Here is a 112301-nt window from a genome sequence, read left to right as displayed (position 1 = left end):
AGTACGCCATCAACGGGGAGAGCTGCCGGCTGCTGGACGTGCAGGAGCTGCTGAGTGACACCGGCCTCGGCCGCGAGATGCACGTCATCGTCGGACAGGGACGTCTGGACAGCGTCCTGCAGGCGTCACCCGAGGAACGGCGCGGGTTCATCGAGGAGGCTGCCGGCATCCTCAAGCACCGCAGGCGCAAGGAGAAGACGCTGCGCAAGCTCACGGCGATGGAGGCGAACCTCACCCGTCTCACCGATCTCGCCGGTGAGCTGCGCCGCCAGCTGAAGCCGCTCGGGCGCCAGGCCGAGATCGCCCGCGAGGCGGCGACGATCGCCGCCGTGGTGCGCGACGCCAAGGCCCGGCTGTTCGCCGACGACCTCGTGAGCCTGCGCGCGCAGCTGGCCGACCACGCGCGCAACGAGCAGGAACGTCACGCGGAGCGGATGGTGCTGCAGGACCAGGCTCAGCAGGGGCGCGCCCGCATCGATCGACTCGAGTCCGAGCAGCGCTCGGAAGCCGTCGACCGGGCCCGGCGCACGACCTTCGCGCTGGAACAGGTGCAGGAGCGGCTGCGGGGGCTCTACACGCTCACGGGTCAGCGGCTCTCGCTGCTCGCCGGCGACGACGCGCCGCTGTTCGACCGGTCCACCGTCTCACAGACGACGATCGACGACGCCCGTGCCGAGATCGACGAGATCGCGGCGGGACTCGGGACAGCGCAGGATGCCGCGGCCGCCGCGTCGCGCGAGGTGATCCGCGCCCGCGCCGAACTCGACGCGCTCGACGCCGACATCGCCACCCAGAGCGCGCTGGTCTCCGAACACGACATGCGCCTGACGAAGCTGCGCGGCGCCGCCGATGCCGCGCAATCAGGGCTCTCGGCGGTGCGCTCCGCCCTCGAGCGTCAGCAGCGCGCCCTCGATGCGGCCCTCGCCCGCCGTGCCGAGGCGGAGGAGGCGCTGGCCGGTGTCGATCCGGAGTTGGTGCCGGAAGCCAGTTCCGCCGAGTACGCGGCGCTCTACGAGAAGGCCCAGCGCGAAGCGACGGAGGCGGAGGCCACCGTCAGCGGCATCCGGGAGCGGCTGCACGCGGCGGAGCGGGAGCGTGAAGCCCTCACCGCTCAGACGGCGGCGCTCGGCCGTGCGCTGGATGTCCGCAACGCCGCCGCAGAACTCATAGCCGGCGGCAGCGCCGGCATCCAGGGCATCGTGGCGGATTCCGTGAAGGTGACGGCGGGCTACGAAGCCGCGATCTCCGCCGTGCTGGGACCGCTGGCCGAGGGTGTGCTGGTCGACTCCGCCGCCGAGGCCTATGCCGTGGCGCGTGTCGCCCGGGATGCCGACCTCGGTACCGTCGACATCGCGATCGCTGAGGCCGGAGCGCCGCGCGCTGCGGCGGCGATCCCCGGTGCGATCGCGGCGACCGACGTCGTCACCGCTCCCGACGGCATCCTGGGGCTCCTCTCGTCCGTCGCGATCGTCGACGACCTCGATGCGATCGGCGACGTACCGGCGGGGGTGACCGTCGTCACGCGCGGAGGTGAGGTCGCGACGGCCCACACCGTGCGCGCCGGCAGCGGCGGTGGGCGGTCGCGACTGCAGCTCGCCGCCGAGCGTGACGCGGCGGCCGACCGGCTCTCGGAGATCGTCGTCGTCGCCGATTCGCTGCGCGACGCCCTCACCGACGCGCAGCTGCACCTCGCCGGTGCCCGGCAGCGGACCAAGGCGTCGCTGGAGACCCTGCGGGCGCACGACGCCGCGCTGGCTGCGCACACCGAGCAGGTGAACCGCGCGACCGTGCGCCATGAGGCGGCTCTCGCCGAGTGCGAACGGCTGGAGGCGGGTATGCGTCCCGCCGAGGCCGCCGTCGCCGAGGCCGAGGAACGCATGCGCACCGCCGTCGAGGCGCTCGAGATCGCACAGCAGGCGCCGCGACCGATCCTCGACGCGTCGGCGAGGGACGGCATGCTCGCCGCTCTCGAAGCGACCCGCGACGCCGAGATGCGCGCCCGGCTCGAGGTGGAGACGCTCAAGGAGCGCATCCGCGCGGGCGAGCAGCAGGTTGTGCAGCTGGAGCGCCAGCGCGAGCGGGAGCGTTCCGCCGCCGAAGAAGCCGCGCGCCGCGCCGTGATCCGGCGGGCACAACGGGCGGTCGCCGCCGACGTCGCGGCGCAGCTCCCGCCGCTGTTGGACTCGGTGGACCGCTCGGTCTCGCAGGCGCGGGTGGAACTGGCCGCCGCAGAGTCGGCCCGTACCGCCGTCACCGCGGAACTGGTGGAGCTGCGCGCGCAGGAGAACGCCGTGCGCGATCGCCTGGCCGGTCTCACCGAGAGCGTGCACGGTCTGGAGCTGCAGATCCACGAGAAGAAGCTGCATGTGACGAGCCTGCTCGAACGCGTGCACTCCGAGCTGGGCCTGGACGAGGGGATTCTGATCTCGGAATACGGCCCCGACCAGCCGATCCCGGTACCGACCGACGACGACGAGGAGCGCACCGAGCGCTACGACCGCGCCTCGCAGAAGCGCCGGCTGCAGGATGCCGAACGCAAGCTCGGTCAGCTCGGCCGGGTGAACCCGCTCGCGCTGGAGGAGTTCGCCGCGCTGGAGCAGCGCCACGCGTTCCTCACCGAGCAGCTCGCCGACCTCAGCCAGACGCGCGCCGACCTCCTGACCATCATCGAAGAGCTCGACGAGCGCATGCAGTCGATCTTCGTCGCAGCCTTCGAAGACACCCGGGTCGCGTTCGGCGAGGTGTTCCCGGTGCTCTTCCCCGGCGGTACCGGCAGCATCTTCCTCACCGATCCCGACAGTCCGCTCACGACCGGCATCGAGGTGACCGTGCGCCCGGCGGGCAAGAAGATCGAACGACTCTCGCTGCTCTCCGGCGGGGAGCGGTCGCTCGCCGCAGTCGCGCTGCTCACCGCGATCTTCAAGGCGCGCCCGAGCCCGTTCTACATCCTCGACGAGGTCGAGGCGGCGCTGGACGACGCGAACCTGGGCCGGCTCCTCGGGGTGTTCGAGCAGCTGCGCGAATCGAGCCAGCTGATCGTCATCACGCACCAGAAGCGCACGATGGAGATCGCCGACGCCCTCTACGGGGTCTCGATGCGCCAGGACGGCGTGTCGGCCGTGGTCGGTCAGCGTGTGCGCGATCGGCAGAGTGCGTAGCGCGCCTAGGCTGGAAGCATGGCGGAGAACTCCTGGTCGCTCGGCCGCGCACTGCGCGGCATGTTCGTCAAGCCCACGATCGATGAGACGACGTGGGAGGACCTCGAGACCGCGCTGCTGACGGCGGACTTCGGGCCCGACATCAGCGAGCGCATCATCGAGGAGCTGCGCGAGAAGGTGGAGCGGTTCCGCACCACCGACCCGCGCGACCTGCAGCGCATGCTGAAGGAGACCCTCGAGGAGCACTTCGCGAAGTTCGACACGACGCTGCGGCTCACCGAGCGCCCCGCCGTCGTGCTCGTGGTGGGTGTCAACGGTGTCGGCAAGACGACGACGATCGGCAAGTTCGCCAAGTTCCTGCAGCGCTACGGCCGTTCGGTGGTCGTCGGCGCCGCCGACACCTTCCGTGCTGCCGCCGTCGATCAGCTGGCGACGTGGGCCGAACGCGGGGGAGCGGCGATCGTACGCCCGCAGCACGAGGGTCAGGACCCGGCATCGGTCGCGTTCCAGACCATCGAGTACGCCAAGCGCACCGGCACCGAGATCGTGCTCGTCGACACCGCCGGTCGCCTCCACACCAAGGGCGGGCTGATGGACGAACTCGGCAAGATCCGCCGCGTCATCGAGAAGCAGGCCCCGATCAGCGAGGTGCTGCTGGTGCTCGACGCCACGACCGGTCAGAACGGCGTCATGCAGGCCGAGGCGTTCCTGCAGCACGCCGGGGTCACCGGGCTCGTGCTGACCAAACTCGACGGCTCCGCCAAGGGCGGATTCGTGCTGGCGGTGCAGGAGCGCACCGGCATCCCCGTGAAGCTCCTCGGCCAGGGCGAGGGGATCAACGACCTCACCGGATTCACTCCGCACGTCTTCGCGGCTTCGCTCGTCGAGTGATCGGGGCGGCGCGGCGGACTACCGTGCAGCGCGCCGTACTGGTTTCATAGGACTATGGCGATCGAGCACGACTACTTCGGACTTCTCGAAACGGGTCCGGACGGATCGATCTTCTGGTCGGAGAACGTCGAGTTCGCCGACCAGATCGTCACCGTCGACCTCACGGCGCCCGACCAGGACGACGTGTCCTCGGCTGCGCTCGACATCGCCGCCGCCATGATCTCCACTCTGGAGACGATCGACATGTCGGCGCGCAACGCGATGGTCACCGAACTCGACGACCGCGCCAGCGAAGTGACCGAGTACATCCTGCAGCAGCAGGACCGGCTCGGGGACACGATCGAGGAGTATCTGGTCGACATCTCGGGCGACGTGCACGTGGACGTCATCCGTTCCCTGCAGCTCATGAGCATGACGATCCTCGCCGACGAGCACGGCGGCACCGACCCGTTCGCGGTGCTCGAATACGCGCTCGATCCCGATGCGACCGATGACGTGCTTCTGGTGAACCTCGCCTCCGACGGTCACGTGCAGTCCGTCACGAGCGCCGAATAGCGGAGCGCCCGGCAGATCTCACACCGCCTGGGCGAAGTCGGCATCCTCACCCAGGTGCTCCAGGCCCGCGGGCAGTGAGCGGCCTTTCGCCCGCATCGACTGCGCCCACAGCCGCCCGGCGCGGTACGACGAACGCACCAGGGGACCCGCGAGCACGCCGAGGAAGCCGATGCGCTCGGCCTCGGCCTTGAACTCGACGAACTCCTCCGGCCGCACCCAGCGCGCGACCGGCAGGTGGCGAGGGCTCGGGCGCAGATACTGGGTGATCGTGATGATGTCGGTGCCCGCGTCGTGGAGGTCCGACAGCGCCTGCACGACCTCGTGGGGTTCCTCGCCCATGCCGAGGATGAGGTTCGACTTGGTGATGAGGCCGGCCTCGCGCGCCCGGGTCAGCACACCGAGCGAGCGTTCGTAGCGGAACGCCGGGCGGATGCGCTTGAAGATGCGCGGCACCGTCTCGACGTTGTGCGCGAACACCTCCGGGCGGGAGGAGAACACCTCCGCCAGCTGGTCGGGGTCGCCGTTGAAGTCGGTCGCGAGGATCTCCACCCCCGTGCCGGGCATGCGCGCGTGGATCGCCCGCACCGTCTCGGCGTGCAGCCAGGCGCCCCCGTCGGGCAGATCGTCACGGGCGACGCCGGTGACCGTCGCGTAGCGCAGCTGCATGCGCGCGACGCTGTCGGCCACACGGCGAGGCTCGTCGGTGTCGTAGTCGGCCGGCTTGCCGGTGTCGATCTGGCAGAAGTCGCACCGGCGCGTGCACTGCGACCCGCCGATGAGGAACGTCGCCTCGCGGTCCTCCCAGCACTCGTAGATGTTCGGACACCCGGCTTCCTGGCACACGGTGTGCAGCTGCTCGGTCTTCACGAGCGTCTGCAGCGCCTGGTACTCGGGGCCGAGCTTCGCGCGCGTCTTGATCCATTCCGGCTTGCGTTCGATCGGTGTCTGGGCGTTGCGCACCTCGAGGCGCAGCAGCTTGCGTCCTCCCGTGGGGGGTGACGCCGCAGGTCCCGCCGCGCACCCGCTCACGCGGCGACCTCGCGGTAGGCGGCGGCGAACAGCGCCTCCACCGTCGGCAGCACGTCGGCCACGCCGATGTGGGCGCCGGCGGCCTCACTCAGCGTCGTCACCCCGGCATCGGTGATGCCGCACGGAACGATGCCGCGGAACCCCGAGAGGGTGTTGTCGCAGTTGAGGGCGAAGCCGTGCATCGTCACCCCGCGCTGCACCCGTACGCCGATCGCGGCGACCTTGTCCTCCGACAGCGGGCGGCGCACCCACACGCCGCTGCGGCCCTCGACGCGATGGCCATCGACCCCGTGCGCGCGCAGCGCCTCGATGAGCAGTCCTTCGAGCGTGCGCACGTGCGCCACGACGTCCACCGGCTGCGGCAGGCGCACGATCGGGTAGCCGACGAGCTGTCCGGGACCGTGCCAGGTGATCTTGCCGCCGCGGTCGACGTCGATGACCGGGGTGCCGTCGGTCGGCCGCTCGTGGCGGGCGGTGCGTGCTCCGGCGGTGTACACGGCCTCGTGTTCGAGCAGCAGCACCGCGTCGCCGCGCGTGCCGGCGACGACCTCGCCGTGGATGCTGCGCTGCAGATCCCAGCCGTCGCGATAGGGGACCGGAGTGGGGGAGAACCCCACGTGGACGATGTCGATCATGCCGTTCCGTTTCACCGAGCCGCGTTGTTGGATTGCGTACAACAATAGGGGTTCCCCGCATTCGGGTGGGCCATCCGTACGCTGAGGGGATGAACCGCGTGGGCAGACCCAAGGCTTCGTCGCGCGACACCCTCGCCGAGGCGGCGTGCGAGCTGTTCCTCGAGCGCGGTTACGAGGCGACCTCGATCGCCGACATCACGACGCGTGCCGGCGTGAGCCGCTCCAGCTTCTTCAACTACTTCGCCTCGAAGGCCGACATCCTGTGGGCGGGTCTGGACGAGCGTCTCGTCGCCGCGACGGCTGCGATCACCGGCGGCGACGTCCCGGTGCGCGACGCGCTCACGGCGGTCGGCGCCGACTTCGCCCCCGACCACCTGGCCCTCGCCATCACCCACACCGCGGCCATGGGACTCACCGCCGAACTCGACCGCGAGCGCGCCATCCGCCAGCTGCGGCTCGCACGCGCCGTGGCCGAGCGCGGGCGCCGTGACGGCGCCGAGCCGTTGGCTGCCGAGGTCACCGGCGCCGCGAGCGCGGGCGCGGTGTTCGCCGCCGTCTGGGCCTGGGCCGAGGGCGGGCCAGGCGGCACCGAGCTCACCCCGCTGCTGGCGGGAGCGCTGGCGTCGGTCGCCCCCGAAGGCCGGGTGAGACAGCTGCGCCTCGTGGTGCGCGCCGACGACTTCGAGGGAGCGGTCGGGTTCTACCGCGACGTCGTGGGGATGCCGCAGGCCGAGGCGTACGAGGCCGACGGCGGTGCCCGGGTGGTCATCCTCGAGGGCGGCCGTGCGACGCTGGAGATCGCCAACGCCGCGCAGGTCGCGTTCATCGACGACGTCGAGACCGACGGCGATGCTCCGAGTGACCGGGTGCGGGTCGCGCTCGAGGTCGACGACAGTGCGGCGGCGGCTCGGCGCCTGGCCGCAGCGGGCGCGACGGTGCAGGCATCGGCGCGCGTGACGCCGTGGCGATCGCTCAACGCCCGCCTGCGCGGGCCCGCCGACCTCCAGCTCACGCTGTTCCAGGAGCTCGGTCCGGAATGACCCGGCGGCAGGGACCCTCGGCATCCACGTAGAATCGGGGGATCATGGCTACCTTCGGCACGCTCTCAGATCGTCTCACAGAGACCTTCCGCAACCTCCGCACCAAGGGCAAGCTCACCGCTGCTGACGTCGACGGCACCGTGCGCGAGATCCGTCGCGCACTGCTGGACGCCGACGTCGCGCTGCCGGTGGTGAAGGAGTTCACCGCCAAGGTGCGCGAACGCGCCCTCGGCGACGAGGTGAACCGTGCGCTCAACCCGGCGCAGCAGGTCGTGCAGATCGTCAACGAGGAGCTCGTGGGCATCCTCGGCGGCGAGCAGCGTCGCCTGCAGTTCGCCAAGACCGCGCCGACGGTCATCATGCTCGCGGGCCTGCAGGGTTCGGGTAAGACCACCTTCGCCGGCAAGCTCGCCAAGCAGCTCGAGAAGGACGGCCACACGCCGCTGCTGGTCGCCGCCGACCTGCAGCGCCCCAACGCCGTCAACCAGCTGCAGGTGGTGGCCCAACAGGCGGGTGCCGCCGTCTACGCGCCGGAGCCCGGCAACGGCATCGGCAACCCGGTGCAGGTCGCCCGCGACGGCGTGGAGACTGCGCGCCGTCAACAGCATGACGTCGTCATCATCGACACCGCAGGTCGCCTGGGCGTGGACGCCGAGCTCATGAAGCAGGCCTCCGACATCCGCAAGGCGACCAATCCCGACGAGGTGCTGTTCGTCATCGACGCGATGATCGGTCAGGATGCCGTCAACACCGCGAAGGCCTTCCAGGAGGGCGTCGATTTCACGGGTGTCGTGCTGTCCAAGCTCGACGGCGACGCGCGCGGTGGTGCGGCGCTGTCGGTCGCCTCGGTCACCGGTCGCCCCATCATCTACGCGTCCACGGGGGAGGGCCTCGACGACCTCGAGGCGTTCCACCCCGACCGCATGGCCAGTCGCATCCTCGACCTCGGTGACATCCTCACCCTGATCGAGCAGGCCCAGGAGGCGTTCGACGAGGAAGAAGCTCGAAAGGTCGCCGAGAAGTTCGCGACCGACAGCTTCACCCTCGAGGACTTCCTCGACCAGATGCAGCAGCTCAAGAAGATGGGCTCGATGAAGAAGATGCTCGGCATGCTGCCGGGCATGGGCCAGATGAAGCAGCAGCTCGAGGACTTCGATGAGCGGGAGCTGGACCGTACCGAGGCCATCATCCGCTCGATGACACCGGTGGAGCGTCGCAACCCCAAGGTGCTCAACGGCTCGCGCCGCCTGCGCATCGCACGTGGCTCGGGTATGACGGTCACCGACGTCAACCAGCTCGTGCAGCGGTTCGACCAGGCCGCGAAGATGATGAAGACCGTCGCCCGCGGTGGTGTGCCCAACATCCCCGGCATGGGCCCGATGGGCGGCAAGCCCGGCGCTTCCTCCAAGCGGGGCAAGCAGGCCAAGAAGCGCGCCGTGTCGCGCTCGGGCAACCCCGCCAAGCGTGCGGCAGAGGAAGCCGGCATCGCCGCGGCCACCGCGCCGACCGGGTCCGGATTCGGTCTGGGCGCAGCGCAGCAGGCGCCGAGCGAGGCCGACCTCGCCGAGATCCAGAAGCTGTTCGGCAAGAGCTGAGCGGGGCGGTGGCCGAGCAGGCCATCGCCGGTGCCCGATGCCGCCGGATCAGCGCGGCAGGCGGCTCAGGTGTTCACGCAGCGTGGGGCCCTCGCGGAACTCCCGGATGAGGTGCTGCACCACTTGGCGCAGGTCGCCGTCGGCGGCGTCTGCGACCATGAGCTGGCGGGCGTAGCTGGCGCCACCGTCGAGAATGCCCTGCACCCCGGCGAACTCGCGCACGCACTTGAGCTCGACCGCCACATCGGCGAGGCGATCGACGGTGTCCCGCAGGTGCTCGGTCACGGGCAGCTGCGTGCCCTCGCGGTCGACGATGATGCGGGCGTCGAGGCCGTACCGCGCCGCGCGCCACTTGTTCTCGCGGATGAACCACGGCTGCAGCACCGGAAGTGCGCGTCCTTCGTCGAGTTGGCGCGAGAAATGCTCGACCAGGACCTGTACGAGAGCGGCCACCGCGGCCAGTTCGGGCAGCGTCGACATGCCGTCGCACGCGCGCACCTCGATCGTCCCCCACCGCGGGGCGGGGCGTACGTCCCACCGCACCTCGGTGGCATCCGACATCACGCCCGTGTGCGCCATATCGTCGAGATAGTCCTCGTACTCGGCGTACGTCTGCAGCGGCCAGGGCAGCCCCGCCGTGGGCAGCTGCTGGAACACCAGTGCCCGATTGGAGGCGTAGCCGGTGCTCTCACCGGCCCAGAACGGGCTCGACGCCGCCAGCGCCTGCAGGTGCGGCAGGTAGGTGGCGAGGGCGTTGACGATCGGCATGACCTTGTTCACGTCGTCGACGCCGACGTGCACGTGGATGCCCCAGATCATCATGTTGCGCCCCCACCACTGGGTGCGCTCGATGAGCTTGTGGTAGCGATTCTTGTCGGTGACCTGCTGATCGAACCACTGCGCGAAAGGATGGCTGCCGGCGCACAGCAGCTCCAGCCCGAGCGGGTCGGTGACGGTGCGCACCGCCGCGATCGCGTCGGCGATGTCGTCGACTGCGGCGGCGACGGTCTTGCCGATGCCGCTGGTGACCTCCACCGTGTTCGTCAGCAGTTCGCCGGTCACGGTGAAGCGCTCGTGGGCGGTGGAATCACCCAGCGCCTCGATCACATCGGGGGCGCGCGGCACCAGATCGCCGGTGCTGCCGTCGGCCAGCATGAGTTCCCATTCGAGCCCAACGGACGAGCGGGCGGATGTCGCGAAGGGCGCCGTCATGCGCACAGTCTGACACGCGGAAACGGGTGGTTCGCGGCATGGCCCGGCATCTGGCAAAATAGAAGGCTGGACCGCCCGACCGACCCTCTAACCGGACGCGCGATCCACCCTCCGAGCTTTTGCCGGGTGTGCACCCCACGCTCCAGGCGACGTTCATCCTTCCAACACATTCAGGAGAATTGTGGCTGTCAAGATCCGTCTCAAGCGGCTCGGCAAGATCCGTGCCCCGTACTACCGCATCGTCGTCGCCGACTCGCGCACCAAGCGCGACGGTCGCGTCATCGAGGAGATCGGCAAGTACCACCCGACTGAGGAGCCCTCGTTCATCGAGGTCGACTCGGAGCGCGCGCAGTACTGGCTCTCCGTCGGCGCCCAGCCGACCGAGCAGGTCGCTGCCCTCCTCAAGCTCACCGGTGACTGGGGCAAGTTCAAGGGCGACAAGAACGCCGTCTCGACCGTGAAGACGGCCGAGCCGAAGGCGCCCTTCGAGGTCGACGCCGCGAAGAAGTCCGTCGTCAAGCCCAAGGCGCAGAAGAAGGCCGACGAGCCTGCTGCCGCCGAGGCTGCGTCCGACGAGGCGCCCGCCGCCTCCACCGACGCCGAGTAATCCGTTGCTGGCCGCCGCGCTCGAACACGTCGTCAAGGGGATCGTCGATCACCCGGACGACGTGAAAGTCCACACCTCCACGTCCCCTCGCGGTGACGTGCTGGAGGTGCGCGTGCACCCCGACGACCGGGGTCGCGTCATCGGGCGCGGCGGACGCACGGCCAAGGCGCTGCGCACCGTCGTGTCGGCACTGGCTGACGGGCGCCGCGTGCGCGTCGATGTCGCGGACGACTGAGATGTCCGCTTCCAAGACCCCCCGCGCCCAGCTGCGCGTCGGGCGCCTCGTCAAGGCGCACGGCCTCAAGGGCGCACTCAAGCTCGAGCTGTACACCGATGACCCGGACGGGCGTTTCGTCCCCGGCGCCGTCTTCACGCTGCAGGTGCCCGAGGCATCGCCGTGGCACGGCAAGACCATCACGGTGCGAGAGCTGCGCTGGATGAACTCGCACCCGGTGGCGTTCTTCGAAGGCGTGGACGACCGCGAAGCCGCGGAGACCCTGGTGCGCGCGATCCTGTGGATCGACCAGGACGATGACGAAGAGGCCCCGGAGCCCGATGCCTGGTATGACCACCAGCTGGTGGGACTCGACGTCGTGCGCGACGACGCGGTCATCGGCCGTGTCGTGCGCGTGGACCATCTGCCCGCGCAGGACCTGCTCATCGTGCGCCCCGCCGACGACGCTGACCGCGAGATCCTCGTGCCGTTCGTCAAGGCCATCGTGCCCGAGGTGGACATCGCCGCACGCCGGGTCATCGTCACGCCCCCGGCAGGGCTCTTCGAGGAGCTCGCCCCCGAGCCGGAGCCTGCGCGTGAGGCGGACCCCGACGACGCGACACCGGATGCCACCGTCCCCGAGGCCGTCGCCGACGAGGACTGACGTGCGCATCGACGTCGTCTCGATCTTCCCCGCCTTCTTCGACGTCCTCGAAGTCTCGCTGCTGGGCAAGGCGCGCGGTGCCGGACTCCTCGACATCCGCGTGCACGACCTGCGTGAGCACACGCACGACCGTCACCGCACGGTGGACGACACGCCCTACGGGGGCGGGGCGGGTATGGTCATGAAGCCCGAGCCCTGGGGTGAGGCGCTGGATGCCATCACCGCGGACGCCGGCGAGCGACCGGTGTTCGTGTTCCCGTCACCGGCGGGCGAGCGGTTCACCCAGGCACAGGCCCGCGAGATGGCGCAGCTGCCGCACCTCGTGTTCGGCTGCGGCCGCTACGAGGGCATCGACGAGCGCGTGTTCTCCTACGCCGCAACGCTCGGCGATGTGCGCCTGGTGAGCCTCGGCGACTACGTGCTCAACGGCGGTGAGGTCGCTGCGATGGCGATGATCGAGGCGATCGGCCGGCTCGTCCCCGGAGTGGTCGGCAACCCGGCGAGCCTCGTCGAGGAATCGCACGAGGACGGGCTGCTGGAGTACCCCTCGTACACGAAGCCGTCTTCTTGGCGGGGCTACGACGTGCCGCCGGTGCTGCTCAGCGGCAATCACGGCGCCATCGCCGGCTGGCGTCGCGAACAGCAGATCGAGCGCACGCGCGAGCGTCGGCCCGACCTGCTGCCCGACTGACTGCGTCGGCCGGCTCAGTCGACGCCGAGGAAGCTGCGGTCCGTCAGCACGATCGGTCCGTCTTCGGTGATGGCGATCGTGTGCTCGGCGTGCGCGCCACGTGAGCCGTCGACGCTGCGCAGCGTCCAGCCGTCTGCGTCGGTGATGAGCTCGTCGGTCGTCTGCAGGAACCACGGCTCGAGCGCGAGCACGAGACCCGCGCGCAGCGGATAGCCCCGGCCCGGCTTGCCGTCGTTGGGAACGTGCGGGTCCCCGTGCATCGTGCGTCCCACGCCGTGGCCGCCGAAGTCGGTGTTGATGGAGTAACCGTCGGCGCGGGCGACCTCGGCGACGGCGTGCGAGATGTCGCCGACCCGGTTGCCGACGACGGCCGCTGCGATCGCGGCCTCCAACGCCCGCTCCGTGGTGTCGATGAGGGCGAGGTCCTCGTCGCGGGGCGTGCCGACGACGAACGAGACTGCGGAGTCGGCGACCCAGCCGTCGACCGCGACGGCGAAGTCCAGCGTCACCAGATCCCCGTCACGCAGGGCGTAGTCGTGGGGGAGGCCGTGCAGCACCGCATCGTTGACCGACGTGCAGATGACCTTGCCGAAAGGGCTCGCGCCGAACGAGGGGTGGTAGTCGATGTAGCACGACTCCGCACCGGCACGGCGAATCATGTCGTGGGCGCGGCGGTCGATCGCGAGCAGATTCGTGCCCACCTTCGTGTCGTCGCGGAGCGTCGCCAGCACCTCCGCGACGAAGCGCCCGGCGGGACGCATCGCCTCGATCTCGGCGGGTGTGCGCAGCTCGATCATCCGATTCCTTTCGTCTGCATCCATTCTGCCGGATGCCGGCACGTGCGAGGGTGTGCTCGCTCCCGGTGCCGTGTCGGGCAGGCAGGCGTAGCATCGAAGCCATGTGGCTACGACGCGTGTTCTACTCCTGGCTGCTGCCTGCCGCGTTCGTGCTGCCGCTGTGGCTCGTCGTCGGCTGGGTGATCTTCGACGCCGGTGGCTGGGCCTTGCTGTGGGTGCTGTTCATCGCGGTGCCGTCGGTGTTCCTCGGGCAGCTCGTTCTCATGTTGCTCGTGCGCGCCCGTGGCACGGTGCGCGCCCAGCGGGCGGCGTCGTGGCTGGACGTCGCCGGCTTCGGCGTGTGGCATCTGCTGACGATCGCCGTGGGTTTCTACAACCTGGCCTGGTTCGGAGTCGCCCTCGTGCTCGCGATCGTGGCCGCGCTGGCGGTGTTCTGGTCGTCGCTGTGGCAGTTGTGGACCGAGGCTCGCCCGCGAGTGACGCTAGTGCAGACCGCCGGGGGGACAGGCTTCATCGCACCGCCGTCGGCGCGGCCGGAGCCGGAGGATCTCCCCGGTGTCGTCGTGATCGAAGAGAAGCGCACGCCACCGAGCGTGTGAGTTTCGGCGGGGCGCCGCAGATATGGCAGAATGGATGTTCGTGCCCTGATCGACTCTGCCTCAGGGGAGCGGACCGCGCAGACGGTTCCCAGGCGCACGACTCTTACCCATCCTCTTTGCGGTCGACCTGTGGCGGTCGCAGGAAGTGAAGATCATGCAGATCCTCGATTCAGTCGACGCAGCATCGCTGCGTTCGGACATCCCCGTCTTCGGCCCCGGTGACACCGTCAAGGTGCACGTGAACATCACCGAGGGCAACCGCTCGCGTATCCAGGTGTTCCAGGGCATCGTGCTCGGTCGCTCCGGCGACGGCGTGCGCGAGACATTCACCGTGCGCAAGATCAGCTTCCAGGTCGGCGTCGAGCGTACGTTCCCGGTGCACAGCCCCGTGATCGACCACATCGAGGTCGTCACCCGCGGTGACGTGCGTCGCGCGAAGCTCTACTACCTGCGCAACCTCCGCGGCAAGAAGGCGAAGATCAAGGAGAAGCGCGACCGCTGACGCGCCTCTCAGACGGATGCCCCGGGGCTGGACCCCGGGGCATCCGTCGTTCCACGGCCGAGACCATACGCGTCGCAAGGCGACGGCCGCAGACTGAATGTGCGACGCTTGAAGGTGTCGCCGCCGCCAGGGGGCGCCGGAAGAAGGATGGTCGATGACGGCTGAGCAGACCGCCCCGCCGCAGCACCCGGGGGAGCCGCGCCGTCGTCACGGCTGGTGGCCGTTCGTTCGGGACGTGCTGGTGATCGTGCTGATCGCGGTGGTCGTGTCGTTCCTGGTGAAGACCTTCCTCGTGCGCTCGTTCTACATCCCCTCCGGGTCGATGCAGCAGACGCTGCAGATCGACGACCGCATTCTGGTGGATGAACTCACACCCGGCTTCGGCGGGTTCGACCGCGGCGACGTGGTGGTCTTCCGCGATCCCGGCGGCTGGCTGAACCCCGTGGTGGAACCGGAGCGGTCCGCCGCCGTCGAGGCGTTCGACTGGGTGCTCTCGATCGTGGGCTTGTCCGCGCCCGACAGCAAGGACCACCTCATCAAGCGGGTCATCGGCCTGCCCGGCGACCACGTGGTCTGCTGCAACGTGCTCGGCCAGCTCACCGTCAACGACGTGCCGATCGATGAATCCGCCTTCCTCAACCTCGCCGCGGGCGAGAGCGCCCCGCAGGAGGTCGCCTTCGACGTCGTGGTGCCGGAGGGGTCGCTGTGGGTACTGGGTGACAACCGCGACCACTCACGCGACTCCCGCTACAACCAGGACCAGCCCACCCAGGGCTTCGTGCCCATCGACAACGTCGTGGGACGGGCCTTTCTGATCACGTGGCCCATGGATCGAGTCGGCCTCATCGATGGGCACCACGAGGTGTTCGCCGGCGTGCCGGATCCCGATGGGGAGGCCGATCCCGAGCCGTCGTCGGGGCCGTCGTCCGAACTCGAGACCGTCCCGTGACGCCATGATGGCCGTCGTCGAGCCCCGTTTGACCCTCGAGCGCCGCCTGCTGCGCGAGTACCCGCTCGTGATCGCCTGCGACGAGGTCGGTCGCGGTGCGCTGGCGGGACCGGTCGCCGTCGGCGCGGTCGCGGTGGACGCCGCCCGCGCGCGCCGGCGCGTGCCCGAGGGGCTGCGCGACTCCAAGCTCGTCCCGGCCGCCCGCCGCCCCGACGTCGCCGCGCGCGCCGCCGGCTGGGTGGCGGCGTCGTCGGTGGGCTGGGCCAGCGCCGCCGAGGTCGACGAGATCGGCATCATCCGGGCGCTCGGGCTCGCAGCGCTGCGCGCGGTGAACCAGCTGCGCGAGCACGACGTCGTGCCGGAAGAGGCGATCGTGCTGCTCGACGGCAACCACGACTACATCACCCCTGCCGGCGGCACCGGGCTGCAGGTGCGCCCGGTCGTCAAGGCCGACCGCGACTGTGCCAGCGCCGCCGCGGCATCCGTCATCGCCAAGGTCGCCCGCGATGGGCTCATGACCCGGTTGCACGACGAGGCGCCCGACTACCAATGGGCGCGCAACAAGGGGTACGCGAGCCTCGAACACCGTGCCGCGATCCGCGCGCTGGGCCTGAGTACCCACCACCGCGCATCCTGGGCGATCGCGGACGCACCGACCCTGTTCTGACCGGCCATAGGATGGAGTCACCATGGACGATGAGGGCTTCGAGGATTACGACCGCGAACTTGAGCTGGCACTGTATCGCGAGTACCGCGATGTGGTGTCGCAGTTCGCGTACGTCATCGAGACCGAACGCCGGTTCTACCTCGCCAACGAGGTGAACGTGGTGCGTCGCGACACCGAGCACGACTTCTACTTCGAGATCTCGATGACCGACGTCTGGGTGTGGGACATCTACCGTGCCGACCGGTTCGTGAAGTCGGTGCGCGTGCTGACGTTCAAGGACGTCAACGTCGAGGAACTGACGCGGCGGGACTTCCACCTTCCCGAGGAGCTCTCGCTCGACACCTGAGTCGGCACCGCCTCCTCCCCAGCGGCGATTCCGGCGGAATCGTCCCCGAACCGGATGAGGGGCTGGGCGGGCATATTGAGCGTCCCGCGGGACCATAGTCGGCGCGAGGACGCATTGCCGATCGTCGGTGCTTCCACTCGCTAGAGCCACCCCCGGTCGCGAGCCATCCGTGCCGCATCGTGTCGCGTCGTACCGCCGGTCTTCTGCATCGCGGTGGACAGGTAGTTGCGCACCGTGCCCGGCGCGAGGTGCATTCGCCGGGCGATGTCGCGCACCGAGTAGCCCTCCCGCGTTTCGCGCAGCACGTCTGCTTCCCGCTCCGTCAGTGGCGAGTCATCTGCGATCGCCGCCTCGAGCACTTCGTGCGCGATCCAGCGCCTTCCGGCGTGCACCGCATGGATGACACCGGCGATCTCCTCGGGATCCGCTCCCTTACCCATGAACCCCATGATCCCCAGCTTGAGTGCGCGCCGAAGCACGCCCGGACGGGCATGGCGGGTGAGCATCAACACGGGCTGGCCGGGTCGCTCCGCGAGGATCCGCTCGACGGCCTCGAGCCCGTTCATCTCGGCCATCTCGAGGTCGATCACGAGCACATCCGGGCGATGCTCGATCGTCGCTGTCACCGCGTCGGCGCCGTTCTCGGCCTGCGCGACGACTTCGATCGTGCCGTCGAGCGGGAGGAGCGACGCGAGTGCCTCGCGCAGCAGCCGTTCATCGTCGACCAGGACGATTCGGACATCTCCCGCGACATCCATCACGCCGCCCCCTCACTGGATGCTGGCGGAATCCCGGCGGCGACGACGAAGCGTCCCGGCGGCTGTTCCAGGCGCAACTCGCCGCCCACGGCCTCGAGCCGTGATCGCAGGCGGGCGAGACCACTGAGCACGGGCCGAGCCCCGTCGGTGACTCCGTCGTTCATCACCTCCACCGACACCGGCGACGCTGTGATCCAGACCCTTTCCGCATGCGCGTGGCGGAGCAGGTTCGTCGTGGCTTCCCGGAGCACCTGTGCCAGCAGCGGATGTGCCGAGTCCCCGTTTGCCGGATCGAACCGCGTCTCCACCGCGAGCCCGGCTGCTTCGCACAGCTGCCGGGTGCTTTCGACTTCTGCCGGCAGATTCAGTTCGTGACGTGCGTACGCGAGCGATCGGGCGGCGGTGATCGTCTCGTCGGCGATGGTGCGGATGTCGCCCAGCTCCGCCTTCACTCGCCCCGCGTCGACCTCGATGAGCCTGCCCGCCAGTGCCGCCTTCAGTTTGATGATGTGGAGCGAGTGGCCCTGGATGTCGTGGAGGTCACCGGCGAACCGGACGCGCTCGCGTGCGACCGCGAGATCGGCTTCGGTCTCCTTCGCGAGCTCCAGCCGCCGGGCGATCAACCACGCCTGCTCGCTGACGAGAATGACTCCCACGATGAAGATCGTGCCGAGGAGAGGGGTGACGACGTAGGCGATGAACAGTGGCCACGTCGGGGCCCGGGTGGCTAATGTGGCCGCGCCGAGCGCGGCGATGCCGATTGCGAGTAGAGGAATCCACACCTTTCGGCGCAAAGTACGGACGATGAGCATGCCGCCCACGAGGGCGAGCGGTACGAATCCGATCGGGCTGGACCCCGTCAGCGCGCCGACGAACCACGTTCCGGCCGTGACCACTACGGCGAAGATGGGTCCCCAGAGTCGGTAGCCGTCAAGACTCCACTCTCGAAGGACTCCGAGCATGAGCAGCAGGCTCGCCGCCATCACGACCCCGTCCCACAACGACGTCGCTGTGAAGGCCACTCCGAGCACGGTCAGCGGCGCGATGGCGGCGACGGCGGTGGCGACTGCCAGTCGACGCATCCGGGAATCGACGGTGGGATCATCCGCGGCGTCGCGACTCAGTCTCTTGTCAGACATTCTGTCCCGTGGTCTTGCTGCCGAAGCGCCCGCCTGCGTACATCTTCCCGATCACTGCCGCCAGGAAGACGGCTGCCGCGACGTACTGCGCAAACAGCTGGTGGGGAAGTTGTTTCATCCTGGCACGATCGCCCTGTTCGGCGCACCGGCGGTAGTGACATGGTGTCACCTGTCTTCGTGACACAGCGGCACTGCACACCAGTCGCCGCGGGGGGTGATATGGGTGCATGTCAACTACAACTCCCATTCCGGCCCAGGCGGAACGCTTGGCGTTCTGGCGGCGCCCCTTCGGCGTCATCCGGCAGAATCTGCGCGTCTACGTCATCCTGAGCGCCGCGGCCTACGGCCTCGTCGTCATCGGCTTCGTGGTCGGACTGATCTTCCCCGAACTCAACGAGGCGCGGCTGATCGCCCTCGACGACAGCGGCACCACGGAGCTGGCGACCAGCGTGTTCAACGCGCCACCCCTCTTCGCCTTGCTCATCTTCGCCGTGAATCTCTTCGCGATGTCCCTTGCCCGGATCCTCCTTCCCTCACTCGTCCTGCCCTTCGCAGGTCTGGGATTCTTCGGCTACTGGGCCGTTGAAACCGGCATCACGCTCGTGCAGAGCACGCCGGCGGGGTGGGTTGGACTGATCCCTCACTCGCTGACGCTCCTCATCGAGGTGCAGGCCTACGTCCTCCTCCTCCTCGGTGCGTACCTGCTCGGAAAGGCCTGGATCTTCCCTCGCACCGTCGGCGCTCCCAATCACCGCCGCGGCTACCTGTGGGGTCTCCAGCGCATAGGCCTCCTCGCCCTGCCGGCGTTGGTGCTGCTCGCTGTCGGCGCGGTCTGGGAGGCGTACTCGCTGCGATACCTCGTATACCCGTTGACCGAGCTCCTGCTCTAGCAGGTTTCTCCGAGGGGTCGGCCACGAGCTCCGGTCACGTGCCGGATGCGCATCGCCGAACGAGGTGAGCCGGCACCGCCTCCTCCCCAGCGGGAATTCCGGCGGAATCGACCCCGAACGCACTGATCCGCGCCACACGGCGTGCTCACACCCGCCACGATCGCTGCATGGCAGCCAAAGACGAGCGGGGACGGGCGGGCGAGGCGCGGGCGGCGCGCTACCTGCAGGATGCCGGCTGGCGACTGCTCGCGCGCAACTGGCGCTGTCCGCAGGGCGAACTCGATCTCGTGGCGGCCCGCGACCGGGTGATCGCCGTCGTCGAGGTGAAGACCCGGCGCAGCGACGGCTACGGGCATCCGCTGGAGGCGGTCGACGACCGCAAGCGGCGACGACTGTGGCAGCTGGCCTACGCCTGGATGGCCGCGCACCCCGACGCCGTGCAGGGATGCCAGCTGCGGCTCGACGTCATCGCGATCACCGGCGAGGACCCGGCCACCGGGGCGCTGGATCATGTGCGAGACCTGCGATGACGGTCGCTCGCACCTGGGCGGTGGCGCTGACCGGCCTCGACGGCGCGCTCGTGGAGGTGGAAGCGGATCTCTCGCGACAGACGCCCGACTTCAAGATCATCGGGCTGGCCGACAAGGCGCTCGGCGAGGCGCACCAACGCGTGCACAACGCCTGCGAGAACAGCGGGCTGCAGCTGTCGCGTCGCCGCATCACCGTGAACCTGTCCCCGGCGAGCCTCCCGAAGCACGGCGCCGGGTTCGACGTCGCCATCGCCGTCGCCGCCCTCGCCACCGAGCATCGCCTCGACCCGGGGTCGCTCGCCACCACCGTGCACCTGGGAGAGCTCGGCCTCGACGGCCGGTTGCGGCCGGTGCCGGGCGTGCTGCCCGCCGTCGTCGCCGCCGCGCGTGCGGGCATCACCCGCGTGGTCGTGCCGCACGCGAACCGCGCGGAGGCCGAGCTGGTGGACGGCGTCGAGGTGGTGGGCGCCGTGAGTCTCATCGACGTGCTGCGCCGGCACGGGCTCGACGTCGAGCCGCGCGACCTCGACCCCGTCGCCGGCGAGGGGCCGCCCGACGACGCCCCGCCCCAGCTGGAGCTGGCCGACGTCATCGGCCAGCGCGACGCGGTCGACGCGATGGTCCTCGCCGCCGCGGGCGGACACCACGTGCTCATGAGCGGTCCGCCGGGCGCGGGCAAGACGATGCTGGCGCGGCGACTGCCCGGCATCCTCCCCGCCCTCGACGACGCCGCCGCGCTGCAGGCTGCATCGATCCGCTCGCTCGCGGGGGCGCGGGTGGTCGCCCTCGAACGCACGCCGCCCTTCGAAGCGCCGCACCACACCGCGAGCGTCGCCGCGCTCGTCGGGGGCGGCAGTCGCATGATCCGCCCCGGCGCGATCGCGCGGGCCAGTGGGGGCGTGCTCTTCCTCGACGAAGCGGGGGAGTTCGCCTCGGGCGCGCTCGATGCGCTGCGCGAACCGCTCGAGAACGGCGCGATCCAGATCCATCGTGCCGGGGCGAGCGCCGCCTTCCCGGCGCGATTCCAACTGGTGCTGGCGACGAACCCGTGTCCGTGCGGTGCCTACGGGGTGCCCGGCGGTGACTGCGTGTGCCCGCCCTCGGGTATCCGCCGCTACCTGGGGCGGCTCTCCGGCCCCATCCGCGACCGCATCGACATCGAGCTCGCCGTGCGGCGCGTCTCGGTCGCCCATGCGCAGGCGGCGGCTGAGCGGCCACTCACGTCGGCCCAGGCGCGTGCCCGCGTCGATGCGGCGCGGGCGCGCGCGCAGGCCCGGCTGGTCGGCACCCCCTGGCGCACGAACGCCGAGGTGCCGGGCGCGTGGCTGCGGCAGGGACCGTTCGCACCGCCGCCGGCGGTGCGGCGGCCCCTGGACGCCGCGTTGCACCGCGGTGCGCTGACGCTGCGTGGCTATGACCGTGTGCTGCGCGTCGCGTGGACCAGCGCCGACCTCGCCGCCCGCGAGCGCATCGACATCGACGACATCGGCCGCGCGCTCTACCTCAAGAAGGGGATGACTCCGATATGAGCCTGCTCACCGACCCCGCCGCTTCGCGCGCCCTGCTCCTCGGGCTCGTCGGCGGCGACCTCGATGACGACGACATCGCCGAGCGACACGCCCGCGCGCTGTGGTCGGGGATCTGCGAACCCGGCGACGGAGATGCGGGGTCCCTCGTGGCGGAGTTCGGCGCCGCCACCGCGCTGGCGCTCGTGGAGGGCAACGACGAACCCGCCGTCGCGACGGTCGAAGGCTTCGACCGTCGCCGCGCGCACGACGCGCTCGCGCGCTGGCGACCGCGCCTCGCGCCGGCGGCGCTGGCGGCGGGTCTGGACAGTGCCCGCCGCGTCGGGGCGCGGCTCGTCGTCCCCGGCGATGCGGCCTGGCCGGCGCACCTCGACGATCTCGGTCGCCACGGGCCGCTCTGCCTGTGGGTGCGCGGCGCGTTGACGCCACCCGCCGGCCCCGCGGTGGCGGTCGTCGGGGCGCGGGCGGCGACGTCGTACGGCGAGCACGTCGCGATGGAGATCGCCGCGGACCTCGCGGGCTCCGGCATTCGCATCGTGTCGGGGGCGGCGTACGGCATCGACGGTGCCGCGCACCGCGCCGCGCTCTCGGCGGGCGGAGTCACCGACGCACTGCTGGCCGGCGGGGTGGATCGCGCCTACCCCACGGGACACAGCGACCTGCTGGCGCGCATCACCCGCACCGGAGCCGTGATGAGCGAGGTCATGTGCGGCTCGGCGCCGACCAAGTGGCGCTTCCTCTCGCGCAACCGGCTCATCGCGGCGCTCTCCGACGCGACGGTCGTCGTGGAGGCGGGGTGGCGGAGCGGTTCGCTCAACACCGCGGCTCACGCGGCGAGTCTCGGACGCAGCCTCGGGGCCGTACCCGGTCCGGTGACGAGCCCCGCGTCGGCCGGATGCCACCGGCTGCTGCGCGAGTTCGACGCGCGCTGCATCACCGGCGCCGCCGACGTGCGGGAGATGCTCGGTCTCGACGATGATCTGCTGCCGGGCGCCGACGACTGGGTCGATCAGGCGACGGCACTGCGCGACGCGCTGAGCACGCGCTCATGGCGACGGGTGGACGACGTGGCGCGGCGATGCGGGCAGAGCGTCGCCGACGTCGAACGCGGGCTCGGACTGATGCTGCTCGATGGGCGTGCCCAGCACGGTCCCGGAGGCTGGCGCCTCGTCGTCACCGGCCGCTGAGGGCACGTTCGGTGCGCCGTCACCGCCGGGCGCGGTCCCCACGGCATCCTGGTCTCATGCACACGCGCGACGCGATCGACCGCTACGCGCGGCACCTCGCCGACGTGCGGCGGCTGTCGCCGGCCACCGTGCGCGCCTATCGGTCCGACCTCGCCGACATGGTCACGGTGACCGGCGACGTCGAACTGGGTGGCATCGACCTCGAGATGCTGCGGGAATGGCTCTGGGTCGCCACCAAGCGCGGCGACGCGCGGTCGACCCTGGCCCGCCGCACGGCCGCGGCCCGCGGGTTCTTCGGCTGGGCCTGCGAGTACGGTCACCTCGCCGCCGACCCGAGCCTGCGCCTCGTCGCGCCCAAACGCGGGCGTACCCTGCCGCGGGTCGCGACCGCCGACGGCGTCGCCCACGCGCTCGACGATCTGCGTGTGCGCGCCGCCGAGGGCGACCCCCGTCTGCTGCGGGATGCCGCCGCCCTCGAGCTGCTCTACGGCGCCGGACTGCGTGTGTCGGAGCTCTGCGGCATCGATCTCGGCGACCTCGATCACCAGGCGGCCACCGTGCGGGTGCTGGGGAAGGGCTCGAAGGAACGCGTCGTGCCCTACGGGATCCCCGCGGCGCGTGCCCTCGACGCCTACCTCGTGCGCGGCAGGCCCGCCCTGGCCGCGCGCGCCGACGGTCGACCGTCCGGCGCGGTGTTCCTCGGCCTGCGGGGCGGCCGCATCGGGGCGCGGGCGGTGTACGACATCGCGGCGCGCGAGATCGCGCCGCTCGTCGGGGCCGACACCATCGGTCCGCACGCGCTGCGCCACTCCGCAGCCACCCATCTGCTCGACGGCGGTGCCGACTTGCGCGCAGTGCAGGAGATGCTGGGCCACGCGAGTCTCGGGACGACGCAGATCTACACGCACGTCTCCGGCGAGCGGCTCGCCGCCGCATACCGCCTCGCACACCCTCGGGCCTGATCCTCCTCTACTGGCGAGCGCGCCGGGGCTCTTCTAACGTGGGGGCATGTCCCCCCGCAGCTTGACCCGCACCGCCGTCGCCCTCACCTTCGCCTTCGTGCTGACGGGGTGCGTCCCCCTGGACACCGACGATGCGCGCCCCGTCACGACGGTGCGTCCGTCGGCGCCCGCAGCGTCCGCCACCCCCGACGCCGCGGCGCCGCCCGTCATGCCGACCGGTGGGGACTGCGGGGGAGAGCCCGTGGCGATCACGGGCGGCGACGACCTGGTGCTCTCAGGCGACTGCCCGGTGGTGACGATCACGGGAACCGACGTCGACATCGACCTCACCCGCGCCGAGGTCGGTGAGCTGGTGGTGCAGGGCGATCGTCACGACGTCGACGCGGGCGACGTGTCAACGGCGAGCCTCACCGGGCAGGACAACGACCTCGAGGCCGCCGCCGTCGGCGCGCTGGCGATCACCGGCGATCGGAATGACATCGACGTGCGCGGCGAGATCGGGTCGATCGCCGTCAACGGCAACGACAACGACGTGGAAGCCGGGGTGCTCGGCGACGTGGTCGACAACGGGGCCCGCAACACGATCGTCGTCGACCGCTGAGAACACCGGCAGCAGCACGGCCCGGGGCACGTCGGCGAACAGCAGCATCGGATTGAGGTACTCGCCGTGCAGTCGCACGCCGACGTGCAGCGCCCCATCGCGCGTATGCCCGCCGCTCGCGAGGTGTGCGACGGTCTCGCCCCGGGTGATCGCCTGTCCGGCGCCGACGACCGCAGCGACCGGCTCGAAGGTGGTCACGAGCCCGCCGCCCTGGTCGATCGTCATCACCGGACGCCCCGCCACGTCGCCCACGAACGCCACCACCCCGTCCGCGGGCGCCACGACCTGGCGCGAACCCGCGGCGGCGAGATCGATGCCGCGATGACCGGGCCCGTAACGGTGGGCGGGCGCGCGGAACGGTGCCTCCAGCCGCGCTCCCGCCATCGGCCACGCCCACTCGCCGACGGGCAGGGCGCTCACCGCCGCCGCGGGCGCGGCGCCGGCTGCTGCAGGCCCGCCGGCGAGCACGAGGACGAGCAGGAAGGCGGTGACCAGCGCGGAGCCGGCGGTCGATCGGCGGGGCATGTCCTCATCGTCGCGGCTCGATCCCCGGCACCGGGCGCGGATCCGGCCGATCGGGGACAACCGGGTGCGCCGTCGCGCGGGGGAGGACACCTCGGCTGATAAGATGGTTGCGCACCTCGCTCCGGCGGGGTGACTCCGCGTGCCCACAGCACTGCACCCGCTCCGGCGGGCGCGACGCGGCATCCACACCCCAGGTCCTCCCGCAGCAGCGGGTGGTGGGTGTGCGCCGGGCACCAGGCTCGCCGGTCATTCGACCAGGCGTGGACAACCGAAACAACGGCGCAGCGTGCGCCGAGAACAGGAGAACGGCCATGGCCGTCGTCACCATCCGCCAGCTGCTCGACAGCGGCGTGCACTTCGGACACCAGACCCGCCGGTGGAACCCGAAGGTCAAGCGTTTCATCCTCACCGAGCGCAGCGGCATCCACATCATCGACCTGCAGCAGTCGCTGGGCTACATCGACAAGGCCTACGAATTCGTCAAGGAGACCGTCGCCCACGGCGGCACCATCCTCTTCGTCGGCACCAAGAAGCAGGCGCAGGAAGTCATCGCCGAGCAGGCGACGCGCGTGGGGCAGCCCTACGTGAACCAGCGCTGGCTCGGTGGTCTGCTGACCAACTTCAGCACCATCTCCAAGCGCCTCGCCCGTATGAAGGAGCTCGAGGAGCTCGACTACGAGACCCCGGCCAACAGCGGCTTCACCAAGAAGGAGCTGCTGCTCAAGAAGCGCGAGCTGGACAAGCTGCACAAGTCGCTGGGCGGTATCCGCAACCTGCAGAAGACCCCGTCGGCGATCTGGGTCATCGACGCCAAGCGCGAGCACCTCGCCATCGACGAGGCCCGCAAGCTCGGCATCCCCGTCATCGGCATCCTCGACACGAACGCCGACCCGGACGAGTTCCAGTACCCGATCCCCGGCAACGACGACGCGATCCGCGCCGTGGGTCTGCTGACCCGCGTGATCGCCGACGCCGCCGCCGAGGGCCTCATCCAGCGTCACCAGCCGGCCGGCGAGGCCGAGGCCGCTGAGCCCCTCACCGAGTGGGAGCGCGAGCTGCTCGAGCAGGGCGCGCCGGAGCAGTCCTCCGCCAGCACCGAGAAGATCGCCGACGAGACCGAGGCGAAGACCGAGGCTGCTGAGCTCGTCGCCGACGAGCAGGCCATCGAGGGCGAAGCCGCCACCGAGTCCGAGGCCGACGCCGAGGGCGCCGCAGCCAAGGCTGCCGAGTAAGCAGTATCGGATCACGTCGGGGCGGGCGCAGGAGCGCTCGCCCCGACATCCCTCAGAACTCCCACCGAACTTAGGAGCCAGTACCATGGCAAACTTCACCATCGCCGACATCAAGGCGCTGCGCGAGCAGCTCGGCACGGGCATGGTCGACACCAAGAAGGCGCTCGAGGAAGCCGATGGCGACCTCGAGAAGGCTGTCGAGATCCTCCGCCTCAAGGGCGCGAAGGGCAACGCGAAGCGTGCCGACCGCTCCACGAGCGAGGGTCTGGTCGTCGCTCGTGAGCAGGACGGCAAGGTCACGCTGATCGAGCTGAACACCGAGACCGACTTCGTCGCCAAGAACGACCGCTTCATCGCGCTGGCCGACAAGGTGGCCGACGCTGCTGCAGCCGTCTCCGCCGACTCCGTCGAGGCAGCCCTCGCCGCCGACGCCGGCGGCAAGACCGTCGCGCAGCTCATCGACGACGAAGCCGCGATCATCGGTGAGAAGGTCGAGCTGCGTCGCGTTCGCACCCTCACGGGTGACCACTTCGAGATCTACCTCCACAAGACCAGCAAGGACCTGCCCCCGCAGATCGGTGTGGTCGTTGTCTACTCCGGAGACGACGCCGAGACCGCGCGCTCCATCGCGCAGCACATCTCGTTCGCCAACCCCACCTACCTCTCGCGCGAGGACGTCCCCGCCGCCGAGGTCGAGAAGGAGCGCGAGATCGTCACCGAGATCTCCCGCAACGAGGGCAAGCCCGAGGCCGCCCTGCCGAAGATCGTCGAAGGCCGCGTGAACGCGTTTTTCAAGCAGGTGGCGCTGCTGGACCAGGACTACGCGAAGGACAACAAACTGTCCGTCGCGAAGGTGGCCCAGGACGCCGGCATCACCATCACCGACTTCGCCCGCTTCAAGGTCGGCGCGTAAGTTCCGGGCAAGGCCCGCATCGAATCGGTGCGGGCCTTTCCCATGCCCGACGCTAGGTTGTACCAGACGAGAGGATGACACGTGATCGATGAGGCCACAGGACGCCGACGCGTCCTGCTGAAGCTGTCCGGAGAGGCGTTCGGAGGCGGCCAGCTCGGCGTGAACCCCGACGTCGTCAGCCAGATCGCCCGCGAGATCGCCGCCGCAGTGGATCGCGTCGAGATCGCCATCGTCGTCGGTGGTGGCAACTTCTTCCGCGGCGCGGAGCTGAGCCAGCGCGGCATGGACCGCGGCCGTGCCGACTACATGGGCATGCTCGGCACCGTGATGAACGCGCTCGCGCTGCAGGACTTCCTCGAGCAGGCGGGAGCGGCCACCCGCGTGCAGTCGGCCATCTCGATGACCCAGGTCGCCGAGCCGTACATCCCGCGCCGCGCCGAGCGTCACATGGAGAAGGGCCGTGTCGTCATCTTCGGCGCCGGGGCGGGTCTGCCCTACTTCTCCACCGACACCGTCGCCGCTCAGCGGGCGCTGGAGATCGACGCCCGCGAGGTGCTCGTGGCCAAGAACGGCGTCGACGGCGTCTACACCGCCGACCCCCGTATCGACCCCGATGCCACGCGCATCGACCGGCTCACCTACGGTGACGCCCTGCAGCGCGGCCTGAAGGTCGTGGACTCCACGGCGTTCAGCCTCTGCATGGACAACCGCATGGACATGCGTGTGTTCGGCATGGAGCCCGCCGGCAACGTGACGCGGGCCCTCCTGGGGGAGCCGATCGGCACCCTCGTCACGGCGTAGCTCCCCTGCCGCCCGGCCGGGCTCAACTAGACTTTCCACAGACTTGTCCCGACGAATGGAGTGACCGTGATCGCCGATGTGCTGGCTGACGCCGGAGCGCGCATGGACCGTGCCGTGGAGGGTGCGAAGGATGACTTCGCCACCGTCCGCACGGGACGTGCGAACCCGCAGCTTTTCCAGAAGATCCTCGTGGACTACTACGGCACGCCGACGCCGCTGGCGCAGCTCGCGTCGCTGAACAACGTCGAAGCCCGCACGATCGTGATCACCCCCTACGACAAGTCGGCGCTCAAGGCGATCGAGCAGGCCATTCGCGACACCCCGAACCTCGGGGCGAACCCGAGCAACGACGGCACGATCGTGCGCGTGACCATGCCCGAGCTCACGCAGGAGCGTCGCAAGGAGTACGTCAAGCTCGTGCGCACCAAGGGTGAGGACCACAAGGTGCACGTGCGTGGCATCCGCCGCAAGGCCAAGGACGATCTGGACGCGCTGAAGAACGAGGTCGGGGAGGACGAGATCTCGCGGGGCGAGAAGGAGCTCGACGCGCTCACCCGTGCGCACGTCGACGCCATCGACGAGGCGCTGAAGCGCAAAGAGACCGAGCTGCTCGAGGTCTAGGACCCCTCATGACCGACGCTTCCGACGACCCGGAGCGCACCCCCGAACCGCCCACGCGGCGCACGGGCGGGCGCCGGGCCTCCGGCGACGCCGGCGACGAGTTCACGAGTCACCTGCGCTCGGCGCGCAGCGAGTTCGAGCAGCAGGTGGAGCGAGCCCGCGCCGATTTCGACCTGGCGAACGAGAAGATCAAGCAGCGCACCGGACGTGACCTGATCGTCGCGACACTCGTGGGGCTGGCGCTGGGCGTCATCGTCATCGGCTCGCTGATGTTCTTCAAGCCGCTGTTCCTGCTGTTCGCGGTGCCGGTCGCGCTGCTGGGCGTGTTCGAGTTCTCTCGCGCGCTGCAGGTCGCCGGCCGCCGCGTCGACGTCGTACCACAGCTGATCGCGGCGCTCGGCCTCGTGCTGGCGGGCTACTTCTTCGACTACTTCACCCACTGGACAGTGGCATTCGCCGCCGTCGCGATCGTCGTCGTCTGGCGACTGATCGCACAGATGGCAGCGCACGACTCCCGCGCCTACGGCGACGTTCTCGCCGACGTGCTCATCTCCGGCTTCGTCCAGCTCTACGTCGCCTTCCTCGGCAGTCTGCTGCTCATCCTGCTGCGACAGGAACAGGGGGAGTGGTGGGTGCTCGCGATGATCGGCACCGCCGTCGCCGCCGACACCGGCGCGTACGCGTTCGGGCTCATGTTCGGCAAGCACCCGATGGCCCCGCGCATCAGCCCCAAGAAGACGTGGGAGGGCTTCGGCGGCGCCGTGATCGCCGCCGTGGCTGCGGGGGTGCTCTTCGGGCTGTTCCTGCTGCAGGTGCCGTGGTGGGCGGGTCTGGTCTTCGGTCTCGTGATCCTCGCGACCGCGACCGTCGGTGACCTCGGCGAGTCGATGATCAAGCGCGATCTCGGCATCAAGGACATGAGTTCCTGGCTTCCCGGGCACGGTGGGGTCCTCGACCGTCTCGATTCGATCCTCCCCTCGACCGTTCCGGCCCTCGCACTGTACTTCCTGTTCTTCCCGCTGGTGGTGGCATGACCCGTCCCGATATGCACACCGAGGGGGCCGGCGTGATCGACGACGACGCTCCCGCGCCTGTGCCCGCCCCGTTCCCTGACGTGCATGGCCGTCAGAAGGGGTACGACAAGCGCGCGGTCGATGCATTCCTCGCCTACGCGCGGGAGGCGTTCGAGGCCGACCCGGCGGACGCATCGATGACCAGCGCGGACGTGCGTCGCGTCGGCTTTCCGCTGGTGCGGCGCGGATATGCCGTGGCTCCGGTGGATGCCGCGCTCGGCCGGATCGAAGACGCCTTCGCCGCACGGGAGCGGGAGCGTGCGCTGTCGCGTGCCGGTGCGCGCGCATGGGTGGGCCGCTCGCGTGACCTTGCGCAGGAGATCCTCGACCGCCTTTCACGGCCGCGCGGCAAGCGCTTCGCCCGGGTGGGTCCGCTGCGCTACGGCTACCGCGTCGACGAGGTCGACGTCGTCGCCGACAAACTCATCGCCTACCTCGAGACCGGAGAGCCGCTCACGGTCGAACAGGTGCGCACCGTGGCGTTCCGAATGCAGCGTGGCGGTTACCGCGAAACCCAGGTGGATGCCGTACTCGATGCGGTCGTCGAAGTCATCCTCGCGATCGGATGAACGGCGACGTGGCACCCGGAGCATCAGCCGGTAGACTCTCCTCCACTGTGAATTCCGGCAAAGAGATGACGACCCCGACATCCCGCCAGCCTGTCTCCGACGGCACCCTGGCGAACCGCCGATCGGCGCGGGCGGCCGCAGCGCCCCGCCTGTCACGTCGGCGGCCCGTCATGGGCGTGTTCGCCACCCTCGCCGTGGTCGGGTTCGCGGGCGCCTACATCGGCCCCATGGGTGGCGCGCTGTCCAGCGCGGTCGCCGAGGACAACGGCACCGTCTCGCTGTACGCCGACTCCGCGGGGGACGCGCAGGCGTTGACCACCGCAAGCGATGAGGGCCCGGCTCCGGTCTCGCTCGAGCGAAGCGGATACACCGTCTACGTCACACCCAAGCCCACCCCGACGCCCACCCCGGAGCCGGAGCCTGCCTCGGCCTCGACGTCGTCGTCGTCGGCCGCTGCCGCCGCACCGCTGTACTACACCGGTGGCGGGAGCGCCGCGGAGTGGATGGCTGCGGCAGGTATCGCCGAAAGCGACTGGGGCTATGTCGACTACATCGTCGGCCGGGAGAGCGGCTGGAACCCCAACGCGACCAACCGCTCCTCGGGCGCCTGTGGTCTGGTGCAGGCGTTGCCGTGCAGCAAGGTCCCCGGCAACGGTTACGACCCCGTGGACAACCTGCGCTGGGGTAACGGCTACGCGGTCGGTCGCTACGGCAGCTGGGCGGCCGCCTACAACTTCTGGACCAGCAACCACTGGTGGTGATCGGTTCCGTCATGCCCCGATCCCACCGCCGTCGCCCGACTCCGGCGCGCGACGCGTCGCTTGAGCGCCTCATCGCCGGCTGGCGACGCACCGAAGTCCGCCGTGGCGTGGAGTGGACCGTGCAGCCCGTGTCGGCCAGCCAGGCGCTGAAGACCTACACATGCCCCGGGTGCGGCCGGAACATCGAGCCGGGCGTCGCGCACGTGGTCGTCTGGCGCGCCGACGGGGTGCTTGGCGACGAAGCGGCCCTCGCCGACCGGCGTCACTGGCACCAGCAGTGCTGGAGGATCGGCTGATATGGAGATCCGCGGACCGGTGCTGCTGCCTGCGCACCGCGAAGACATCGAGCTGCGCACCCTCGACGGACTGACTCTCGTCGGCGAGCTGGCGACCCCGCTCGAGGGGCCGCCTGCGGCCACCCTCGTGACGCTGCATCCGCTGCCGACCGCGGGCGGGTTCATGGATTCGCACATCCTGCGCAAGGCCGCTGCCCGCCTCCCCGAGCTCGCACAGCTCGCCGTGCTGCGTTTCAACACCCGTGGCACCAGCTCGCCACGCGGAACGAGCGAGGGCCGGTTCGACGGTGGGCAGGCGGAGCAGTTCGACGTCGCCGCGGCGATGGACTTCGTGCGCGAGCGCGGCCTGCCGCGCCCGTGGCTGGTCGGCTGGTCGTTCGGCACGGAGCTGGCTCTGAAATACGGCCGCGATCACGACGTCGAGGGGGTCATCCTGCTCTCGCCGCCGTTGCACCGCGCGACAGCCGACGACATCGCCGCGTGGGCCGGCGACGACCGCACGGTCGTGGTGATCGTGCCGGAACTCGACGACTACCTGCGGCCTGCGGAGGCCGCGGAGCGCTTCCAGGCCATCCCGCACGCCGTCCTCATCCCGGTGGCAGGCGGCCGCCACCTCTGGGTGGGGGAGAGCCAGACCCGACGTGTGCTCACCGAGATCGTCGCCGCGGTCCGCCCCGAGGCGCTGCCCCTGCCCACGGAGTGGGACGGCCCGACGGGCTGAGGCCACGGGCCCGTGCCGGCGTGACGCGGCATCCGCAGGTCCCTCCCTGCGTCAGCGCTCGTTCTGACGCGGGATGACGACCTGACGGTAGATGATCAGGATGCTGGCGGCGACCGGGATCGCGATGAGGGCACCGAGCAGGCCCAGCAGCGATCCGCCGGCAAGGGCGGCGATGACGACGACGGCGCCGGGGATCGACACGGCACGGTTCATGATGCGCGGCGACAGCACATACGCCTCGATCTGCATGTAGATCGCGTAGTAGATGAGGGCGACCAAAGCCGTCGTGGGCGACGCGAGGCCGGGGATGAGGCAGGTGAGCACGATGATCGCCGAACCGGTGAGGGTGCCCACGAGCGGAATGAGCGAGAAGAAGAAGGCGATGACTGCGAGCACCGCGGGGAACGGGGCCCCGATGATCGAGAGGAAGATCGCGCTCAGCACACCGTTGGTGACGCCGAGGCTCATCTGACCGATGACGTAGTAGCCGACGGAGTCGGTGATCTGCTCGGACAGGTCGATGAAGCGCTCCCGCTTGGACGCCGGCACCAGCTGGTACACGGCGGCCTTCAGGGAAGGGGTGGAGGCGGTGAAGTAGATCGTGAGGATCAGCACGATGAAGGCGCCGGTGAAGCCGGCGATGAGCGTACCGCCGATGACGATGATGCTCTCGCCGAGCGTCGAGCCGATCTCGCCGAGATCCAGCGATTCGTACCAGTCCTGCAGATAGCCGAACACCTCGTCTACGTCGAGCACGGGGAACACCTGGTGCAGCCAGTCCTTGATGGCCGTCACCGGATCATCCAGCGCGCCGGAGCGGAAGAGCCGCTGGACTTGCCGGACGAGCTCGGTGATCTGGCCGACGATGATCGGCACGACCATCAGCACGATGCCCGCGAACGCAGCGAGCACCGCGACGATCGTGGTGAGCACGGCGGCCCACCGGGGGAACCGGCGCCGCTCGAGCCACGAGATGACGGGATCGAGGCCGAGCGAGAGGAACAGTGCGGTGCCGACATAGAGGAGGATCGTCTGCAGAGTCGAGACGCCGGCGATGATCAGCAGGCCCACACCCACGCCCAGGGTGGCTATCAGCGCCGTGCGGAACGGGTGCTGGATCTTCACGGGCGCCTCCTGTGCGTATCGGTTCCGTCAGGATACGCAGACGGGGCGCACAACCGCGTCGCCGCGCCCTCCCGGGCGACATTCAGGTCGAAGTCGCTAGGCTGAAACGTCGAATGTGTGCCCGTCCGTGCCGTGCGGCGGGACCAGAGAGGTGTTCTTCGTGCGATTCGTATGGGCCGTGGCAGCGTTCGTGCTCGCCGCCCTCATGATCGGCGCCGGCATCGCGCAGCGGACCGTGTTCCAGGGACCCACCTCGCACAGCGAAGCGATCGAGCTCGAGCAGGACGTCCCGTACGTGCTCCTGGACGGCGAGGTGCTGCGCAGCAACCCGGGTTCGCAGACGCTGCGAGCCCAGGGGGACGGCGAGATCTTCGCCGCTTACGGCCGCACCGCCGACATCGAGGCCTGGCTGACCGATGCCGAGTACGCGCACGTCACGCTCGACGGCGAGTCGGTGGCGACGGAGGTCGTCGAGCGTCAGGTCGCCTCGACCGACGCCGAGACCGATGCCGCGGACGCGGAGACCGCCCCCGGCCGCAGCCCCGCGGGCTCGGACCTGTGGCTGGATGAGTTCGTGCAGGAAGACCTGCTCATCGAGACGCTGCAGCTGCCCGAGGGGATGAGCGTGCTGGTGGCAGCCGACGGCGTGGCCCCGGCACCGGCGAAGCTCACCGTCACCTGGCCCGTCGTCAACGCGACCCCGTGGGCCGGGCCGCTGCTGGTGGGCGGTGGCATCCTGATGGCGGTCGGCGTGGTGATGTACATCCTCGGCATCCGCAGCGTCCGTCGCTCCCGCGGCCCCCGGCGCAAGGGACTGCCGATGCCCGTCACCGAGCCGATCGATCTGGCGACCGAAGAGGGCGCGAAGGGTGTGATCAGCGCGTCGCCGACCCGCCGCGCACTGTCCGGCAAGCGTCGCCCCTTCATCGCGATCCCCGCCGTCGCCATGGCTGCCGTGCTGTTCACCGGCTGCACCGCCGAAGCCTGGCCCCAGCTCGGCGGCTCTCCCACGCCGACCCCCACCGCCACGGTCATCGCGCCCGAGAGCCAGCAGGCCCCCGCCGTCACCGAGGCGCAGGCCGAGCGGATCGTGCAGCGCGTGGCCGACCAGGTGGCTGCCGCCGACGAGGCCAATGACGCGGCAGCTGCCGCCGAGCGTCTGAGCGGCCCCGCGCTGGCCGAGCGAGAGACCAACTACAAGCTGCGCGCCGCGATCGCCGAAGAGGAGCCCCTGCCGGCGATCCCCGCCGGCCCGCTGTCGATCCTTCTGCCGCAGGCCTACGACGGGTGGCCGCGCACGTTCATGGCCGTCGTCGGCGATGAGGAAACCGGCAACACGATCATGTTCCTCACGCAGCAAGACCCGTGGTCGGCGTACAAGCTGTCGTACATCGGCGGCCTCGACTCCACGGCGGAACTGCCTCTCGCGCCCGCGTACGTCGGCGCCACCCAGGTGTCGCCTGACAACGCGTTCCTCACGATCGCGCCGCAGGACCTGGCATCCGCCTACGCAGACGTGCTCAACAACGGCGACGCGAGCGAATACGCGGACCTGTTCGATGAGGCCGCCGACCAGTTCCGCATCGGTGTGGCCAATGACCGCGCCGGGCGACTCGCCGCCTTCAACGAGACCGGCGCGCAGACCGGCAGCCTGACGTTCGAGAGCGTCGCCGGTGCGCAGACGCCCGTCGCGCTCGCGACCCTCGAGAACGGCGCGATCGTGGCCGTGACGGTTGATGAGAACGAGACGGTCAAACCCACCAACGAAGAGGCCGTCATCAAGCTCGACGGCAACCCCACGGTGTCGACCCTGTCGGGGGCGACGCAGTCGGCGACCGGATTCACGACGACCTTCGGCGACCAGCTGTTCTTCTACGTGCCCGCGAAGGCCTCATCCGAGCGCATCCAGCTGCTCGGCTACACCTCGAACATCCTCGACGCGAAGGTGATCCAGTGACAGACCCGACCCCCGGTGCCGTGCTGCGCGGTGCCGTAGACCTCTCCTCGCTGCGCAACCGCCCCCAGCCCCCCGCGAACGGTGAGGCTGCGGCCCCGGGGCCGGCGGCTCCGGTGGCGGGTCTCGTGATGGACGTCACCGATGCCACCTTCGGCGAGGTGCTCGAGCTCTCGCGAAGAGTGCCCGTCGTGGTGGACCTGTGGGCCGAGTGGTGCGGGCCGTGCAAGCAGCTCAGCCCCGTACTCGAGAAGGTCGTCACCGAGCTCGACGGCCGAGTGGTGCTCGCGAAAGTCGACGTCGACGCGAACCCTCAGCTGGCTCAGGGCTTCCGCGCCCAGTCGATCCCCATGGTCGTCGCCCTCGTCGCCGGTCAGCCGGTGCCGCTGTTCACCGGCGCGGTGCCCGAGGCGCAGGTGCGCGAGGTCTTCGCGCAGCTGCTGCAGCTGGCGGCGCAGAACGGGGTGACCGGCACGGTCGATGTGGGTGAGCCCGTCGCCGAGCCCGCCGAGCCCGCGCTGCCGCCACTGCACGCCGAGGCGTTCGCCGCGATCGAGGCGGGCGACTACGCCCGCGCCGTGTCGGCCTACGAGCGCGCACTCGCTGAGAACCCCCGCGACGAGGAGGCCCGCTCCGGTCTCGGGCAGGTCCGTCTGCTGCAGCGTGTGCAGCATCTCGATCTGCAGGCGGCGCGTGCCGCGGCCGCCGCAGCGCCCCGCGACGTCGAAGCGCAGTTCGCCGTGGCAGACCTGGATCTGACCGGCGGCCACGTCGAAGATGCGTTCATCCGTCTGCTCGACCTGTTCGCCGCACTGCCCGACGACGAGCGCGCTCCCGTGCGGGAGCGCCTGCTCGAGCTGTTCGGCCTGGTCGGCGACGCCGACCCGCGCGTGCTGGCGGCACGCCGGTCGCTCGCCAACCTCATGTTCTGAGTCGGCGGCGACCGGCGCCCCTGCGGGCTACCGGTCGCGCCGCAGCCAGAGCACCCCGAGCGGGGGGAGCACCATCGAGGCGCGCCCGCCGTCGGCGGCCTGCACCGCACCGAGGTTGCCCACGCCCGAACCGCCGAACGCCTGTGCGTCGGAGTTGAGTACCTCGCGCCACGTCCCCGCCTGGGGCAGGTCGAGCTCGAAGCCGTGGACCGGCACGCCCGAGAAGTTGCAGATCACGGCGACGGTGTCGCCGGCGTCATCGGTGCGGGCGAACGCGATGACGTTCGGATTGAACGCGGGGCCCGCCAGACGTACGAACGCCGCGGCATCGTGGTCGCGCTGCCACAGCGGCGCGTTGTCCCGGTACACCCGGTTGAGGTTCGCCGTGAACGCGTGCAGTTCGGCGTGCGCCGGCTGGTCCAACAGCCACCAGTCGAGGCTGCGCCCCTCGGCCCACTCCGAGATCTGCCCGAACTCCTGGCCCATGAACAGCAGCTGCTTGCCCGGGTGGCCCCACATGTAGGCCAGGTACGCCCGCATGTTCGCCAGCTTCTGCCAGTGGTCGCCGGGCATGCGTCCGAACAGGCTCCCCTTGCCGTGCACGACCTCGTCGTGGCTGATGGGCAGCACGTAGTTCTCGCTGAACGCATAGACGAACGAGAACGACAGCTCGCCCTCGTGGTGCGCACGGTACATCGGATCACGCTTGATGTACTGCAGCGAGTCATTCATCCAGCCCATGTTCCACTTGAACCCGAAGCCGAGCCCGCCCTGGTCGGTCGGCGCCGTCACCCCCGGGAAGCTCGTGGACTCCTCGGCGATCATCGCGATCCCGGGGAAGCGCCGGTACGACGTGGCGTTGACTTCCTGCAGGAACCCGATCGCCTCGAGGTTCTCCCGGCCGCCGTGGATGTTCGGTGCCCACTCGCCGGGTTCGCGGGAGTAGTCGAGGTAGAGCATGGATGCCACGGCATCCACCCGCAGCCCGTCGATGTGGAACTCCTCGAACCAGTACAGGGCGTTGGCGACCAGGAAGTTGCGCACCTCGCTACGGCCGTAGTCGAAGATGTACGTGCCCCAGTCGCGGTGCTCGCCGCGTCGCGGGTCCGCGTGCTCGTAGAGCGGCTCACCGTCGAAGCGGGCCAGGGCGAAGGCATCCTTGGGGAAGTGCCCGGGCACCCAGTCCATGATCACGCCGAGGCCGGCCTGGTGCAGGCGGTCGATGAGGTAGCGCAGGTCGTCAGGGTCGCCGAACCGGCTCGTGGGGGCGTAGTAGCCCGAGACCTGGTAGCCCCACGAGCCGCCGAAGGGGTGCTCTGCGAGCGGCATGAACTCGATGTGGGTGAACCCCTGCGCCGTGACGTAGTCGATGAGCTGGTCGGCGGCATCCCGATACGACAGGCCCTGCCGCCACGAGCCCAGGTGCACCTCGTACACCGACATGGGCTGCGCGTGCGGGGCCGACGTGCTGCGGTTCGCGACCCACTCCTGGTCGTTCCACCCGTAGGAGGACGCGGTGACGACCGATGCCGTCGCCGGCGGCACCTCGGCAAGCCGTGCCATCGGGTCGGCCTTGAGGATCCACTGGCCACCGCGCGTGAGGATCTCGAACTTGTAGGCCGTGCCGACGCCCAGACCCGGTGCGAACACCTCCCAGACACCGCTCGAGCCGAGCGAGCGCATCGAGTGGCCCTGGCCGTCCCAGCCGTTGAAGTCGCCCACGACGCGCACGGCCTGGGCGTTGGGCGCCCAGACGGTGAACGCGACGCCCTCGGTGTCGCCCAGCACCCGCACGTGGGCGCCGAGGACATGCCACAGCTGCTCGTGACGGCCCTCACCGATCAGATGCAGATCGAGTTCGCCGAGGGTCGGCAGGAAGCGGTACGGATCGTCGGCGGTGTGCTCGGAGCCGTCGTCGTAGGTCGTCGCCAGCCGGTAGGGGAGCGCGTCGGTCGCGGTGAAGCGGCCCTCCCAGATGCCCGAGCGCAGGTGGCTGAGGGCGACGTCGCCGCCGTCGGCGAGCTTCGCGGTCACGGTCGCGGCCAGCGGCCTGCGGGCGCGGATGATCCACTCGTCCTCGCCCGTGCGGTGAAGGCCCAGCACATCGTGCGGGGCGTGGTAGGAGCCGGTGGCGACGGTGTCGAGTACGCGGTCGTCGTGGGCGGTCATGAGTGCTCCTTCACGTGCAGGATGTGGGCCGGTTCGTTGAAGGCGTCCAATCGCACGAAATTGTGGTCGGTCCAGGTCCATTCGGCGCCGGTGACGAGATCGACGACGTCGAAGGGATCGCCGGGAGTCACCCCCCACTGACGCGTGTCGAGGTGCACCATCGTCTGACGCGCGGAATGCGGATCGACGTTGGCGACCACGATGATCGTGTCGGCCTTGCCGTCGGCGGTGAGCGCGCCGGGCAGATGCTTGGCGTAGACGAGGATCGCGTCGTCGTCGCTCCAGTGCAGGCGCAGGTTGCGCAGCTGCCGCAGCGCCGGGTGGGCGCGGCGGATCTCGTTGAGCCGGGTGAGGAAGGGCGCGAGCGAGTCGCCCGCTGCTTCGGCGGCGGCCCAGTCGCGCAGCTTGTACTCGTACTTCTCGTTGTCGATGTTCTCCTCGGAGCCCGGCCGGGCGACGTTCTCGTACAGTTCGTAGCCGGCATACACGCCGTACGACGCGCCCGCTGTCGCCGCGATCGCGGCGCGCACCCGGTAGGCGGGGCGCCCGCCGTACTGCAGGTACTCGGTGAGGATGTCGGGGGTGTTGACGAAGAGGTTCGGTCGCATGAAGTCACTGGTCTCGTCGCTGATCTCGCCGAGGAACTCCTCGAGCTCCACCTTGGTGTTGCGCCAGGTGAAGTAGGAGTAGCTCTGCTGGAATCCGGCGATCGCGAGCCGCTGCATGGGAGCGGGGCGGGTGAACGCCTCGGCGAGGAAGACGACGTCGGGGTCTTCGTCGGCGACCGTCGCGATGAGCCATTCCCAGAACTGCAGGGGCTTGGTGTGCGGGTTGTCGACGCGGAAGATCTTCACGCCCTGCGCCATCCAATGCCGCACGATTCGCAGCACCTCGGTGCGGATGCCTTCGGGGTCGTTGTCGAAGTTGATCGGGTAGATGTCCTGATACTTCTTCGGCGGGTTCTCTGCGTACGCGATCGAGCCGTCGGGGAGCGTCGTGAACCACTCGGGATGCTCGGTGACCCAGGGGTGATCGGGGGCGGCCTGCAGCGCGAGGTCGAGCGCGATCTCGAGCCCGTGCGCGGCCGCCGTCGTCACGAACGCGCGGAAGTCGTCGAGGGTGCCGAGGTCGGGGTGAACGGTGTCGTGTCCGCCCGCCGCGGACCCGATCGCCCAGGGCGACCCCGGGTCGCCGGGGCGGGATTCGAGGGTGTTGTTGCGGCCCTTGCGGTTGCGTTCGCCGATCGGATGGATCGGCGGGAGGTACAGCACGTCGAAGCCCATCGCCGCGACCGCGGGCAGACGTGTCGCGGCGGTGCGGAACGTGCCGCTGCGCACGGTCCCGTCCTTCAGGCGGGTGGCGCCCTCGGAGCGCGGGAAGAACTCGTACCAGGCGCCGACGCCGGCGCGCTCCCGCTCGACGAGCAGGTCGAAGGTCTCGCCGATCGTGACGAGTGACTGCAGCGGACGGGCGGCGAAGCCGGCGGCGATGTCGGGGTCGCGCACGATCTCGAGGGCGGCGAGGTCAGAGACGGCGCTGTCGCGCAGGCGCGCGGCCGCGGCCTCGAGTCGACGCCGCTCCGCGATCGGGCGCGACTTCTCGGCGACGGCGCGCAAGAACAGCAGGGCGCCGCTCTCGCGCATGAGCGCGGCATCCACCCCCGCCGCGATCTTCAGGTCGGCGGCGTGCTCCCAGGTGGCGAAATCGTCGCCGAACGCCTCGAAGCGGAAGCGCCAGGTGCCCTGGGCAGTGGGCGAGACCAGCACGCACCAGCGGTCGAGACCGTCGTCGAGCGACGACAGCCGGTGCAGCGATTCCTCGCCGGCGGGGGAGAACAGTCGCAGGTGCACCCCGATGAGATCGTGGCCCTCGCGGAACGCCGTCACCCGGAACGGCACCGCTTCGCCGGCGAAGGCGCTCGGGCGGAAACCGGGGTCGGGAACGCTCGGTCGGGGCAGCGTCATCGGGATGCGACCGACCGTGGTGTCGGCGTGCGATTGCCACGCGACGGCGGGACGGAGGGGCAGCTCAGCAGTGCTGCGCCAGGCTTTCGACGGTCTGGTCCGTGTCGTGGTGGCCATCTGACGAACCTATCGCGATGCGCTGGGCGGACGCACCGCCCACACGCTCACTCGGCGCGGAACAGCCGCATCGAGGTGCCGATCACGGGCACCGTGTCGCCTGGAGCGAACACCGGCGCGTCGGGCGCGGGGCGCTCGTCGGCGCTGGACCACAGCGACACGTATCGGCTGACCCCGTCGATCGCGGGAAGCACCACCTCGGTGTCGCGTTCGGTGCCGTGGACGATCAGCAGGATGCGGTTGGGTGCGCCCGCGTCGGCGATCGATTCCGCGACGTACTGCAGGGTGCGATGTGCGGGGTCACCCCAGCGCTGCGCCGACATCGTTCGGCCGTGCTCGTCGTACCAGTCCATCTGCGACGCTCCGGGGACGCGTTCGTCCTCGTGGGCGAAGTGCGTCGGCCGCAGCGCCGGGTTCTGCTGCCGCAGCGCGATGAGGCGCTGCACGTGGGCGAAGTGGTCGTGCTGCCACGGATCGAGGTCCCACTCCAGCCAGGTCAGCGGCGAGTCGTGGCAGTAGGCGTTGTTGTTGCCGCGCTGACTGCGGGCGAACTCGTCTCCCGCGGTGAGCATGGGCACCCCGGCCGACAGCAGCAGGGTGCCGAGCAGATTGCGCATCGCCTTGCGCCGGGTGGCGAGGATGCCGGGGTCGTCGGTGCGGCCCTCGGCGCCGTGGTTGAACGAGCGGTTGGTGTCGGCACCGTCGCGGTTCTGCTCGCCGTTGCCCAGGTTGTGCTTGATGTCATAGGACACGAGGTCGCGCAGCGTGAATCCGTCGTGCGCGGTGACGAAGTTGACCCCCGCGAGTGGACCGCGCTCGCGGCTGAAGGTGTTCGAGGATCCCGCGAGCCGCGTGGCGAAGCCGCCGACGCCCACGGGGGCGGTCGCCGCGCGTCGGGCGTAGTCGATGTCGCTGAGCCAGAAGTTGCGCACCCGGTCGCGGTAGCGATCGTTCCACTCGTGCCAGCCGTCGCCGAAGCGGCCGAGCTCCCAGCCGGCGATGTCCCATGGCTCGGCGATCTTCTTCACCCCGGCGAGCGCCGGATCCTCGGCGATCGCGCGGAGGAGTGGATGGTCGGGGGTGAACTCGTGCCTGCGGTCGCGGCCGAGGGTCACGGCGAGGTCGAAGCGGAACCCGTCGACCTGCACGTCGTTCGCCCAATAGCGCAGCGAATCGAGCACGAGACGCGCCGCGGCATCCGTCGCGGTGTTGAGGGAGTTGCCGCACCCGGTGACGTCGACGTAGGAGCCGTCGTCGCGCTGCCGGTAGTAGGCGCGGTTGTCCAAGCCGCGCAGACTCGTGCGCGGATCGCCGATCTCGCGCTCGGCGGTGTGGTTGTACACGACGTCGAGGATCACCTCGAGCCCGGCCTCGTGCAGGCTCTTCACCATGCCCTTGAATTCCGCGAGCACGGCGGCGGGGCCGGCGTGGCGGGCGGCTTCGGTGGCGTAGGGCGCGTGCGGGGCGAAGAAGCCGACGCTGTTGTAGCCCCAGTAGTTCGACAGTCCCAGGTGCAGCAGGTGCGGTTCCGAGGCGAACGCGTGGATCGGCAGCAGCTCGATGGCCGTGACCCCGAGACGCTGGAAGTGGTCGATCATCGCCGGGTGCCCAAGGCCCGCGTAGGTGCCGTGGAGTGCGGGCGGGACCTGCGGATGCCGCTTGCTGATGCCCTTGACGTGCGCTTCGTACAGCACGGTGCGCTCCATCGGGACGGCGGGCTTGGCGACCCCGCCCCAATCGAACGCGCCGTCGACGGCGACGCTGCGCCAGTCCGCCACCCCGCCCGAGACGAGGCCGCGAGCATAGGGGTCCAGCAGCAGGCTCTGCGCGTTGAACATGTCTCCGTGCGCGCTCGGCCCGTCGGCGCGCACCGCGTAGTGCACCCCCGGTCGCAGTGCGCGCGTCGTGACCTGCCACACATCGCCGTCGACGCGGTCGAGGGGGATCGTGTCGGTCACCCAGTCGAGGTCGTGTGCGTCGACGAGCACGAGTTCCATCGACGTGGCGTGGGCGGACCACACCCGGAGGGTTCCGCCCCCGTCGTGAAAGGTCACGCCCAGGCCGTCGAGCGCCGGGCTGAGCAGCCCTGCCTCGGCGGTGGGGGTGGCCGGGGTCATGCTCGGGCTGGCCATGCCGACCACCCTAATGGCCCCCGGCACCGCCGGAGCGCCCGCTCGACTGGCGCGCGGCACGTCGCTGGGCGAGAGTTGAGGGGTGAACGTCTACCTCGACCATGCGGCCACGACCCCGCTGCGCCCCGAAGCGCGCGACGCATGGCTGCGGGCGAGTGAGACCGTCGGCAACCCGTCGTCGATCCACGGCGGGGGTCAGGCCGCGCGGCGTGTGCTTGAGGATGCCAGGGAGCGGCTGGCGGCGGTGCTCGGCTGCGACCCCATCGAGGTGGTCTTCACCTCCGGCGGCACGGAGTCGGTGAATCTGGCGCTCAAGGGCTTGTGGTGGGCGCGCGCCGACGTGAGCGGAGCGATCGTGCTGCCCGACGGCGAGCACCACGCGACCCTCGACGCCGTCGCCTGGCTGCACACCCACGAGCGCGCCGCGGTGCGCGCCGTGCCGCTGTCGCCGACCGGCCGCATCGACGAGGCCGCCTTCGCGGCGGCGCTGCCCGGCGCGGCCCTGGCCACGGCGCTCGTCGCCAACAACGAGGTCGGCACCTGCAACGACGCCGCAGCACTGGCGGCGGCCGCCGCGGCGGCAGGCGTGCCGCTGCATCTCGACGCCGTCGGGGCGTTCGGGCACGTCCCCGTCGACTTCGGTCGGTGGCGTGCGGGAGCCGCCGGCGCGACGGGGCTGTGCGCGCTCAGTGTGTCGGGACACAAGGTCGGCGCCCCGGTCGGGATCGGCGCCCTGGTGGTGTCGCGCCACGCGAACCCGACCGCACTGCTGCACGGCGGCGGGCAGCAGCGGGCGCTGCGCTCGGGCACCCAGGATGCCGCGGGGGCGGCCGCCTTCGCCGCGGCGGCAGAACGCGCGGTCGCCGAACGCGACGGCGAGGCCGTGCGACTCGCCGCGCTGCGCGACCGGCTCGTCGCGGGGGTGCGCGCACTCGTGCCCGACGCGGTGCTGCTGGGCGACCCTGAACACCGACTGCCGGGCAACGCCCACCTGCTCTTCCCGGGCGTCTCCGGTGAGACTCTGCTGTTCCTCCTCGACCAGCGGGGCATCGCCGTCTCGACGGGGTCGGCCTGCCAGGCGGGTGTGCCCGAACCGTCGCACGTCGTGATGGCGCTCGGGCGGTCCGAGACCGACGCGCGCAGTGTGCTGCGCCTGTCACTGGGGCGCACGACCACCGACGCCGACGTCGACGCGTTTCTCGCGGCACTGCCCGAGGCGCATGCGCGCGCGGCGGCATCCGGGGCCCGCGCCCGCGAGCGCTCGTAGACTGGACGTATGCGAGTTCTTGCGGCGATGAGTGGTGGCGTCGATTCCGCCGTGGCCGCTGCGCGCGCGGTCGATGCCGGCCACGAGGTCGTCGGCGTGCACCTCGCGCTGTCCCGCGCAGGCGGCACGCTGCGGGCCGGCAGTCGCGGCTGCTGCACCGTGGAGGACGCCCTCGACGCGCGTCGTGCGGCCGATCGCCTCGGCATCCCGTTCTACGTGTGGGACTTCTCGGAGCGGTTCCGCGACGACGTCGTGGCAGATTTCATCAGCGAGTACCAGGCCGGGCGCACGCCCAACCCGTGCATGCGCTGCAACGAGAAGATCAAGTTCGCCGCCCTCCTCGAGCGCGCGCTCGAGCTCGGTTTCGACGCGGTGTGCACCGGCCACTACGCGACTCTCGTCGACGGCGAGCACGGCCGCGAGCTGCACCGCGCGTCGGATGCCGCGAAGGACCAGTCCTACGTGCTGGGGGTGCTCACGGCCGAGCAGCTGGCGCACACCTACTTTCCGCTGGGCTCCACGCCCTCCAAGGCGCTCGTGCGGGCCGAGGCGGAGGAGCGCGGCCTGACCGTCGCGCAGAAGCCCGACAGTCACGACATCTGCTTCATCCCCGACGGCGACACGCGCGGCTGGCTCGCCGAGCGCGTGGGCGCCGAGAAGGGCGAGATCCTCGACCGCAACGGCGAGGTCATCGGCACGCACGAGGGGGCGCACGCCTTCACCGTCGGGCAGCGTCGCGGACTGCAGCTGGGGGTCCCGGCATCCGACGGCAAACCCCGCTTCGTACTCGAGGTGCGTCCGGTGTCGAACACCGTGGTCGTCGGCCCCAAAGAGGCTCTCGCCACGGCGGAGATCTCGGGCGAGCGGTTCACCTGGGCGGGGCGCGCCCCCGAGACCGACGCGTTCGACTGCCACGTGCAGATCCGCGCGCACGCCGACCCGGTTCCGGCGCATGCCGTGATCGGTGACGGCGCGGTGACGGTGACGCCGCAGGAGCCGTTCGAGGGCGTCGCTCCGGGGCAGACCGCCGTGCTGTATGACGGCACCCGCGTGCTCGGCCAGTTCACGATCGACCGGACGGTGTCGGCGGTGCCCGCGCCGGTGTGATGTGGGCGGCCCGTCCTACACTTGCCGAGTGACGGATGCCGCAGATTCCACGCCCGCCTCGCTCGACGAAGCCCGCACCGAGGCCAGCCGCCTCACCGAGCAGATCCTCGACGCGCGGGACGCGTACTACGGCCATGACGCCGAGATCGTCGACGACGCCACCTACGACGCGTGGATGCTGCGGCTCGAGGAGCTGGAGCGCTTCTTCCCCGAACTGCAGGGGCAGGATTCGCCGACGCAGACCGTCGGCGCCGCCCAGACCTCGATGTTCGCGCCCGTCGAGCACGCGGAGCGCATGCTCAGCCTCGACAACGTGTTCAGCATCGATGAGCTGCGCGAGTGGTGCGCCAAGGCGCAGGCATCCGCCGGCCGCCCGCTGCAGTGGCTCACCGAGCTGAAGATCGACGGGCTTGCGATCAACCTGCGGTATGAGAACGGCGTGCTGACCTCCGCCGCCACGCGTGGCGACGGCCGCGTCGGCGAGGATGTCACCGTCAACGCCGTGCAGGTCGCCGGCATCCCACAGCGCCTGTCCGGCACGGGGCATCCGTCCGTCGTCGAGGTGCGCGGCGAGGTGTTCATTCCGGTGGCCGCCTTCGACGAGCTCAACGCGCTGCAGGCCCGCATGCGCGAGCGCGTCTTCGCCGATGCACGGGCGCGCGGCGCCGACGAGGAGAAGGCCGAGCGCAGCGCCGCCCGCCGCTTCCCGGCCTTCGCGAACCCGCGCAACGCCGCCAGCGGAGGACTTCGCCAACAGCTCGACAAGAAGAGCGGACTCGAACTCGAAGCCGGCCGCGCGCGGCTGGACTCGCTGCGGCTGTTCGTGCACGGCATCGGGGCCTGGCAGAACCCGCCCGTGGCGTCGCAGAGCGAGGTGTACGGCCTGCTCGCGCAGTGGGGGCTGCCCGCGAGCCCGTACTTCCGCACCACCGAGTCGATCGACGGCGTCGTGGAGTTCGTGGAGAACTATGGCGAGCACCGGCACGCCGTCGAGCACGAGATCGACGGTGTCGTGGTGAAGGTCGACGAACTGGCGCTGCACGACGAGCTGGGCGCCACGAGCCGGGCGCCGCGCTGGGCGATCGCGTACAAATATCCGCCCGAGCAGGTCAACACCAAGCTTCTCGACATCGTGGTGTCGGTGGGCCGCACCGGGCGTGCGACGCCGTTCGCCGTCATGGCGCCCGCGCGGGTCGCCGGCAGTGTCGTGCGGCAGGCGACGCTGCACAACCAGCAGGTCGTGAAATCCAAGGGCGTGCTCATCGGCGACACCGTCGTGCTGCGCAAGGCGGGCGATGTCATCCCCGAGGTGCTCGGACCCGTCGTCGAACTGCGCGACGGCACCGAGCGGGAGTTCGTCATGCCCTCGGACTGCCCCGAGTGCGGCACCCCGCTCGCCCCCGCCAAAGAGGGCGACATCGATCTGCGGTGTCCCAACACCCGCGCCTGCCCCGCGCAGGTGCGCGGGCGCGTCGAGCACATCGGCTCCCGCGGCGCCCTCGACATCGAGGCGCTCGGCGAGGTGACAGCGGCGGCCCTCACCCAGCCGACCGTGCCCGAGCAGCCGCCGCTCGAGAGCGAAGCGGGGCTGTTCGACCTCACGCTCGAGCAGCTGGTGCCGATCGAGGTCGTCGTGCGCGATGCCGAGACGGGGGAGCCGCGGGTCGACGACAAGACCGGCGACGTTGTGCGCCGGGCGCCGTTCCGCCGCAATCCGACCCCCGCCGAGAAGAAGGAGGGCCACATCGGCCCGCGGCCCTCGGCGCAGGCGCTGACGCTGCTCGACGAGCTGGAGAAGGCGAAGACCAAGGAGCTGTGGCGGTTCCTGGTGGCGCTGAACATACGCCATGTGGGGCCGGTCGCCGCCCGCGCGCTCGCGCAGTGGTTCGGTTCGGTCGCCGCGATCCGCGCGGCATCCCGCGATGAGCTCGCCGCCGTCGACGGGGTGGGCGGCATCATCGCCGACGCCCTCATCGACTGGTTCGAGGTGGACTGGCACCGCGAGATCGTGGCGCGGTGGGAACAGGCCGGCGCGCAGTTGGCGACGCCCGGCCACCCCGGGCCGGGCGCCGCGGGAGCCGCGGGCGGCGTGCTCGAGGGCCTCACGGTGGTCGCGACCGGCTCGCTCGAGGGCTATAGCCGGGAGGGCGCCCAGGAGGCGATCCTGGCCGCGGGGGGCAAGGCGGCATCCAGCGTGTCGAAGAAGACCGACTTCGTCGCGGCGGGGCCGGGGGCGGGCTCCAAACTCGCCAAGGCTGAGCAGCTGGGGGTGCGCATCATCGACGCCGCCCAGTTCAAGATCCTCGTCGAACAGGGGCCCGACGCACTGGGGCCGGCGCCGGAGGCTTCCGCGTAGCGTGCGCCGCTGTGAGCGGTGACGGCGCAATGTCGGAGGTATGTTCTAACGTCTGGGTATCCGACAGCTTCAACGAGGAGGCATCATGACCCAGATCCCCGAGCCCGCCCTGCAAGCCTGGCTTGACCAAGAAGACCGGCACACCGCGCAGGTGATCCGCGCATACGGCACCTACATCCAGTACGTCGGCGGCGACGAGGCGACAGGCGAGCCGTCGTTCGCGTACACCGTCGGGTTGTTCGGCCTCGGACACCCCGAGCTGCTGATCTTCGGCCTGTGCCCTCATGATTCGGCTGCCGCGCTCAACGACCTGTCCGCACGCGTGAGCGCGGGGGCGGACTTCGCCCCCGGCCAGCGCCTCACTGTGGGCGTCGGTGACGGCGCCTGGCGCATGATGGTGGAGTCCGTGCCCAACCCCGGCTCGATCGTGTTCGCCGCCAACCGGTTCTACCAGCGACCCGACGAAGCGTCGGTGCCCGTGCTGCAGCTCAGCTACGCCGATGCCGACGGCCGTTTCCCGGGGGAGACCGGGTACGCCCTGGAGCCGTGGGTGCAGCCCCGGCCGGGCGAGTTCACCGCGCTCTGACCGGTCAGGCGCCGGCGATGAGCTTCTCGAGGGACTCGCGCACCTGCCGGCGCAGCACCTTTCCGATGAGGGATTTCGGCAGCTCGTCGACGACGAAGATGCGCCGCGGCACTTTGTAGGGAGTCAAGATGTCGCGGACGGACTCGCGGATCGCTTCGACATCCACGTCCTGGTCGCCGTCGACGATGATCGCGGCGACGACCTCCTCGCCGGCGCGTTCGTCGGGGAGTCCGACCACCGCGGCATCCTTCACCTGCGGGTGCTGGCGCAGTGCGATCTCCACCTCGGTGGGCGCGACGTTGAAGCCACCGGTGATGATCAGCTCCTTGATGCGGTCGACGATGCGGATGAACCCGTCTTCGTCGATCGTGACGATGTCGCCGGTGCGGAACCAGCCGTCGACGAAGGCGCGTTCCGTCTCCTCGGGGTGACCGTAGTAGCCGTGGAACACCTGTGGTCCGCGCACGACCAGTTCGCCCTTCTCCCCGGGCGCGACATCGACCGTGGGGTTGTCGGGGTCGACGACGCGCACTTCGGTGCCGGGCACCGGCAGCCCCACCGTTCCGGGTTGCCGGTTGGGTGCGACGGGGTTGACCATGAGCACGGGGGAGCACTCCGAGAGTCCATAGCCCTCCACCAGGTAGCCGCCGGTGGCCTCTTCGAACGGGACGACGAGTTCGTGCGGCAGCGCCATCGCGCCGGAGATGGCGATCTCGATGCCGCGCAGCGACACCCCGCGCTCGCGGGCGGCCGTCAGCAGCCGGTCCGCGATCGGCGGGACGAGCGGGAACACCGTCGCGGGCCGCTTCTTCACGACGGCGAGCACGAGATCGGGGTCGAACTTCGGGAAGAGCACGAGCCGCGCGCCCATCGACATCGCGAACGTGACACAGAGCGTCAGCCCATACGCATGGAACATCGGCAGCACCGCGTAGAAGACGCAGCCCTTGCCGCGCTCCACATGGGGCACCCACGAGTGGGCCTGCATCGCGTTCGCGAGCAGGTTGCGGTGGGTCAGTGCCGCGCCCTTGGGGCTTCCGGTGGTGCCGCTGGTGTACTGGATGATCGCCAGGTCGTCGATGCCCGGTCGCGGGTGGGATGCCGCAAGCGGCGCGTGCGCGACGATGCGGTGCCACGGGGTGGCGTCGACGACGGGCTCGGTCAGCGCCCGACGTGACTGGCGGGCCTTGGCCACCGGCAGCATGAGCGCGATGCGCTTGGTGGTGGGCAGCGCCTCGGTGACGTCGACCGAGATGATGTCGGGCACGGGCAGGTCATCGGGGAAGTCCTGCACGGTCGCGACGACCTTGCTCCACACGATGGCGTGACGCGCGCCGTGGTCCTCGAACTGCTTGCGCAGCTCCCGCGGCGTGTAGAGCGGGTTGTGCTCCACCACGACAGCGCCCAGGCGCAGCACCGCGTAGAACGCGACGATGTGCTGCGGGCAGTTGGGCAGCACGATCGCGACCGGGTCGCCGGAACGCACGCCGCGCTCGTAGAGCGCGGCGGCGGCACGCTCGATCTGCTCGAGCAGGGCGCGGTACGTCGTCTCACGGCCGAAGAACTCCAGCGCCGGAGCATGGGGGAAATCGCGCGCGGAGCGCTCCACGATGTCGACGAGCGAGCCCGTCAGCACAGGGAGGTCGGCGGGAACACCGGGGGCGTAGCTCCGGGTCCACGGACGCGGCGGGTCGACATCGATCACGTCACCACCCTAAAGCGCGCCGCGATGCGCTCCGTGCCGTGCGACGGCGCAGCGGCGTGCGCCGCTGGGCCGCACGGCGCGGGCGCACAGCGCAAGTAGACTGACGGGGTGTCAGAAATCACCCCCGATCTCGTGCGCCATCTCGGCGTTCTCGCCCGGATCCAGCTCAGCGACGAGGAGGTCGAGCAGCTCACCGGCCAGCTCGATGTCATCGTCGACAACATCGCCAAGGTTTCCGAGGTCGCCACGGCCGACGTGCCGGCGACGAGCCACCCCGTTGCGCTGCAGAACGTGTTCCGCCCCGATGTCCCCGGCGACATGCTCACGGTCGCCGAGGTGCTGCAGAACGCGCCCGACGCCGCCGATGACCGCTTCCGCGTGACCGCGATCCTGGGAGAAGAACAGTGACCGATCTCACCAGGCTGACCGCCGCCGACCTCGCCGCCTCCCTCGCCTCCGGCGAGATCTCGAGCGTCGAAGCCACCCAGGCGCACCTCGACCGCATCGCCGCCGTCGACGGCGACGTGCACGCGTTCCTCCACGTCAGTGACCACGCCCTCGACGTCGCCGCCGATATCGACCGCCGCCGCGCCGCGGGCGAGCATCTCGGTGCTCTCGCGGGCGTGCCTCTGGCGATCAAGGACGTGCTGGTCACGACCGACATGCCCTCCACCAGCGGGTCGAAGATCCTCGAGGGCTTCATGTCGCCCTACGACGCCACCGTCGTCGCGCGCTCGCGCGCCGCCGGGCTCGTGCCGCTGGGCAAGACGAACATGGACGAGTTCGCCATGGGCTCCTCCACCGAGCACTCCGCATACGGGCCCACCCACAACCCGTGGGACCTCGACCGCATCCCGGGCGGGTCCGGCGGCGGCTCGGCCGCTGCCGTCGCCGCGTTCGAAACACCGATCGCGCTCGGCTCCGACACCGGCGGCTCCATCCGCCAGCCCGCGCACGTCACCGGCACCGTCGGCATGAAGCCGACCTACGGCGGGGTGAGCCGCTACGGCGCCATCGCCCTGGCATCCAGCCTCGATCAGGTCGGGCCGGTCTCGCGCACGGTCCTCGACTCCGCGCTGCTGCACGACGTCATCGGCGGGCACGACCCGCACGACGCGACCTCGCTCACCGACCAGTGGCCGTCGTTCGCCGACGCGGCGCGCGAGGGCGCCCGCGGCGATGTGCTCAAGGGTCTGCGCGTCGGCGTCATCACAGAGCTTCCCGACAGCGGATTCCAGGCCGGTGTGTCGGCGTCGTTCCGCGAGGCGCTCGACGCGATGGCGGCGCAGGGCGCCGAGATCGTCGAGATCAGCGCGCCGCACTTCGAGTACGGCGTCGCCGCGTATTACCTGATCCTCCCGGCCGAGGCATCCAGCAACCTGGCGAAGTTCGACTCCGTGCGCTTCGGCATGCGAGTGAACGTCCCCGGCGGCACCGTGGAGGACGTCATGGCCGCGACCCGTGACGCCGGGTTCGGGCCCGAGGTCAAACGCCGCGTCATCCTCGGCACGTACGCACTGTCGGCCGGTTACTACGACGCGTACTACGGCTCGGCGCAGAAGGTGCGCACCCTCATCCAGCAGGACTTCGAGAACGCCTTCTCGCAGGTCGACATCATCGCGACGCCGTCGGCGCCGACCACGGCCTTCCGCCTGGGTGAGAAGATCGATGACCCGCTGCAGATGTACCTCAACGACGTCACCACGATCCCCGCGAACCTGGCCGGCGTGCCGGGCATCTCGATCCCGTCCGGCCTCGCCGCCGAGGACGGGCTGCCCGTCGGCATCCAGTTCCTCGCCCCGCTGCGCGAGGACGCACGCCTGTACCGTGTGGGCGCGGCCGTCGAGGCCGTGCTCGTCGATCGATGGGGTGCGCCGCTGTTGGAGCGCGCTCCGATGCTGGGAGGAAACCGCTGATGGCGAAGAACGCGCTGATGGACTTCGACAGGGCGCTGGAGCTGTTCGAGCCGGTCCTCGGCTTCGAGGTGCACGTCGAACTCAACACTGAGACGAAGATGTTCTCCGCCGCGGGCAACCCCGCGAACGAGAAGAACCACGCGGCGAGCCCGAACACCCTGGTCGCACCCGTCGACATGGGTCTTCCCGGCTCCATGCCCGTCGTCAACGAAGAGGCCGTGCGCTCGTCGATCAGCCTGGGGCTGGCCCTCGGCTGCTCGATCGCGCCGTCGAGCCGGTTCGCCCGCAAGAACTACTTCTACCCCGACCTGGGCAAGAACTACCAGATCTCGCAGTACGACGAGCCCATCGCCTTCGAAGGTCAGGTGGAGATCGAACTCTCCGACGGCGAGACCGTCGTGATCCCGATCGAGCGGGCGCACATGGAGGAGGACGCCGGCAAGCTCACCCACATGGGCGGCGCGACCGGTCGCATCCAGGGCGCGGAGTACTCGCTCGTCGACTACAACCGCGCCGGCGTGCCGCTGGTAGAGATCGTCACGAAGCCGATCATCGGCGCCGAGCACCGTGCCCCCGAGATCGCGAAGGCGTACATCGCGACCATCCGCGACATCGTGCGCGGGCTCGGCATCTCCGAGGCCCGCATGGAGCGCGGCAACCTGCGCTGCGACGCCAACGTGTCGCTGCGCCCGCGGGTGGCGCCGGGCGAGCCCACGCCGCCGCTGGGCACGCGCACCGAGACGAAGAACGTCAACTCGATGCGCTCGGTCGAGCGGGCCGTCCGCCACGAGATCCAGCGGCAGGCCGCGATCCTCGCCGCCGGCGGCACGATCACGCAGGAGACGCGGCACTGGCACGAGGACACCGGCACGACTTCTCCCGGTCGCCCCAAGTCCGATGCCGACGACTACCGCTACTTCCCCGAGCCCGACCTGCTGCCGGTCGTGCCGTCCGCCGAGCTGATCGAGGAGCTGCGCGCGGCGCTGCCCGAGCCGCCGGCGGCACGCCGTCGCCGGCTGAAGGCCGAGTGGGGCTTCACCGATCTCGAGTTCCAGGACGTCGCCAACGGCGGGCTGCTGGGCGAGGTCGAGGCGACGATCGCGGCGGGGGCGACCCCGGCGGCTGCCCGCAAGTGGTGGACGGGTGAGATCACCCGCCTCGCGAACGCGGCCGGACGGGAGCCGAGCGAACTGGTGTCGCCGGCCGACGTCGCCGCGGTGCAGGTGCTCGTGGACGCCGGAACGCTCAACGACAAGCTGGCCCGCCAGGTGCTCGAGGGCGTCATCGCCGGCGAGGGGACGCCGCAGGAGGTCGTGGACGCCCGTGGTCTCGCGGTCGTCTCGGACGACGGGGCGCTCATCGCCGCGATCGACGAGGCACTGGCATCCCAGCCCGACGTGATGGCGAAGATCCGCGACGGCAAGGTGCAGGCCGCCGGCGCCGTGATCGGCGCCGTGATGAAGGCGATGAAGGGCCAGGCCGACGCCGCGCGCGTGCGCGAGCTGATCCTGTCCCGCGCCGCGACCCCCGCCGAGTGAGCGCTCGCGCCGCCGAGTGAGCGCTCGGCGGCGCGTGCGCGCGGTGTCGGGGGATGCGGGGATGATGGAGACATGGGACGCGGAGACGGTACGGGGCGCATCGTCTCGCCCGACGATGCGGACGACACCGGCACCCGGATCCTCCACGTCGACATGGACGCGTTCTACGCGGCCGTCGAGGTGCTCGACGATCCGAGCCTGAAGGGCAAGCCGATCATCATCGGCGCGCCCGAGGGCCGCAGCGTCGTCTCCAGTGCGTCCTACGAGGCGCGACGCTTCGGCGTGCGCTCGGCGATGCCGGTCAGCCAGGCGCTGCGGCTCTGCCCGCAGGCGGTGGTCGTACCGCCTCATTTCGATCGCTATCTCGCCCTCTCCAGACAGGTGATGGCGATCTTCCACGACGTCACCCCGCTGGTCGAACCGCTCTCGATCGACGAGGCGTTCCTCGATGTGCAGGGCGCACGCCGACTGTGGGGGAGTCCTGGCGAGATCGCGCGCACGCTGCGTGCGCGGGTGCTGGCCGAGACCGGCCTCGTCTGCAGCATCGGCGTGGCCGCGACCAAGCACGTCGCCAAGATGGCATCCACCATCTCCAAGCCCGACGGGCTGCTCATCGTGCCGGCCGCCGAGACACAGGCCTTTCTCGCTGCGCGCCCGGTGGGTGCCCTCTGGGGCGTGGGACCGAAGGCGGCGGCCTCCCTCGCCGGCCGCGGCATCCACACCGTCGCCGATGTGCTCGCCACGCCCCGCGGTGTGCTCGAGCGAGCGCTCGGGCCCGCAATGGGGGCGCGCATCTGGCAGCTGGCACACGGCATCGACGCACGCGAGGTGGAGACCGAGCGCGTCGAGAAGAGCGTCGGTCACGAAGAGACCTTCCATGACGACATCGCCGATGCCGCGGTGCTGCGCACCGAGCTGAGGCGTCTGGCCGACCGTGTCGGGGCCCGCCTGCGTGAGAACGGCTGGGAAGCGGCGACGATCGCGCTCAAGCTCCGCTTCGCGGACTTCACCACCATCACCCGCTCGCAGACGCTGCCCGAAGCCACGGCCGTAGGACAACGCATCGGCGATGCCGCGTGGGAGCTGTTCTCCCACGTCGACCTGCGCCTGCCGGTGCGTCTCATCGGCGTCCGCGCCGAGAACCTGCGTCCGGCGGGCGGTGGCGCCCTCGCACTGTGGGACGACGACGGCGACTGGCGCCGCATCGAGGAAGCCCTGGACGGCGCTCGCGAGAAGTTCGGCCGAGCCGCGGTGACCCGCGCCACGCTGCTGGGCAAGGCGCGGGACCTCGGTGCACTGCCGACGAATCCGCGGCCGCCGCGCGACGAGCGCTCCTGAGCACGGCGCACGGATCGTGCTGGGCGGGAGCCCGTTCGGCCGGTACGGTGGGGACATGCCCAACATCGCACTGGATCTCGGCAAGCAGTCCGCCTCGTTCGGCGTCACCAGCGCCTATGGCGAGAAGCAGGAGCTCGACGGCATCACCCTCGTCCCGGTCGCGCTGGCGTGGTCGGGGTTCGGCGGCGGTTCGGATGCCGACGGCAACGGCGGCGGTGGGGGCGGTGGCTACGCCGTGCCGCTGGGTGCCTACGTGCGCAAGGGCGACGATCTGCGGTTCGAACCGAACCTCGTGTCGTTCCTCGCGGTGGCGATCCCGTTCGTGTGGGTCGCCGGCCGCGCGCTCAGCCGTGTCATCCGAGCCCTCAAGAAGTAGCGTCGACGCGATCTCGCTCGCGCTCGACGCCGCCGTCGAGGCGCTGGTCGATGCGGTGCGCGCCGCCGGGTGCGAGCATCCGGTGGTGCTGATCGACGGCCGCAGCGGCGCCGGCAAGACGACGGTCGCGCGGGAACTGGTCGCCCGCTGGCCGCTCCCCGGCAATGTGCAGCTGATCGCGTTGGATTCGCTGTATCCGGGTTGGGACTCGCTGGCGGCGGGGGCGGAGTACGCGCGCGAACGCATCCTCGAGCCCCACTCCCGCGGCATCCACGGGGTCTGGCGGCGCTGGGATTGGGAGGCTGACGAGCGTGCCGAGACACACGAGGTGGACCCCGCGCTCCCGCTGATCGTCGAGGGTGCCGGGGTGCTCACCCCGCGCAGCGCGGAGCTCGCAGACATCCGGGTGTGGATCGACGCCCCCGCCGACACCCGTGAGGCGCGCGCCATCGGTCGTGACGGCGACGCCTATCGACCGCATTGGACGCAGTGGGCCCTCCAGGAGGAGCGTCACCTCGCGGACAACCGCCCGCGGGAGCTGGCGACGCACCTTTTCGAGGTGCCCTGAGCGCGCGCGCCGTCACCGCCCTGTCGCCGCGCGGGCCGGCACGGGGCCGCTACGCGTCGAGCGCGGCGACGATTGCGTCGAGCCGATAGCCGAGCCAGTCGTAGATTGCGAACCGCGGGTCGCCGTCGCGGTGGTCGTCCTCCGCGTCGATGCCGAGCCGGGTGGCCAGCACGAGCCGCAGTGCGTTGAGTGTGCGCAGCCATGCCTGCGCGCCGGCGCGGGTCAGCCTGATCTCCACCGTCTCGGTGAGTCGGTCGTCGCTCAGCCCGCCGGCGTCCCACGGCGCGCCGCCGGGGGAGAGGTCCCGCAACACGGCCTCGGCCTCGTCGCGGCGACGCCGCAGCAAGTCGCCGGCGGTGAGGGAGCGGAACTCCTGCGCCGCCGAGGCATCGTCACGGTAGGCGTCCGGCACGAGCCGGGCGAGTGCGGGATCGTCGGGCCGTGCCGAGCCGTCGGCGGGCGAGTCGGCCAGCAGCTCGGCGAACTGCCCGACGAGGTCGGCGAGGTGCGCCGCTTCGATGACACTGATCTGCAGCACCACCGGGGTGTCGCGGCTCACTCCGGTGCCTGCTGCACGGTCGCCCAGAGCCCGAAGTCGTGCATCGCCTGCGCGTGCAGCTCCATCTGCTCCCGGGGACCCTCCGACACCACGGCGCGCCCTTCGTGGTGCACCGCGAGCATGAGACGGGTGGCGACCTCGGGCGGATGCCCGAAGTACTCCCGGAAGACATGCACCACGTACGTCATGAGGTTCACCGGGTCGTTCCAGACGACCGTCTGCCACGGTCGCGCGGGGTCGACGCGCTCGTCGGAACGCGTCAGCTCGTCGATGTCGGGGAGGGCGATGCTCATCAGGCCCAGCCCAGTTCGTGGAGGCGTTCGTCGTCGATGCCGTAGAAGTGGGCGATCTCGTGCACGAGGGTGGTGTGCACTTCGTCGCGCAGCGCGTCGAGGGTGTCGCAGGCATGCAGGTGTGGTTCCCGGTAGATCAGGATGCGGTCGGGGAGCTCTCCCATCCCGTATCGGTCACGTTCGGTCAGCGCCCAGCCGTCGTAGAGGCCGAAGAGGTCGAGGCTGCCGTCCTCGGGACGGTCCTCGACGACGAACACGACATTGTCGAGGCCGTCGACCATGTCATCGGGGAGGCGGTCGAGTTCGTCGGTGACAAGGGCATCGAACGCCGCGGCATCCATGTGGATCATCCGTCCCGCAGGCCCATCATGGTCTCCTCCTCGCGCGAGAGAAGCGATCTCTTCGCGTGCGTACCCGTCGCTTCATTCTATCGAGGGCGATCGACAGCGCTTCCGAGCCGCGCAACGACACAGGGCCCGGATCCGTTCGAGGAAATCCTCGATCCGATCCGGGCCCGTATCACTTGGGGTGAGTAACGGGGCTCGAACCCGCGACATCGGCCACCACAAGGCCGCGCTCTACCAACTGAGCTATACCCACCATGTCTCCTGCTGCAGCAGCAGGCAACCTCTCAATTCTCTCACATCTCTGGAGTGAATGATGACACCGCGGAAGCGGCCGCGGCACGCGCGTCATCGCTGGTCGGACCCGGTTCGGGTACGAACACCGCCTCGCGGTAGTACGCCAATTCGCGGATCGATTCCCGGATGTCGGCGAGAGCCCGGTGGCCGCCCTCTTTCGCCGGAGCGTGGAAGTAGGCGCGCGGGTACCAGCGGCGCGACAGCTCCTTGATGCTCGAGACGTCGACGTTGCGGTAGTGCAGCCACCGGTCGACGCGCGGCATGTACTTCGCGAGGAACATGCGGTCGGTGCCGATCGTGTTGCCCGCCAGCGGCGCTTTGCCCTCGAGGGGCACGAACCGCTGGATGTACTCCAGGGCCTCGTGTTCGGCCTGCGCCAGGCTCACCCCGCTCGGGAGTTCGGCCAGCAGGCCCGACGTCTCGTGCATCTTGGTGACGAAGTCGTTCATGTTCGCCAGCGCCGAGGCGTCGGGCTTGATGACGATCTGGAAGCCCGGGTCGACCGCGCGCAACTCGAAGTCGGTGATCACGATCGCGATCTCGACCAGTTCATCGACCGCCAGGTCCAGCCCGGTCATCTCGCAGTCGATCCACACGAGTCTGTCGTTCTCAGAAGGCCCCACCATATGACCCATCCTATCGACGGGTTCGGACACGGCTCTCACGCGTCCCCTCGAGGCGATTCGAACGCCTGACCAAGAGATTAGAAGGCTCCTGCTCTATCCACTGAGCTACGAGGGGTCCTTTCCAGGCTACCTGCGACGCCCGGGCGACGTCGTGCACGGTGTGGCCTTCCGCCGAGCGTGGCGGTAGCGTCGCGGGTGTCGGAAGGAGTTCGATGATGAGCACGACCGAGAAGCGCACCCCGCTGTGGGTGGCGTACGGCACCGGGGGTGTCGCCGGCACGATCCGCAAACTCGACGCGGGTTATCTCGTGACGATGGCGGGTGCGGACGACACGCTGGGGACCTACCCGTCGATGGAAGTGGCCAAGAACGCCCTGCACTCGCAGATGCGAGCGGGGTCGGATTGGCCCGAGTTCCGGGAGCACTGAGGCTCAGCCTGCCGGGTCACGCGCGGCATCCGCCGTCGACGGTGCGCTGCGGCGGGTGTCGAGCACGGGGAGCGCGACGTGCACGAGCGGGCCGATGAGCACGGCGAACAGCACGGTGCCGATTCCGACGGTGCCCCCCAACAGCCACCCGGCAGCGAGCACCGTGGCCTCGACGAGAAGGCGGCATGCCCAGATCGGCCAGCCGAAGCGGGAGTGGAGTCCTGTCATCAGCCCGTCGCGCGGGCCGGGGCCGAAGTGCGCGCCGATGTAGAGGCCGGATGCCACCGCCACTGTCACGATCCCGGCGAGGAACACGGCGTACTGCAACGGCCATCCCTCGACCGGCGGCACGAACAGCAGGGTGAGCTGCATGCTCGTGCCGACCAGGAGGATGTTGGCGATCGTGCCGACACCCGGACGCTGGCGCAGCGGGATCCACGCCGCCAGCACAGCAGCACCGACGAGAACGGTGATCCAGCCGATGCCGATGCCACTTTGTCGCTCGAGTCCCTGCGCGAACACCGTCCACGGATCCAGGCCGATGCCTGCCTGGATCATGAGGGCGCACCCCGCACCGAACAGGAGCAATCCCACGATCAGCTGCGTCACCCGTCTCGTCACCCGACCAGTCAACCGCACGATTGGTCTGCACCGATGAGGCCAATTCCGATAAGGTGGTCTTGTGCTCTCCCGCATATCGGCCCGCGCTCTCGCCTCCGTTCTGGGGGGCTGGCGCACGCGAGAACCGGCCTATGAAGCGCTGGCCGACGGCATCCGACTGTTGTGTCTGGACAACCGGATAGCTCCGCGCACCGCCCTGCCTGCAGAACGTGAACTCGCAGCTGCTCTCGGGCTCAGCCGCAGCACGATTTCAGCTGCCTATCGGAGTCTGCGCGAATCCGGCCACATCCAGAGCGTGCGCGGGTCTGGGAGCATCACGGTGGCTCTCGGACGCCGTGGGGCCGGGCGGGTGCGCGCCATGCCCGATGCGCTCGACCTGCAGCAGGCGAGCCCTGCGGCTTGGCCCGGGCTCGCTGGAGTCATGGCGCAGCTGGTCGTCGAGGCGCCCAGCATCGTCGCCCGTGCCGGCTACGACGTGCTCGGCTCGCGTGCACTTCGGTCGGCGATCGCCGACGACTACACCGCCCGCGGCATCCCGACCGACCGATCGCAGATCATGGTCACCACCGGTGCGCAGAGCGCCATCCACCTCATCGCCGGCGTGCTCGTCGGGCGTGGGGAGCCGGTGGTGCTGGAGACACCGACCTATCCGCATGCCGCCGATGCCTTCCGCTCCGCGGGGGCACGTCTGATCGGCGTGCCGGTCACGACCGCCGACGGCTGGGATCTCGACCGGGCGGCGCAGGTCTTCGCCCGCAGCATGCCGACGGCGGCGTACCTCATCCCGCGCTTCCACAACCCGACGGGGCGCACGATGTCGGCCCCGGAGCAGGAGGGCTTCCTGGCCGCAGCCGAGCGTGCGGGCACTCTGCTGGTGCTGGATGAGACGACGGCCGACCTCTCGATCGACACCACCACGGCAGAACCCGCCTTCCCGGTGGCAGCCGCGACCGCCCCCGGCGTCATCAGACTGGGCTCCCTCGGCAAGACGGTCTGGGGGGGACTGCGCGTCGGCTGGATCCGCGCCGACGCCGACGTCATCGCACGACTGCTCGCGGCGCGACCGGCGCGGGAGCTCGGAACGCCCGAGTTCGAGCAGGCGCTGGCCACCGCACTCTTCCCGCACATGCCGGAGATCCGGGCGCAGCGTGCCGCGGTGCTGCGCCAGGGTCGTGACGTGCTGACCGAGGCCCTCGCGCAGCGCCTGCCGGAATGGGACGTGCCGCACGTCGACGGCGGTGTCTCGCTCTGGGTCGGTCTCGGTCTGCCGCTGAGCTCGTCGCTCGTGCTGCGCGCGCGGGCCGAGGGTCTGTTGCTCTCGACGGGTGCGCGCTTCTCCCTCGACGGCGGCCACGAGCGCCACCTTCGGCTGCCGTTCACATCGACACCCGAGCAGCTCGTCCATGCGGTCGACGTGCTCGCGAAGTCGTGGGAGCGTGCCCGGGTGGAGGCGCCCACGGGGTACGTCGAGTCGCTCGAAGCCGTCGTCTGACTCACCCCCCGAAACGCAAGCAGTCCACCGCGTCTGCCGCGCTCCAGAAGTCCCCGACGGTGCGAAACGATCGACCTGCCGGCCGATAGCGCAGCGCCCGGTAGCGCGTGTCGGTGCCGTCGACGATGCGTTGCACGTGTCCGAGGATGTGGCCGCCGTCGCGGACGACGCGCCAGAGCTCGGGCCCGGCGGCGACCAGGCGAAGCGGCGAGGCGCCAGGCGTCTCGAACGGGGGAGCGGTCGTGGCGATCATCGAATCTCCTTTCCGATGCGATTCGCCTTCGAACATATGTGCGACCTCCGACATTGCCGGCTCGGGTGGCGCGGCATCCCCACCCACCGCGCGCCGCCGCTGTCCGAGAAACCACTTTCCGGCTGAGGCACCACGCGATGCGGGGTGTCTCGACCGAGAAGTGGTTTCTCGCCCGAGGGGATCCCGCAGAGCGGCGGACGCGGGCGGACGCGCGGCGGTTCCTCCACAGGTGCCGCATCGCCCGGTCGGTCCCGAATCCGCACATCCGGCGCCACACGGCCACGTCGGGTTCGCCACGCTGGAAGTGCTCCGGCACCCGACGGGCACGCGGGTGCCGGAGCGGGCGGACAACGGGTCCGCACCATCAGAGAGGACGACATCACCATGAGCGAGACCATCACCGTGGCGGGAAACCTCGCGGCCGATCCCGAGCGACGCACGACCGCCGGAGGAGATGCGGTCGTCAGCTTCCGCGTCGGCAGCACACAACGCCGGCTCGACAAGGACACCGGGCAGTGGGTGGATGCCTATACGAACTGGTTCCACGTCTCGGCGTTCCGCAGTCTTGCCGAGAACGCGCTGCTGTCGCTGCGCAAGGGCGACCGGGTGATCGTCACCGGCACGCTGCGCCTGCGCACCTGGGAGAACGACAGCCGCAGCGGGGTCACCGCTGACATCGACGCGGCGGCGATCGGCCCGGACCTGCGCTGGGGCACCACGGTGTTCACGCGGCGGGCGCGCGGCGAGGATCGCGCCGAGGATCGCAGCCAGGCGCGCTCCGACAGTCACGCGACCGGCGGTGCCGTCGACGCCGCGGGTTGTTCGCTGCCACCCTCGGTCGACGGCGACGCTCCGGCTGCGGCACAGACACCGGCGCAGACGGGAGACGGTGCGCCCGGCGGGTCGCCCGCCGAAGGCGAACCGGAGATGGCGTGGGCGGGCGGTGCGGGCAGCGAACCGCCGTTCTGACCCGGAGCGCACGGGCCCGGGTCGCACGGCGCCGCGGCGGGCGCCCATCGGCACCCCGCCATAGACTTCCGTGGTGCCCCGCCGCGCCCTGACCGCCCACGCCCGTCGCCGAGTCGTCCCGGTCGTCGCCGTGCTGATCACCGCGGGGCTCGTCTCCGGGTGCGCGGCCGAGCCGTCGCCCGCGGGGACCAGCGCCATGCCCTCGCCCGCCGCGACACAGGCCCCGAGCCCTGAGTCACCCGACCCCACTACCACCGGCCCGCGACTGGTGCCCGAAGGGGCCGCGGCCGACAACCTGCCGCTGTTCACCGCCGTCGCCGAGACGGTGTGGGCCTCGCCGCAGAAGGCCGAGGGCCGCGCTTACATCGACGGGCTCGTCATGGCCGGCTTCGACCAGGCCGCGATGCAGATCACCGACGACGCCACCACCATCGGCAACCCGGCGGAGTCGCTGCAGTTCTCGGTGCAGTGGGGCCAGGAGTGTCTCATCGGCCAGGTCGGTTCGGCGGCCGACGCCGTCATCACGATCACCACCGATGCCCTCCCGGGTGGCGGCTGCCTGCTCGGTGCCACGCGTCCCATCGACTGGTGAGCGCGGGGGCGTCGGCGCCGACGCCGATGCCCCGTAGACTTGAACGGATATGGCTGAGTACATCTACCAGATGGTCCGCGCCCGTAAAACTGTGGGCGACAAGTTGATCCTCGACGACGTCACGATGTCGTTCCTCCCCGGGGCGAAGATCGGCATGGTCGGCCCCAACGGCGCCGGCAAGTCGACGATCCTCAAGATCATGGCGGGCATGGACACGCCGTCCAACGGTGACGCGAAACTCACGCCCGGTTTCACGGTCGGCATCCTCATGCAGGAGCCCGAGCTCGACGAGGACAAGACCGTCCTGGAGAACATCCAGGCGGGCATCGCCATCAAGGCGAAGGTCGACCGCTTCAACGAGATCTCCGCGCTCATGGCCGACCCGGACGCCGACTTCGACGCGCTGCTGGCCGAGATGGGCGCACTGCAGGAGGAGATCGACGCCGCCGACGCGTGGGACCTCGACTCCCAGCTCGAGCAGGCCATGGACGCCCTGCGCACCCCGCCGGGTGACGCCTCGGTCGCGAACCTCTCCGGTGGTGAGAAGCGCCGCGTGGCCCTCACCAAGCTTCTCCTCCAGAAGCCCGACCTGCTGCTCCTGGACGAGCCCACCAACCACCTCGACGCCGAGAGCGTGCTCTGGCTCGAGCAGCACCTGCAGAAGTATGCAGGCGCCGTCATCGCCGTGACCCACGACCGGTACTTCCTCGACAACGTCGCGGAATGGATCGCCGAGGTCGACCGCGGCCGCCTCATCGGCTACGAGGGCAACTACTCCACGTACCTGGAGAAGAAGGGCGAGCGGCTCGCCGTGCAAGGCAAGAAGGACGCCAAGCTCGCCAAGCGTCTGGCCGACGAGCTCGAGTGGGTGCGCTCCAACGCGAAGGGACGTCAGGCGAAGTCGAAGGCGCGTCTGGCCCGCTACGAGGAGATGGCCGCCGAGGCGGACCGCACCCGCAAGCTGGACTTCGAAGAGATCCAGATCCCGCCGGGGCCGCGCCTGGGCGGGGTGGTCATCGAGGCCAAGAAGCTCGAGAAGGGCTTCGACGGCCGCCCGCTCATCGACGGGCTGAGCTTCAGTCTGCCGCCGAACGGCATCGTCGGCGTCATCGGCCCCAACGGCGTCGGCAAGACGACGCTGTTCAAGACCATCGTCGGGCTCGAGCCGCTCGACGGCGGCGAGCTCAAGATCGGCGAGACGGTCAAGATCAGCTACGTCGACCAGACGCGCTCCAACATCGACCCGAACAAGACGCTGTGGGAGGTCGTCTCCGACGGCCTGGACATCATCACGGTCGGCAAGATCGAGATCCCGTCGCGCGCGTACGTGTCGAAGTTCGGTTTCAAGGGGCCCGACCAGCAGAAGAAGGCGGGTGTGCTCTCCGGTGGTGAGCGCAACCGTCTGAACCTCGCGCTCACGCTCAAAGAGGGCGGCAACCTGCTGCTGCTCGACGAGCCGACCAACGACCTCGACGTCGAAACGCTGCAGTCGCTGGAGAACGCCCTGCTCGAGTTCCCCGGCTGCGCCGTGGTCATCACCCACGACCGGTGGTTCCTCGACCGCATCGCGACGCACATCCTCTCGTACGAGGGCACCGAGGAGAACCCGGGCCAGTGGTACTGGTTCGAGGGCAACTTCGAGGCCTACGAGGCGAACAAGATCGAGCGGCTCGGTCCGGATGCGGCCAACCCGCACCGCTCGACCTACCGCAAGCTCACGCGTGACTGAGACCGCTCGGCGCATCCATGTGCCGATCCACCTGCGGTGGGGTGACCTCGACGCCCTGAACCATGTGAACAACACCTCCATGCTGAAGCTGCTCGAGGAGGCGCGCCTGCGCGCCTTCTGGCAGCCGGATGCCGGCTTGGACGGTCCCCCCACCGCGGTGCTCGACGCGGGGCTCAGCGCCCACGGCGAGACGATGACGCTCATCGCCCGCCAGGAGATCGAGTATCTGGCGCCGGTGCCCTACCAGCAACGTCCTCTGGACGTGCAACTGTGGATCGGTCGGCTGGGAGGTTCGAGCATCGACGTCTGCTACGACGTGTACAGCCCCGCAGGTGCGGCCCCGCAGACGCTGTACGCCCGCTCCACAGCGGTCGTGGTGATGGTGGATGCCGCCACGGGGCGGCCGACCCGGCTGACCCCGCACATGCGCGAGGCGTGGGAGCCGTACGTCAGCGCGCCGATCTCCTACGCCCACCGCCGCTGAGACGGGCTCAGCGCAGGCCGGGCACGCGGATCATGATCTCCTGCGCGACGCTGGCCAACAGTTCGCCCGACCGGCTGTAGATGCGCCCGGTCGACAGTCCCCGTCCGCCGCGGGCGCTCGGGGATTCCTGCACGTACAGCACCCACTCGTCGACGCGCCCGAACCGGTGCCACCACATCGCGTGGTCGAGGCTCGCGACTTTCAGTCCCGGAGTTGACCACGACACGCCGTGTGCGCGCAGCACGGGCTCCTGGATCGTGAAGTCGCTCAGGTAGGCCATCACCGCGCGGTGCACGGACGGGTCGTCGGGCAGGCGTGACCGGGTGCGCATCCACACCATCTGGTGGGCGGCATGCTCGCCCTCGACGGTGTCGTAGATGGGGGAGCCGACGTAGCGCAGCTCGAGCGGCCCCTCGGTCAGCACGCGCTGCGACAGCGGGTGGATGCTGGGGCTGAGCCCGTCGGCCCCCACGAGATCCTCCGGCACAGGAACGCCGGCGGGCATGGGCGCGTGGTGCTCGATCCCCGGGTCCTCGTCTTCGAACGAGGAGATCATCGAGAAGATCGGCACGCCCTCCTGATAAGCCTGCGTGCGCCGCGTCGAGAACGAGCGGCCGTCGTGGATGCGGTCGACGGCGAACGTGATCCCCTTCGACGCGTCGCCGGGACGCAGGAAGTACCCGTGCATGGAATGCGGCACGCGCTCGGGAGGCAGGGTGCGCGCGGCTGCAGCGACGGCCTGTGCCAGCACCTGCCCGCCGAAGACCCGGCCCGTGGGCATGGCATGCGAGGCGCCGGTGAAGATGTCTTCGGTCGTGCGGGCCTCGGATGCGGCCAGATCGATCACCGAGAGCATCGTTGCGACAGGATCGGGCTTCGAATCGGTCATGGCTCTCCTGTTCTGCACGGCACGCTCAGCGCCGGTTGGTAGTTTAGGGCGGATGTCCCACCGTCTTCGTTTCCCCGATGCCCGAGCCGCAGCCGACGCTGCCACATTCGCGTCCCGGGCCACCCGTCTCGGTGACGGCGCGGTGCGGCTGCAGGCGTCGGCGGGCACGCTGGTGATGACGTGCGCGCCGCTCGCTCCGCGCGGGCTGCTGGATGCGACTCCCACCGTGCTGGGGCTGCGAGCGACGAGGATCGACCCCGAACTCGAGACCGACATCGTCATCGATGGCGCGGCCCTCGTCGCGTCCGACGAGCCGACCGAGCTGCAACTGCCCGCGGTCGCCCTGTCTGTGGCCTGGGCGGGCATCGCACCACCGCGCGCAGGGTGGACCGAGGGCGTCGACCTCGACGCCGCGACGGTCGCTGCGCGCGCGCAGTGGGGCATCGCCGCGGTCGCCGAGACCGTGCCCCGCGATGCCGGTGAGGATGCCGTGCGCGCGGTGCGGGCCCGGGTGTGGGGGGCGCCAGACGACGCTCTCGCGGGGCTGCCGCTGGGGACGGCCTTCGCGGCATTCGGGCTCGGCTTCATCGGCGGGGCCGAAACGGTCGCGGTGCGTGCCGCGGGCCCCTGGACGCGACTGACATTCCGTCGCGGGCATGTGCTGGTGCGGGGCCCGGTGAAGTCCGGTCTCACGCCCGTGCGTGTCACGGGCAGCGCCGCCTGACCCCGGTCGCGCGACCGCCGCGCTACAGCAGCGCCGCCGCCGCACGCCCGGCGAGGCGGCCCGAGAACAGGCAGCCGCCCAGGAACGTACCTTCCAGTGCCCGGTAGCCGTGCATGCCGCCGCCGCCGAAGCCCGCCGCCTCGCCGGCGGCGTAGAGCCCGGGCACGGCCTCGCCGTCGGCGCCGAGCACGCGAGAGTGCAGGTCGGTCTCGAGTCCGCCGAGGGACTTCCGGGTGAGCACGTGCAGCTTCACCGCGATGAGCGGACCGGCCGCGGGGTCGAGGATGCGGTGCGGCGCCGCCGTGCGCACGAGTCGGTCACCGCGGAAGGAGCGTGCCGAGCGGAGCATGGCGATCTGGGCGTCCTTGGTGAAGTCGTTGTCCATCTCCCGGTCGCGCGCCTGCACCTCGGTGCGCACCCGCGCGGCGTCGAGCACCTCGCCGCCGGGGAGGGCCCGCATGCCGGCGATGAGGTCGTCGAGCGTGTCGCGGACGACGAAATCGGCGCCGTGGTCGAGGAAATCCTGCACGGGGCCCGAGGCGCCCTTGCCCAGCCGTGACGACAGCAGCAGCTTGACGTCCTTGCCCGTCAGATCGGGGTTCTGCTCGCTCCCCGACAGCGTGAACTCCTTCTCGATGATCTTGTACGACAGCACGAACCACGAGTGGTCATGCCCGGTGCGTCGCAGGTGCGCGAGCGTGCCCAACGTGTCGAAACCGGGGAACAGCGGCACCGGCAAGCGCGCTCCGATGGCATCGAGCCACACCGAGGACGGGCCGGGGAGGATTCTGATGCCGTGCTGCGGCCAGACCGGATGCCAGTTCTGGATTCCCTCGACGTAATGCCACATGCGGTCGCCGTTGATCTCCCGCGCGCCCGCGGCCTTCGCCACGCCGAGCATGTGCCCGTCGACGTACGCCGGCACGCCGGAGACCATCGAGGTCGGCGGGGTGCCCAGGCGTTCGGGCCAGCGCTCCCGCACGAGCGCATGGTTGCCGCCGATGCCGCCGGAGGTGACGATCGTCGCCCCCGCGATGATCTCGAAGTCGTCGACCACGTCGCGCGATGTGGCGACTCCGCGCGCCGCCCCCGACGGTGCCAGCACCTCACCGCTCGCTGCGGTGACCGCGCCGTCGCTGACCGTCAGCGCGGTCACGCGGTGGCGCGCGAGGATCGTGAGCCGCCCCGCCTGCTCGGCCTGCTCCACCTCGCCCTCGAACGGCGCGACGATGCCCGGACCGGTGCCCCACGTGATGTGGAAGCGCGGCACCGAGTTGCCGGGGCCGGTGGCGGTGTACCCGCCGCGTTCGGCCCATCCCACGACCGGGAAGAACGACACGCCCTTCTCCCGCAGCCAGGTCCGCTTCTCGTGGTGGGCGAAGTCGAGGTACGCGTCGGCCCAGCGCCGCGGCCAGGCATCGTCGTCCCGGTCGAAGCCGGCGGTGCCGAACCAGTCCTGCCGGGCGAGATCGGGGGAGTCATGGATGCCGAGGCGGCGCTGCTCAGGAGAGTCGATGAAGAACAGCCCGCCGAAGGACCACCACGCCTGCCCGCCGAGGTTGGTGCGGGGCTCCTGATCGACGATCACCACCCGCTTGCCGGCTGCGGCCGCCTCGCTCGCGGCGACGAGACCGGCCAGGCCCCAGCCGATGACGAGCACGTCTGTGGCGATGCGGACGGTCATGGGCGACTCCTTCGTCGACGATGAGGGTGCGGCTCAGCGGTGGTCGGGTGGGCGGCTGACGAGCGAGATGCCCGATGCGTCCCGACCAGCCGTCGCCGGGCCGATGCCGGTCGGTTCGAACGTGTTCACCATGGCATGCGCAGCGCGCTCGAGGTAGTCCCACAGCGTCGCCTCGTGCAGGGGGGAGAGGTGCAGTTCGTCGACGGCCACCCGCATGTGCGCGAGCCAGCGGTCGCGCGCGTCGGGGTTGACGTGGAAAGCGGCGTGACGCATGCGCAGGCGCGGGTGCCCGCGCTCCTGGCTGTACTGCGTCGGCCCGCCCCAGTACTGGGCGAGGAACATCTCCAGCCGGCGGGCGGCCGGCTCGAGGTCGTCCTCGGGGTACATCGGGCGCAGCACCTCGTCGTCGGCGACGCCGCGGTAGAACGCGGCGGCGAGGCGGACGAAGGTGTCGTGCCCGCCGATCTCGTCGTAGAACGAAACGGGAGCAGCATCGGTCATGTGGTCTTCTCTTCCCCATCGCCGGATGCCGGCGGGGTGGCCGCGGCATCCGGAGCGGTCTTGGTGTTCTTGCCGCCGCGCTTGGGCCGCCAGAGCGGCCGGGCATCTGCGGGGGCGAGAGGGGTGGGCCTGGTGACCGGCGGGTTCGCGCCGCGCACACGCTGCGCCCCCTCGGGGCCGGTCAGCATGACGGAGGTGAGGTGGGAGACGGGGAGGTCAATCTGGTCGATCGCGTGCTTGAGACGCATCCGCAGCTCACGAGCGACGTCGTCCTTCGCATTGGCGCGGGTCTTCATGACCACGCGGATCAGGAGCGTATCGCCGTCGATCGATTCCAACCCCCACATCTCGGGGTCCTCGAGGATGCGGGTGCGCCACTTCGGGTCCTTCTGCAGACTGCGTGCGGCGGCGAGCAGGTTCTTCTCGACCTCGGCGATGTCGGCGTCGGCGGGGACGCCGAGGTCGATGACGGCGCGTGCCCAGCCCTGCGACATGTTGCCGATGCGCAGGATCTCGCCGTTGCGCACGAACCAGAGCGTGCCGTTGACATCACGCACGTGGGTGACCCGCACGGAGACGTACTCCACGACACCCGTCGCCAGCCCCACGTCGACGACGTCGCCGATTCCGATCTGGTCCTCGGCGACGATGAAGATGCCGTTGAGCACGTCCTTGACGATGTTCTGAGCGCCGAAGCCGAGGCCGGCGCCGATGGCGGCTGACAGCAGGGCGAATGAGCCGAGCACCGAGGGGGCGACGACCTGCACCACCAGCAGCGTGACGATGATCACGATCGCCACGTTCACGATGTTCTGCAGGATGGTGCCGAGCGTGCGGGTGCGCTGCACGAGGCGCACCTGCGCGAGGGGAGAGCGATCCAGCGCCTGGGTGTCATCCACCCGCGCCTTGGACTTGGCGCCGGAGACGATCCGTTCCACGATGCGCCGGATCACGATGCGCAGCACCCACGACACGAGGAAGCCGCCGAGGATGATGGCGGCCACCGCGAGCAGGTTCCAGCCCACCGAGATGAGGACCACGAGCGCACGCGCCCAGAAGTCCGGATTCGTCACGTCGTCCATCGTCCTGATCCTACTGTCCCTGCCCCTTGCAGTGGCTGAGCGTGCCGGCATGACAGCGCGCCCCGACCCCACGCGGGTGGGGTCGGGGCGCGGCTGATGGTCGTGCGCCTACTCGGCGTCGCGCGCCTGCACCGACAGGGCGCGCTCGACGCCGGCGAGGTTCTCGGCGACCAGACGACGCAGCGCCGGCGGTGCGTCCTGGTGCTCGGCGAGCCAGCCGCGGGTCGCGTCGCGCAGCGCGACGTCGGCCAGCGGCGCCGGGTACAGCCCCACGATCAGGTACTGCGCGATCTGGTACGAACGCGACTCCCAGATCGGCAGCAGCATCTCGAAGTAGGCCGGGACGAACTCCGCCAGCAGGTCGCGTCCGGCCGGGTGCGTGAACCCCGCGGCGGCGGCACGCACGATCGTGTTGGGCGCGTCGGCGGTGTCGATGAGGGACGACCAGGCGGCGCGCTTGGCGTCGGCCGTCGGAAGTGCCGCACGCGCCTGAGCTGCGAACTCGCCTCCCTTGGCGGTGTTGTCCGCGGCGAGGGCGTTCTCGATCACGGCGGCGTCGACCGCGCCGGCCGCGGCCAGGGCGATCAGCAGCTGCCACGACAGGTCGGTGTCGATCTTGAGGCCGTCCAGCGACAGCTCGCCGCTGCGCAGCGCCCGCACCGTCTCGGCGTGGGCGGGGGTCGCGGCGGCGGCGGCGAACGCGGTGACGAACTGCAGCTGGCTGTCGCTGCCGGGCTGCGCGGCCTGGGCGAGCTCCCACAGGCCGTCGGCCACGCGCGCCCGCGTCTCATCGCGACGCGACGGGGCGACGTACGACGACGCGGCGAGCAGCAACTGGCTCAGCGTCGTGCGCACGGTGGTGGACTCGGTTTCGGAACCGATGTTGCGCAGCACGAGGTCGACGTAGTCGGTGGCGGATGCCTCGGCGTCGCGGGTCTGGTCCCACGCCGCACCCCACACCAGCGACCGCGCGAGCGGGTCGCTGATCTTGCTCAGGTGCGCGATGGCGGTCTGCAGTGAACGCTCGTCGAGTCGGATCTTCGCGTAGGCGAGGTCCTCGTCGTTGAGCAGCACCAGATCGGGGCGGGCGCGACCCTTGAGCTGCGGCACCTCGGTGAGGTCGCCGTCGACGTCGAGCTCCTCGTGGTGAACCCGCACGAGCGCATCACCCTGCAGCTGGTAGAACCCGATGCCGAGGCGGTGCGGGCGGATCGTGGGGTAGTCCGCCGGAGCGGTCTGCACGATGGCGAAGCGCGTGATGTCACCGTCGCCATCGGTGGCGATCTCCGGGGAGAGCGTGTTGACACCGGCGGTCTCGAGCCACTTCTTCGACCAGGTCGACAGGTCGCGGCCGCTCGTGCGCTCGAGTTCGACCATGAGGTCGGACAGCTCGGTGTTGGACCACTCGTTCTTCTTGAAGTACGCGGCCACACCGCCGAAGAACTGCTCGATGCCGACCCAGGCGGCCAGCTGCTTGAGCACGGAGCCGCCCTTGGCATACGTGATGCCGTCGAAGTTGACCTGCACGTCTTCGAGGTCGTTGATCTGCGCGACGACGGGGTGAGTGGAAGGCAGCTGGTCCTGGCGGTAGGCCCAGGTCTTCTCCATCGCGTTGAAGGTGGTCCACGCCGCGTCCCACTCGGTGGCCTCGGCGGTGGCCATGGTCGACGCCCACTCGGCGAACGATTCGTTCAGCCACAGGTCGTTCCACCAGCGCATCGTCACCAGGTCGCCGAACCACATGTGCGCCAGCTCGTGCAGGATCGTCACGACGCGACGCTCCTTGACCGCGTCGGTGACCTTGCTGCGGAAGACGTAGGTCTCGGTGAAGGTCACCGCGCCGGCGTTCTCCATCGCCCCCGCGTTGAACTCCGGCACGAACAGCTGGTCGTACTTGGCGAACGGGTACGGGTAGTCGAACTTCTCCTCGAAGTACGCGAAGCCCTGACGCGTCTTGTCGAAGATGTAGTCGGCGTCGAGGAACTGCCACAGGCTCTTGCGGGCGTAGACCCCGAGCGGGATGACGCGACCGGAGGTGCTGGTCAGTTCCGAGAACGTCGCCTGGTAGGGGCCCGCGATGAGTGCGGTGATGTACGAGGAGATGAGCGGAGTCGGCTCGAACGTCCACGTCGCGGTGCCGTCGCCGTGGCGCTTGGGCTCGGGTGTGGGGGAGTTGGAGACGACGTGCCACGGCTCGGGCGCGGTGACGGTGAACTGGAAGGTCGCCTTCACATCGGGCTGCTCGAACACCGCGAACATGCGGCGCGAATCGGGCACCTCGAACTGCGAGTAGAGGTACACCTCGCCGTCGACGGGGTCGACGAAGCGGTGCAGGCCCTCGCCGGTGTTGGTGTAGAGGCAGTCGGCGTCGATCGTCAGCTCGTTCTCGGCGGCGAGGTCCGCCAGCGCGATGCGCGAGTCGGCGAAGACCGCCGCGGGATCCAGGCTCCGGCCGTTGAGAGTGACCTCCCGCACGTCGCGGGCGATGAGGTCGATGAACGTGGCGGCGCCGGGGGTCGCGCCGAATCGCACGGTCGTGCGCGAGCCGAACACCTCCGCCCCGCGGGTCAGATCGAGGTCGACCTCGTACGACACGGCGGCTGCCGGGTCGAGGACGGCGCGACGCTCCTGCGCTTCGATGCGGGTGAGATTCTCTCCGGGCACGGCGGTTCTCCCAAATGTTCGGGTGTCTGAGGGCGCCCGGCAGCGCGGGCACGTCCCACAGCCTACGTCGTCGGGTGCGGGCTGCCACGGTACGGGCGGTGGCGCCGATCGCGCCCTCCTCGCGCGTGACGGTGCGAGGATGGACGCGTGAGCGCACTCGACGACACCCCATCGGTCACCCCAGGCGACACCGCAGCGGTTCGCTTCGCCTCTCGCGCGGCCGCCTCCGGCGCCCCGCACATCGAGGTGCCCGTGGCCTATGACGGCATTCTGCTCGCCGGCTTCGGCGGTCCCGAGGGGCAGGATGACGTCATCCCGTTCCTGCGCAATGTGACCGCCGGTCGCGGCATCCCCGACGAACGTCTCGAGGAGGTCGCGCATCATTACCGCCACTTCGGCGGGGTCAGTCCCATCAACGATCAGAACCGCGCGCTCAAGGCGGCCCTCGAGGACGAACTCGCGCGTCGGGGCATCGACCTGCCGGTGTACTGGGGCAACCGCAACTGGGGCCCGTACCTCGACGACGCGGTGAAGCATGCCGCGGCCGCCGGGGACACCTCGCTCATCGCCATCGCGACGAGCGCGTACAGCTCGTTCTCGAGCTGCCGCCAGTATCGCGAGGACTTCGCGCAGGTGCTCACCCGCACCGGGCTCGGGGACGTCGTCACCATCGACAAGGTGCGCCAGTTCTTCGACCACCCCGGCTTCGTCGCCCCCATCAGCGCGGGCGTGTCGCAGGCGGTGGCAGGCTTCCTCGACGACGGCATCGCTGCGAGCGAGATCCGCGTGCTCTTCTCCACCCACAGCGTGCCGATGGATGACGCCGTGCGCTCGGGTCCGCGCGACGTCGACTGGGGCGAAGGCGGCGCGTACGCGGCGCAGCACCGCGCCGTGGCCGAGGTCATCATGGGCGATCTCGCCGCCGAGCGTCCTGACGCGGCATCCGTCGCCTGGGATCTCGTCTATCAGTCGCGCTCGGGCCCGCCGTCGCAGCCGTGGCTCGAACCCGATGTGGTCGATGTGATCGAAACCCTGCCGGATGCCGGTGTGCGTGCGGTCGCCATCGTGCCGTTGGGGTTCGTGAGCGACCACATGGAGGTGCTCTGGGACCTCGACACCGAGGCGGTGCAAGCCGCCGAGGAGGCGGGGCTGCGGGCCGTGCGCACCGCGACGCCGGGCGTCGACCCCGCCTACGTCACGGGTCTCATCGACCTCGTGATGGAACGCGTCGAGGGCACCCCGGCCGCCGAACGGCCCCACCGCACGTCGCTGGGACCCTGGTTCGACGTGTGCCGTCCGGCCTGCTGCGAGAACGTGCGCGCCGGTTTCAAACCCGCCGCCGCCGGCGTCGCGCCCTGAGCCTCCGCGGCGCCCGGGGGCTGAGGCCTCGGCCCTAGAATCGACGCATGCGCATCCACATCGCGACCGATCACGCCGGCCTCGAGTTCTCCACGCACCTGCAGCACCACCTGGCGGGCCAGGGGCACGAGATCGTGGACCACGGGCCGCTGGAGTACGACCCGCTCGATGACTATCCCGCTTTCTGCATCCGCGCGGCCGAGGCCGTGGTGCGTGACCAGAACGCCGGCGTGGAGACTCTCGGCGTCGTCTTCGGCGGCTCGGGCAACGGCGAGCAGATGGCGGCGAACAAGGTGCGCGGCGCCCGGGCCGCCCTGGTGTGGAGCCTCGCGACGGCAGAACTGGCCCGCGAGCACAACGACGCCAACGTGATCGCGATCGGCGCCCGCCAACACACGTTCGACGAGGCCGCGGGCTTCATCGACCGTTTCATCGCGACGCCGTTCTCGGGCGACGAGCGGCACGCGCGGCGCATCGGGCAGCTGGCCGCGTACGAGACCGACGGCTCGCTGCTGCCCGACCCCCGGGCGACGGGGGAGCAGGCGGGCGTCCTCGCCGCCGACGAGAGCACGTTCGACCCGGAAGCAGGCTGATGCCCGAGGGTCACTCCGTCCACCGCATCGCCCGGCAGTTCGACCGCAACTTCGTCGGACGCCCGGTTGTGGCATCGAGCCCGCAGGGGCGATTCGTCGAGGGCGCCGCTGTGATCGATGGGCGCACCGCGACGGAGGTGCGCGCGGTGGGTAAGCAGATGTTCCTCGCCTTCGACGACGACATCTGGCTGCGCGTGCACCTGGGCATGTACGGCGCCTGGGACTTCGCGGGGGAGATCCTCGTCGACCCGACCATCGCGTCCGCCAACGGGCGGATGGGACAGACCAACCAGCGCGGCACCGCGCTCGACGACGCCCCGATCCTCGATGCCGCGGGTGAGAACTCGCTCGCCTCGATCGGTGCGCCCCGGCGCACCCGCGTGCACGTGCGCATGTCGGAGCAGACCACAGGCCTGGCCGAGGACGAGCAGTGGCCGCCGGCGGTCGTCGGACAGGTGAGGCTGCGCCTCATGACCGACATCACGTGTGCTGACCTGCGCGGGCCGACCGCGTGCGCACTGCAGACACCCGAAGAGATGGCGGCGTCGGTCGCCAAGCTCGGACCCGATCCGCTCGTCGACGACGTCGCCGTCGGTGAGGAGCGTTTCACCGCGACGGTGCGACGCAAGCCCACCCCGATCGGGCTGCTCCTCATGGACCAGGCCGTCGTCAGCGGCATCGGCAACGTGTACCGCGCCGAAGTGCTGTTCCGGGCGCGGCAGAACCCCCACACCCCCGGGCGAGATGTGCCGGAGGAGACCGTGCGGGCGCTCTGGCGGGATTGGGTGAAGCTGCTGTCGATCGGCGTCGAGACCGGTCAGATGATGACGATGGACGACCTCGCACCCGACGACTACCGGCGCGCCATGGCCAGCCGTGACGACCGGCACTGGGTGTACCACCGGGCGGGCCTGCCGTGCCGCGTCTGCGGCACGGCGATCGTCGTCGAGGAGATGGCTTCCCGCAAGCTCTACTGGTGCCCGAGGTGCCAGGCGTGAGGCAGAACCCGAGTTTCGTCATGACCGATGTCGCGGAGCTGCGCCGTCTGATCGACCAGAACCCGTGGGTGACGCTCGTCAGCAGCACGCCCGACGGTCTCGTGGCGTCGCACTACGCCGTGCTGCTCGACGACACCCGCGACGACCTCACCGTCGTGGGGCATGTCGGCAAGCCCGACGACCTCATCCACGGCCTCGGCCGGCGCGAGCTCATGGTCATCGTGCAGGGTCCTCACGGCTACATCTCGCCCGGCTGGTACGGCGACGTCGCAGCGGTGCCGACCTGGAACTTCATCTCCGCTCACATGAGCGGCGTTCCCGAACTGCTCACGCCCGAGGAGAACCTCGCGGTGCTCGACCGCCTGGTGGCCCGGTTCGAAAGCGACATGCCGCGGCAGCGCCGTCTGTGGGAGCGGCCGAACGACGCGGAGTACGTGCACCGGCTGGAGAAGGGCACCGTCGGGTTCCGGCTCACGCCCTCCCGGGTCGTGGCCAAGCGCAAGCTGAGTCAGAATCGTTCCGACGAGGTCGTCGAGACGATCATCGCCGAACTCGAGGCGGGATCGTCCCCGTACGCGGACGCTCGCCTGGCCGGCGAGATGCGTCGCGCCCATCACGCCAGAAGGACCCCCTCATGACCCCTGCCGTCGGCGACCACGTCGCCGTCATCGCCAACGCCCGGCTGACGGGCGCCGAGCGCACCGACCCCTACGGCGACGACCTCGTCGATGTGCACCTGCGCGCAGGCGTGATCGCCGACATCGCGCCCACAGGCGCGCTGCCCCGGCAAGGCATCGTGCTCGACGCCGGCGGCGGGTGGCTCATCCCGGGCCTCTGGGACCACCACGTGCACGCGGTTCAGTGGGCTCTCCTTGCGCAGCGGACGCCGCTCGGCCACGCCACGAGCGCGGCGCACGCGGCACGGATCATGGCCGACGCGCCGGTGCTCGACGACGGTCGTCGCGTAGGCAGCGGGTTCCGCCACGCGCTGTGGCCGGACGAGCCCACCCTCGCCGGGCTCGACGCGGCGACCGGCGACGTGCCGACCTACCTGATAAACGCCGATGTGCACAGCGTGTGGCTCAACTCCGCCGCGCTCCGACGCGAGGGCCACCCGGCATCCGGCTCGGGTCTGCTGCGCGAAGAACCCGCGTTCGAGATCTCGCGCCGGCTGAATCTGGTGCCCACCGACGTCTCCGACGCCGCAGTGGCGCAGATGGCACACGCGGCCGCCGCTCGGGGCGTGGTCGGCATCGTCGATTTCGACATGGCGTTCAATGCGGATGCCTGGGCGCGCCGCGCCGCGCAGGGCTTCGACACCGTTCGTGCGCGCTTCGGCATCTACCCGGCCGACCTCGACCGGGCGATCGGGCTGGGGCTCGAGACCGACGATGCGGTCGACCCGGCGGGTCTGTTCCGGGTCGGATCCCTCAAGGTCATCTCCGACGGGTCGCTCGGCACGCGCACCGCCGCGTGCTCGCACGCCTACCCCGGGGACCCGTTCAACCACGGCATGCTCACGGTGCCGCCCGACGAGCTGCTCGCGCTCATGACGCGGGCCACCGCCGCCGGCCTGTCATCGGCGATCCACGCGATCGGCGACGTCGCGAACGCGCATGCGCTGGACGCCTTCGCCCTCACCGGCGCCTCCGGCTCGATCGAGCACGCCCAGCTCGTCGCCCACGCCGACGTGCGCCGGTTCGCGTCGCTGCAGGTGGGCGCCAGCGTGCAGCCGGAGCACGCGCTGGACGACCGGGACATCACCGACACGGTGTGGGCCACCCAGACCGCGCAGCCGTATCCGCTGCGGGCCTTCGCCGACGCCGGCGTCAACCTGCTGTTCGGCTCCGACGCCCCGGTCTCCGCCCTCGACCCGTGGGCGGCGATGGCGGCCGCCGTGCACCGCACCCGCGACGGCCGAGAGCCCTGGCAGCCGGCACAGGCCGTGCCTGCCGCGACCGCTCTCGCGGCATCCACCGAGCACGGCTCGCTCGGCGGTTCGGCGCTGCAGATCGGCGGCGTCGCCGACCTCGCGGTCGTCTCCCACGACCCACTCACGGCCGACGAGCAGACCCTGCGCGGCATGGCCGTGGCGGCGACGATGATCGCCGGGCGCCTCACGCACACCGCGGGCTGACGCAGCGAAGCCCCGCACCGAGCGGGGCGGGGCTTCGCTGTATCGAGGACTACTCGGCGAGGTGGGCGAAGAGGAACCAGCGGTCCTTCTCGAGCCCGGCCTTGATGCCGATGGCGATGTCCTGGCTGGTGAGGTCGACCTCGTCGAGCCCGTCGATGGCGGTCTGCAGGTCGATCAGGACGGCGTCGATGTCGGCGAGGACATCGCGCACGATGGCATCCCACTGCGTGAAACCGGCCGGGACGGCCGTGGGCTTGGTCTTCTCGGCGACCGTCGACACGCGGGCGTCGATCGGGAGACCGAGGGCGACGATGCGCTCGGCGGCGTCATCGGCCCAACCCTGCGCGTGCCCGACGACGGTGTCGAGGAGCTCGTGGATGGACTGGAAGTTCGCGCCGCGCACGTTCCAGTGCGCCTGCTTGCCGTTGACGGCGAGGGCCTGCAGGCCGAGGACGACGGGCGTGAGGAACTGAGCGGTGCCGGCGGCCACCGTCGGGTCGGCGGCGGTGGCGGGGATGGTCTGGTTCTTCGTCATGGTCGTCTCCTATCGGCGGGGTGTCACCCCGCTCGGCACAACGCTACTCAGGCGACGGTATTCCGCAAGCAAGCTGAGGCTCGGCTTATGCGCGCGGCTCTACGCTCGGGGCATGACCGTCACCGACGAAGCCTCCGTCCTGTCCGTCTCCAGTGCGACCCCGCACGTGCCCGCCTCGGCGTTCGTCGCCGCCGGCGCCCGCCTGGTGGGGGCGGTGACCCTGGGGGAGCAGGCGAGCGTCTGGTACAACGCGGTGCTGCGCGCCGACAGCGCCGCGATCACGATCGGCGCGGGCAGCAACGTGCAGGACAACGTCTCGGTGCACGTCGACCCCGGGCACCCCGTCGTGATCGGTGAGAACGTGTCCGTCGGCCACAACGCGGTCGTGCACGGCTGCACCGTCGAGGACGTTTCGCTCATCGGCATGGGAAGCGTCGTGCTCTCCGGTGCCGTCATCGGCGCGGGGTCGCTCGTGGCCGGGGGAGCGGTGGTGCTGGAGGGCATGATCGTGCCGCCGGGGTCGCTCGTGGCCGGGGTGCCGGCGAAGGTGCGACGGGAGCTCACCGACGACGAGCGGGCGAAGCTGCGCCGCAACGCCGACGTGTACCGCGCGCACTCCGACGCGCACCGCGGCGCCACGCAGGCCTGACGACACGCCCGGGGCCCGGTGTCGTGGGCAGGGCCGACGTCGCCGACATGCGGGGATCTGCCCGGGTGCGGATGGATGCCGGCAATCGGTCCTTGCCCAGGCAGATCTCCGCATCCGGGCGACGGGTTCGTCGCGCTGGAACGAGAAGTGGAGGGGATGACGGGAATCGAACCCGCACCATCAGTTTGGAAGACTGAGGCTCTACCATTGAGCTACATCCCCGCAGCGGCAGGCCGCGGCATCCATGAGTCTAGACGAACCGCGGGCTCAGCGCGGACACGGCGCGGTCGGCTAGACTTCCCGGGGTCGTTTCGGCGCACGCATGCGTGCGCACAGCCCGGGGCGTAGCTCAGCTTGGTAGAGCGCCCGCTTTGGGAGCGGGAGGCCGCAGGTTCAAATCCTGTCGCCCCGACGTAACGACCTCCCAGACATCCAGACTTTCCGCCTCCGCGTCTGCGCGGATCACCCAAGGAGAAGCAACAGGAATGGTCAACGCCACCGTCGAGAAGCTCAGCCCGACCCGGGTCAAGCTCCACATCACGGTCACTCCGGACGAACTGAAGCCCGCCATCGCTCACGCGTACGAGCACATCGCCGAGGACATCCAGATTCCCGGATTCCGCAAGGGCAAGGTGCCCGCGCCCATCATCGACCAGCGTGTCGGTCGCGGTGCGGTCATCGAGCACGCGGTCAGCGAAGGCCTGGACGGCTTCTACCGCGCCGCTGTCACCGAGACCGAGATCCGCGTGGTCGGCCGGCCCTCCGCCGAGGTCGTCGAGTGGCCCAGCGACAAGGACTTCTCCGGCGACCTGGTCGTCGACGTCGAGGTCGACGTGCGCCCCGAGTTCGAGCTCCCCGCTTACGAGGACCTGACCATCGAGGTCGACGCCGTCGAGACCGATGAGGCAGCCGTCGACGCCGAGCTCGACCGCCTGCGCGGCCGCTTCGGCACGCTGGTGACGGTCGACCGTCCCGCCGCGAAGGGCGACTTCGTCGAGCTCAACCTCGTCGCCACGATCGACGGCAACGAGATCGACCGCGCCGAGGGCGTGTCGTACGAGGTCGGCTCGGGCGAGCTGCTCGAGGGCACCGACGAGGCGATCGAGTCGCTCACCGCCGGTGAGGACACCACGTTCCGCTCCAAGCTCGTGGGCGGCGACCACGCCGGCTCCGAGGCCGAGGTGGCCGTGACGGTCGTCGCCGTCAAGGAGCGCGAGCTCCCCGACGCCGACGACGACTTCGCGCAGATGGCCAGCGAGTTCGACACGATCGACGAGCTGCGCGCCAGCCTCGCCGAGCGCGTGGACGAGCAGTCCGGCTTCGCGCAGGCATCCGCCGCACGCGACAAGCTCGTCGAGAAGCTCATCGAGCTGACCGACATCCCCGTGCCCGAGCAGCTCGTCGAGGACGAGGTGCACCAGCACCTCGAGGGCGAAGGCCGCCTCGAGGACGACGAGCACCGCGCCGAGGTCACCGAGGCGAGCCAGAAGCAGTTCCGCACCCAGATGGTGCTCGACAAGATCGCCGAGCAGTTCAAGGTGCAGGTCTCGCAGGACGAGCTCACCCAGTACCTCATCCAGTCGGCCGCGCAGTACGGCATGGCCCCGCAGGAGTTCGTCAACGCGCTGCAGCAGGGCAACCAGCTGCCCGCCATGATCGGTGAGGTCGCCCGCAACAAGGCGCTCGCCCTGGCGCTGGGCAAGGTCACCGTCGTCGACACCGCCGGCAAGCCGGTCGACCTCTCGGGCTTCATCGCCCTCGAGGACGAGCCTGCCGCCGAGGAAGAGGTCGTCGAAGAGGCCCAGGAGATCGCCGACGCCGCGGCCGACGCCGACGCCGTGATCGAGGCCGAGGAGAAGCCGGCCAAGAAGGCGCCCGCCAAGAAGGCTCCGGCCAAGAAGGCTCCTGCCAAGGCCGACGCCGACGAGGCTCCCGCCAAGAAGCCCGCCGCCAAGAAGCCCGCCGCCAAGAGGCCCGCCACCGACGCTGCCGAGCCCGCAGCCGAGGCCGAGCCCGCCAAGAAGCCGGCGACCCGCAAGGCTGCCAAGAAGACCGCGGACGAGAAGTAATTCGACACGATCGACGACGTCGACGGGACGGGTGCTGCGGCATCCGTCCCGTCGGCGTTTCACCCGATCGCCGCAGCGGACGCTCTGCCCAGGGCGAACACGGGCGGGTCGCCCGTGGCGCGCCGGTAGATTCGTTGCGACGGACCACGGAAACAGGAGTGAACATGGCCGAACCACTTGTCGCCACGAGCGTCTTCGACAGGCTGCTGAAGGACCGCATCATCTGGCTGGGGTCGGAGGTGCGCGATGACAACGCGAACGAGATCTGCGCGAAGATCCTGCTGCTGGCGGCGGAGGACTCCGAGAAGGACATCTACCTCTACATCAACTCGCCCGGCGGCTCGATCACGGCCGGCATGGCGATCTACGACACGATGCAGTTCGTGCCCAACGACATCGTCACCGTCGGCATCGGCATGGCGGCCTCGATGGGCCAGCTGCTGCTGACCAGCGGCACCAAGGGCAAGCGATACATCACGCCCAACGCCCGCGTGCTGCTGCACCAGCCGCACGGCGGCTTCGGCGGCACCGCCAGCGACATCCAGACGCAGGCTCAGCTGATCCTGTCGATGAAGCGTCGCCTGGCTGAGATCACCGCGGGCCAGACGGGCAAGTCCGTCGAGCAGATCAACGCCGACGGCGACCGCGACCGCTGGTTCACCGCGGAAGAGGCGCTTGAGTACGGGTTCGTCGATCACATCCGCGAGCACGCCGCGGGCGTGACCGGTGGCGGCGGAACCGCCACAGACGGCGACATCCCCGACGAAACCGCCAACTGAGTCCTCCGAAGGAGACAGAACAGATGCACACCCCCACCTTCGGCGGTGCCCCTCAGGGCCTGCAGATGCCGAACAACCGCTACATCCTGCCGCAGTTCGAAGAGCGCACCGCTTACGGCTACAAGCGCCAGGACCCGTACAACAAGCTCTTCGAGGACCGCGTGATCTTCCTCGGCGTGCAGGTCGACGACGCGTCGGCCGACGACGTCATGGCCCAGCTGCTCGTGCTCGAGTCCCAGGACCCCGACCGCGACATCGTCATGTACATCAACTCGCCCGGTGGCTCGTTCACCGCGATGACGGCGATCTACGACACCATGCAGTACGTGTCGCCGCAGATCTCCACCGTCGTGCTCGGCCAGGCGGCATCCGCCGCGGCCGTGCTGCTGGCCGCCGGCGCCCCCGGTAAGCGTCTGGCCCTCCCCAACGCCCGCATCCTCATCCACCAGCCCGCCGTCGGCGAGGCCGGCCACGGACAGGCATCGGACATCGAGATCCAGGCCGCCGAGATCCTGCGCATGCGCACGTGGCTCGAGGAGACGCTCGCGAAGCACTCCAACCGCTCGCAGGAGCAGGTCAACAAGGACATCGACCGTGACAAGATCCTGTCTGCGAACGACGCCCTCGAGTACGGCTTGGTCGACCAGGTGCTGACCACGCGCAAGCGTCACCCCGCGGCGATCACCGGCTGACATCGGGATGCCGTGAAGCCCCGTCCGTCGTTTCATCGACGGGCGGGGCTTCGCCGTTTCTGCGCGGAACATCGGATGCGACATAGGACGCCGCAAATGCCGCCTGATGTCGTACCCAGCAGTTAGGCTCGGAGAGCGCCCGACTGGGGCCAGTAAGGAGGAGCCTGATGGCCCGCATCGGTGAAAGCGCCGACCTGTTCAAGTGCTCCTTCTGTGGGAAGAGTCAGAAGCAGGTCCAGCAATTGATCGCCGGACCGGGCGTGTACATCTGCGACGAGTGCGTCGAGTTGTGCAACGAGATCATCGAAGAGCGCATGGCCGAGTCGGGCAGTGGCGAGGTCGCCGAGTTCGATCTGCCCAAGCCGCGCGAGATCTTCTCCTTCCTCGAGGAATACGTCGTCGGGCAGGAGCCCGCGAAGCGCGCGCTGTCGGTCGCCGTCTACAACCACTACAAGCGCATCCGCGCGCACGGCACGCTGCAGCCTGCCGAGCAGCGAGCCGACGACATCGACATCGCCAAGAGCAACATCCTGCTGCTCGGCCCCACCGGCTGCGGTAAGACGTACCTCGCCCAGACCCTCGCGAAGCGTCTCAACGTGCCCTTCGCTGTGGCCGACGCCACCGCCCTCACCGAGGCGGGCTACGTCGGCGAAGACGTCGAGAACATCCTGCTGAAGCTGCTGCAGGCCGCCGACTTCGACACCAAGCGCGCCGAGACCGGCATCATCTACATCGACGAGGTCGACAAGATCGCCCGCAAGGCCGAGAACCCGTCGATCACGCGCGACGTGTCGGGGGAGGGCGTGCAGCAGGCGCTGCTGAAGATCCTCGAGGGCACGGTCGCCTCGGTGCCGCCGCAGGGCGGCCGCAAGCACCCCCATCAGGAGTTCATCCAGATCGACACGACGAACGTGCTGTTCATCGTGGCGGGTGCCTTCGCCGGGCTGGAGGAGATCATCTCCTCGCGCGTCGGAAAGCACGGCGTCGGGTTCGGCGCACCGCTGCACGACAAGGGCGAGAATCTCAACCTGTTCAGCGAGGTGCTGCCCGAAGACCTGCACAAGTTCGGCCTGATCCCCGAGTTCATCGGTCGTCTGCCGGTGGTCGCCTCGGTCGCACCGCTCGATCAGGACGCGCTCATGGAGATCCTCACCGAGCCGCGCAACGCCCTGGTCAAGCAGTACCAGCGCATGTTCGAGCTCGACGGGGTGCAGCTGGAGTTCGAGGACGACGCCCTGCGCGCCATCGCCGACCTCGCCGTCTTGCGCAAGACGGGAGCCCGCGGACTGCGAGCGATCCTCGAAGACGTGCTCGGGCCGATCATGTTCGAGATTCCGTCCGCTGAAGACGTCGACAAGGTGATCATCACGCGTCCCTCCGTCGAAGAGGGTGCCGCGCCGACGCTGGTGCTCCGCCAGAAGCGCAAGAGCGCCTGACCAGGCCGGCGACCCGCGAAGGCGCAGAGCGCGCGGCTTCGCCGACGGGCTCGGTCTGCTCGTGACACCGAACCCGTCGACGTCGGGTGCGATCAGCCCGTGAGGCCGCGCCGCTCCAGCAGCGGCGCGATCTCGGCATTCCGGCCGCGGAAGTCGCGATACGCCTCGAGCGGGTCCTTGGAGCCTCCCATGCCGAGCAGCCGCCGGCGGAAGCGGTCGCCGTTGGCGCGCGTGAGTCCGCCGTTCTCGTGGAACCACTCGACCGTGTCGGCGTCGAGGACCTCGCTCCAGATGTACGAGTAGTACCCCGCGCTGTAGCCGCCCGAGAAGATGTGGGCGAAGTACGTCGAGGAGTACCGGGGCGGCACGACGGGGCTGTCCAGTCCGATCTCGGCCAGGGCCTGAGCTTCGAACTCCGCCACATCGATGTCGGCTGCGGCCTCAGCCGCGCCGAGGCGGTGCCAGGCCTGGTCGATCCACGATGCGGCGAGATACTCGCTGGTGGCAAAGCCCTGGTTGAACGTCTCGGAGGTGGCGAGCTTCTCGACGACCTCGGCAGGCAGCGGCTCACCGGTCTCGATGTGCCGGGCATAGTTGCTCAGCACCTCCGGCCAGTAGATCCACATCTCGTTCACCTGGCTGGGGAACTCCACGAAGTCGCGGTACACATTCGTGCCCGCGAAGCTCGGGTAGGTGACGGTCGCGAACAGGCCGTGCAGTGCGTGACCGAACTCATGGAAGAGCGTGTTGACCTCGTCCAGCGTGAGGAGCGTCGGCTGGCCGGGGGCGGGACGTGCGACGTTGAGGTTGTTGACCACGACCGGAGCGGTGCCACGCAGGCGCGACTGCGCGACGATCGAGTTCATCCATGCCCCGCCCCGCTTCGTGTCGCGTGTGTAGAGGTCGAGCACGTACAGGCCCAGCGCCGAGCCGTCGGCGTTGTGGATCTCGAAGATCCGCGCCTCCGGGTGGTAGCTGGGAAGGTCCGGGCGCTCGGTGAACGTGATGCCGTACAGCGCGGTCGCCGCGAAGAAGACCCCGTCGCGCAGGACGCGCTCCGCCTCGAACCACGGCCGCAGTGCACCGCGATCGAGGTCGTACCGCTCCTGGCGCACCTGCTCGGTGTAGAACGCCCAGTCGTGCGCTTCGAGGGGGAAGGGCTCGGGGCCGGCGTCGATGATCTCCTGCAGCGCGGCGCGCTCCCTCTCGGCGTTGCGCGCTGCGGGTGCGGCCAGGCGGAACAGCAGTTCGCGCACCGCGTCGGGGGAGCCCGCGGTCTCATCGGACGTGATGTACGCGGCGTGGTTGTCGTAGCCGAGCAGTTCGGCGCGCTCGGCGCGCAGCCGCACGATCTCGCGCAGCACACCCCGGTTGTCGTGCTGGTTGCCGCGGGAGCCGCGCGAGCGTGAGGCCTCGAGTAGGCGCCGCCGGGACTCGCGATCGGTCAGCGACGACAGGTAGGGGTGCCCGGTGAAGAGGGTGAGCGCGACGACGTAGCTGCTGTCGAGGCCGCGGTCGGCGGCGGCCTGGGCGGTGGCGGAGAGCTCGCCCGCGGTGAGTCCGTCGAGTTCGGCGGCGTCGTCGAACACCACAGCGAGTTCGTTGGTGTCGGCGAGGAGGTTCTTCTCGAAGGCCGTCGTGAGCGTGGACAGCCGCTGGTTGAGCGCGGTGAGACGCTGCTTGGCGTCGTTGGAGAGCCCCGCGCCGGCGTGGCTCATCTGGGTGTGGCGGCGCTGCACCAGGTAACGCTGCTCCGGGGTGAGGTCGAGCTCGTCGAGCTGCTCGAACAGCGCGCGCACGCGGGCGAAGAGCGCGCTGTCGAGCTGGATGGCATCCTGGTGCGCCGACATCAGCGGGGCGAGCGTCTCTTCCGCTGCCTGGATGTCGGGCGTGGCATCCGCTGAAGACACCGTGTAGAAGGCATGCGCGACGCGCCCCAGCAGGTCACCGGACAGCTCCAGGGCGGTCATCGTGTTGTCGAACGACGGAGCGTCGGGGTTGGCGGTGATGGCGTCGACCTCGGCCCGCTGCGCAGCGAAGGCGGCTTCGAACGCCGGCAGGTAATGCTCTGCGCGGATCACCCGGTAGTCGGGGAGGTCATAGGGCAGCGTGCTCGGAGTCAGCAGGGGATTGGTCTCGTCCGTCATCGTTTCAGCCTACGGCTCGCTCGCTCCCAGAGCCGGACGGCGGGAGCCCTGCCAGGGGCGCGCACTGTCGATGGATGCCGGGGCGGGGGAATGGTCTGCGCGCAGCGGCGGTTCGCCTTCGGTACGGGTCGCCACCGCGGCCCCGCGACGGACAGCCGCCGCCCCCGACCGAAGGGAAGCAGAATGCCAACGCTGGGAATCATCGGAAGCGGACACATCGGATCGGCGGTGGCTCGCTTGGCCATCGCCGCAGGGACCAACGTGGTGATCGCGAACTCGCGCGGACCCGAGACGCTCCAGGATCTGGTCACCGAACTCGGCCCGCTCGCTCAGGCTGGAACGGTCGCCGAGGCTGCCGAGCGTGGAGACGCGGTCGTGCTGTCCATCCCGCTCAAAGCCGTTCCCGACCTTCCGCCCGGCCTGCTGAGCGACACCCTCGTGCTCGACACGAGCAACTACTACCCCTCGCGGGATGGCATCATCCCTGAGCTGCGGGACGACACACTGACTACCAGCGAGATGGTGCGCGACCAGCTGGGTGCCAAGCGTTATGTGAAGGCGTTCAACAACATCGTGGCTGCGCACATCCCGGCCTTGGCACGTCCGGCGGGAGCCGCCGATCGCACGGCCCTGCCGATCGCGGGGGACGACCCCGCCGCGAAGGCCGAAGCGGCGGAGCTGATCAGCCTGCTGGGCTTCGACACCATCGACGCCGGCACGCTTGCGGAGAGCTGGCGTTTCGAACCGGAGACCCCCGCCTACGGGACGATCTATTTCAGCGACCCGTCCCTGCCGCAGGAGCAGATGGCCGACGCGGGGCCTGCCCCAACGCCGGTGCAGGACGTGCAGGCAGCGCTCGACGCCGCAACCCGCGTGGACATCGCTGCACGGCGGTACTAGACAGCCCACGCTCTCAGACGCACACGCGCCCGCGTCGCTCCGCCGATTGTCGGTCGGAGGGACGCGGGCGCGTGCGCTTTTCGGGGCGCGGTGCGGTCAGGCGAAGTCGTCGTCGGGATCGTGCCCGACCACGGCGTTGCCCTCGGCGTCGAGCGAGACCACGACGCCCGTCTCGAGCTCGGCGAGGGGCCGGCCCTCGAGGAACGTGAGCGTCCACCGCGGGCGCGGCTGACCGAGGTCATCGCCGGGAATGGCCCGGTCGACGGCCTGGATCTGGCCACGGATGCTGTCGGGCACCGCTGCGGGCGGTTCGTCACCGGAAGTCCAACGGGTTCCGAGCTGCATGTCAGACCTCCTGCGGGGCGAGCACGATCTCGAGCACCGAGGTGGTCTCGGCGTCCTGGTAGGTGATCTCGGCGACACGGCCGACGGCCTTGAGGTCGCCTTCGGCGAGGCGCAGCGCCGCCGCGGCGGTCTCGCTCGCGCCGATCGTCGCACGCTCGACGTGGGTCTTCTGCGAGGCCTTCGCCTCGGTCTTCGCCCGACGGATGCCGATGAGCGCCTCGCCGACGACGCGCAGCACCGCGGGGTCACCCTCGATGCCGAGCGGCTCCGGCCAGGCGGCGGTGTGCACCGAGCCCTCCTCGAACCACGACCAGGCCTCCTCGGTCGCGAACGACAACACCGGCGCGAGCAGGCGCAGCAGTGTCGACAGGGCCAGGCGCAGCGCGAGCGCCGCCGAGGCCTGCCCGACGTCGGCCTGGTTGTAGGCGCGCTCCTTGACGAGCTCGAGGTAGTCATCGCAGAACGTCCAGAAGAACGCCTCGGTCACTTCGAGCGCGCGGGCGTGGTCGTACGCCTCGTAAGCCTTCGTCGCCTCACGCACGACACCGTCGAGGGTCGCGAGCATGGAGGCATCCAGTGCATGCGTCACCTCGGCGCCCTCGGGGACCGGGAACGACAGCACGAACTTCGCCGCGTTGAGGACCTTGATCGCGAGGCGACGGCCGATCTTCACCTGCGTGGGGTTCTGCGGGTCGAACGCCGCGTCCGCGCCCAGGCGGCTGGAGGCCGCCCAGTAACGCACGGCATCCGTCCCGTGCTGGGCGAGGATGTCCGCCGGCGTGACCACGTTGCCCTTGGACTTGGACATCTTCTTGCGGTCGGGGTCGACGATGAAGCCGGAGATCGCGGCATCCGTCCACGGCGCGCGGTCGTCCTCGAGGGCGCTGCGCAGCATGGTGGAGAACAGCCACGTGCGGATGATGTCCTGGCCCTGCGGGCGCATCGAGAACGGGGCGACGAGGTCCCACAGCTCGGGATCGCGCTCCCAGCCTCCGGCGAGCTGCGGCGTGAGCGACGAGGTCGCCCAGGTGTCGAAGATGTCGCGCTCGGCGTCGAAGCCGCCGGGCACGCCCCGCTGCTCCTCGGTGTACCCCGGGGGCACGTCGCTGGTCGGGTCCACGGGCAGGCTCGTGAGGTCGGGAGTGAGCACGCGGCTGTAGTCCCGCTCACCGGTCTCATCGAGGGCGTACCAGACCGGGATCGGCACGCCGAAGAAGCGCTGGCGGGAGACGAGCCAGTCACCGGTCAGACCGTTGGTCCAGTTCTCGTAGCGCACGCGCATGAAATCGGGATGCCAGTCCATGCCGGCGCCGAGGGCGATGAGCTTCTCGCGCAGCTGGGCGTCACGCGCGCCGTTGCGGATATACCACTGGCGGGTCGAGACGATCTCGAGCGGGCGGTCGCCCTTCTCGTAGAACTTCACCGGGTGGGTGAACGGCTTCGGGTCGCCGATGAGCTCGCCCGATTCGCGCAGCAGCTCGACGATGCGCTTCTTGGCGCTGAACACCGTCTTGCCGGCGAGCTCGGCGTAGGCCGCACGTGCGGCATCCGTCACGATCACCTCGGGGGCCTCGGCGACGATGCGGCCGTCCTTGCCGAGGATCGTGCGGTTGGGGAGGTCCAGCTCCCGCCACCAGATGATGTCGGTCACGTCGCCGAAGGTGCAGATCATGGCGATGCCCGAGCCCTTGTCCTTCTGCGCGAGGGGGTGCGCGAGCACCGGCACCTCGACGTCGAAGAGGGGCGTGCGCACGGTCGAGCCGAAGTGCGGCTGGTAGCGCTCGTCGTCGGGGTGGGCGACGAGCGCGACGCAGGCGGCGAGCAGCTCGGGGCGCGTGGTTTCGATCTCGATGTCGCCGGAGCCGTCGGTGAGGTGGAACGCCACGCGGTGGTAGGCGGCCGGCTGGTCGCGGTCCTCGAGCTCGGCCTGCGCGATGGCGGAGCGGAAGTCGATGTCCCACAGCGTGGGCGCCAGCGCCTGGTAGGCCTCGCCGCGCTCGACGTTGCGCAGGAACGCCAGCTGGCTCGTGCGGATCGTCTCGTCCGAGATGGTGCGGTAGGTCTGGGTCCAGTCGACGCTGAGGCCCAGCTGGCGGAAGAGCGCCTCGAACTGCTTCTCGTCCTCGACGGTGAGCTTCTCGCACAGCTCGATGAAGTTGCGGCGGCTGATGGGCACCTGATCGGCGGCCTTGCTGCTCTTGTTGTCGCCGCCCTCGAACGGGGGAGTGAAGTCGGGGTCGTAGGGGAGCGACGGGTCGCAGCGCACGCCGTAGTAGTTCTGCACCCGGCGCTCGGTGGGGAGCCCATTATCGTCCCAGCCCATCGGGTAGAACACGGTCTTGCCGCGCATGCGCTCGTAGCGCACCTTCACGTCGGTGTGCGTGAAGGAGAAGACGTGCCCGATGTGCAGGCTTCCGGAGGCGGTCGGCGGCGGGGTGTCGACCGAGAAGACGCCCGCACGGCCCTTGGCCTTGGCGGCGTCACGGTCGAACAGGTAGGTGCCGTGCTCACTCCATGCGGCATCCCACTTCTGCTCGAGGCCTTCCAGCGCGGGCTTGTCAGGGATCTGCGACATGGGGGACTCCTCGAGCGGTATGTGCGGCACTGTGTGAGCGTGCCTGAGTGTGGGAACCGGGCCAGTTTACCGGGGAGGACTGAGGGCGGGCGCCGCGGGCGCCCGGGTGTCGCGCAGCCTCCGGATGCGGCACCCCGTGCCGGGACGCGGCACCCGCGTTGCCCGGATGCGGGCTCCGTGTCGCCGAGACGCGGGCTCCGTGTTGCCGAGATGCGGGGATCTGCCCGAACGCGGGTGGATGCCGCGGATGCCCCCGCATCTCGGCGGATCCCCGCATCCGGGCAGCGGCTCGGGGCATGCAGAGACTCCTCCCCAGCGGCGATCGGGCGCGATGCATCCCCACACCGACGCGCTCGGCCACGCGGCGGCGGCGGGTGTCGCCACACTCGCTGCATGGATCTGATCGCGCACGTCATCGCCCTCGGCGGAGTGGCCCGCTGTGTGTCGCTCCAGGCGGCCGGATTCAGCAAGCACCGCATCGCACGAGCGGTGGCCGGCGGCGAGCTCACGCGGGTGCGCCGCGTGTGGGTGGCGGTCCCCGATGCCGACCCGTTCCTCGTCGCGGCCGCGCGCGACGGCGTGGTGCTCAGCTGCCTCACGCAGGCGCGTCGCCTCGGGCTGTGGGTGCTGTGCGAGGACCGGCCGCACGTCGCGGCGAAACCCAATGCCGGCGGCATCCAGGCCGCGGGCGCCCGCGTTCATTGGGCGCGGCCGCTGCTGGCGCGGCATCCGGATGCCCTCGTCGACCCTGTCGAGAACGTGCTCGCCACCGTCGCCGGCTGCCTTCCGTTCGAGCACGCCCTCGCTGTGTGGGAGTCGGCGCTGCGCCGCCGCCTGGTGGATCGAGCCGCGCTCGAGCGACTGCCGCTCACGCACGCCGCGCGTCACGTGCTGGCGCAGTCGAACCCGTTCGCCGATTCCGGGCTCGAGAGCTTCATACCGCCGCGGCTGCGGTGGCTCGACCTGTCGATCCTGCCGCAGGCCTGGATCGCGGGGCGCCCCGTCGACTTCCTCATCGGCGAACGGCTGGTGCTGCAGATCGATGGTGGCCACCATGTGGGCGCGCAGCGCCGCGCGGACATCGCCCACGATGCGACGCTCCTGCTGCTCGGCTACCACGTCATCCGCGTCGACTACGTGCAGGTCGTCGACCACTGGCTCCGCGTGCAGGATCTCATCCAGCGCGCCGTCGCGCAGGGCCTTCACCGCGCCCGCTGAAGCGAGGGGATCTGCCGGGACAAGGGGGGATGCCGCGCATTCGTCCGCAGCCGGGCAGATCTCCGCAGCTCGGCGAGGCGCGACCCGCGACGCGCGGCGCCACCCAGCGATTCCGACAGCCGTCGGATAGATCTACCGCGTCCAAAAAGGGGTACCGTGGGACGTCTCCCATCCGATCCTGCCTGAGGTCCCGCATGCCTTCGCTTCGCCGCCTGCTTCCCCTGTCCGCTGTCGCCGTCGCGGCGACCCTTGCCCTGTCCGCCTGCGCGCCGACCGGCGGCGAGTCCGCTGACGGCGGCGAGGTGGTGTGGGCGATCGAAGGCGCGAACCTGTCTGCCGGCCACATGGACCCCCAGACCAGTCAGCTCGACGTGTCAGCGCTGGTGCAGCGCGCGGTGCTCGATTCCCTCGTGTTCCAGGAGGCCGACGGCAGCTTCTCGCCGTGGTTGGCGGAATCGTGGGAGGTGTCCGGCGACGGCACGAGCTACACCTTCGTGCTGCGTGACGACGTCACCTTCCACGACGGCGAGCCCTTCGACGCCACCGCGGTGAAGGCGAACTTCGACCGCATCGTCGACCCCGAGACCGCTTCCGCGCAGGCGGCGAGCATGATGGGCGCAGATTTCTACGCCGGCACCGAGGTCGTGGACGACCACACCGTGCGGGTGGAGTTCACCCAGCCTTACGCCCCGTTCCTGCAGGCCGCGAGCACCGCGCACCTCGGCTTCTACTCGCCCGCCGTGCTGGCGGAGTCCGCTGACCGGCTGAAGGCAGGGGGGCCCGGCGTCACCGTCGGCACCGGCCCGTTCGAGCTGACCGACTACACACCCGACCAGGAGCTCGTCTACACGCGCAACGACGACTACGCCTGGGGCCCCGACGGTCAGGGCGCGCCGTCGTTCGAAACCCTGCGGGTGAGCATCCTTCCCGAAGCCGCCGTGCGCGCGGGCGTCGTCGACAGCGGCGAGGCCGACCTCGCCAGCCAGCTGCCGCCGAACCTCGTCGGCGACCTCAGCGACACCCTCACCGTCGAGGCGATCGAGTACCCCGGCCTGCCGTACTCGCTCTACCTCAACGAGGCATACGGTGTCTTCGCCGACCAGCGCGTGCGCCAGGCGTTCAGCCGTGCGATCGACATCGACACCGCCGTCGAGGAGATCTACTTCGGCCAGTTCCCGCGAGCGTGGAGCATTCTGGGGAGCACGACCCCGACCTACGACGCGTCCCTCGAGGGCACCTGGCCGTTCGACCCCGACGCGGCGAACGCGCTGCTCGACGAGGCCGGCTGGACCGAGCGCGACGCCGAGGGCTACCGCACCCAGAACGGCGAACGGCTGTCGGCGCGTTGGATCGCGTGGACGCCCGTGCCCGACGACCGTGCGGCGCTGGGCAACGCGATCCAGTCCGATCTGAAGGCCGTCGGCTTCGAGATCGTGCGCGAGGTGCTCGAGCCGGGTGCCTACAACGAGCAGTACGGGCCCAAGACCTACGACCTCACCGACTGGGGCTTCTCGGGCGTGGACCCCGACCTGCTGCGCAGCCACCTGCACAGCGAGGGATTCCAGAACGCCTCGCAGGTGAACGATCCGGCGATGGACCTGCTGCTCGAGGATGCCGTGGCGACCTCCGATGCCGCCGAGCGCGCCGTGCTCTACCGAGAGGTGCAGCAGTGGAACGCCGAGCACGTCGCCATCGTGCCGCTGTACAGCCCCGCGTTCATCACCGCCGTCGGCGAGACGATCTCGGGCCTCGAGTACGACCTGTACGGACGCCCGCTGTTCTATGGCGTGACGCTCGAGTGAGCGAGCGCCCACGCGGCGCGGAGATCCCGGCGGTTCCGGCGCGGCAGACGCTTCGCCGAGTCGCTGCGCGCGCTGCCGGCATCGCGGTGTCGATCATCGTGGTGCTGTGGGGGGCGGCGACCCTCGCTTTTCTGGCGTTCCGGGTGATCCCCGGTGACCCGGTGTCGGTCATGCTCGGCCCGCAGGCGCAGGTGAGCGAGGCTGTGAAGGACGGCATCCGCGCCGAGCTCGGTCTCGACCGGCCACCGTTGGAGCAGTACCTCGCCTACCTCGGGCAGCTGCTGCGCGGCGACCTGGGGGAGTCGTACCAGCTGCGGATGCCGGTGACCGAGGTCATCGGACGCCAGCTCGGCGCCACCGTGCAGCTGTCGGTGCTGGCGCTGCTCATCGCGCTGACCGTCGCGTTCGCCGTGGCCGTCCTCGCGCGCGGGCGCGTCGCCCGCACGGTCGCCGCCGGCGTAGAGCTCGTGGTGCTGTCCTCGCCGGTGTTCTGGATCGGGCTCGTGCTGCTGAGCGTGTTCGCCTTCGGGCTCGGGTGGTTCCCGGTGTCGGGGTCGCGCAACCCCGCGACGCTCGTCCTCCCGGCCGTCACCCTCGCCCTCCCGGTGGCGGCGCTGCTGGGGCAGGTGCTGCGCGACGGCATCGAGTCCGCCGAGCGGCAGCCGTTCGCGACGACAGTGCGCGCCCGCGGTGCCGGTGCGACACGACTGACGCTGCACCACACCCTGCGGCACGGCGCGACGGGGGCGCTCACCCTCGCCGCTTATCTCGTGGGGTCTCTGCTCGGCGGCGCCGTGCTCGTCGAGACCGTCTTCGCCCGCCCGGGGCTGGGTCGGGTGACCCTCGCCGCCATCACCGACCGGGACCTCCCCGTGATCACCGGCATCATCCTGCTGAGCGCGATGGTCTTCGTCGTCATCAACACGATCGTGGAACTGACCTACCCGCTCCTCGACCCGCGGCTGCGCCGCCTGCCATCGCCGGTCGCAGCGCGTGCGGGGGTGCCGGCATGAGGCCGGCGCAGCGCCTGATGCTGGGCGCTGCGGTCGCCGTGCTCGTGGCGATCGCCGTGGCCGCATTCGCGCCGCAGCTGTTCACCCCGCTCGACCCGCTGCAGACGGATGTGCGCCAGGCGTTGCTGGCCCCCTCGCCCGAGCATCCGTTCGGCACCGACCAGAGCGGACGCGACGTCTACTCCCGCGTCGTGCACGGGGCGGCCCGGTCGGTGGGGATCGGGCTGCTCGCGACCGCCCTCGCGTTCGCGATCGGCCTCGTCGTGGGGTCGGTCGCGGGTATCGCGCCGCGGGCGGTGGATGCCGTCGCGATGCGCGCCACCGACATCCTGCTGGCGTTCCCCGAGTTCCTCATCGCCCTCGTGGTGGTCGCCGTGCTCGGTCCGGGCCCCACGAACGTCGCGCTGGCGGTCACGATCGCCGCCGTCCCGGTGTACGTGCGGCTCGCCCGCGCACAGACCCGCACGCTCGGCGCCGCGGAGCACGTCGAGGCCGCCCGCATCCTCGGGGTGCCTGCCCCCCTCGCCTTCGTCCGCCACGTCGCGCCGGGCGTCGTCGGCGCCCTCAGCGTGCTCGCCACCATCGGCATCGGTTCCAGCATCCTCGCCGCCGCAGGTCTCAGCTTCCTCGGCCTCGGCCCCACCGAGCCCACCCCGGAATGGGGCCTCATGCTCTCGGGCGGACGCAACGTGATCGGCCAGGCGTGGTGGGTGTCGGTGTTCCCGGGCGCGGCGATCACCCTCACCGTGGTCGCCGCGACGATCGTGGGGCGCACGCTGCGTTCCCGCGCCGACGGGAGGGTCTCGTGAGCGCCGTGCAGGTGTCGGGGCTGCGCATCTCGATCGGTGGGGCGACCCCGGTCGCCGGGGTGTCGCTGCGCGTCGCGCCCGGGGAGTGCCTTGCGATCGTCGGCGAATCGGGGGCGGGCAAGTCGCTCACCGCGCGTGCGCTGCTCGGCCTCATTCCCGACGGTGCCCGCATGACCGCCGACGCCCTCACCGTCGACGGCGTCGACGCGCTGCGCCTCGACGAGCGTGGGTGGCGGCAGCTGCGCGGCACCCGCATCGCGCTGGTCTCGCAAGACGCGCTGGTCTCGCTCGACCCGCTGCGGCGCGTCGGGGCGGAAGTTGCCGAGCCCATCGTGATCCACGAGCCGCGGATGCCGCGCGCGACCACACAGGCGCGCGTCGAGACGCTGCTCACCGACGTCGCCATGCCCGACCCGGCCCGCCGGGCACGGCAGTACCCGCACGAGCTGTCCGGCGGACTGCGCCAGCGGGCCCTGATCGCCTCGGCGCTGGCGGGGAAGCCTGCGGTGCTCATCGCCGATGAGCCGACGACGGCGCTGGACGCCACGGTGCAGGCACGTGTGCTCGACCTGCTGCGCGCGATCGCCGACCGCGGCACCGCCGTCGTCTTCGTCAGTCACGACTTCGCCGCGGTCCGCCGCGTCGCCGACCGCGTGGCCGTGATGCGCGGCGGCGTCTTCATCGAGGAGGGCACGACAGCCGAGGTGTTCGATGCGCCGCAGCATCCGCACACGCGTGAGATGCTCGCCGCGTCTCGGCACGTGCCGGGCGTGCACGGCTGCGACGGGGGCCGCGAGACGCCGCTCGTCTCCGCGCGCGCACTGTCGAAGTCGTTCGACCGCCCCGCCGTACAGGAGGTCTCCTTCGACCTCGGCCGCGGGTGCACGCTGGGCATCGTGGGGGAGTCGGGATCGGGGAAGACGACGCTCGCCCGCATGATCGTCGGCATCGAGAAGCCCGACACGGGCACGGTGAGCATCGACGGCGCGACCTGGTCGCATCGTGACGAACCGGCGCTGCGCCGACGCGTGCAGCTCGTGCACCAGAACCCGCTCGGCGCTCTCGATCCGCGCTGGAGCATCGGCCGATCCGTGCGTGAGGCTCTCGCCGCCGGCGGCGTGCCGCGCGCACAGCGCCGCGCCCGGGCCGCCGATCTGCTGGCGGAAGTGGGGCTGGATGCCGCGCTCGCGCGTCGCCGCCCGTCCCAGATCTCGGGTGGCCAGCGCCAGCGCGCCGCCATCGCCCGGGCCCTGGCCGTGGACCCCGACGTGCTCGTGCTCGACGAACCGGTGTCGGCGCTGGATCCCACGGTGCGCGAACGCGTGCTGGCGCTGTTGCGGCGGCTGCAGGCCAGACGCGGACTCGCGATGGTCTTCGTGTCGCACGACCTCGACGTGATCGCCGCCATCGCCGACGACGTGCTCGTGATGCAGGACGGTGCCGTCGTCGAACAGGGCGCGGTGGCGGAGGTGTTCGCCTCGCCGCGGCATCCATTCACGCGGGAGCTGCTCGCCGCAGGGCGGTGAGGGGCGAAATCAGTCGCGCACGTCGATGCCCAGCGCGGCGGCGAACGACTCCGCGAGCGCGGCGACCTGGTGGGGTGCCAGGGTGGCGCCGCGCAGCGTCTGCAGGTCGGTGAAGCCGAGCGCTTCGAGTCCTCGGAGGTCGAGGTGAGATGCCCGCAGCTCACGGGTATCGACGTCGTCGGCGCGACATCCCTCGAACCGCACGCGCTCCAGCCGCGCCGCGGGCATGTCGAGCGTGCCGAGCACGCAGTCGGCGATCAGGATGTCGGCGGCGGTCGCCTGCCCGAGGGAGAGGTAATCGACGCGGGCACCGCGGATCTCCACGGCATCCAGCTGCGCGCGCGACAGGTCCAGCGTGCCGATGCGGCCTCCCGTGATGCGCACCGAGCGCCACGTGCCGCTGACGGCGGCGAGGGTCGTCGCCCGCAGATTCTCGATCTCGACATCGATGAGGGTCGCTCCGGTGAGATCGAATCGCTCCAGCGGCGACAGCGCGAGAACGCATTCGACGAACCGCGAGTGCGCGGCATCCACCTCACCGCAGAGCCCCTCGATTCGTGACTGCGTGAGGTCGGCGCGGCGCTCCAGAGCCGTGACCGGCGTCAGTCGCGCCGGAAGGTCAGGCGCGGCTGATCGGGGCGGAAGAGGACGGACCTGGCGTGCAGACATGCATCCGAGCCTACGTACGCGTACAATCGGACGATCAGCATCGATCCGGACATCACCGGGGAGCTCTCGGAAGAACGCGGGAAACCGTCAGTAGAACCGAGCGGGTCAGGCCCGTCACAGCCGCAGTGAGAGAGGGTCCACGGTTCGCCGGGGCCACGCGGGGTGGTACCGCGGCCCGAAGGGTCGTCCTCGCAGGACGCATCGCAACCTGCTGGAGTGACATGACCTACCCCCGACCTTCGACAAGCTCAGGCGACGGCGCCGCGTTCGGCCTGACCCCGGGCGTCGTGCCGAGTCCGCGCCTGCCCGACATCGAGCGCGAAGTGCTGGCCTTCTGGGAGGCCGACGACACCTTCCGTGCGTCGATCGCACAGCGTGAGGGCGCACCGGAGTGGGTGTTCTACGACGGCCCGCCGTTCGCGAACGGCCTGCCGCACTACGGCCACCTGCTCACCGGTTATGCCAAGGACCTCTTCCCCCGCTTCCAGACGATGCGCGGCAAGAAGGTCGACCGTGTCTTCGGCTGGGACACGCACGGGCTGCCCGCCGAGCTCGAGGCGATGAAGCAGCTCGGCATCACCGAGAAGAGCCAGATCGAGCAGATGGGCATCGACGCGTTCAACGCGAAGGCCCGTTCTTCGGTGCTGGAGTACACGCACGAGTGGGAGGACTACGTCACCCGCCAGGCGCGCTGGGTCGATTTCGAGCGCGGCTACAAGACTCTCGACACCGGCTTCATGGAGTCGGTGCTGTGGGCGTTCAAGGAACTCTACGAGAAGGACCTCGCGTACGAGGGGCACCGCGTGCTGCCCTACTGCTGGCGCGATGAGACGCCGCTGTCCAACCACGAGCTGCGCATGGACGACGACGTCTACAAGATGCGTCAGGACCCGTCGGTGACCGTCACCTTCCCGCTCGTCGGCACGAAGGCCGAGGCCATGGGGCTCACCGCGGTGCGGGCCCTCGCGTGGACGACGACCCCCTGGACCCTGCCGACCAACCTCGCCCTCGCGGTCGGTCCCGACATCACCTACGTCGTCGTGCCCGGCGGCCCGCTCGGCGCCGCCGACGTGCACGAGGACCGTGCCGAGGGCGAGTCGCACCGGTACCTGCTGGCCGAGGACCTGCTCGCCGGCTATGCGAAGGATCTCGGCTACGACAGCGTCGAGGCCGCACGCGAAGCCGTGCAGCAGACGGTGCGCGGCGCGGACCTCGCCGACGTGCACTACGACCGACTGTTCGACTATTACGCCGACGCCGAGGTGTGGGGCACCGAGAACGCGTGGCGCATCCTCGTCGATGACTACGTCACCACGAGCGACGGCACCGGCATCGTGCACCAGGCGCCCGCCTACGGCGAGGACGACCAGCGCATCACCGATGCCGCCGGCATCCCGCTCATCATGAGCCTCGACGACGGGGGACGCTTCCTGCCCCACGTCACCGACGTCGCCGGCGAGCTGTGGATGGATGCCAACCGCCCGCTCATCCGCCTGCTCAAGACCGAAGGCCGCCTCGTGCGCGAGGCGAGCTACGAGCACTCGTACCCGCACTGCTGGCGGTGCCGCAACCCCCTCATCTACAAGGCCGTCTCCAGCTGGTTCGTGCGGGTCACGGCGATCAAGGACCGCCTGATCGAACTCAACGAGCAGATCACGTGGGCGCCCGAGAACGTCAAGCACGGCCAGTTCGGCAAGTGGCTCGAGGGCGCACGTGACTGGTCGATCAGCCGCAACCGCTACTGGGGTTCGCCCATCCCGGTGTGGCGCAGCGACGACCCCACCTACCCGCGCGTAGACGTCTACGGCTCGCTCGAGGAGATCGAGCGCGACTTCGGGCGGCTGCCGCGCAACTCCGACGGCGAGGTCGACCTGCACCGCCCCTACATCGACGAGCTCACCCGGCCGAACCCCGACGACCCCACCGGGCAGTCCACCATGCGCCGCATCGAGGACGTCTTCGACGTGTGGTTCGACTCCGGCTCGATGCCGTATGCCCAGGTGCACTACCCGTTCGAGAACCGCGAGTGGTTCGACGAGCACGCCCCGGCGGACTTCATCGTCGAGTACATCGGTCAGACCCGCGGCTGGTTCTACGTCATGCACGTGCTCTCGGGCGCGCTGTTCGACCGGCCCGCGTTCACGGGCGTGGCCTGCCACGGCATCGTGCTGGGCAGCGACGGGCTGAAGATGTCGAAGTCGCTGCGCAACTACCCCGACGTATCCGAGGTGTTCGACCGGGACGGCTCCGACGCGATGCGCTGGTTCCTCATGGCCAGCTCCGTGCTGCGCGGCGGCAACCTCATCGTCACCGAAGAGGGCATCCGCGCCGGCGTCCGTGAGTTCCTGCTGCCGCTGTGGAACGCCTGGTACTTCTTCGCCACCTACGCCAACGCCGCGGGTGCCGGGACCGGCGGGACAGGCTACGAGGCATCGTGGCGCACCGACTCGACGAACGTGCTCGACCGGTACATCCTCGCCCTCACCGGCGACCTGGTGCGCGACGTCGCGACGGAGCTCGACGCGCTCGACTCCACGACGGCGGCCGCGAAGCTGCGCGACTTCGTCGAGGCGCTCACCAACTGGTACATCCGTCGCTCGCGCGACCGGTTCTGGGCAGGGGTGACCGACGACCCGAGCAGCCGCGAGGCGTTCGACACCCTCTACACCGTGCTGGAGACCCTCACCCGGGTCGCAGCCCCCCTCATCCCGCTCGTTTCCGAGAAGATCTGGCAGGGACTCACCGGCGGGCGCAGCGTGCACCTGGAGGACTGGCCGGACGCCGACCTGTTCCCCGCCGCCGACGACATCCGCACCGCGATGGATGCCGTGCGTGAGGTCACCAGCGTCGCCAACGCGCTGCGCAAACGCGAGGGCAAGCGCGTGCGTCTGCCGCTGCCGCTGCTGACCGTGGTGGTGCCCGATGCCGCCGCCCTCGGGCAGTTCGACGACATCCTGCGCGACGAGCTGAACGTCAAGGCAGTCGAGCTGGTCGATTTGCGTGAGGACACCGGTGCGGAGTACGGCATCACGCACCGCCTGTCGGTCAACGCGCGCGCCGCGGGCCCGCGGCTCGGCAAGCAGGTGCAGCAGGTGATCCAGGCGGCCAAGGCCGGCGATTGGTCCGAGACCGACGGCGTCGTCACCGCGGGCGGCGTCGCGCTGGAGCCGGGGGAGTACGACCTGGTGCTGGAGACCAGCGGCCGCCCCGACGGCGAGGCGCTGTCACTGCTGCCGGGCACCGGATTCGTGCTGCTGTCCACCACGACCACCCCCGAGCTCGAGGCCGAGGGCTTCGCGCGCGACGTCGTGCGTGCCGTGCAGGACACGCGCAAGGCGGCCGGATTCGACGTGAGCGACCGCATCCGCCTGCAGCTGCTGTTCGAATCGGCCGACGACGCGTCGTCGCTCGAGGCGGGCATCGACGCCGCGGACGTCGCGGGGGAGACCCTGGCCGTCGACCTCGCCGCCCGTGTGGCGGGGCGCGACATCGAGGTGCCGCCGGGACCGGATGAACAGTGGCATCCGGATGTCTTCGGCGACACCCCCGATCACGTCGGGTACGTGCCGGCGGGCACGTACACGAACCAGGGCGGCTTCCACGTCGCGGTGAGCCGGGTGAACGCATGAACGACCGTCGCAGGGCCGACGCCGTCTACGAGACCTTGCTCGCCCGTGCGGGCGAGCGCTGGGTGCAGCCGCGCAAGGAGCGCACCGCACGGCTGCTGGAGTACCTCGGCGACCCGCAGCGCAACTACCGTGTCGTGCACGTGACCGGCACCAACGGCAAGACGTCGACGAGCCGGATCATCGAGAGTCTGGTGCGCGCCCATGGGCTGCGCACCGGCATGTTCACGAGCCCGCATCTCGAACGGTTCACCGAACGGATCGTGATCGACGGCGAGCCCATCGCCGACGCCGCTGTCGCCGACGCGTGGGACGAGGTCGCACCGTTCGTCGAACTCGTCGACGCCGAGCTGACGGCAGCGGGGGAAGAGCCGCTGACCTTCTTCGAGCTGCTGACCGCCCTCGCATTCGTCGCGTTCTCCGACGCCCCCGTCGACGTCGCCGTGATCGAGGTGGGCATGGGCGGGTCGTGGGACTCCACCAACACCGCCGACGGCGACGTCGCGGTGTTCGCCCCCATCGACCTCGACCACGCCGACCGGCTGGGTGGCACGATCGCCGAGATCGCCGAGGTCAAGTCGGGCATCATCAAGCCGGGCGCGGCCGTCGTCTCGGCGCGGCAGGATGCCGCCGCCGAACGGGTGCTGCGCGTTGCGGCCGCCGCCAACGACGCCACGATCGCCTTCGAGGGCGACGGGTTCGCCGTCGCCGAGGACCGCATGGCCGTCGGCGGGCAGCTGATCGCGGTGCGCGGCCTCGCGGCGCAGTACAGCGACCTCTACCTGCCGCTGTACGGCGCGCACCAGGCGTACAACGCCGCGCTGGCCATCGCAGCGGTCGAGTCGCTTCTGGGCGCCGCGACGCAGCCGCTGGCGGCAGACGTGCTCACCGAGGGCCTCGGCGAGGCGACCTCGCCCGGACGCCTCCAGCTCATCGGCATCGCCCCCACGGTGATCGTCGACGGGGCGCACAACCCCCACGGGGCCCGTGCCCTCGCGCAGGCGCTGCGCGACGCGTTCGACTTCGACGAATGGGGCGTCGTGCTCGGCGCCCTCGCCGACAAGGACGTCTCCGGTGTCGTGGCCGAGCTCGCCCCGCTCGCGGCGCATGTGTTCGCCACCGCGCCGCAGTCCGACCGTGCGACCGACCCGGATGCCATCGCCGACCTCGCCGAAGCGCTCGGCGCCGCGGTGAGCGTGCACCCCGACGTCGCCGACGCGGCATCGGCCGCGCGGGAGTGGGCTGCGGCATCGGAACGTCGCGCCGTCATCATCGCCGGCAGCGTGGTGCTGGCGGGCGAAGCGATGACCGTCGCATCCGAAGAGGACTGGAAGAGCGGGTGGAGCGCGTGAGTGCACGCCAGACCGCCGCACGTCGGCCGCGCCGCGCGCGCGGCGCCCAGGAGTCGCTGGCATCCATCGTGCTCGTGTTCGAGTCGATCGTCGCGTTCCTCGCGGGGCTCACGATCTTCGGCGTGCAGGCGCTCCCCGCGGGCATCGAGCCGTGGTGGGGGGTCGTCGCCGGCAGCGTCATCGCGGTGCTGATGATGCTCACCGCCGGTCTCGTGCGCCACAGCTGGGCCATCGTGTTCGGCTGGGTGCTGCAGCTCACCATCGTCGCCGGCGCGATCTTCGTGCCGGCGCTGGCCCTCGTCGCCCTCATCTTCGGCGCGATGTGGGCCTATGCGACCATCAAAGGTGCCTCGCTCGACCGGCGCAACGCGCGTCTGGCAGCCGAGGCCGAACAGCGAAACGGAGACTGACATGCCCACCGAAGAAACCCTCGTCCTGGTCAAGCCTGACGGCGTCGCGCGGGGGCTGACCGGCACGATCCTCGCCCGCATCGAGGCGAAGGGCTACTCGCTCGTCGACCTGCGCCTGGTCGAGCCCGACCGCGAGCGGCTCGAGCAGCACTACGCCGAGCACGCCGGCAAGCCGTTCTACGAGCCGCTGGTGGAATTCATGATGTCGGGCCCGTCCGTGGCGATCCGCCTCGCGGGCAACCGTGTGATCGAGGGCTTCCGCTCGCTCGCCGGCACGACCGACCCCACCACCGCCGCTCCCGGCACGATCCGCGGCGACTTCGGCCGCGACTGGGGCGTCGCCGTGCAGCAGAACCTGGTGCACGGCTCGGACAGCCCCGAGTCCGCCGCGCGCGAGCTGGCCATCTGGTTCTGACTCCCCGCGCCGAGTGAGCATTCGCCACGCCGAATGCTCACTCGGCGTCAGAGCTGGGCCAGCCAGTTCAGGTTCAGCTGGGCGATGACAGCGATCACGACGTATGTCACGATCGCCGCCAGCGGGACCCACACGGCCAGGCGGTGGGCCCAGCGGACGCCGGAGACACGCAGCGTCTGCACCGTCACGGCGTAGAACGTCGGGATCGTGACCGCCCAGGTCACCATGCACCACGGGCACAGGGTCCCGAGCGCGAAGACGCTCTGCCCGATGAGCCACAGCACGAAGCCGAACGCGAAGACGGTGCCGGCCCAGAAGCACCACCAGAACCAGCGCGCGAACCGTGCCCCCGCCAGAATCGCCAGCCCGACGACGACGGGCGCGGCCCACCCGGTCAACCCGAGGATCGGGTTGGGAAACCCGAAGACACTGCCCTGAGCGGACTCCAGGTTCGCTGTGCACTGCACCAGCAGGCTGAAGTCGCACGCCGCCGTCGCATCGGGCTCGGCCAGCAGATGCAAGCGCTCCATCGTGAGCGAGAAGGCCGCCCACCAGCCGATGACACCGGCGATCACGAGCCAGACGGCGAGGATGGTGGGGCGTTCGGAACGGCTTTCGGGCATGCCCGGATTATGCCATTGCGACCGCGCGATCCCTTGACGCAGCAACCTCCCACCAAGCCGGAAACACAGAACGCGCCGGAAGTGCGATAATGGTGCCTGATGCACCCGCGGCCGCGCCGCGACCGCATCGCCGAAGACTTCGGGCGATGAACGCCCAGTGCAGCCCGCCGATGAGCCGGCTGCAGACCCAGTGAGAGTTCGCGAGCCGCACGTCACAGCGAGATGACAGCGGCACCGCACGAGATTTCGCCGGGCGACGCGCGGTGTCGCCCGCAAGGAGTACGCCGGTGATGTCCGATGAGACCCGCACAGATCCCCTTTCCGAAGACGGCGCGCTGACGCCCGAGCAGCTCGACATCGCAGCGCCGGACCAGACGGCGGATGCCGCCGTCGCGGCCCCCGGCGACACGACTGAGACGCCGGATGCGGCGGCGCAGTCCGAGCCTGCCCCCGAGGCGGAGCCTGCACCTGAGCCGGCGCCTGCCGCCGAGCCCGAGGCGAGCCCCGGCGAAGCACAGGCCGGCACGGATGCCGCGGCATCCGAGGACGCGCCCGAGCACCAGAGGACCGGCCCCGTCACGGCGGTGAGCCTGGGGCTGCTGCCCGAGAACTTCGTGTCGGCCGTGTCGACGCAGCTTCATTTCTACGCACCGCCCGTGCTGCCGGCACCCGAGCGCAGCGGCCGCGCGCCGCACGACGACGTGGACGACCGCGATCGTGACCGCAGTGACCGCGCCGACCGCGAGCGCAACGATCGCACCGACCGGGACCAGCCCGGCAGCTCCACTGCCCGCCGCCGGGGTCGCCGTCGCGGCGGTGACGACATCGACGACGCCCCCGCGGCCGCTGCTCCGCGACAGCGCGCCGTGGAACTCATCACCGAGCCGCAGCGCATCAAGGGGTCCACCCGCCTCGAGGCCAAGAAGCAGCGTCGTCGCGACGGCCGTGAGGCCGGGCGCCGCCGCACCGTCGTGACCGAAGCCGAGTTCCTCGCCCGTCGCGAGTCGGTGGACCGTGAGATGATCGTGCGTTCCAAGAACGGCCGCGTGCAGATCGCCGTGCTCGAGGACAACGTGCTCGTCGAGCACTACGTCGCCCGCAGCCAGGATGCGTCACTCATCGGCAACGTGTACCTCGGTCGCGTGCAGAACGTGCTTCCCAGCATGGAAGCAGCCTTCGTCGACATTGGGCGCGGCCGCAACGCCGTGCTGTACTCGGGTGAGGTCGACTGGGATGCCGTCGAGACAGGCAACCAGCCGCGTCGCATCGAGCTCGCGCTGAAGTCGGGTGACCGCGTGCTCGTCCAGGTCACCAAAGACCCCATCGGACACAAGGGCGCGCGCCTCACGAGCCAGATCTCGCTCCCCGGCCGCTACCTCGTGTACGTGCCCGGCGGTGCCATGAACGGCATCTCGCGCAAGCTCCCCGACACGGAGCGCGCCCGCCTCAAGCGCATCCTCAAGGAGGTGCTGCCCGAGTCCAGCGGTGTCATCGTGCGCACCGCCGCCGAGGGTGCCACCGAGGACCAGCTGACCCGCGACGTGCAGCGCCTCACCAACCAGTGGGAGCACATCAGCAAGCAGGTCGAGACCGTCGGCGCGCCGGCACTGCTGCACTCCGAGCCCGACCTGCTGGTCAAGATCGTCCGCGACGTCTTCAACGAGGACTTCACGCGCATGCTGATCCAGGGTGACGACGCGTACGACACCATCACGAGCTACCTCGCCGGCGTCGCGCCCGACCTGCTCGATCGCGTGCAGCGTTTCGAGGGCGACCACGACCCGTTCGACGAGTTCCGCGTGACGGAGCAGATCGAGAAGGCGCTGGACCGCAAGGTGTGGCTGCCCTCGGGCGGATCGCTCGTCATCGACCGCACCGAGGCGATGACGGTCGTCGACGTCAACACCGGCAAGTTCGTCGGCTCCGGCGGCAACCTCGAGGAGACCGTCACCAAGAACAACCTCGAGGCGGCCGAGGAGATCGTGCGCCAGCTGCGGCTGCGCGACATCGGCGGCATCATCGTGGTCGACTTCATCGACATGGTGCTCGAGTCCAACCGGGACCTGGTGCTGCGGCGGCTGGTCGAATGCCTGAGCCGCGACCGCACGAAGCATCAGGTGGCGGAGGTCACTTCGCTCGGGCTCGTGCAGATGACGCGCAAGAAGCTGGGTCTCGGACTCCTCGAGACCTTCAGCGAGGCGTGCGACGTCTGCGCCGGTCGCGGTGTAGTCGTGCACCACGATCCCGTGGTGAAGCATCGCGGCAACGGGGGCAACTCGGGCAACGGCGGCAACGGCGGCAACCAGAACGCGCGCCGCCCGCGCCAGGCACCGCCTGCGCCCGCTCCCGCCGGCGGCACCCATGTGATCACCGAAGGCGTCAAGTCGGCTCTCGCGCAGATCGCCGCATCGACCATCCACCCGGCCCAGGGCGAGGCCCCGGCCGAGGCAGAGGCGACGCCCGACGTGTCCATCGTGCTGCCCCCGGCTCCCGAGCGCTCCGAGCGCCCGAAGAAGGCGCGCAAGAAGCGCACCGAGCCGGCAGCCCCGAAGACCGAGAAGGACCTGCTGCTGGATTCGGTCCTGCAGGCCCTTCCCGAGCCGAAGGCGCCGGGCCAGGGCCGGGGACGCCGCCGTGTCTCCACCGCGGCACTCACGGGCACCCCGGTGCCTCACGTGACCGAAGGGAACTGACCCGCTCTCAGCGTCGGTCGCGTGCGCGCACGCGCAACCCCGACGCGATGAGCCTGCGCACCAACTCGTGGCCGTCGACGTGAACAGCGCCGGCGGCCACGAGGCGTGTGTGCACGGCTTCGGGGACGTCGTAATGATCGAGGTCGAAGCCACGACGCGGGATGCCGTTGGCCGCCGCAAACGCGTGAAGTTCCTCCAGCGCGGTGTCACTGACCAGATGCGCCCAGAGCGTGCCGTGGGCCGGCCAGCGCGGATCGTCGATCAGGATCGCCATCCGACTGATCCTAGGCCGTCACGCGACACGCACCCGGGAGCTTTTGTCATGTGGGCCGGCATCGGCTAAACTCAACCCTTGGTGCGACGCGTTTCCCCATCTTCGGGCGGTACGCGCACGCCGGCGGCTCCAGCAGCCGGTGGGGCACCCAGACTTATCTTTCCCAGAGCGAGTCTCGCAAGACAACCGGAGCCTCGCGCTCCCAGACGAAACAGGTGTGAAGTGGTTTACGCAGTTGTGCGCGCCGGTGGCCGCCAGGAGAAGGTCGAGGTCGGCACGATCGTCGTTCTCGACCGTCAGCAGACGAAGGTCGGCGAGACCCTCGAGCTGCCCGCGGTGCTGCTCGTCGACGGCGACGCCGTCACGACCGACGCCGACAAGCTCGCGAAGGTCACCGTGACCGCCGAGGTCCTCGGTGAGCTCCGCGGCCCCAAGATCGTGATTCAGAAGTTCAAGAACAAGACCGGCTACAAGAAGCGCCAGGGGCACCGTCAGGACCTCACGCGCGTCAAGGTCACCGGCATCAAGTAAGCCGAGGGAGACGCAGAGATGGCACATAAAAAGGGCGCAAGCTCCACCCGTAACGGTCGCGACTCCAACGCCCAGCGACTGGGCGTGAAGCGCTTCGGTGGCCAGGAGGTCAACGCCGGCGAGATCATCGTCCGCCAGCGCGGCACCCACTTCCACCCGGGCGCCAACGTCGGCCGTGGCAAGGACGACACCCTGTTCGCCCTCGCGGCGGGTGCGGTCGAGTTCGGCTCGAAGGGCCGCCGCAAGGTGGTCAACATCGTCGCTGCCGCGGAGTGACCGCGGTATCGCACTGAATACTCGGCGAGGGGCGGGCTTCGGCTCGCCCCTCGCTTTTTTCTCCGACAGCTGAGGAGCAGCTCATGGTGACCTTCGTGGATCGAGTGACGTTGCATCTGCGCGCCGGAAAGGGCGGCAACGGCTGCGTGTCGGTGCGCCGCGAGAAGTTCAAGCCTCTCGCCGGTCCCGACGGCGGCAACGGCGGCAACGGTGGCGACATCGTGCTCGTGGCCGACCCGCAGGAGACGACTCTGCTGTCGTACCACCACTCACCGCACCGCACCGCGGGCAACGGCGGTTTCGGCATGGGTGACCACCGCTCCGGCGCCAACGGCGAATCGCTCGAGCTCACGGTGCCGGTCGGCACCGTGGTGAAGGATGCCGACGGGCAGACGCTCGTCGACATGGTCGAGCCCGGCACCCGCGTGGTCGTCGCGCCCGGCGGACAGGGCGGGCTCGGCAACGCCTCGCTCGCGAACCCCAAGCGCAAGGCCCCCGGCTTCGCACTGCTGGGGACCCCCGGCTGGGAAGGCGACATCCAGCTCGAACTCAAGACCGTCGCCGATGTGGCGCTGGTCGGGTTCCCCTCCGCCGGCAAGTCGAGCCTCATCGCCGCCGTCTCCGCCGCGCGCCCCAAGATCGCCGACTACCCGTTCACGACGCTCCACCCGAACCTGGGTGTCGTGCAGGCCGGCGACGTGCGCTTCACCGTCGCCGACGTGCCGGGCCTCATCGAGGGTGCGAGCGAGGGCAAGGGCCTCGGGCTCGAGTTCCTCCGTCACGTCGAGCGCTGCACCGCGCTCGTGCATGTGCTGGACTGCGCGACGCTCGAGCCGGGCCGCGATCCGCTGACCGACCTCGACGTCATCCTCGCCGAACTCGCCGCGTACCCCGTGCCCGAGGGTCAGACGCCGCTGCTCGAGCGCCCGCAGCTGGTCGCACTCAACAAGATCGACGTCCCCGAGGCCAAGGACCTGGCCGATCTCGTGCGTCCCGATCTCGAGGCCCGCGGGTTCCGCGTCTTCGAGATCTCCACGGTCAGCCACGAGGGCCTGCGCCAGCTCACCTTCGCCCTGGGCGAGGTCGTGTCGGCGCACCGCTCACAGCAGGCCGCAGCCCCTGCCCCCGAGCGCATCGTCATCCGCCCGAAGGGATCGCAGAAGGACTTCGAGATCCGCGTCGAGGGCGGCACGTACGGCAACATCTACCGCGTCCTGGGCGACAAGCCGGTGCGCTGGGTGCAGCAGACCGACTTCCAGAACGAAGAGGCCGTGGGCTTCCTCGCCGATCGGCTCGAGAAGCTGGGCGTCGAGACCGAGCTCTACCGTGCCGGCGCAACGGCGGGTTCGACCGTCGTCATCGGCGAGGGTGACGGCGTCGTGTTCGACTGGCACCCGACGATGAGCTCCGCCGCGGAACTCATGACGGCACCCCGCGGCACGGACCCGCGCCTGGACCTGAACCCGCGGCGCACCACGTCGCAGCGGCGCGAGCGGTATCACGACCGCATGGATGCCAAGGCGCAGGCCCGCGCGGACCTCGAGTCCGAACGCATCGCCGAGCGCAGCGCGGAGCGTGACGAGGAGAGCGCTCGGTGATCACGGGCGGTCGCGCCGCGGTGCGCTCGGCCCGGCGCCTGGTCGTCAAGGTCGGGTCTTCCTCGATCAGTGGTGACAACGCCGGCAAGATCGAGGCGATCGTCGAGGCACTCGCGGCGGCTCACGCGCGCGGTGTCGAGGTGGTGCTGGTGTCCTCCGGCGCCATCGCCACGGGCATGCCGTTCCTCGAACTCGACGAGCGCCCGAGTGATCTGGCGACCCAGCAGGCTGCCGCCGCGGTGGGGCAGAACATCCTCATCTACCGCTACCAGCAGGCGCTGCGCGTCTTCCAGGTGGTCGCCGGACAGGTGCTGCTGACCGCGGGCGATCTCGAGAACCCCACCCACCGCTCCAACGCGCGGCGCGCCATGGAGCGGCTGCTCGGCCTGCGGATACTTCCGATCGTCAACGAGAACGACACGGTTGCCACCCACGAGATCCGGTTCGGCGACAACGACCGTCTCGCGGCGCTCGTCGCCCGCCTCATCGGTGCCGATGCGCTGGTGCTGCTCAGCGACATCGAATGCCTCTACACACGTCCGCCGTCGGAGCCAGGGGCGCAGCCCATCTCGCACGTCGCCTTCGACGACGACCTGTCGGGGTACGAGTTCGGGTCGGTCGTCGTCAACAGTGTCGGTACCGGGGGAGCAGCCACCAAGGTCTCCGCTGCCCGTCTCGCGACGGCATCCGGCGTCGGGGTGCTCGTCACCAGCGCGGATCTCGTCGGGGAGGCCCTCTCCGGGGCCGATATCGGCACGTGGTTCGAGCCGAGCCCCGCGGGGGCCACTCCCACGACGGGCGTCATCGAGACGCCGACTGCGGTCCACGGCTAAGCTGACCGGATGACACCCTTGACCGCGACGGCGACCACCGCGCGCGAGCGGATGCAGCGCGCCAAGGACGCCGCGCGCAGCATCGCGCTCCTCAGCGACGCAGACAAGGCCGCCGCACTGCACACCGTCGCCGACGCGATCGATGCCGCTGTCGACGACATCGTCGCGGCCAACGCAGAAGATCTCGAGCGTGGGCGTGCCAACGGCATGTCCGCAGGTCTGCAAGACCGGCTGCGGCTGGATGCCACCCGCATCGCCGGCCTCGCCGCCGCCGTCCGCGACGTCGCCGCGCTGCCCGACCCGGTGGGTCGCGTGCTCGATGAGCGAGAACTGCCCACGGGCGTGCAGCTGCAGAAGGTGTCCGTGCCGTTCGGGGTGGTCGGGGCGATCTACGAAGCGCGACCCAACGTCACCGTCGACATCGCCGCACTGGCCCTGCGCTCGGGCAACGCCGTGGTGCTGCGGGGCGGGAGCGCCGCGGAACGCTCGAATGCGGCTCTGGTCGGCGTGATCCGGGCGGCCCTCGCCGAGCGAGGCATCGACCCCGAGGCGGTGCAGACCGTCGACGACTTCGGCCGCGACGGCGCCCGCGACCTCATGCAGGCTCGGGGCCTTGTCGATGTGCTCGTCCCGCGGGGGAGCGCTCAGCTGATCGAGACCGTCGTCAGCGAGTCACTCGTGCCGGTGATCGAGACCGGGGCCGGTGTCGTCCACATCGTGCTCGATTCCAGCGCCCCGCTGGACTGGGCACGGGACATCGTCGTCAACGCCAAGGTGCAACGTCCCAGCGTCTGCAACGCCGTCGAGACCGTGCTGGTGCTCGCCGACGCGGCGCCACGGCTGGTTCCGCCGGTCGTCGCCGCGTTGCAGGCCGAGGGTGTCACCGTGCACGGCGACGACACCACCCGCATCCTCGCTGACGGCGTCGTCGCCGTCACGGACGACGAGTATGCCGTCGAGCACATGAGCCTCGACCTGTCGATGCGGGTCGTCGAGGACCTCGACGAAGCACTGGCCCACATCCGCCAGTACTCCACGGGTCATACCGAGTCGATCATCACCGACGACGCCGAGCGCGCCGAGCGCTTCTTGGCCGAGGTGGACTCGGCTGTCGTGATGGCCAACGCCTCCACCCGCTTCACCGACGGTGGCGAGTTCGGCTTCGGTGCCGAGGTCGGCATCTCCACCCAGAAACTCCACGCGCGCGGCCCGATGGGTCTGTCGGAGCTGACCAGCACCAAGTGGCTTGCCCGTGGCGCCGGGCAGATCCGCCCCTGACCGCCTAAGCTGGATACCGCGCACCACACGCAACTCGAACGGAGCCCGCATGACTTTCGCCACGATCACCGCTCTCGCCGCGGCAGAGACCGAACACCACGTCGGTCTCTTCGACACCATCGGCTACGGCATCGTCGCACTCGTCGTGTTCCTGGCTCTGGGCCTGGTGACGCTGTCGTACCGCAACGTCGCCAACCGTCACGCCCCGAAAGCAGAGGCCTACGCGCGCACCCACGCCGACGAACTCACGCAGGCGGGGCACGGCCACCACTAGGCCGGCGGTATGAGTTCTCCGCGCGCACCGCGCATTGGAGTGATGGGCGGAACGTTCGATCCGATCCATCACGGTCACCTCGTGGCGGCCAGCGAAGTGGCCCAGTCGCTCGATCTCGACGAAGTCGTGTTCGTGCCGACGGGCCAGCCCTGGCAGAAGCCCGATGTGTCGGCGGCGGAGCACCGGTACCTGATGACGGTGATCGCCACGGCATCCAACCCGCGGTTCACCGTCAGCCGCGTCGACGTCGATCGCGGTGGGCCGACCTACACGACCGACACGCTGCGGGATCTGCGGGCACAGCGACCGGATGCGGAGTTCTTCTTCATCACCGGTGCAGATGCCATCGCGCAGATCTTCACCTGGCGCGATCATGACGAGTTGTGGCGCCTGGCGCACTTCGTCGCCGTGTCACGCCCCGGCCACGTGCTGAACATCGATGATCTCCCACCCGAGGGAGTGAGTCAGTTGGAAGTACCCGCATTGGCGATCTCGTCCACCGACTGCCGGAGCCGCGTACATCGCGGTTACCCGGTGTGGTACCTGGTTCCCGACGGTGTCGTCCAATACATTGCGAAGCATCACCTCTATCGGAGCATGGCATGAGCACACCCGAGCAGCCCACTCCGCCGCTGACGCGCAAGCAAATCCGTGACCTGCGCAACACGGCGGCCAACCCGATCATCACCCCCGAAGGCACCCCGGCAGAGACGCCCGTCGTGGCCGCCCCGCTGCCGCGTCCCGCCGCGCCCGCCGAGGTGCCCCCTGCCCCCGCATCCGACGCGAGCGTCGACCTGGGCGCGCGCCCACTGACCCGCCGTCAGGCCCGTCAGCAGGAGCGCATCCGCACGGCATCGGTTCCTGTCATCACCGCCGATGTCATCGCCGCTCACGCCGCGGATATGGCGGAGCGCAACGAATCACCGTTCGCTGCGCCCACCGACGCGGCGACGGAGGATGAGTCTGCAGATCCCGCCGATGACGCCTCGCGAGCCGAGGACGCCCCCGAGGCTGAGAACGCCCCGGAAGCTGAGGACACCGCAGAGACTGAGGACGCCCCGGAGCCTGAGCCTGACGAGGCTGCCGACGAGCCCGCGGTGGCAGCGGCCGACGAGACCGCCGACGTCGAAGAAGAACGTCCCGTCGTCAACAGTGCGCTGGGTGCCGAACTGCTCGCGGGCGAAGCTGTGTCCGCCGAACTCCCGGCATCGTTCGACCACATCCTGGCCCGCAGCACGGGCAACGGGTCACTCACCGCGTCGAACGCGCTCATCCTGTCGCAGACACCGTCGTCGGGTCCGCTCGTCGGTCCCGTCACGGCCACGGGGGAGGTGCTCATCACGGGCACCTTCGCCCTGCCCGAAGGTCTCGGCTCCAACGGGCACGCGCCCGGTGTGGCCGACGGCAAGGACGTCGACGCGGCACTCATCGATGGTGAGCTGCCGCCGGCATCCTCGCCCACGCCGATCGCGGCCAGCGCCGCGGTCAGCACCTCGAAGGCGGCCGGGGAGATCATCCAGCCGCCCGCACCGGAGAAGGGCGGGCGCCTCATGATGGCCCTGGCCATCACTGCCGGTGTACTCGCACTCACGCTCGTGGGTGTGCTCATTCTTGCTGTCACCACGGGGGTGTTCTCATGACCGCCAGTGCGCAGTCACGTGAAATGGTTCAGATCGCTGCACAGGCAGCCGATGCGACCGGAGGCGACGACATCGTCGCGCTGGATGTCTCGGAGCCGTTGCCGCTGGTCGACGCGTTCTTGATCGTCACCGGCCACGGCGAACGCAACGTCGCCGCGATCGCCGACCGCATCGAGGAGAAGCTCCTCGAAGCGGGACACAAGCGGCTGCGCCGCGAGGGCCGCGACCAGGCGCGGTGGGTGCTGCTGGACTTCGGCGACCTCGTCGCGCATGTCTTCCACGAGGAGGACCGCATGTTCTACGGGCTCGAGCGTCTGTGGAAGGACTGCCCGGTGATCCCGGTGGAGCTTCCCGCCACCACCTCCGCCGACTGACGCTCACTGCAGGCAGAATTCGTTCCCCGTGCGGTCGAGCCGTCGTCGAGCAGGTTCCCCAAGTGCGGACACGCCCGGACATCGCGCAGGATTCGATTCCGCCGCCCGACGTGTTGTAGGCTTAATGAGTTGCCCCGCGGGGCAGCGTAAGGGCCTGTGGCGCAGCTGGTAGCGCACCTGCATGGCATGCAGGGGGTCAGGGGTTCGAGTCCCCTCAGGTCCACCAAAAACCCCCGGTCAAACGGGGGTTTTTCGTTTCTCCGGGGCCAGCCTGAGTTGACTGCTTGACAGGCGGTGTACCGCATACCGCGACTGCCCCCAGTGGCCGACGGTGCATTGCTCGAGGCGCTCGAGTGCAGCCTCGCGCCGACAGACCGCTATCGAGACGGCGCCGCGGACGAGCCCTGCGAGTGGTCTCACGGTGTCGCCTGCGACGAGATCGCGTCAGTCGGCTGTGTTCTGCGGACAAGCCGACTGTCGTGCCGCGCCGATCGGTGACTTGGTGCAAGCCAGTGAGCCTCGGTGAGGGCGCTGGCAGCGGCGACCAGGGTGCGCCGGTGGTCACCGATGCGGTCCTCGCCTAGCGGGTCACTTCCATCCACTCCTCGAAGTCCGATCGGGGTGAAGAACCAGGCCTGTGCCATGCCGTAGAGGATGACAAGCAGGTCGATCGCAGCTGCCCGGTCGCCGAACGCCGGCGCCATTGCCTCGACCTTCTCGGCATAGACGCGAGCATCGTCCGGTCCGAGGTCAGGTCGCTCGAGCTCGCGCCACAGGCTCATCCGTACGCCAGCCGGGTGCGCGCGGTGGTAGTCGAACAACCGCCCGACCCAGCCGGGGAGGTCGTCGACATCGACGGGAACTGCTGTTGCCATCGCTGTCAGCTCCCGGTCGAGCGTGAGGGCGAAGAGATTCTCTTTGCTGGCGAAGTGAGCGTAGATGAGACGGACATTGGATGTGGCGCCCGATGCGATCCGGTCCACACGAGCGCCGGCCAGCCCGCGCTCGGCAAACTCGATCGAAGCGGCTGCCAGGATCCGCTCTCGGGTTGCCTCGGCGTCTCGCTTCATCCTCCCATCATAGTGAAACGTCTGCTTACTTATGCTAGCTTCCCAAGTAAGCGACCACTTACTAGGAGCTGTCAACGTCGCCTGAATTCTGACCCTTTTTCGTCGTTTGAATCTTGACCCCCCTTGGGTTGTTGTTATTGGTTTCC

The 112301-nt window shown here is 70.1% G+C and carries 109 protein-coding genes and 5 tRNA genes (1 of these 114 running past the window's edge); 79 read left to right on the top strand and 35 right to left on the bottom strand.

Annotated elements, in window-relative coordinates; genetic code table 11:
• The 3 genes in view from smc to H9651_RS03125 are tightly spaced (at most 54 nt apart) and all read left to right on the top strand, a layout consistent with a single transcriptional unit that may run on beyond the window.
• Positions 1 to 3158, top strand: the 3' portion of a protein-coding gene (gene smc / locus H9651_RS03135; protein ID WP_191717656.1) for a chromosome segregation protein SMC. It extends 331 nt beyond the left edge of the window; 3158 of the gene's 3489 nt are visible here — the last part of the coding sequence; its start codon lies off the left edge, out of view; its stop codon occupies positions 3156 to 3158.
• Between the two features lie 18 nt (positions 3159 to 3176).
• The gene (gene ftsY, locus H9651_RS03130) at positions 3177 to 4049 is read left to right on the top strand and encodes a signal recognition particle-docking protein FtsY (RefSeq protein ID WP_191717655.1); all 873 of its coding nucleotides are present in this window, start codon (positions 3177 to 3179) and stop codon (positions 4047 to 4049) included.
• A gap of 54 nt (positions 4050 to 4103) precedes the next feature.
• Entirely contained in the window at positions 4104 to 4604 is a 501-nt protein-coding gene (locus H9651_RS03125) for a DUF2004 domain-containing protein (RefSeq protein WP_191717654.1), read from the top strand.
• A gap of 18 nt (positions 4605 to 4622) precedes the next feature.
• Here the strand turns inward: H9651_RS03125 and lipA are convergent, their stop codons facing one another.
• The gene (lipA, locus tag H9651_RS03120; RefSeq protein WP_191717653.1) at positions 4623 to 5633 is read right to left on the bottom strand and encodes a lipoyl synthase; all 1011 of its coding nucleotides are present in this window, start codon (positions 5631 to 5633) and stop codon (positions 4623 to 4625) included.
• Positions 5630 to 6268 carry a lipoyl(octanoyl) transferase LipB gene (lipB, locus tag H9651_RS03115; protein ID WP_191717652.1) on the bottom strand — a complete coding sequence of 213 codons (639 nt, stop codon included), beginning with the start codon at positions 6266 to 6268 and terminating at the stop codon, positions 5630 to 5632. The genes lipA and lipB overlap by 4 nt, the downstream gene beginning before the upstream one ends.
• Before the next feature lie 89 nt (positions 6269 to 6357).
• Between lipB and H9651_RS03110 the strand changes: the two genes are divergently transcribed.
• Together H9651_RS03110 and ffh are read left to right on the top strand one after the other, a co-directional pair.
• Positions 6358 to 7308, top strand: a complete 951-nt coding sequence (locus H9651_RS03110; protein WP_191717651.1) for a TetR family transcriptional regulator — start codon at positions 6358 to 6360, stop codon at positions 7306 to 7308.
• Between the two features lie 44 nt (positions 7309 to 7352).
• Complete coding sequence (ffh, locus tag H9651_RS03105) at positions 7353 to 8903, top strand: signal recognition particle protein (RefSeq protein WP_191717650.1); 1551 nt, start codon at positions 7353 to 7355, stop codon at positions 8901 to 8903.
• A gap of 48 nt (positions 8904 to 8951) precedes the next feature.
• Here ffh and H9651_RS03100 read toward each other — a convergent pair whose 3' ends face one another.
• A complete protein-coding gene (locus tag H9651_RS03100; RefSeq protein WP_191717649.1) occupies positions 8952 to 10115 on the bottom strand; it encodes a glutamate--cysteine ligase in 1164 nt (387 codons plus the stop codon).
• Between the two features lie 181 nt (positions 10116 to 10296).
• On the opposite strand from H9651_RS03100, the gene rpsP reads away from it, so the two are divergent.
• The 4 genes from rpsP to trmD are packed head-to-tail and all read left to right on the top strand — an operon-like array spanning position 10297 to position 12291.
• Positions 10297 to 10722, top strand: coding sequence for a 30S ribosomal protein S16 (gene rpsP / locus H9651_RS03095; protein ID WP_191717648.1), 426 nt, complete (start codon positions 10297 to 10299; stop codon positions 10720 to 10722).
• A gap of 4 nt (positions 10723 to 10726) precedes the next feature.
• Positions 10727 to 10957 carry an RNA-binding protein gene (locus H9651_RS03090; RefSeq protein WP_191717647.1) on the top strand — a complete coding sequence of 77 codons (231 nt, stop codon included), beginning with the start codon at positions 10727 to 10729 and terminating at the stop codon, positions 10955 to 10957.
• Position 10958: 1 nt separating this feature from the next.
• Positions 10959 to 11600, top strand: a complete 642-nt coding sequence (gene rimM, locus H9651_RS03085; protein ID WP_191717646.1) for a ribosome maturation factor RimM — start codon at positions 10959 to 10961, stop codon at positions 11598 to 11600.
• 1 nt (position 11601) lies between these two features.
• Positions 11602 to 12291, top strand: coding sequence for a tRNA (guanosine(37)-N1)-methyltransferase TrmD (trmD, locus tag H9651_RS03080; protein ID WP_191717645.1), 690 nt, complete (start codon positions 11602 to 11604; stop codon positions 12289 to 12291).
• 14 nt (positions 12292 to 12305) lie between these two features.
• Here trmD and map read toward each other — a convergent pair whose 3' ends face one another.
• A complete protein-coding gene (gene map / locus H9651_RS03075; RefSeq protein WP_191717644.1) occupies positions 12306 to 13088 on the bottom strand; it encodes a type I methionyl aminopeptidase in 783 nt (260 codons plus the stop codon).
• A 101-nt stretch (positions 13089 to 13189) separates the two neighbouring features.
• On the opposite strand from map, the gene H9651_RS03070 reads away from it, so the two are divergent.
• From H9651_RS03070 to H9651_RS03050, 5 genes are all read left to right on the top strand, one after another.
• On the top strand, positions 13190 to 13687 hold the full coding sequence (locus H9651_RS03070) for an MFS transporter permease (protein ID WP_191717643.1): 498 nt from the start codon (positions 13190 to 13192) through the stop codon (positions 13685 to 13687).
• A 154-nt stretch (positions 13688 to 13841) separates the two neighbouring features.
• On the top strand, positions 13842 to 14189 hold the full coding sequence (gene rplS / locus H9651_RS03065; protein WP_191717642.1) for a 50S ribosomal protein L19: 348 nt from the start codon (positions 13842 to 13844) through the stop codon (positions 14187 to 14189).
• 154 nt (positions 14190 to 14343) lie between these two features.
• Positions 14344 to 15138 carry a signal peptidase I gene (lepB, locus tag H9651_RS03060; protein WP_191717641.1) on the top strand — a complete coding sequence of 265 codons (795 nt, stop codon included), beginning with the start codon at positions 14344 to 14346 and terminating at the stop codon, positions 15136 to 15138.
• 7 nt (positions 15139 to 15145) lie between these two features.
• Entirely contained in the window at positions 15146 to 15805 is a 660-nt protein-coding gene (locus H9651_RS03055) for a ribonuclease HII (RefSeq protein ID WP_191717960.1), read from the top strand.
• Positions 15806 to 15827: 22 nt separating this feature from the next.
• Positions 15828 to 16151, top strand: a complete 324-nt coding sequence (locus tag H9651_RS03050) for a DUF2469 family protein (protein WP_191717640.1) — start codon at positions 15828 to 15830, stop codon at positions 16149 to 16151.
• 140 nt (positions 16152 to 16291) lie between these two features.
• Here the strand turns inward: H9651_RS03050 and H9651_RS03045 are convergent, their stop codons facing one another.
• From H9651_RS03045 to H9651_RS14865, 3 genes are read right to left on the bottom strand one after another with little or no spacing between them, the layout of a single operon-like run.
• A complete protein-coding gene (locus H9651_RS03045) occupies positions 16292 to 16909 on the bottom strand; it encodes a response regulator transcription factor (protein WP_191717639.1) in 618 nt (205 codons plus the stop codon).
• Entirely contained in the window at positions 16909 to 17991 is a 1083-nt protein-coding gene (locus tag H9651_RS03040) for a sensor histidine kinase (protein WP_191717638.1), read from the bottom strand. The genes H9651_RS03045 and H9651_RS03040 overlap by 1 nt, the downstream gene beginning before the upstream one ends.
• Positions 17992 to 18040: 49 nt before the next feature.
• Positions 18041 to 18166 carry a hypothetical protein gene (locus H9651_RS14865; RefSeq protein ID WP_263598633.1) on the bottom strand — a complete coding sequence of 42 codons (126 nt, stop codon included), beginning with the start codon at positions 18164 to 18166 and terminating at the stop codon, positions 18041 to 18043.
• Positions 18167 to 18275: 109 nt separating this feature from the next.
• On the opposite strand from H9651_RS14865, the gene H9651_RS03035 reads away from it, so the two are divergent.
• The 5 genes from H9651_RS03035 (at position 18276) to H9651_RS03015 (ending at position 23143) form a co-directional block, all read left to right on the top strand.
• Positions 18276 to 18938 carry a hypothetical protein gene (locus H9651_RS03035; protein WP_225216312.1) on the top strand — a complete coding sequence of 221 codons (663 nt, stop codon included), beginning with the start codon at positions 18276 to 18278 and terminating at the stop codon, positions 18936 to 18938.
• Positions 18939 to 19105: 167 nt separating this feature from the next.
• Positions 19106 to 19468, top strand: coding sequence for a YraN family protein (locus tag H9651_RS03030; RefSeq protein WP_191717637.1), 363 nt, complete (start codon positions 19106 to 19108; stop codon positions 19466 to 19468).
• Positions 19465 to 20997 carry a YifB family Mg chelatase-like AAA ATPase gene (locus H9651_RS03025; RefSeq protein WP_191717636.1) on the top strand — a complete coding sequence of 511 codons (1533 nt, stop codon included), beginning with the start codon at positions 19465 to 19467 and terminating at the stop codon, positions 20995 to 20997. The genes H9651_RS03030 and H9651_RS03025 overlap by 4 nt, the downstream gene beginning before the upstream one ends.
• On the top strand, positions 20994 to 22181 hold the full coding sequence (dprA, locus tag H9651_RS03020) for a DNA-processing protein DprA (protein WP_191717635.1): 1188 nt from the start codon (positions 20994 to 20996) through the stop codon (positions 22179 to 22181). Before H9651_RS03025 ends, dprA begins: the two co-directional genes overlap by 4 nt.
• Positions 22182 to 22237: 56 nt before the next feature.
• Positions 22238 to 23143, top strand: coding sequence for a tyrosine recombinase XerC (locus H9651_RS03015; protein WP_191717634.1), 906 nt, complete (start codon positions 22238 to 22240; stop codon positions 23141 to 23143).
• A 394-nt stretch (positions 23144 to 23537) separates the two neighbouring features.
• Here the strand turns inward: H9651_RS03015 and H9651_RS03010 are convergent, their stop codons facing one another.
• On the bottom strand, positions 23538 to 24269 hold the full coding sequence (locus H9651_RS03010; RefSeq protein ID WP_191717633.1) for a murein hydrolase activator EnvC family protein: 732 nt from the start codon (positions 24267 to 24269) through the stop codon (positions 23538 to 23540).
• A gap of 311 nt (positions 24270 to 24580) precedes the next feature.
• Here H9651_RS03010 and rpsB point away from each other — a divergent pair, with 311 nt between their 5' ends.
• From rpsB to H9651_RS02965, 9 genes are all read left to right on the top strand, one after another.
• A complete protein-coding gene (gene rpsB, locus H9651_RS03005) occupies positions 24581 to 25501 on the top strand; it encodes a 30S ribosomal protein S2 (protein WP_191717632.1) in 921 nt (306 codons plus the stop codon).
• Between the two features lie 85 nt (positions 25502 to 25586).
• Positions 25587 to 26414, top strand: a complete 828-nt coding sequence (gene tsf, locus H9651_RS03000; RefSeq protein ID WP_191717631.1) for a translation elongation factor Ts — start codon at positions 25587 to 25589, stop codon at positions 26412 to 26414.
• 81 nt (positions 26415 to 26495) lie between these two features.
• On the top strand, positions 26496 to 27215 hold the full coding sequence (gene pyrH, locus H9651_RS02995; RefSeq protein ID WP_191717630.1) for a UMP kinase: 720 nt from the start codon (positions 26496 to 26498) through the stop codon (positions 27213 to 27215).
• Between the two features lie 66 nt (positions 27216 to 27281).
• On the top strand, positions 27282 to 27836 hold the full coding sequence (gene frr / locus H9651_RS02990) for a ribosome recycling factor (RefSeq protein ID WP_191717958.1): 555 nt from the start codon (positions 27282 to 27284) through the stop codon (positions 27834 to 27836).
• A gap of 8 nt (positions 27837 to 27844) precedes the next feature.
• Positions 27845 to 28870 carry a phosphatidate cytidylyltransferase gene (locus H9651_RS02985; RefSeq protein ID WP_191717629.1) on the top strand — a complete coding sequence of 342 codons (1026 nt, stop codon included), beginning with the start codon at positions 27845 to 27847 and terminating at the stop codon, positions 28868 to 28870.
• A gap of 11 nt (positions 28871 to 28881) precedes the next feature.
• Positions 28882 to 29478, top strand: coding sequence for a DivIVA domain-containing protein (locus tag H9651_RS02980; protein ID WP_191717957.1), 597 nt, complete (start codon positions 28882 to 28884; stop codon positions 29476 to 29478).
• Between the two features lie 47 nt (positions 29479 to 29525).
• Positions 29526 to 30239, top strand: coding sequence for an aggregation-promoting factor C-terminal-like domain-containing protein (locus H9651_RS02975; RefSeq protein ID WP_318244739.1), 714 nt, complete (start codon positions 29526 to 29528; stop codon positions 30237 to 30239).
• A gap of 11 nt (positions 30240 to 30250) precedes the next feature.
• Positions 30251 to 30535: a hypothetical protein gene (locus tag H9651_RS02970; RefSeq protein ID WP_191717628.1), complete on the top strand. Its 285-nt coding sequence runs from the start codon at positions 30251 to 30253 to the stop codon at positions 30533 to 30535.
• A gap of 1 nt (position 30536) precedes the next feature.
• Positions 30537 to 31256, top strand: a complete 720-nt coding sequence (locus H9651_RS02965; RefSeq protein ID WP_191717627.1) for an alpha/beta hydrolase — start codon at positions 30537 to 30539, stop codon at positions 31254 to 31256.
• A 51-nt stretch (positions 31257 to 31307) separates the two neighbouring features.
• On the opposite strand, the gene H9651_RS02960 is transcribed toward H9651_RS02965, so the two are convergent.
• Positions 31308 to 32381, bottom strand: coding sequence for an AI-2E family transporter (locus H9651_RS02960; RefSeq protein WP_191717626.1), 1074 nt, complete (start codon positions 32379 to 32381; stop codon positions 31308 to 31310).
• 160 nt (positions 32382 to 32541) lie between these two features.
• Between H9651_RS02960 and H9651_RS02955 the strand changes: the two genes are divergently transcribed.
• Together H9651_RS02955 and H9651_RS02950 are read left to right on the top strand one after the other, a co-directional pair.
• Complete coding sequence (locus H9651_RS02955) at positions 32542 to 34338, top strand: glycosyl transferase (protein WP_191717625.1); 1797 nt, start codon at positions 32542 to 32544, stop codon at positions 34336 to 34338.
• Complete coding sequence (locus tag H9651_RS02950; RefSeq protein ID WP_191717624.1) at positions 34335 to 35267, top strand: tetratricopeptide repeat protein; 933 nt, start codon at positions 34335 to 34337, stop codon at positions 35265 to 35267. Before H9651_RS02955 ends, H9651_RS02950 begins: the two co-directional genes overlap by 4 nt.
• A gap of 27 nt (positions 35268 to 35294) precedes the next feature.
• Here H9651_RS02950 and glgB read toward each other — a convergent pair whose 3' ends face one another.
• From glgB to glgX, 3 genes are read right to left on the bottom strand one after another with little or no spacing between them, the layout of a single operon-like run.
• Positions 35295 to 37436, bottom strand: a complete 2142-nt coding sequence (gene glgB, locus H9651_RS02945) for a 1,4-alpha-glucan branching protein GlgB (protein WP_191717623.1) — start codon at positions 37434 to 37436, stop codon at positions 35295 to 35297.
• Entirely contained in the window at positions 37433 to 39517 is a 2085-nt protein-coding gene (locus H9651_RS02940) for an alpha-1,4-glucan--maltose-1-phosphate maltosyltransferase (protein ID WP_191717622.1), read from the bottom strand. The genes glgB and H9651_RS02940 overlap by 4 nt, the downstream gene beginning before the upstream one ends.
• 47 nt (positions 39518 to 39564) lie before the next feature.
• Entirely contained in the window at positions 39565 to 41649 is a 2085-nt protein-coding gene (glgX, locus tag H9651_RS02935) for a glycogen debranching protein GlgX (protein WP_191717621.1), read from the bottom strand.
• Positions 41650 to 41731: 82 nt separating this feature from the next.
• Here glgX and H9651_RS02930 point away from each other — a divergent pair, with 82 nt between their 5' ends.
• From H9651_RS02930 to H9651_RS02915, 4 genes are all read left to right on the top strand, one after another.
• Positions 41732 to 42916, top strand: coding sequence for a cysteine desulfurase family protein (locus H9651_RS02930; RefSeq protein WP_191717620.1), 1185 nt, complete (start codon positions 41732 to 41734; stop codon positions 42914 to 42916).
• A gap of 9 nt (positions 42917 to 42925) precedes the next feature.
• On the top strand, positions 42926 to 44023 hold the full coding sequence (gene mnmA, locus H9651_RS02925; protein WP_191717619.1) for a tRNA 2-thiouridine(34) synthase MnmA: 1098 nt from the start codon (positions 42926 to 42928) through the stop codon (positions 44021 to 44023).
• A gap of 28 nt (positions 44024 to 44051) precedes the next feature.
• A complete protein-coding gene (gene ligA / locus H9651_RS02920; protein ID WP_318244738.1) occupies positions 44052 to 46379 on the top strand; it encodes an NAD-dependent DNA ligase LigA in 2328 nt (775 codons plus the stop codon).
• Between the two features lie 85 nt (positions 46380 to 46464).
• Positions 46465 to 46965, top strand: a complete 501-nt coding sequence (locus H9651_RS02915) for a DUF4262 domain-containing protein (RefSeq protein ID WP_191717617.1) — start codon at positions 46465 to 46467, stop codon at positions 46963 to 46965.
• A gap of 4 nt (positions 46966 to 46969) precedes the next feature.
• Here H9651_RS02915 and H9651_RS02910 read toward each other — a convergent pair whose 3' ends face one another.
• Entirely contained in the window at positions 46970 to 48670 is a 1701-nt protein-coding gene (locus H9651_RS02910; protein WP_191717616.1) for a long-chain-fatty-acid--CoA ligase, read from the bottom strand.
• A gap of 108 nt (positions 48671 to 48778) precedes the next feature.
• Between H9651_RS02910 and gatC the strand changes: the two genes are divergently transcribed.
• The 6 genes from gatC to H9651_RS02885 all read left to right on the top strand — a co-directional run bounded on the left by gatC (position 48779) and on the right by H9651_RS02885 (position 54406).
• A complete protein-coding gene (gene gatC / locus H9651_RS02905; protein WP_191717615.1) occupies positions 48779 to 49078 on the top strand; it encodes an Asp-tRNA(Asn)/Glu-tRNA(Gln) amidotransferase subunit GatC in 300 nt (99 codons plus the stop codon).
• Entirely contained in the window at positions 49075 to 50586 is a 1512-nt protein-coding gene (gatA, locus tag H9651_RS02900) for an Asp-tRNA(Asn)/Glu-tRNA(Gln) amidotransferase subunit GatA (protein WP_191717614.1), read from the top strand. Before gatC ends, gatA begins: the two co-directional genes overlap by 4 nt.
• Positions 50586 to 52124, top strand: a complete 1539-nt coding sequence (gene gatB / locus H9651_RS02895; protein WP_191717613.1) for an Asp-tRNA(Asn)/Glu-tRNA(Gln) amidotransferase subunit GatB — start codon at positions 50586 to 50588, stop codon at positions 52122 to 52124. The genes gatA and gatB overlap by 1 nt, the downstream gene beginning before the upstream one ends.
• Before the next feature lie 72 nt (positions 52125 to 52196).
• Positions 52197 to 53462, top strand: coding sequence for a DNA polymerase IV (locus H9651_RS02890; protein ID WP_191717612.1), 1266 nt, complete (start codon positions 52197 to 52199; stop codon positions 53460 to 53462).
• A 55-nt stretch (positions 53463 to 53517) separates the two neighbouring features.
• Positions 53518 to 53838: a hypothetical protein gene (locus H9651_RS14620; RefSeq protein ID WP_225216311.1), complete on the top strand. Its 321-nt coding sequence runs from the start codon at positions 53518 to 53520 to the stop codon at positions 53836 to 53838.
• Entirely contained in the window at positions 53813 to 54406 is a 594-nt protein-coding gene (locus H9651_RS02885) for a nucleoside/nucleotide kinase family protein (protein WP_318244737.1), read from the top strand. Before H9651_RS14620 ends, H9651_RS02885 begins: the two co-directional genes overlap by 26 nt.
• A 49-nt stretch (positions 54407 to 54455) precedes the next feature.
• On the opposite strand, the gene H9651_RS02880 is transcribed toward H9651_RS02885, so the two are convergent.
• The 6 genes from H9651_RS02880 to H9651_RS02855 all read right to left on the bottom strand — a co-directional run bounded on the left by H9651_RS02880 (position 54456) and on the right by H9651_RS02855 (position 56640).
• The gene (locus tag H9651_RS02880) at positions 54456 to 54965 is read right to left on the bottom strand and encodes a DUF2017 family protein (RefSeq protein ID WP_318244736.1); all 510 of its coding nucleotides are present in this window, start codon (positions 54963 to 54965) and stop codon (positions 54456 to 54458) included.
• A complete protein-coding gene (gene clpS, locus H9651_RS02875; protein WP_191717610.1) occupies positions 54962 to 55258 on the bottom strand; it encodes an ATP-dependent Clp protease adapter ClpS in 297 nt (98 codons plus the stop codon). The genes H9651_RS02880 and clpS overlap by 4 nt, the downstream gene beginning before the upstream one ends.
• Positions 55258 to 55608 (bottom strand): metallopeptidase family protein, encoded by a 351-nt coding sequence (locus H9651_RS02870; RefSeq protein ID WP_191717609.1) that lies wholly within the window; start codon positions 55606 to 55608, stop codon positions 55258 to 55260. Before H9651_RS02870 ends, clpS begins: the two co-directional genes overlap by 1 nt.
• A gap of 174 nt (positions 55609 to 55782) precedes the next feature.
• A tRNA-His gene (locus tag H9651_RS02865) sits at positions 55783 to 55858 on the bottom strand.
• 40 nt (positions 55859 to 55898) lie between these two features.
• Positions 55899 to 56525 carry an oligoribonuclease gene (gene orn, locus H9651_RS02860; RefSeq protein ID WP_191717608.1) on the bottom strand — a complete coding sequence of 209 codons (627 nt, stop codon included), beginning with the start codon at positions 56523 to 56525 and terminating at the stop codon, positions 55899 to 55901.
• Positions 56526 to 56567: 42 nt separating this feature from the next.
• Positions 56568 to 56640: transfer RNA gene (locus H9651_RS02855), tRNA-Arg, on the bottom strand.
• 100 nt (positions 56641 to 56740) lie between these two features.
• Between H9651_RS02855 and H9651_RS02850 the strand changes: the two genes are divergently transcribed.
• On the top strand, positions 56741 to 56953 hold the full coding sequence (locus H9651_RS02850; RefSeq protein WP_191717607.1) for a methyltransferase: 213 nt from the start codon (positions 56741 to 56743) through the stop codon (positions 56951 to 56953).
• A 3-nt stretch (positions 56954 to 56956) separates the two neighbouring features.
• On the opposite strand, the gene yczE is transcribed toward H9651_RS02850, so the two are convergent.
• Entirely contained in the window at positions 56957 to 57574 is a 618-nt protein-coding gene (yczE, locus tag H9651_RS02845; protein ID WP_191717606.1) for a membrane protein YczE, read from the bottom strand.
• Positions 57575 to 57635: 61 nt separating this feature from the next.
• On the opposite strand from yczE, the gene yczR reads away from it, so the two are divergent.
• Positions 57636 to 59066, top strand: coding sequence for a MocR-like transcription factor YczR (gene yczR / locus H9651_RS02840; RefSeq protein ID WP_191717605.1), 1431 nt, complete (start codon positions 57636 to 57638; stop codon positions 59064 to 59066).
• Between the two features lies 1 nt (position 59067).
• On the opposite strand, the gene H9651_RS02835 is transcribed toward yczR, so the two are convergent.
• Positions 59068 to 59319 (bottom strand): hypothetical protein, encoded by a 252-nt coding sequence (locus H9651_RS02835; RefSeq protein ID WP_191717604.1) that lies wholly within the window; start codon positions 59317 to 59319, stop codon positions 59068 to 59070.
• Between the two features lie 384 nt (positions 59320 to 59703).
• On the opposite strand from H9651_RS02835, the gene ssb reads away from it, so the two are divergent.
• The 4 genes from ssb (at position 59704) to H9651_RS02815 (ending at position 63093) form a co-directional block, all read left to right on the top strand.
• Complete coding sequence (gene ssb, locus H9651_RS02830) at positions 59704 to 60288, top strand: single-stranded DNA-binding protein (protein WP_191717603.1); 585 nt, start codon at positions 59704 to 59706, stop codon at positions 60286 to 60288.
• A 73-nt stretch (positions 60289 to 60361) separates the two neighbouring features.
• On the top strand, positions 60362 to 60880 hold the full coding sequence (locus tag H9651_RS02825) for a DUF6993 domain-containing protein (RefSeq protein WP_318244735.1): 519 nt from the start codon (positions 60362 to 60364) through the stop codon (positions 60878 to 60880).
• 49 nt (positions 60881 to 60929) lie between these two features.
• Positions 60930 to 62609, top strand: a complete 1680-nt coding sequence (gene ettA, locus H9651_RS02820) for an energy-dependent translational throttle protein EttA (protein WP_191717602.1) — start codon at positions 60930 to 60932, stop codon at positions 62607 to 62609.
• Positions 62602 to 63093, top strand: coding sequence for an acyl-CoA thioesterase (locus tag H9651_RS02815; protein ID WP_318244734.1), 492 nt, complete (start codon positions 62602 to 62604; stop codon positions 63091 to 63093). The genes ettA and H9651_RS02815 overlap by 8 nt, the downstream gene beginning before the upstream one ends.
• Positions 63094 to 63100: 7 nt before the next feature.
• Here the strand turns inward: H9651_RS02815 and H9651_RS02810 are convergent, their stop codons facing one another.
• Positions 63101 to 63982 (bottom strand): acyl-CoA thioesterase, encoded by an 882-nt coding sequence (locus H9651_RS02810; RefSeq protein ID WP_191717600.1) that lies wholly within the window; start codon positions 63980 to 63982, stop codon positions 63101 to 63103.
• Positions 63983 to 64034: 52 nt separating this feature from the next.
• On the opposite strand from H9651_RS02810, the gene H9651_RS02805 reads away from it, so the two are divergent.
• On the top strand, positions 64035 to 64706 hold the full coding sequence (locus H9651_RS02805; protein WP_191717599.1) for a hypothetical protein: 672 nt from the start codon (positions 64035 to 64037) through the stop codon (positions 64704 to 64706).
• A gap of 22 nt (positions 64707 to 64728) precedes the next feature.
• On the opposite strand, the gene H9651_RS02800 is transcribed toward H9651_RS02805, so the two are convergent.
• The 4 genes from H9651_RS02800 to pepN form a co-directional block, all read right to left on the bottom strand.
• Complete coding sequence (locus H9651_RS02800; protein WP_191717598.1) at positions 64729 to 66390, bottom strand: FAD-binding dehydrogenase; 1662 nt, start codon at positions 66388 to 66390, stop codon at positions 64729 to 64731.
• A gap of 33 nt (positions 66391 to 66423) precedes the next feature.
• Entirely contained in the window at positions 66424 to 66891 is a 468-nt protein-coding gene (locus tag H9651_RS02795) for a globin (protein ID WP_191717597.1), read from the bottom strand.
• Positions 66888 to 67973 (bottom strand): mechanosensitive ion channel family protein, encoded by a 1086-nt coding sequence (locus H9651_RS02790; protein ID WP_191717596.1) that lies wholly within the window; start codon positions 67971 to 67973, stop codon positions 66888 to 66890. The genes H9651_RS02795 and H9651_RS02790 overlap by 4 nt, the downstream gene beginning before the upstream one ends.
• A gap of 108 nt (positions 67974 to 68081) precedes the next feature.
• Positions 68082 to 70637, bottom strand: a complete 2556-nt coding sequence (gene pepN / locus H9651_RS02785) for an aminopeptidase N (protein WP_191717595.1) — start codon at positions 70635 to 70637, stop codon at positions 68082 to 68084.
• A 147-nt stretch (positions 70638 to 70784) separates the two neighbouring features.
• Between pepN and H9651_RS02780 the strand changes: the two genes are divergently transcribed.
• Genes H9651_RS02780 through H9651_RS02760 form a run of 5 tightly spaced genes read left to right on the top strand, consistent with a single transcriptional unit; the run spans position 70785 to position 75724 of the window.
• On the top strand, positions 70785 to 71996 hold the full coding sequence (locus H9651_RS02780; RefSeq protein ID WP_191717594.1) for a ferrochelatase: 1212 nt from the start codon (positions 70785 to 70787) through the stop codon (positions 71994 to 71996).
• 47 nt (positions 71997 to 72043) lie between these two features.
• Positions 72044 to 72589 carry a ribose-5-phosphate isomerase gene (locus H9651_RS02775; protein WP_191717593.1) on the top strand — a complete coding sequence of 182 codons (546 nt, stop codon included), beginning with the start codon at positions 72044 to 72046 and terminating at the stop codon, positions 72587 to 72589.
• On the top strand, positions 72589 to 73587 hold the full coding sequence (locus tag H9651_RS02770) for an Fpg/Nei family DNA glycosylase (RefSeq protein WP_191717592.1): 999 nt from the start codon (positions 72589 to 72591) through the stop codon (positions 73585 to 73587). The genes H9651_RS02775 and H9651_RS02770 overlap by 1 nt, the downstream gene beginning before the upstream one ends.
• Positions 73584 to 74225 carry an FMN-binding negative transcriptional regulator gene (locus H9651_RS02765; protein ID WP_191717591.1) on the top strand — a complete coding sequence of 214 codons (642 nt, stop codon included), beginning with the start codon at positions 73584 to 73586 and terminating at the stop codon, positions 74223 to 74225. The genes H9651_RS02770 and H9651_RS02765 overlap by 4 nt, the downstream gene beginning before the upstream one ends.
• Positions 74222 to 75724 (top strand): amidohydrolase, encoded by a 1503-nt coding sequence (locus tag H9651_RS02760; protein WP_191717590.1) that lies wholly within the window; start codon positions 74222 to 74224, stop codon positions 75722 to 75724. The genes H9651_RS02765 and H9651_RS02760 overlap by 4 nt, the downstream gene beginning before the upstream one ends.
• Positions 75725 to 75773: 49 nt before the next feature.
• Here H9651_RS02760 and H9651_RS02755 read toward each other — a convergent pair whose 3' ends face one another.
• Positions 75774 to 76259 carry a Dps family protein gene (locus tag H9651_RS02755; RefSeq protein WP_191717589.1) on the bottom strand — a complete coding sequence of 162 codons (486 nt, stop codon included), beginning with the start codon at positions 76257 to 76259 and terminating at the stop codon, positions 75774 to 75776.
• A gap of 112 nt (positions 76260 to 76371) precedes the next feature.
• Between H9651_RS02755 and H9651_RS02750 the strand changes: the two genes are divergently transcribed.
• Complete coding sequence (locus H9651_RS02750) at positions 76372 to 76908, top strand: gamma carbonic anhydrase family protein (protein WP_191717588.1); 537 nt, start codon at positions 76372 to 76374, stop codon at positions 76906 to 76908.
• A gap of 148 nt (positions 76909 to 77056) precedes the next feature.
• Here H9651_RS02750 and H9651_RS02745 read toward each other — a convergent pair.
• Positions 77057 to 77130 (bottom strand) — tRNA-Gly (locus H9651_RS02745).
• 116 nt (positions 77131 to 77246) lie between these two features.
• Here H9651_RS02745 and H9651_RS02740 point away from each other — a divergent pair.
• The 5 genes from H9651_RS02740 to clpX all read left to right on the top strand — a co-directional run bounded on the left by H9651_RS02740 (position 77247) and on the right by clpX (position 81884).
• Positions 77247 to 77320, top strand: a tRNA-Pro gene (locus H9651_RS02740).
• 73 nt (positions 77321 to 77393) lie between these two features.
• A complete protein-coding gene (tig, locus tag H9651_RS02735) occupies positions 77394 to 78977 on the top strand; it encodes a trigger factor (RefSeq protein ID WP_191717587.1) in 1584 nt (527 codons plus the stop codon).
• Positions 78978 to 79141: 164 nt separating this feature from the next.
• Positions 79142 to 79756, top strand: a complete 615-nt coding sequence (locus H9651_RS02730) for an ATP-dependent Clp protease proteolytic subunit (RefSeq protein ID WP_191717586.1) — start codon at positions 79142 to 79144, stop codon at positions 79754 to 79756.
• Between the two features lie 23 nt (positions 79757 to 79779).
• Positions 79780 to 80448, top strand: coding sequence for an ATP-dependent Clp protease proteolytic subunit (locus H9651_RS02725; RefSeq protein WP_191717585.1), 669 nt, complete (start codon positions 79780 to 79782; stop codon positions 80446 to 80448).
• A gap of 167 nt (positions 80449 to 80615) precedes the next feature.
• The gene (clpX, locus tag H9651_RS02720) at positions 80616 to 81884 is read left to right on the top strand and encodes an ATP-dependent Clp protease ATP-binding subunit ClpX (RefSeq protein ID WP_191717584.1); all 1269 of its coding nucleotides are present in this window, start codon (positions 80616 to 80618) and stop codon (positions 81882 to 81884) included.
• A gap of 92 nt (positions 81885 to 81976) precedes the next feature.
• On the opposite strand, the gene H9651_RS02715 is transcribed toward clpX, so the two are convergent.
• Positions 81977 to 84031 carry a M3 family metallopeptidase gene (locus H9651_RS02715; protein ID WP_191717583.1) on the bottom strand — a complete coding sequence of 685 codons (2055 nt, stop codon included), beginning with the start codon at positions 84029 to 84031 and terminating at the stop codon, positions 81977 to 81979.
• Between the two features lie 183 nt (positions 84032 to 84214).
• Between H9651_RS02715 and H9651_RS02710 the strand changes: the two genes are divergently transcribed.
• Positions 84215 to 84931: an NADPH-dependent F420 reductase gene (locus H9651_RS02710; RefSeq protein WP_404802983.1), complete on the top strand. Its 717-nt coding sequence runs from the start codon at positions 84215 to 84217 to the stop codon at positions 84929 to 84931.
• Positions 84932 to 85027: 96 nt separating this feature from the next.
• Here the strand turns inward: H9651_RS02710 and H9651_RS02705 are convergent, their stop codons facing one another.
• Both H9651_RS02705 and valS read right to left on the bottom strand, forming a co-directional pair.
• Positions 85028 to 85276 carry a hypothetical protein gene (locus H9651_RS02705; protein ID WP_191717581.1) on the bottom strand — a complete coding sequence of 83 codons (249 nt, stop codon included), beginning with the start codon at positions 85274 to 85276 and terminating at the stop codon, positions 85028 to 85030.
• Position 85277: 1 nt separating this feature from the next.
• The gene (valS, locus tag H9651_RS02700) at positions 85278 to 87851 is read right to left on the bottom strand and encodes a valine--tRNA ligase (protein ID WP_191717580.1); all 2574 of its coding nucleotides are present in this window, start codon (positions 87849 to 87851) and stop codon (positions 85278 to 85280) included.
• A gap of 393 nt (positions 87852 to 88244) precedes the next feature.
• Here valS and H9651_RS02695 point away from each other — a divergent pair, with 393 nt between their 5' ends.
• From H9651_RS02695 to H9651_RS02680, 5 genes are all read left to right on the top strand, one after another.
• Complete coding sequence (locus tag H9651_RS02695; protein ID WP_191717579.1) at positions 88245 to 89069, top strand: DUF559 domain-containing protein; 825 nt, start codon at positions 88245 to 88247, stop codon at positions 89067 to 89069.
• A 194-nt stretch (positions 89070 to 89263) separates the two neighbouring features.
• Entirely contained in the window at positions 89264 to 90871 is a 1608-nt protein-coding gene (locus H9651_RS02690) for an ABC transporter substrate-binding protein (RefSeq protein ID WP_191717578.1), read from the top strand.
• Positions 90868 to 91884 carry an ABC transporter permease gene (locus tag H9651_RS14965; RefSeq protein ID WP_318244732.1) on the top strand — a complete coding sequence of 339 codons (1017 nt, stop codon included), beginning with the start codon at positions 90868 to 90870 and terminating at the stop codon, positions 91882 to 91884. The genes H9651_RS02690 and H9651_RS14965 overlap by 4 nt, the downstream gene beginning before the upstream one ends.
• Positions 91881 to 92693, top strand: coding sequence for an ABC transporter permease (locus tag H9651_RS14615; RefSeq protein WP_225216309.1), 813 nt, complete (start codon positions 91881 to 91883; stop codon positions 92691 to 92693). Before H9651_RS14965 ends, H9651_RS14615 begins: the two co-directional genes overlap by 4 nt.
• Positions 92690 to 94219: an ABC transporter ATP-binding protein gene (locus H9651_RS02680; RefSeq protein ID WP_318244731.1), complete on the top strand. Its 1530-nt coding sequence runs from the start codon at positions 92690 to 92692 to the stop codon at positions 94217 to 94219. Before H9651_RS14615 ends, H9651_RS02680 begins: the two co-directional genes overlap by 4 nt.
• Positions 94220 to 94228: 9 nt before the next feature.
• Here H9651_RS02680 and H9651_RS02675 read toward each other — a convergent pair whose 3' ends face one another.
• On the bottom strand, positions 94229 to 94888 hold the full coding sequence (locus H9651_RS02675) for a pentapeptide repeat-containing protein (RefSeq protein WP_191717576.1): 660 nt from the start codon (positions 94886 to 94888) through the stop codon (positions 94229 to 94231).
• 221 nt (positions 94889 to 95109) lie between these two features.
• Between H9651_RS02675 and ileS the strand changes: the two genes are divergently transcribed.
• The 4 genes from ileS to ndk are packed head-to-tail and all read left to right on the top strand — an operon-like array spanning position 95110 to position 100691.
• A complete protein-coding gene (gene ileS / locus H9651_RS02670) occupies positions 95110 to 98517 on the top strand; it encodes an isoleucine--tRNA ligase (RefSeq protein ID WP_191717575.1) in 3408 nt (1135 codons plus the stop codon).
• Complete coding sequence (locus H9651_RS02665; RefSeq protein ID WP_191717574.1) at positions 98514 to 99866, top strand: bifunctional folylpolyglutamate synthase/dihydrofolate synthase; 1353 nt, start codon at positions 98514 to 98516, stop codon at positions 99864 to 99866. Before ileS ends, H9651_RS02665 begins: the two co-directional genes overlap by 4 nt.
• Entirely contained in the window at positions 99863 to 100276 is a 414-nt protein-coding gene (locus tag H9651_RS02660) for a DUF4233 domain-containing protein (protein WP_318244730.1), read from the top strand. The genes H9651_RS02665 and H9651_RS02660 overlap by 4 nt, the downstream gene beginning before the upstream one ends.
• A gap of 1 nt (position 100277) precedes the next feature.
• On the top strand, positions 100278 to 100691 hold the full coding sequence (gene ndk, locus H9651_RS02655; RefSeq protein WP_191717572.1) for a nucleoside-diphosphate kinase: 414 nt from the start codon (positions 100278 to 100280) through the stop codon (positions 100689 to 100691).
• Between the two features lie 47 nt (positions 100692 to 100738).
• Here ndk and H9651_RS02650 read toward each other — a convergent pair whose 3' ends face one another.
• Positions 100739 to 101314: a vitamin K epoxide reductase family protein gene (locus H9651_RS02650; protein WP_191717571.1), complete on the bottom strand. Its 576-nt coding sequence runs from the start codon at positions 101312 to 101314 to the stop codon at positions 100739 to 100741.
• Positions 101315 to 101604: 290 nt separating this feature from the next.
• Between H9651_RS02650 and H9651_RS02645 the strand changes: the two genes are divergently transcribed.
• On the top strand, positions 101605 to 104007 hold the full coding sequence (locus tag H9651_RS02645) for an Rne/Rng family ribonuclease (RefSeq protein WP_191717570.1): 2403 nt from the start codon (positions 101605 to 101607) through the stop codon (positions 104005 to 104007).
• A 7-nt stretch (positions 104008 to 104014) separates the two neighbouring features.
• Here H9651_RS02645 and H9651_RS02640 read toward each other — a convergent pair whose 3' ends face one another.
• On the bottom strand, positions 104015 to 104281 hold the full coding sequence (locus tag H9651_RS02640; RefSeq protein WP_191717569.1) for a DUF4031 domain-containing protein: 267 nt from the start codon (positions 104279 to 104281) through the stop codon (positions 104015 to 104017).
• Positions 104282 to 104503: 222 nt separating this feature from the next.
• Between H9651_RS02640 and rplU the strand changes: the two genes are divergently transcribed.
• The 10 genes from rplU to H9651_RS02590 all read left to right on the top strand — a co-directional run bounded on the left by rplU (position 104504) and on the right by H9651_RS02590 (position 111311).
• On the top strand, positions 104504 to 104812 hold the full coding sequence (gene rplU / locus H9651_RS02635; protein WP_191717568.1) for a 50S ribosomal protein L21: 309 nt from the start codon (positions 104504 to 104506) through the stop codon (positions 104810 to 104812).
• 18 nt (positions 104813 to 104830) lie between these two features.
• Positions 104831 to 105088, top strand: coding sequence for a 50S ribosomal protein L27 (rpmA, locus tag H9651_RS02630; protein WP_191717567.1), 258 nt, complete (start codon positions 104831 to 104833; stop codon positions 105086 to 105088).
• Between the two features lie 83 nt (positions 105089 to 105171).
• Positions 105172 to 106686, top strand: a complete 1515-nt coding sequence (gene obgE, locus H9651_RS02625) for a GTPase ObgE (protein ID WP_191717566.1) — start codon at positions 105172 to 105174, stop codon at positions 106684 to 106686.
• Positions 106683 to 107519, top strand: a complete 837-nt coding sequence (proB, locus tag H9651_RS02620) for a glutamate 5-kinase (protein WP_191717565.1) — start codon at positions 106683 to 106685, stop codon at positions 107517 to 107519. The genes obgE and proB overlap by 4 nt, the downstream gene beginning before the upstream one ends.
• A gap of 9 nt (positions 107520 to 107528) precedes the next feature.
• Positions 107529 to 108797, top strand: coding sequence for a glutamate-5-semialdehyde dehydrogenase (locus H9651_RS02615; RefSeq protein WP_191717564.1), 1269 nt, complete (start codon positions 107529 to 107531; stop codon positions 108795 to 108797).
• Between the two features lie 49 nt (positions 108798 to 108846).
• Positions 108847 to 109071, top strand: coding sequence for a hypothetical protein (locus H9651_RS02610; RefSeq protein ID WP_191717563.1), 225 nt, complete (start codon positions 108847 to 108849; stop codon positions 109069 to 109071).
• A 9-nt stretch (positions 109072 to 109080) separates the two neighbouring features.
• Positions 109081 to 109677 (top strand): nicotinate-nucleotide adenylyltransferase, encoded by a 597-nt coding sequence (nadD, locus tag H9651_RS02605; RefSeq protein ID WP_191717562.1) that lies wholly within the window; start codon positions 109081 to 109083, stop codon positions 109675 to 109677.
• Positions 109674 to 110711: a hypothetical protein gene (locus H9651_RS02600; RefSeq protein WP_191717561.1), complete on the top strand. Its 1038-nt coding sequence runs from the start codon at positions 109674 to 109676 to the stop codon at positions 110709 to 110711. The genes nadD and H9651_RS02600 overlap by 4 nt, the downstream gene beginning before the upstream one ends.
• Complete coding sequence (rsfS, locus tag H9651_RS02595; RefSeq protein WP_191717560.1) at positions 110708 to 111085, top strand: ribosome silencing factor; 378 nt, start codon at positions 110708 to 110710, stop codon at positions 111083 to 111085. Before H9651_RS02600 ends, rsfS begins: the two co-directional genes overlap by 4 nt.
• A 150-nt stretch (positions 111086 to 111235) precedes the next feature.
• A tRNA-Ala gene (locus H9651_RS02590) sits at positions 111236 to 111311 on the top strand.
• Between the two features lie 190 nt (positions 111312 to 111501).
• On the opposite strand, the gene H9651_RS02585 is transcribed toward H9651_RS02590, so the two are convergent.
• Positions 111502 to 112155, bottom strand: a complete 654-nt coding sequence (locus tag H9651_RS02585; RefSeq protein WP_191717559.1) for a TetR family transcriptional regulator — start codon at positions 112153 to 112155, stop codon at positions 111502 to 111504.
• Between the last annotated feature and the right edge of the window lie 146 nt (positions 112156 to 112301).

The organism is Microbacterium pullorum (genome assembly GCF_014836535.1).
In the GTDB taxonomy this organism is placed as follows: Bacteria; Actinomycetota; Actinomycetes; order Actinomycetales; family Microbacteriaceae; genus Microbacterium; species Microbacterium pullorum.
This window is presented reverse-complemented; position numbering and strand designations above follow the sequence as displayed.

Coding starts and splice junctions, on each gene's coding strand:
- H9651_RS02890 (WP_191717612.1), top strand. CDS start 52,197: ATGGGACGCGGAGACGGTACGGGGCGCATCGTCTCGCCCGACGATGCG.
- H9651_RS02675 (WP_191717576.1), bottom strand. CDS start 94,888: ATGTCTGCACGCCAGGTCCGTCCTCTTCCGCCCCGATCAGCCGCGCCT.
- rpmA (WP_191717567.1), top strand. CDS start 104,831: ATGGCACATAAAAAGGGCGCAAGCTCCACCCGTAACGGTCGCGACTCC.
- H9651_RS02790 (WP_191717596.1), bottom strand. CDS start 67,973: ATGGACGACGTGACGAATCCGGACTTCTGGGCGCGTGCGCTCGTGGTC.
- ffh (WP_191717650.1), top strand. CDS start 7,353: ATGGCTACCTTCGGCACGCTCTCAGATCGTCTCACAGAGACCTTCCGC.
- tig (WP_191717587.1), top strand. CDS start 77,394: ATGGTCAACGCCACCGTCGAGAAGCTCAGCCCGACCCGGGTCAAGCTC.
- gatB (WP_191717613.1), top strand. CDS start 50,586: ATGGCGAAGAACGCGCTGATGGACTTCGACAGGGCGCTGGAGCTGTTC.
- ndk (WP_191717572.1), top strand. CDS start 100,278: ATGCCCACCGAAGAAACCCTCGTCCTGGTCAAGCCTGACGGCGTCGCG.
- H9651_RS02730 (WP_191717586.1), top strand. CDS start 79,142: ATGGCCGAACCACTTGTCGCCACGAGCGTCTTCGACAGGCTGCTGAAG.
- H9651_RS02915 (WP_191717617.1), top strand. CDS start 46,465: ATGACCCAGATCCCCGAGCCCGCCCTGCAAGCCTGGCTTGACCAAGAA.
- mnmA (WP_191717619.1), top strand. CDS start 42,926: ATGCGAGTTCTTGCGGCGATGAGTGGTGGCGTCGATTCCGCCGTGGCC.
- H9651_RS02940 (WP_191717622.1), bottom strand. CDS start 39,517: ATGGCCACCACGACACGGACCAGACCGTCGAAAGCCTGGCGCAGCACT.
- nadD (WP_191717562.1), top strand. CDS start 109,081: ATGAGTTCTCCGCGCGCACCGCGCATTGGAGTGATGGGCGGAACGTTC.
- H9651_RS02800 (WP_191717598.1), bottom strand. CDS start 66,390: ATGACCGTCCGCATCGCCACAGACGTGCTCGTCATCGGCTGGGGCCTG.
- H9651_RS03015 (WP_191717634.1), top strand. CDS start 22,238: ATGCACACGCGCGACGCGATCGACCGCTACGCGCGGCACCTCGCCGAC.
- H9651_RS03030 (WP_191717637.1), top strand. CDS start 19,106: ATGGCAGCCAAAGACGAGCGGGGACGGGCGGGCGAGGCGCGGGCGGCG.
- glgB (WP_191717623.1), bottom strand. CDS start 37,436: ATGACCGCCCACGACGACCGCGTACTCGACACCGTCGCCACCGGCTCC.
- H9651_RS02665 (WP_191717574.1), top strand. CDS start 98,514: ATGAACGACCGTCGCAGGGCCGACGCCGTCTACGAGACCTTGCTCGCC.
- clpX (WP_191717584.1), top strand. CDS start 80,616: ATGGCCCGCATCGGTGAAAGCGCCGACCTGTTCAAGTGCTCCTTCTGT.
- H9651_RS02985 (WP_191717629.1), top strand. CDS start 27,845: ATGACCGACGCTTCCGACGACCCGGAGCGCACCCCCGAACCGCCCACG.
- H9651_RS02805 (WP_191717599.1), top strand. CDS start 64,035: ATGTCCCACCGTCTTCGTTTCCCCGATGCCCGAGCCGCAGCCGACGCT.
- ftsY (WP_191717655.1), top strand. CDS start 3,177: ATGGCGGAGAACTCCTGGTCGCTCGGCCGCGCACTGCGCGGCATGTTC.
- H9651_RS14865 (WP_263598633.1), bottom strand. CDS start 18,166: ATGAAACAACTTCCCCACCAGCTGTTTGCGCAGTACGTCGCGGCAGCC.
- ettA (WP_191717602.1), top strand. CDS start 60,930: ATGGCTGAGTACATCTACCAGATGGTCCGCGCCCGTAAAACTGTGGGC.
- dprA (WP_191717635.1), top strand. CDS start 20,994: ATGAGCCTGCTCACCGACCCCGCCGCTTCGCGCGCCCTGCTCCTCGGG.
- H9651_RS03025 (WP_191717636.1), top strand. CDS start 19,465: ATGACGGTCGCTCGCACCTGGGCGGTGGCGCTGACCGGCCTCGACGGC.
- H9651_RS02640 (WP_191717569.1), bottom strand. CDS start 104,281: ATGGCGATCCTGATCGACGATCCGCGCTGGCCGGCCCACGGCACGCTC.
- H9651_RS02760 (WP_191717590.1), top strand. CDS start 74,222: ATGACCCCTGCCGTCGGCGACCACGTCGCCGTCATCGCCAACGCCCGG.
- H9651_RS02600 (WP_191717561.1), top strand. CDS start 109,674: ATGAGCACACCCGAGCAGCCCACTCCGCCGCTGACGCGCAAGCAAATC.
- H9651_RS03100 (WP_191717649.1), bottom strand. CDS start 10,115: ATGACGGCGCCCTTCGCGACATCCGCCCGCTCGTCCGTTGGGCTCGAA.
- map (WP_191717644.1), bottom strand. CDS start 13,088: ATGATCGAGCTGCGCACACCCGCCGAGATCGAGGCGATGCGTCCCGCC.
- glgX (WP_191717621.1), bottom strand. CDS start 41,649: ATGGCCAGCCCGAGCATGACCCCGGCCACCCCCACCGCCGAGGCAGGG.
- H9651_RS02615 (WP_191717564.1), top strand. CDS start 107,529: ATGACACCCTTGACCGCGACGGCGACCACCGCGCGCGAGCGGATGCAG.
- H9651_RS14615 (WP_225216309.1), top strand. CDS start 91,881: ATGAGGCCGGCGCAGCGCCTGATGCTGGGCGCTGCGGTCGCCGTGCTC.
- H9651_RS14620 (WP_225216311.1), top strand. CDS start 53,518: ATGCCCAACATCGCACTGGATCTCGGCAAGCAGTCCGCCTCGTTCGGC.
- H9651_RS02715 (WP_191717583.1), bottom strand. CDS start 84,031: ATGACGGACGAGACCAATCCCCTGCTGACTCCGAGCACGCTGCCCTAT.
- H9651_RS02705 (WP_191717581.1), bottom strand. CDS start 85,276: ATGCAGCTCGGAACCCGTTGGACTTCCGGTGACGAACCGCCCGCAGCG.
- H9651_RS02835 (WP_191717604.1), bottom strand. CDS start 59,319: ATGATCGCCACGACCGCTCCCCCGTTCGAGACGCCTGGCGCCTCGCCG.
- H9651_RS03045 (WP_191717639.1), bottom strand. CDS start 16,909: ATGGATGTCGCGGGAGATGTCCGAATCGTCCTGGTCGACGATGAACGG.
- H9651_RS02810 (WP_191717600.1), bottom strand. CDS start 63,982: ATGACCGATTCGAAGCCCGATCCTGTCGCAACGATGCTCTCGGTGATC.
- H9651_RS03055 (WP_191717960.1), top strand. CDS start 15,146: ATGGCCGTCGTCGAGCCCCGTTTGACCCTCGAGCGCCGCCTGCTGCGC.
- H9651_RS03125 (WP_191717654.1), top strand. CDS start 4,104: ATGGCGATCGAGCACGACTACTTCGGACTTCTCGAAACGGGTCCGGAC.
- rsfS (WP_191717560.1), top strand. CDS start 110,708: ATGACCGCCAGTGCGCAGTCACGTGAAATGGTTCAGATCGCTGCACAG.
- H9651_RS02585 (WP_191717559.1), bottom strand. CDS start 112,155: ATGAAGCGAGACGCCGAGGCAACCCGAGAGCGGATCCTGGCAGCCGCT.
- obgE (WP_191717566.1), top strand. CDS start 105,172: ATGGTGACCTTCGTGGATCGAGTGACGTTGCATCTGCGCGCCGGAAAG.
- valS (WP_191717580.1), bottom strand. CDS start 87,851: ATGTCGCAGATCCCTGACAAGCCCGCGCTGGAAGGCCTCGAGCAGAAG.
- H9651_RS02770 (WP_191717592.1), top strand. CDS start 72,589: ATGCCCGAGGGTCACTCCGTCCACCGCATCGCCCGGCAGTTCGACCGC.
- H9651_RS02650 (WP_191717571.1), bottom strand. CDS start 101,314: ATGCCCGAAAGCCGTTCCGAACGCCCCACCATCCTCGCCGTCTGGCTC.
- H9651_RS02980 (WP_191717957.1), top strand. CDS start 28,882: ATGCACACCGAGGGGGCCGGCGTGATCGACGACGACGCTCCCGCGCCT.
- orn (WP_191717608.1), bottom strand. CDS start 56,525: ATGGTGGGGCCTTCTGAGAACGACAGACTCGTGTGGATCGACTGCGAG.
- H9651_RS03070 (WP_191717643.1), top strand. CDS start 13,190: ATGTGGCTACGACGCGTGTTCTACTCCTGGCTGCTGCCTGCCGCGTTC.
- H9651_RS03040 (WP_191717638.1), bottom strand. CDS start 17,991: ATGCGTCGACTGGCAGTCGCCACCGCCGTCGCCGCCATCGCGCCGCTG.
- tsf (WP_191717631.1), top strand. CDS start 25,587: ATGGCAAACTTCACCATCGCCGACATCAAGGCGCTGCGCGAGCAGCTC.
- H9651_RS03050 (WP_191717640.1), top strand. CDS start 15,828: ATGGACGATGAGGGCTTCGAGGATTACGACCGCGAACTTGAGCTGGCA.
- lepB (WP_191717641.1), top strand. CDS start 14,344: ATGACGGCTGAGCAGACCGCCCCGCCGCAGCACCCGGGGGAGCCGCGC.
- rimM (WP_191717646.1), top strand. CDS start 10,959: ATGTCCGCTTCCAAGACCCCCCGCGCCCAGCTGCGCGTCGGGCGCCTC.
- H9651_RS02970 (WP_191717628.1), top strand. CDS start 30,251: ATGCCCCGATCCCACCGCCGTCGCCCGACTCCGGCGCGCGACGCGTCG.
- rplS (WP_191717642.1), top strand. CDS start 13,842: ATGCAGATCCTCGATTCAGTCGACGCAGCATCGCTGCGTTCGGACATC.
- H9651_RS02610 (WP_191717563.1), top strand. CDS start 108,847: ATGACTTTCGCCACGATCACCGCTCTCGCCGCGGCAGAGACCGAACAC.
- clpS (WP_191717610.1), bottom strand. CDS start 55,258: ATGAGCATCGCCCTCCCCGACATCGACGAGCTGACGCGTTCCGACGAG.
- ileS (WP_191717575.1), top strand. CDS start 95,110: ATGACCTACCCCCGACCTTCGACAAGCTCAGGCGACGGCGCCGCGTTC.
- H9651_RS02695 (WP_191717579.1), top strand. CDS start 88,245: ATGGATCTGATCGCGCACGTCATCGCCCTCGGCGGAGTGGCCCGCTGT.
- H9651_RS02645 (WP_191717570.1), top strand. CDS start 101,605: ATGTCCGATGAGACCCGCACAGATCCCCTTTCCGAAGACGGCGCGCTG.
- lipB (WP_191717652.1), bottom strand. CDS start 6,268: ATGATCGACATCGTCCACGTGGGGTTCTCCCCCACTCCGGTCCCCTAT.
- H9651_RS03110 (WP_191717651.1), top strand. CDS start 6,358: ATGAACCGCGTGGGCAGACCCAAGGCTTCGTCGCGCGACACCCTCGCC.
- H9651_RS02690 (WP_191717578.1), top strand. CDS start 89,264: ATGCCTTCGCTTCGCCGCCTGCTTCCCCTGTCCGCTGTCGCCGTCGCG.
- H9651_RS02850 (WP_191717607.1), top strand. CDS start 56,741: ATGAGCACGACCGAGAAGCGCACCCCGCTGTGGGTGGCGTACGGCACC.
- H9651_RS02775 (WP_191717593.1), top strand. CDS start 72,044: ATGCGCATCCACATCGCGACCGATCACGCCGGCCTCGAGTTCTCCACG.
- H9651_RS02965 (WP_191717627.1), top strand. CDS start 30,537: ATGGAGATCCGCGGACCGGTGCTGCTGCCTGCGCACCGCGAAGACATC.
- H9651_RS02755 (WP_191717589.1), bottom strand. CDS start 76,259: ATGACGAAGAACCAGACCATCCCCGCCACCGCCGCCGACCCGACGGTG.
- H9651_RS03010 (WP_191717633.1), bottom strand. CDS start 24,269: ATGCCCCGCCGATCGACCGCCGGCTCCGCGCTGGTCACCGCCTTCCTG.
- ssb (WP_191717603.1), top strand. CDS start 59,704: ATGAGCGAGACCATCACCGTGGCGGGAAACCTCGCGGCCGATCCCGAG.
- H9651_RS02750 (WP_191717588.1), top strand. CDS start 76,372: ATGACCGTCACCGACGAAGCCTCCGTCCTGTCCGTCTCCAGTGCGACC.
- rpsB (WP_191717632.1), top strand. CDS start 24,581: ATGGCCGTCGTCACCATCCGCCAGCTGCTCGACAGCGGCGTGCACTTC.
- H9651_RS02725 (WP_191717585.1), top strand. CDS start 79,780: ATGCACACCCCCACCTTCGGCGGTGCCCCTCAGGGCCTGCAGATGCCG.
- H9651_RS02795 (WP_191717597.1), bottom strand. CDS start 66,891: ATGACCGATGCTGCTCCCGTTTCGTTCTACGACGAGATCGGCGGGCAC.
- H9651_RS02710 (WP_404802983.1), top strand. CDS start 84,215: ATGCCAACGCTGGGAATCATCGGAAGCGGACACATCGGATCGGCGGTG.
- H9651_RS03035 (WP_225216312.1), top strand. CDS start 18,276: ATGTCAACTACAACTCCCATTCCGGCCCAGGCGGAACGCTTGGCGTTC.
- H9651_RS02870 (WP_191717609.1), bottom strand. CDS start 55,608: ATGATCCACATGGATGCCGCGGCGTTCGATGCCCTTGTCACCGACGAA.